110 protein-coding genes, 1 tRNA gene, 4 pseudogenes and 1 riboswitch (1 of these 116 running past the window's edge) are annotated in these 109985 nt (G+C 71.2%); of the genes and pseudogenes, 59 read left to right on the top strand and 56 right to left on the bottom strand.

All coding sequences use genetic code 11. The features are described from left to right. The 7 genes and pseudogenes from OF819_RS08485 to OF819_RS08455 form a co-directional block, all read right to left on the bottom strand. Positions 1 to 1222, bottom strand: partial view of a sensor histidine kinase gene (locus tag OF819_RS08485; RefSeq protein WP_267242772.1) — the 5' portion only. 182 nt of this gene lie to the left of the window's left edge; only the first 1222 of its 1404 coding nucleotides appear in the window; the start codon lies at positions 1220 to 1222; its stop codon lies off the left edge, out of view. Then, entirely contained in the window at positions 1219 to 1944 is a 726-nt protein-coding gene (locus tag OF819_RS08480; RefSeq protein ID WP_267242771.1) for a response regulator transcription factor, read from the bottom strand. The genes OF819_RS08485 and OF819_RS08480 overlap by 4 nt, the downstream gene beginning before the upstream one ends. 30 nt (positions 1945 to 1974) lie before the next feature. After that, positions 1975 to 3093: a S1C family serine protease gene (locus OF819_RS08475; protein WP_267242770.1), complete on the bottom strand. Its 1119-nt coding sequence runs from the start codon at positions 3091 to 3093 to the stop codon at positions 1975 to 1977. A gap of 172 nt (positions 3094 to 3265) precedes the next feature. Beyond that, positions 3266 to 3484, bottom strand: a complete 219-nt coding sequence (locus OF819_RS08470; RefSeq protein WP_267242769.1) for a hypothetical protein — start codon at positions 3482 to 3484, stop codon at positions 3266 to 3268. 120 nt (positions 3485 to 3604) lie between these two features. After that, a complete protein-coding gene (locus OF819_RS08465) occupies positions 3605 to 4828 on the bottom strand; it encodes a helix-turn-helix domain-containing protein (protein WP_267242768.1) in 1224 nt (407 codons plus the stop codon). A gap of 200 nt (positions 4829 to 5028) precedes the next feature. Beyond that, positions 5029 to 5994 carry an XRE family transcriptional regulator gene (locus tag OF819_RS08460; RefSeq protein ID WP_267242831.1) on the bottom strand — a complete coding sequence of 322 codons (966 nt, stop codon included), beginning with the start codon at positions 5992 to 5994 and terminating at the stop codon, positions 5029 to 5031. 161 nt (positions 5995 to 6155) lie between these two features. After that, positions 6156 to 6248, bottom strand: a pseudogene (locus OF819_RS08455) (hypothetical protein); the annotation flags it as partial. Between the two features lie 235 nt (positions 6249 to 6483). Between OF819_RS08455 and OF819_RS08450 the strand changes: the two are divergent. The 3 genes from OF819_RS08450 (at position 6484) to mihF (ending at position 8322) form a co-directional block, all read left to right on the top strand. Further along, positions 6484 to 7128 carry a class I SAM-dependent methyltransferase gene (locus OF819_RS08450; protein WP_267242767.1) on the top strand — a complete coding sequence of 215 codons (645 nt, stop codon included), beginning with the start codon at positions 6484 to 6486 and terminating at the stop codon, positions 7126 to 7128. Between the two features lie 89 nt (positions 7129 to 7217). Then, positions 7218 to 7889 (top strand): hypothetical protein, encoded by a 672-nt coding sequence (locus OF819_RS08445; protein WP_267242766.1) that lies wholly within the window; start codon positions 7218 to 7220, stop codon positions 7887 to 7889. Positions 7890 to 8010: 121 nt separating this feature from the next. After that, positions 8011 to 8322 (top strand): integration host factor, actinobacterial type, encoded by a 312-nt coding sequence (mihF, locus tag OF819_RS08440; protein WP_267242765.1) that lies wholly within the window; start codon positions 8011 to 8013, stop codon positions 8320 to 8322. Between the two features lie 138 nt (positions 8323 to 8460). On the opposite strand, the gene OF819_RS08435 is transcribed toward mihF, so the two are convergent. Both OF819_RS08435 and OF819_RS08430 read right to left on the bottom strand, forming a co-directional pair. After that, positions 8461 to 9486 (bottom strand): LacI family DNA-binding transcriptional regulator, encoded by a 1026-nt coding sequence (locus OF819_RS08435; RefSeq protein ID WP_267242764.1) that lies wholly within the window; start codon positions 9484 to 9486, stop codon positions 8461 to 8463. A gap of 24 nt (positions 9487 to 9510) precedes the next feature. Further along, entirely contained in the window at positions 9511 to 10293 is a 783-nt protein-coding gene (locus OF819_RS08430) for a response regulator transcription factor (RefSeq protein ID WP_267242763.1), read from the bottom strand. 456 nt (positions 10294 to 10749) lie between these two features. Here OF819_RS08430 and OF819_RS08425 point away from each other — a divergent pair, with 456 nt between their 5' ends. The 7 genes from OF819_RS08425 to OF819_RS08400 all read left to right on the top strand — a co-directional run bounded on the left by OF819_RS08425 (position 10750) and on the right by OF819_RS08400 (position 15256). Further along, entirely contained in the window at positions 10750 to 11004 is a 255-nt protein-coding gene (locus tag OF819_RS08425) for a MoaD/ThiS family protein (protein WP_267242762.1), read from the top strand. 11 nt (positions 11005 to 11015) lie between these two features. Continuing rightward, complete coding sequence (locus OF819_RS08420; RefSeq protein WP_267242761.1) at positions 11016 to 12239, top strand: hypothetical protein; 1224 nt, start codon at positions 11016 to 11018, stop codon at positions 12237 to 12239. A gap of 146 nt (positions 12240 to 12385) precedes the next feature. After that, positions 12386 to 13075 (top strand): DUF2993 domain-containing protein, encoded by a 690-nt coding sequence (locus OF819_RS08415; protein ID WP_267242824.1) that lies wholly within the window; start codon positions 12386 to 12388, stop codon positions 13073 to 13075. A 335-nt stretch (positions 13076 to 13410) separates the two neighbouring features. Then, positions 13411 to 13494, top strand: a complete 84-nt coding sequence (locus OF819_RS29225; RefSeq protein ID WP_350807544.1) for a putative leader peptide — start codon at positions 13411 to 13413, stop codon at positions 13492 to 13494. 197 nt (positions 13495 to 13691) lie between these two features. After that, positions 13692 to 14531 carry a sulfurtransferase gene (locus OF819_RS08410; RefSeq protein WP_267242760.1) on the top strand — a complete coding sequence of 280 codons (840 nt, stop codon included), beginning with the start codon at positions 13692 to 13694 and terminating at the stop codon, positions 14529 to 14531. Positions 14532 to 14565: 34 nt separating this feature from the next. Then, complete coding sequence (locus tag OF819_RS08405; protein WP_267242759.1) at positions 14566 to 14853, top strand: DUF1416 domain-containing protein; 288 nt, start codon at positions 14566 to 14568, stop codon at positions 14851 to 14853. A 139-nt stretch (positions 14854 to 14992) separates the two neighbouring features. Continuing rightward, the gene (locus tag OF819_RS08400) at positions 14993 to 15256 is read left to right on the top strand and encodes a DUF3099 domain-containing protein (protein ID WP_267242758.1); all 264 of its coding nucleotides are present in this window, start codon (positions 14993 to 14995) and stop codon (positions 15254 to 15256) included. Between the two features lie 68 nt (positions 15257 to 15324). Here the strand turns inward: OF819_RS08400 and OF819_RS08395 are convergent, their stop codons facing one another. Beyond that, a complete protein-coding gene (locus OF819_RS08395; protein ID WP_267242757.1) occupies positions 15325 to 15687 on the bottom strand; it encodes a DsrE family protein in 363 nt (120 codons plus the stop codon). A 265-nt stretch (positions 15688 to 15952) separates the two neighbouring features. On the opposite strand from OF819_RS08395, the gene OF819_RS08390 reads away from it, so the two are divergent. From OF819_RS08390 to OF819_RS08380, 3 genes are read left to right on the top strand one after another with little or no spacing between them, the layout of a single operon-like run. Beyond that, the gene (locus tag OF819_RS08390; RefSeq protein WP_267242756.1) at positions 15953 to 16525 is read left to right on the top strand and encodes an FABP family protein; all 573 of its coding nucleotides are present in this window, start codon (positions 15953 to 15955) and stop codon (positions 16523 to 16525) included. A gap of 23 nt (positions 16526 to 16548) precedes the next feature. Beyond that, entirely contained in the window at positions 16549 to 17031 is a 483-nt protein-coding gene (locus tag OF819_RS08385; RefSeq protein WP_267242755.1) for a Fur family transcriptional regulator, read from the top strand. A gap of 9 nt (positions 17032 to 17040) precedes the next feature. After that, a complete protein-coding gene (locus tag OF819_RS08380) occupies positions 17041 to 18006 on the top strand; it encodes a YgfZ/GcvT domain-containing protein (RefSeq protein WP_267242754.1) in 966 nt (321 codons plus the stop codon). A 71-nt stretch (positions 18007 to 18077) separates the two neighbouring features. Here OF819_RS08380 and dtd read toward each other — a convergent pair whose 3' ends face one another. Next, positions 18078 to 18515, bottom strand: coding sequence for a D-aminoacyl-tRNA deacylase (gene dtd / locus OF819_RS08375; protein ID WP_267242753.1), 438 nt, complete (start codon positions 18513 to 18515; stop codon positions 18078 to 18080). Positions 18516 to 18681: 166 nt separating this feature from the next. On the opposite strand from dtd, the gene OF819_RS08370 reads away from it, so the two are divergent. From OF819_RS08370 to OF819_RS08360, 3 genes are read left to right on the top strand one after another with little or no spacing between them, the layout of a single operon-like run. Next, positions 18682 to 19257 carry an ABC transporter substrate-binding protein gene (locus OF819_RS08370; protein ID WP_416370490.1) on the top strand — a complete coding sequence of 192 codons (576 nt, stop codon included), beginning with the start codon at positions 18682 to 18684 and terminating at the stop codon, positions 19255 to 19257. A gap of 59 nt (positions 19258 to 19316) precedes the next feature. After that, positions 19317 to 20306, top strand: a complete 990-nt coding sequence (locus OF819_RS08365) for an asparaginase (protein ID WP_267242751.1) — start codon at positions 19317 to 19319, stop codon at positions 20304 to 20306. Between the two features lie 25 nt (positions 20307 to 20331). Then, positions 20332 to 21765: a GNAT family N-acetyltransferase gene (locus OF819_RS08360; protein ID WP_267242750.1), complete on the top strand. Its 1434-nt coding sequence runs from the start codon at positions 20332 to 20334 to the stop codon at positions 21763 to 21765. A 58-nt stretch (positions 21766 to 21823) separates the two neighbouring features. On the opposite strand, the gene OF819_RS08355 is transcribed toward OF819_RS08360, so the two are convergent. Further along, positions 21824 to 21991, bottom strand: a complete 168-nt coding sequence (locus tag OF819_RS08355; protein WP_267242749.1) for a hypothetical protein — start codon at positions 21989 to 21991, stop codon at positions 21824 to 21826. Between the two features lie 197 nt (positions 21992 to 22188). Between OF819_RS08355 and OF819_RS08350 the strand changes: the two genes are divergently transcribed. The 3 genes from OF819_RS08350 to OF819_RS08340 all read left to right on the top strand — a co-directional run bounded on the left by OF819_RS08350 (position 22189) and on the right by OF819_RS08340 (position 25167). Then, positions 22189 to 23136, top strand: coding sequence for a GntR family transcriptional regulator (locus tag OF819_RS08350; protein ID WP_267242748.1), 948 nt, complete (start codon positions 22189 to 22191; stop codon positions 23134 to 23136). A gap of 2 nt (positions 23137 to 23138) precedes the next feature. Further along, positions 23139 to 23888 (top strand): HAD family hydrolase, encoded by a 750-nt coding sequence (locus OF819_RS08345; RefSeq protein ID WP_267242747.1) that lies wholly within the window; start codon positions 23139 to 23141, stop codon positions 23886 to 23888. Positions 23889 to 24063: 175 nt separating this feature from the next. After that, positions 24064 to 25167 carry a phosphotransferase gene (locus OF819_RS08340; protein WP_267242746.1) on the top strand — a complete coding sequence of 368 codons (1104 nt, stop codon included), beginning with the start codon at positions 24064 to 24066 and terminating at the stop codon, positions 25165 to 25167. Positions 25168 to 25368: 201 nt separating this feature from the next. On the opposite strand, the gene OF819_RS08335 is transcribed toward OF819_RS08340, so the two are convergent. From OF819_RS08335 to OF819_RS08320, 4 genes are all read right to left on the bottom strand, one after another. Further along, positions 25369 to 26343: a zinc-binding dehydrogenase gene (locus OF819_RS08335; RefSeq protein WP_267242745.1), complete on the bottom strand. Its 975-nt coding sequence runs from the start codon at positions 26341 to 26343 to the stop codon at positions 25369 to 25371. Positions 26344 to 26433: 90 nt separating this feature from the next. After that, entirely contained in the window at positions 26434 to 27687 is a 1254-nt protein-coding gene (locus OF819_RS08330; RefSeq protein WP_267242744.1) for an alpha/beta hydrolase family protein, read from the bottom strand. Positions 27688 to 27923: 236 nt separating this feature from the next. Beyond that, positions 27924 to 28835: a LysR family transcriptional regulator gene (locus tag OF819_RS08325; RefSeq protein WP_267242743.1), complete on the bottom strand. Its 912-nt coding sequence runs from the start codon at positions 28833 to 28835 to the stop codon at positions 27924 to 27926. A 558-nt stretch (positions 28836 to 29393) separates the two neighbouring features. Then, positions 29394 to 29837 carry a DUF2000 domain-containing protein gene (locus tag OF819_RS08320; protein ID WP_267242742.1) on the bottom strand — a complete coding sequence of 148 codons (444 nt, stop codon included), beginning with the start codon at positions 29835 to 29837 and terminating at the stop codon, positions 29394 to 29396. 49 nt (positions 29838 to 29886) lie between these two features. On the opposite strand from OF819_RS08320, the gene OF819_RS08315 reads away from it, so the two are divergent. Next, positions 29887 to 30804 (top strand): AraC family transcriptional regulator, encoded by a 918-nt coding sequence (locus OF819_RS08315; RefSeq protein ID WP_267242741.1) that lies wholly within the window; start codon positions 29887 to 29889, stop codon positions 30802 to 30804. Positions 30805 to 31447: 643 nt separating this feature from the next. Here the strand turns inward: OF819_RS08315 and OF819_RS08310 are convergent. Beyond that, entirely contained in the window at positions 31448 to 32530 is a 1083-nt protein-coding gene (locus OF819_RS08310; protein WP_267242740.1) for a MerR family transcriptional regulator, read from the bottom strand. A 183-nt stretch (positions 32531 to 32713) separates the two neighbouring features. Between OF819_RS08310 and OF819_RS08305 the strand changes: the two genes are divergently transcribed. From OF819_RS08305 to OF819_RS08295, 3 genes are all read left to right on the top strand, one after another. Beyond that, positions 32714 to 33136, top strand: a complete 423-nt coding sequence (locus tag OF819_RS08305) for a helix-turn-helix domain-containing protein (protein ID WP_267242739.1) — start codon at positions 32714 to 32716, stop codon at positions 33134 to 33136. A gap of 33 nt (positions 33137 to 33169) precedes the next feature. After that, on the top strand, positions 33170 to 33775 hold the full coding sequence (locus OF819_RS08300; RefSeq protein WP_267242738.1) for a hypothetical protein: 606 nt from the start codon (positions 33170 to 33172) through the stop codon (positions 33773 to 33775). Between the two features lie 145 nt (positions 33776 to 33920). After that, on the top strand, positions 33921 to 34259 hold the full coding sequence (locus OF819_RS08295) for a DUF2516 family protein (protein ID WP_267242737.1): 339 nt from the start codon (positions 33921 to 33923) through the stop codon (positions 34257 to 34259). Between the two features lie 82 nt (positions 34260 to 34341). Here OF819_RS08295 and OF819_RS08290 read toward each other — a convergent pair whose 3' ends face one another. The 3 genes from OF819_RS08290 to OF819_RS08280 form a co-directional block, all read right to left on the bottom strand. Beyond that, on the bottom strand, positions 34342 to 35547 hold the full coding sequence (locus OF819_RS08290) for a PP2C family protein-serine/threonine phosphatase (RefSeq protein WP_267242823.1): 1206 nt from the start codon (positions 35545 to 35547) through the stop codon (positions 34342 to 34344). Between the two features lie 472 nt (positions 35548 to 36019). Further along, on the bottom strand, positions 36020 to 37147 hold the full coding sequence (locus tag OF819_RS08285; RefSeq protein ID WP_267242736.1) for a C40 family peptidase: 1128 nt from the start codon (positions 37145 to 37147) through the stop codon (positions 36020 to 36022). Positions 37148 to 37346: 199 nt separating this feature from the next. Beyond that, a complete protein-coding gene (locus OF819_RS08280; protein WP_267242735.1) occupies positions 37347 to 38132 on the bottom strand; it encodes a class I SAM-dependent methyltransferase in 786 nt (261 codons plus the stop codon). A 204-nt stretch (positions 38133 to 38336) separates the two neighbouring features. Between OF819_RS08280 and mshA the strand changes: the two genes are divergently transcribed. Together mshA and OF819_RS08270 are read left to right on the top strand one after the other, a co-directional pair. Then, entirely contained in the window at positions 38337 to 39785 is a 1449-nt protein-coding gene (gene mshA, locus OF819_RS08275) for a D-inositol-3-phosphate glycosyltransferase (RefSeq protein ID WP_267242734.1), read from the top strand. A gap of 37 nt (positions 39786 to 39822) precedes the next feature. Continuing rightward, positions 39823 to 40380 carry a YbjN domain-containing protein gene (locus OF819_RS08270; protein ID WP_267242733.1) on the top strand — a complete coding sequence of 186 codons (558 nt, stop codon included), beginning with the start codon at positions 39823 to 39825 and terminating at the stop codon, positions 40378 to 40380. A gap of 118 nt (positions 40381 to 40498) precedes the next feature. On the opposite strand, the gene OF819_RS08265 is transcribed toward OF819_RS08270, so the two are convergent. The 6 genes from OF819_RS08265 to OF819_RS08240 all read right to left on the bottom strand — a co-directional run bounded on the left by OF819_RS08265 (position 40499) and on the right by OF819_RS08240 (position 45403). Next, on the bottom strand, positions 40499 to 40942 hold the full coding sequence (locus tag OF819_RS08265) for an NUDIX hydrolase (RefSeq protein WP_267242732.1): 444 nt from the start codon (positions 40940 to 40942) through the stop codon (positions 40499 to 40501). Further along, the gene (tmk, locus tag OF819_RS08260) at positions 40939 to 41595 is read right to left on the bottom strand and encodes a dTMP kinase (protein ID WP_267242731.1); all 657 of its coding nucleotides are present in this window, start codon (positions 41593 to 41595) and stop codon (positions 40939 to 40941) included. Before tmk ends, OF819_RS08265 begins: the two co-directional genes overlap by 4 nt. Beyond that, positions 41592 to 43082, bottom strand: a complete 1491-nt coding sequence (locus OF819_RS08255; protein ID WP_267242730.1) for a B12-binding domain-containing radical SAM protein — start codon at positions 43080 to 43082, stop codon at positions 41592 to 41594. Before OF819_RS08255 ends, tmk begins: the two co-directional genes overlap by 4 nt. Continuing rightward, a complete protein-coding gene (locus OF819_RS08250) occupies positions 43045 to 43884 on the bottom strand; it encodes a hypothetical protein (protein WP_267242729.1) in 840 nt (279 codons plus the stop codon). The genes OF819_RS08255 and OF819_RS08250 overlap by 38 nt, the downstream gene beginning before the upstream one ends. A 458-nt stretch (positions 43885 to 44342) precedes the next feature. Continuing rightward, positions 44343 to 44540: a DUF397 domain-containing protein gene (locus OF819_RS08245; protein ID WP_267242728.1), complete on the bottom strand. Its 198-nt coding sequence runs from the start codon at positions 44538 to 44540 to the stop codon at positions 44343 to 44345. A gap of 8 nt (positions 44541 to 44548) precedes the next feature. Further along, positions 44549 to 45403, bottom strand: a complete 855-nt coding sequence (locus OF819_RS08240; RefSeq protein WP_267242727.1) for a helix-turn-helix domain-containing protein — start codon at positions 45401 to 45403, stop codon at positions 44549 to 44551. A gap of 98 nt (positions 45404 to 45501) precedes the next feature. On the opposite strand from OF819_RS08240, the gene OF819_RS08235 reads away from it, so the two are divergent. Further along, the gene (locus OF819_RS08235; protein WP_267242726.1) at positions 45502 to 45729 is read left to right on the top strand and encodes a hypothetical protein; all 228 of its coding nucleotides are present in this window, start codon (positions 45502 to 45504) and stop codon (positions 45727 to 45729) included. Between the two features lie 154 nt (positions 45730 to 45883). On the opposite strand, the gene OF819_RS08230 is transcribed toward OF819_RS08235, so the two are convergent. Next, positions 45884 to 47200, bottom strand: coding sequence for an MDR family MFS transporter (locus OF819_RS08230; protein WP_267242725.1), 1317 nt, complete (start codon positions 47198 to 47200; stop codon positions 45884 to 45886). 156 nt (positions 47201 to 47356) lie between these two features. Between OF819_RS08230 and OF819_RS08225 the strand changes: the two genes are divergently transcribed. Continuing rightward, a complete protein-coding gene (locus OF819_RS08225; protein WP_267242724.1) occupies positions 47357 to 48118 on the top strand; it encodes a phosphoglyceromutase in 762 nt (253 codons plus the stop codon). A gap of 80 nt (positions 48119 to 48198) precedes the next feature. Here the strand turns inward: OF819_RS08225 and OF819_RS08220 are convergent. The 4 genes and pseudogenes from OF819_RS08220 to phoU form a co-directional block, all read right to left on the bottom strand. Further along, positions 48199 to 48396, bottom strand: a pseudogene (locus tag OF819_RS08220) (site-specific integrase); the annotation flags it as partial. Between the two features lie 572 nt (positions 48397 to 48968). Next, entirely contained in the window at positions 48969 to 49235 is a 267-nt protein-coding gene (locus OF819_RS08215; protein ID WP_267242723.1) for a hypothetical protein, read from the bottom strand. Between the two features lie 304 nt (positions 49236 to 49539). Then, complete coding sequence (locus tag OF819_RS08210) at positions 49540 to 49698, bottom strand: hypothetical protein (RefSeq protein WP_267242722.1); 159 nt, start codon at positions 49696 to 49698, stop codon at positions 49540 to 49542. A gap of 115 nt (positions 49699 to 49813) precedes the next feature. Continuing rightward, positions 49814 to 50491, bottom strand: a complete 678-nt coding sequence (phoU, locus tag OF819_RS08205) for a phosphate signaling complex protein PhoU (RefSeq protein ID WP_267242721.1) — start codon at positions 50489 to 50491, stop codon at positions 49814 to 49816. A gap of 294 nt (positions 50492 to 50785) precedes the next feature. Between phoU and OF819_RS08200 the strand changes: the two genes are divergently transcribed. Further along, a complete protein-coding gene (locus OF819_RS08200; RefSeq protein ID WP_267242720.1) occupies positions 50786 to 52108 on the top strand; it encodes a sensor histidine kinase in 1323 nt (440 codons plus the stop codon). Further along, positions 52105 to 52785 (top strand): response regulator transcription factor, encoded by a 681-nt coding sequence (locus OF819_RS08195; RefSeq protein WP_064067557.1) that lies wholly within the window; start codon positions 52105 to 52107, stop codon positions 52783 to 52785. Before OF819_RS08200 ends, OF819_RS08195 begins: the two co-directional genes overlap by 4 nt. A gap of 148 nt (positions 52786 to 52933) precedes the next feature. Here OF819_RS08195 and OF819_RS08190 read toward each other — a convergent pair whose 3' ends face one another. Next, positions 52934 to 53644: a DUF461 domain-containing protein gene (locus tag OF819_RS08190; RefSeq protein ID WP_267242719.1), complete on the bottom strand. Its 711-nt coding sequence runs from the start codon at positions 53642 to 53644 to the stop codon at positions 52934 to 52936. 734 nt (positions 53645 to 54378) lie between these two features. Here OF819_RS08190 and OF819_RS08185 point away from each other — a divergent pair. The 7 genes from OF819_RS08185 to OF819_RS08155 all read left to right on the top strand — a co-directional run bounded on the left by OF819_RS08185 (position 54379) and on the right by OF819_RS08155 (position 61570). Next, positions 54379 to 54861: a CarD family transcriptional regulator gene (locus OF819_RS08185; protein ID WP_003953493.1), complete on the top strand. Its 483-nt coding sequence runs from the start codon at positions 54379 to 54381 to the stop codon at positions 54859 to 54861. Between the two features lie 410 nt (positions 54862 to 55271). Then, positions 55272 to 56027: a 2-C-methyl-D-erythritol 4-phosphate cytidylyltransferase gene (gene ispD / locus OF819_RS08180; protein ID WP_267242717.1), complete on the top strand. Its 756-nt coding sequence runs from the start codon at positions 55272 to 55274 to the stop codon at positions 56025 to 56027. Then, on the top strand, positions 56017 to 56556 hold the full coding sequence (gene ispF, locus OF819_RS08175) for a 2-C-methyl-D-erythritol 2,4-cyclodiphosphate synthase (RefSeq protein ID WP_267242716.1): 540 nt from the start codon (positions 56017 to 56019) through the stop codon (positions 56554 to 56556). Before ispD ends, ispF begins: the two co-directional genes overlap by 11 nt. 191 nt (positions 56557 to 56747) lie before the next feature. Further along, positions 56748 to 57152, top strand: a complete 405-nt coding sequence (locus tag OF819_RS08170; protein WP_267242715.1) for a PPOX class F420-dependent oxidoreductase — start codon at positions 56748 to 56750, stop codon at positions 57150 to 57152. Positions 57153 to 57234: 82 nt separating this feature from the next. After that, positions 57235 to 58644, top strand: coding sequence for a cysteine--tRNA ligase (gene cysS, locus OF819_RS08165; RefSeq protein WP_267242714.1), 1410 nt, complete (start codon positions 57235 to 57237; stop codon positions 58642 to 58644). Between the two features lie 134 nt (positions 58645 to 58778). Further along, the gene (gene rlmB, locus OF819_RS08160) at positions 58779 to 59732 is read left to right on the top strand and encodes a 23S rRNA (guanosine(2251)-2'-O)-methyltransferase RlmB (RefSeq protein WP_267242713.1); all 954 of its coding nucleotides are present in this window, start codon (positions 58779 to 58781) and stop codon (positions 59730 to 59732) included. A 200-nt stretch (positions 59733 to 59932) separates the two neighbouring features. Continuing rightward, positions 59933 to 61570, top strand: coding sequence for a DoxX family protein (locus tag OF819_RS08155; protein ID WP_267242712.1), 1638 nt, complete (start codon positions 59933 to 59935; stop codon positions 61568 to 61570). Between the two features lie 110 nt (positions 61571 to 61680). On the opposite strand, the gene OF819_RS08150 is transcribed toward OF819_RS08155, so the two are convergent. The 3 genes from OF819_RS08150 to OF819_RS08140 all read right to left on the bottom strand — a co-directional run bounded on the left by OF819_RS08150 (position 61681) and on the right by OF819_RS08140 (position 64285). Next, on the bottom strand, positions 61681 to 62400 hold the full coding sequence (locus OF819_RS08150; RefSeq protein ID WP_267242711.1) for a nucleotidyltransferase family protein: 720 nt from the start codon (positions 62398 to 62400) through the stop codon (positions 61681 to 61683). 140 nt (positions 62401 to 62540) lie between these two features. Next, positions 62541 to 62963 carry a hypothetical protein gene (locus tag OF819_RS08145; protein WP_267242710.1) on the bottom strand — a complete coding sequence of 141 codons (423 nt, stop codon included), beginning with the start codon at positions 62961 to 62963 and terminating at the stop codon, positions 62541 to 62543. Positions 62964 to 63148: 185 nt separating this feature from the next. Then, entirely contained in the window at positions 63149 to 64285 is a 1137-nt protein-coding gene (locus OF819_RS08140; protein WP_267242709.1) for an ABC transporter ATP-binding protein, read from the bottom strand. A 180-nt stretch (positions 64286 to 64465) separates the two neighbouring features. On the opposite strand from OF819_RS08140, the gene OF819_RS08135 reads away from it, so the two are divergent. After that, positions 64466 to 64539 (top strand) — tRNA-Thr (locus OF819_RS08135). Positions 64540 to 65020: 481 nt separating this feature from the next. On the opposite strand, the gene OF819_RS08130 is transcribed toward OF819_RS08135, so the two are convergent. Then, positions 65021 to 65488 carry a DUF6415 family natural product biosynthesis protein gene (locus OF819_RS08130; protein WP_267242708.1) on the bottom strand — a complete coding sequence of 156 codons (468 nt, stop codon included), beginning with the start codon at positions 65486 to 65488 and terminating at the stop codon, positions 65021 to 65023. A 248-nt stretch (positions 65489 to 65736) separates the two neighbouring features. On the opposite strand from OF819_RS08130, the gene OF819_RS08125 reads away from it, so the two are divergent. After that, positions 65737 to 67038, top strand: a complete 1302-nt coding sequence (locus tag OF819_RS08125; protein ID WP_267242707.1) for an XRE family transcriptional regulator — start codon at positions 65737 to 65739, stop codon at positions 67036 to 67038. 1 nt (position 67039) lies between these two features. Here OF819_RS08125 and cutA read toward each other — a convergent pair whose 3' ends face one another. Further along, positions 67040 to 67366, bottom strand: a complete 327-nt coding sequence (gene cutA / locus OF819_RS08120; protein ID WP_267242706.1) for a divalent-cation tolerance protein CutA — start codon at positions 67364 to 67366, stop codon at positions 67040 to 67042. Between the two features lie 306 nt (positions 67367 to 67672). Further along, a complete protein-coding gene (pstS, locus tag OF819_RS08115) occupies positions 67673 to 68827 on the bottom strand; it encodes a phosphate ABC transporter substrate-binding protein PstS (protein WP_267242705.1) in 1155 nt (384 codons plus the stop codon). 334 nt (positions 68828 to 69161) lie between these two features. Here pstS and OF819_RS08110 point away from each other — a divergent pair, with 334 nt between their 5' ends. Beyond that, a complete protein-coding gene (locus tag OF819_RS08110; protein ID WP_267242704.1) occupies positions 69162 to 69686 on the top strand; it encodes a MepB family protein in 525 nt (174 codons plus the stop codon). Positions 69687 to 69745: 59 nt separating this feature from the next. On the opposite strand, the gene OF819_RS08105 is transcribed toward OF819_RS08110, so the two are convergent. Beyond that, entirely contained in the window at positions 69746 to 70111 is a 366-nt protein-coding gene (locus OF819_RS08105) for an ArsR/SmtB family transcription factor (protein ID WP_267242703.1), read from the bottom strand. A gap of 127 nt (positions 70112 to 70238) precedes the next feature. Between OF819_RS08105 and OF819_RS08100 the strand changes: the two genes are divergently transcribed. After that, on the top strand, positions 70239 to 71633 hold the full coding sequence (locus OF819_RS08100; RefSeq protein WP_267242702.1) for an NAD(P)-binding domain-containing protein: 1395 nt from the start codon (positions 70239 to 70241) through the stop codon (positions 71631 to 71633). Positions 71634 to 71874: 241 nt separating this feature from the next. Here the strand turns inward: OF819_RS08100 and OF819_RS08095 are convergent, their stop codons facing one another. Next, complete coding sequence (locus OF819_RS08095) at positions 71875 to 73281, bottom strand: NAD(P)/FAD-dependent oxidoreductase (protein ID WP_267242701.1); 1407 nt, start codon at positions 73279 to 73281, stop codon at positions 71875 to 71877. 113 nt (positions 73282 to 73394) lie between these two features. Between OF819_RS08095 and OF819_RS08090 the strand changes: the two are divergent. The 3 genes and pseudogenes from OF819_RS08090 to OF819_RS08080 form a co-directional block, all read left to right on the top strand. After that, positions 73395 to 74085 (top strand): annotated as a pseudogene (locus tag OF819_RS08090) (aminoglycoside phosphotransferase family protein); the annotation flags it as partial. Then, positions 74051 to 74521 (top strand): GNAT family N-acetyltransferase, encoded by a 471-nt coding sequence (locus tag OF819_RS08085; RefSeq protein WP_267242700.1) that lies wholly within the window; start codon positions 74051 to 74053, stop codon positions 74519 to 74521. The pseudogene OF819_RS08090 and the gene OF819_RS08085, both read left to right, overlap by 35 nt. Before the next feature lie 162 nt (positions 74522 to 74683). Beyond that, positions 74684 to 75361: a pentapeptide repeat-containing protein gene (locus OF819_RS08080; RefSeq protein ID WP_267242699.1), complete on the top strand. Its 678-nt coding sequence runs from the start codon at positions 74684 to 74686 to the stop codon at positions 75359 to 75361. Positions 75362 to 75452: 91 nt separating this feature from the next. Here OF819_RS08080 and OF819_RS08075 read toward each other — a convergent pair whose 3' ends face one another. Beyond that, positions 75453 to 75950 carry a hypothetical protein gene (locus tag OF819_RS08075; RefSeq protein ID WP_267242698.1) on the bottom strand — a complete coding sequence of 166 codons (498 nt, stop codon included), beginning with the start codon at positions 75948 to 75950 and terminating at the stop codon, positions 75453 to 75455. Between the two features lie 176 nt (positions 75951 to 76126). Between OF819_RS08075 and OF819_RS08070 the strand changes: the two genes are divergently transcribed. Next, positions 76127 to 77524 carry a M1 family metallopeptidase gene (locus OF819_RS08070; protein ID WP_267242697.1) on the top strand — a complete coding sequence of 466 codons (1398 nt, stop codon included), beginning with the start codon at positions 76127 to 76129 and terminating at the stop codon, positions 77522 to 77524. A 46-nt stretch (positions 77525 to 77570) separates the two neighbouring features. Here the strand turns inward: OF819_RS08070 and OF819_RS08065 are convergent, their stop codons facing one another. Continuing rightward, on the bottom strand, positions 77571 to 78146 hold the full coding sequence (locus tag OF819_RS08065; RefSeq protein ID WP_267242696.1) for a TerD family protein: 576 nt from the start codon (positions 78144 to 78146) through the stop codon (positions 77571 to 77573). Positions 78147 to 78367: 221 nt separating this feature from the next. Here OF819_RS08065 and arfB point away from each other — a divergent pair, with 221 nt between their 5' ends. After that, positions 78368 to 78802 carry an alternative ribosome rescue aminoacyl-tRNA hydrolase ArfB gene (gene arfB / locus OF819_RS08060; RefSeq protein WP_267242695.1) on the top strand — a complete coding sequence of 145 codons (435 nt, stop codon included), beginning with the start codon at positions 78368 to 78370 and terminating at the stop codon, positions 78800 to 78802. Between the two features lie 56 nt (positions 78803 to 78858). Here the strand turns inward: arfB and OF819_RS08055 are convergent, their stop codons facing one another. After that, positions 78859 to 79425, bottom strand: coding sequence for a flavin reductase family protein (locus tag OF819_RS08055; protein WP_323748906.1), 567 nt, complete (start codon positions 79423 to 79425; stop codon positions 78859 to 78861). A gap of 291 nt (positions 79426 to 79716) precedes the next feature. On the opposite strand from OF819_RS08055, the gene cdgB reads away from it, so the two are divergent. Both cdgB and OF819_RS08045 read left to right on the top strand, forming a co-directional pair. Further along, positions 79717 to 81438 carry a diguanylate cyclase CdgB gene (gene cdgB, locus OF819_RS08050; protein ID WP_267242694.1) on the top strand — a complete coding sequence of 574 codons (1722 nt, stop codon included), beginning with the start codon at positions 79717 to 79719 and terminating at the stop codon, positions 81436 to 81438. Between the two features lie 114 nt (positions 81439 to 81552). Then, positions 81553 to 82551 carry a CBM35 domain-containing protein gene (locus OF819_RS08045; RefSeq protein WP_267242693.1) on the top strand — a complete coding sequence of 333 codons (999 nt, stop codon included), beginning with the start codon at positions 81553 to 81555 and terminating at the stop codon, positions 82549 to 82551. A gap of 19 nt (positions 82552 to 82570) precedes the next feature. Here OF819_RS08045 and OF819_RS08040 read toward each other — a convergent pair whose 3' ends face one another. The 5 genes from OF819_RS08040 to OF819_RS08020 all read right to left on the bottom strand — a co-directional run bounded on the left by OF819_RS08040 (position 82571) and on the right by OF819_RS08020 (position 87774). Further along, the gene (locus OF819_RS08040; protein ID WP_267242692.1) at positions 82571 to 83419 is read right to left on the bottom strand and encodes a class II fructose-bisphosphate aldolase; all 849 of its coding nucleotides are present in this window, start codon (positions 83417 to 83419) and stop codon (positions 82571 to 82573) included. Between the two features lie 70 nt (positions 83420 to 83489). Next, positions 83490 to 84422, bottom strand: coding sequence for a 1-phosphofructokinase family hexose kinase (locus OF819_RS08035; protein WP_267242691.1), 933 nt, complete (start codon positions 84420 to 84422; stop codon positions 83490 to 83492). 163 nt (positions 84423 to 84585) lie between these two features. Further along, positions 84586 to 85812: an N-acetylglucosamine-6-phosphate deacetylase gene (nagA, locus tag OF819_RS08030; protein ID WP_267242690.1), complete on the bottom strand. Its 1227-nt coding sequence runs from the start codon at positions 85810 to 85812 to the stop codon at positions 84586 to 84588. Further along, positions 85812 to 86744, bottom strand: a complete 933-nt coding sequence (locus tag OF819_RS08025) for an ROK family protein (RefSeq protein WP_267242689.1) — start codon at positions 86742 to 86744, stop codon at positions 85812 to 85814. The genes nagA and OF819_RS08025 overlap by 1 nt, the downstream gene beginning before the upstream one ends. A gap of 136 nt (positions 86745 to 86880) precedes the next feature. After that, complete coding sequence (locus tag OF819_RS08020; protein ID WP_267242688.1) at positions 86881 to 87774, bottom strand: SIS domain-containing protein; 894 nt, start codon at positions 87772 to 87774, stop codon at positions 86881 to 86883. Between the two features lie 228 nt (positions 87775 to 88002). Between OF819_RS08020 and OF819_RS08015 the strand changes: the two genes are divergently transcribed. From OF819_RS08015 to otsB, 3 genes are all read left to right on the top strand, one after another. Beyond that, positions 88003 to 89289, top strand: coding sequence for an extracellular solute-binding protein (locus OF819_RS08015; protein WP_267242687.1), 1287 nt, complete (start codon positions 88003 to 88005; stop codon positions 89287 to 89289). A 330-nt stretch (positions 89290 to 89619) separates the two neighbouring features. Continuing rightward, complete coding sequence (locus tag OF819_RS08010; protein ID WP_416370493.1) at positions 89620 to 89901, top strand: DUF3263 domain-containing protein; 282 nt, start codon at positions 89620 to 89622, stop codon at positions 89899 to 89901. A gap of 37 nt (positions 89902 to 89938) precedes the next feature. Continuing rightward, positions 89939 to 90793 carry a trehalose-phosphatase gene (otsB, locus tag OF819_RS08005; protein WP_267242686.1) on the top strand — a complete coding sequence of 285 codons (855 nt, stop codon included), beginning with the start codon at positions 89939 to 89941 and terminating at the stop codon, positions 90791 to 90793. Positions 90794 to 91303: 510 nt separating this feature from the next. Here otsB and OF819_RS08000 read toward each other — a convergent pair. The 3 genes from OF819_RS08000 to OF819_RS07990 form a co-directional block, all read right to left on the bottom strand. Further along, on the bottom strand, positions 91304 to 92776 hold the full coding sequence (locus tag OF819_RS08000; protein WP_267242685.1) for an alpha,alpha-trehalose-phosphate synthase (UDP-forming): 1473 nt from the start codon (positions 92774 to 92776) through the stop codon (positions 91304 to 91306). Positions 92777 to 92869: 93 nt separating this feature from the next. Then, entirely contained in the window at positions 92870 to 93121 is a 252-nt protein-coding gene (locus OF819_RS07995) for a hypothetical protein (protein ID WP_267242684.1), read from the bottom strand. A 39-nt stretch (positions 93122 to 93160) separates the two neighbouring features. After that, positions 93161 to 94111: a glucosyl-3-phosphoglycerate synthase gene (locus tag OF819_RS07990; protein WP_267242683.1), complete on the bottom strand. Its 951-nt coding sequence runs from the start codon at positions 94109 to 94111 to the stop codon at positions 93161 to 93163. A 181-nt stretch (positions 94112 to 94292) separates the two neighbouring features. Further along, a riboswitch (SAM riboswitch) is annotated at positions 94293 to 94422 on the top strand. Between the two features lie 16 nt (positions 94423 to 94438). On the opposite strand from OF819_RS07990, the gene thrC reads away from it, so the two are divergent. From thrC to OF819_RS07965, 5 genes are all read left to right on the top strand, one after another. Next, the gene (gene thrC / locus OF819_RS07985) at positions 94439 to 95770 is read left to right on the top strand and encodes a threonine synthase (RefSeq protein ID WP_267242682.1); all 1332 of its coding nucleotides are present in this window, start codon (positions 94439 to 94441) and stop codon (positions 95768 to 95770) included. 38 nt (positions 95771 to 95808) lie between these two features. Continuing rightward, a complete protein-coding gene (locus OF819_RS07980) occupies positions 95809 to 96087 on the top strand; it encodes a MoaD/ThiS family protein (RefSeq protein ID WP_267242681.1) in 279 nt (92 codons plus the stop codon). Positions 96088 to 96485: 398 nt separating this feature from the next. Beyond that, positions 96486 to 96689, top strand: coding sequence for a cold-shock protein (locus OF819_RS07975; protein WP_004954158.1), 204 nt, complete (start codon positions 96486 to 96488; stop codon positions 96687 to 96689). Between the two features lie 324 nt (positions 96690 to 97013). Next, a complete protein-coding gene (gene groL, locus OF819_RS07970) occupies positions 97014 to 98636 on the top strand; it encodes a chaperonin GroEL (protein ID WP_267242680.1) in 1623 nt (540 codons plus the stop codon). Positions 98637 to 98936: 300 nt separating this feature from the next. Next, positions 98937 to 100397, top strand: coding sequence for an alanine/glycine:cation symporter family protein (locus tag OF819_RS07965; RefSeq protein ID WP_267242679.1), 1461 nt, complete (start codon positions 98937 to 98939; stop codon positions 100395 to 100397). A gap of 32 nt (positions 100398 to 100429) precedes the next feature. On the opposite strand, the gene OF819_RS07960 is transcribed toward OF819_RS07965, so the two are convergent. Further along, complete coding sequence (locus OF819_RS07960) at positions 100430 to 101833, bottom strand: hypothetical protein (RefSeq protein WP_267242678.1); 1404 nt, start codon at positions 101831 to 101833, stop codon at positions 100430 to 100432. A 324-nt stretch (positions 101834 to 102157) separates the two neighbouring features. On the opposite strand from OF819_RS07960, the pseudogene OF819_RS29115 reads away from it, so the two are divergent. Together OF819_RS29115 and OF819_RS07955 are read left to right on the top strand one after the other, a co-directional pair. Continuing rightward, positions 102158 to 102277, top strand: a pseudogene (locus OF819_RS29115) (MerR family transcriptional regulator); the annotation flags it as partial. Then, positions 102254 to 102508 carry a hypothetical protein gene (locus tag OF819_RS07955; protein WP_323748908.1) on the top strand — a complete coding sequence of 85 codons (255 nt, stop codon included), beginning with the start codon at positions 102254 to 102256 and terminating at the stop codon, positions 102506 to 102508. The pseudogene OF819_RS29115 and the gene OF819_RS07955, both read left to right, overlap by 24 nt. 253 nt (positions 102509 to 102761) lie before the next feature. Here OF819_RS07955 and OF819_RS07950 read toward each other — a convergent pair whose 3' ends face one another. Together OF819_RS07950 and OF819_RS07945 are read right to left on the bottom strand one after the other, a co-directional pair. Beyond that, complete coding sequence (locus OF819_RS07950) at positions 102762 to 103649, bottom strand: hypothetical protein (protein ID WP_267242677.1); 888 nt, start codon at positions 103647 to 103649, stop codon at positions 102762 to 102764. A gap of 220 nt (positions 103650 to 103869) precedes the next feature. Continuing rightward, a complete protein-coding gene (locus OF819_RS07945; RefSeq protein ID WP_267242676.1) occupies positions 103870 to 104640 on the bottom strand; it encodes a transferase in 771 nt (256 codons plus the stop codon). Between the two features lie 87 nt (positions 104641 to 104727). Between OF819_RS07945 and OF819_RS07940 the strand changes: the two genes are divergently transcribed. After that, positions 104728 to 105603, top strand: coding sequence for a glycosyltransferase family 2 protein (locus tag OF819_RS07940; RefSeq protein WP_267242675.1), 876 nt, complete (start codon positions 104728 to 104730; stop codon positions 105601 to 105603). Here OF819_RS07940 and OF819_RS07935 read toward each other — a convergent pair whose 3' ends face one another. After that, positions 105604 to 106707, bottom strand: a complete 1104-nt coding sequence (locus OF819_RS07935; RefSeq protein ID WP_267242674.1) for an NAD-dependent epimerase/dehydratase family protein — start codon at positions 106705 to 106707, stop codon at positions 105604 to 105606. It lies immediately after the preceding gene. A 210-nt stretch (positions 106708 to 106917) separates the two neighbouring features. On the opposite strand from OF819_RS07935, the gene OF819_RS07930 reads away from it, so the two are divergent. Next, positions 106918 to 108288, top strand: coding sequence for a helix-turn-helix domain-containing protein (locus OF819_RS07930; protein ID WP_267242673.1), 1371 nt, complete (start codon positions 106918 to 106920; stop codon positions 108286 to 108288). A gap of 581 nt (positions 108289 to 108869) precedes the next feature. Here the strand turns inward: OF819_RS07930 and OF819_RS07925 are convergent. Then, positions 108870 to 109724: a MerR family transcriptional regulator gene (locus OF819_RS07925; RefSeq protein WP_267242672.1), complete on the bottom strand. Its 855-nt coding sequence runs from the start codon at positions 109722 to 109724 to the stop codon at positions 108870 to 108872. Between the last annotated feature and the right edge of the window lie 261 nt (positions 109725 to 109985).

Raw genomic sequence — 109985 nt, 5'->3', positions numbered from 1 at the left:
CGAAGACATGCGGCAGTTCGTCCTCCGGGATGCCGGGGCCGTGGTCCCGCACCGTCAGCTCGCCGTCCGTGAGCCGCACCTCGACCGTGCCGCCGGGCGGGGAGAACTTCACCGCGTTGTCCAGTACGTTGACCACCGCCCGTTCCAGCGCGGCCGGCTCAGCCCGTACGTACCAAGGGCGCAGCTCCGCCTCGAAGACCAGCTCGGGGCCGCGCAGCCGGGCCCGCTTCAGCGCGGTCTCGGCGATCTCGTGCAGCCCGACCACCTTCAGCGGACCCGGCACGGCGGCATCCGGCCGGGACAGCTCCTGGAGGTCGCCGATGAGGGCGGCCAGCTCCGTCATCTGCGCCGTGACCGAGGCCAGCAGCGCGGCGCGGTCGGCGGCCGGGATGGCCCGGCCCGTCTCCTCGCTGCGCGCCAGCAGCTCGATGTTCGTGCGCAGGGAGGTCAGCGGGGTCCGCAGCTCATGGCCGGCGTCCGCGATGAGCTGCGACTGGCGGTCCCGGGAGGAGGCCAGCGCGGCGGTCATCGAGTTGAAGGAGCGGGACAGCCGGGCGATCTCGTCCTCGCCCTCGACGGGGATGCTCACGGTCAGATCCTCGGTGCGGGCGATGTGCTCCACCGCGCCCGTGAGCCGGTCGACGGGCCTCAGCCCGGTGCGGGCCACCCACAGGCCCGCCGCGCCCGCGCCCACGACGCCCACGCCCGCGACGACGCTCAGCAGGACCGCCAGCTGCTTGAGCGAGGCGTCGATCTCCGTGAGGGGGCGGGAGACGGACACGGCGACGGTGCCCTGGCCGCCGAGGGGGATGCGCTCGGTGTGGACGCGCACCGGCACACCGCCGTCCGTGGTGCTGTTGTGCAGCGCGCTCTCCAGCGCGCCCGCGGCGACGGCGACGTCCTCCTCCTGCACCTTGACCGGCTGCTGGTACGGGGCGACGCAGCGGCGGCCGTCCGGCCACACCACCTGGATGTACGCGAAGCCGGGCGACGCCTCGTCCGCCCGGCTGGCGCTGCACGCGGCGATGGCGGAGCGCACCGTGCCCACCGGTGCGCTGGTGTTCTCCAGGGAGGTGTCGAGCTCGTTGTGCAGCTGCGCGCGGGTCGCCAGCCAGCAGGCGACGGACACCGCGGCGACGGCGACCGCGACCGCCGTGGCGACCAGCAGTGCCAGCCGGGAGCGCAGCGGCAGTGCGCGGAAGCGCTGGACGGGACCGGTCACTCGGCGGCCGACCCCTCGCGCAGGGCGTAGCCCACCCCGCGCACCGTGTGCACCAGGCGCGGCTCGCCCGCCGCCTCCGTCTTGCGGCGCAGATACATCACATACACATCCAGTGAGTTGGAGCTCGGCTCGAAGTCGAAGCCCCAGACCGCCTTGAGGATCTGCTCCCGGGTCAGGACCTGGCGCGGATGCGCCAGAAACAGCTCCAGCAGGGTGAATTCGGTGCGGGTCAGCTCCACCCGGCGCGTGCCGCGGACGACCTCCCTGGTCGCCAGGTTCATCCGCAGATCGGCGAAGGACAGGATGTCGTCGGCCGGGGCCGCGCCCGCGTCCGCCGCGTAGGAGCTGCGGCGCAGCAGGGCGCGGATGCGGGCGAACAGCTCGTCCAGCTCGAACGGCTTGACCAGGTAGTCGTCCGCGCCCGCGTCCAGCCCCGTGACCCGGTCGCCGACGGTGTCGCGCGCCGTGAGCATCAGGATCGGCACCCGCGAGCCGGACGAGCGGAGCCTGCGGGCCGCGGTCAGCCCGTCCATGCGGGGCATCTGGATGTCGAGGACGACCAGGTCGGGTCTGTACGACTCCGCCCGTGCCAGGGCGTCGACGCCGTCGACGGCGACCTCGGTGTCGTACCCCTCGAAGGCGAGGCTGCGCTGGAGGGCTTCGCGTACGGCGGGCTCGTCGTCGACGATCAGGATGCGTCCGCCTTCACCGGTAGCAGTCATGCCTTCAGCCTCGCACGCGATCTGCCCTGGTCAGCTGGAGGAGCCCGAGCGGAGGGCGTCCAGGTCGGCCTTGACGTCGTTGACCGGGATGGCGAAGCCGAGGCCGACGCTGCCCGCGGTGGAGCCGGTGGCGGCGCTGGGCGAGTACATGGCGGAGTTGATGCCGATGACCTCGCCGTTCATATTGATCAGCGCGCCGCCGGAGTTGCCGGGGTTGAGGGAGGCGTCGGTCTGGATGGCCTGGTACGTCGTCTTCGACGAGCCCGTGTCGCCGTTGAACTGCTGCCCGCCGAACTCGAACGGCCAGCCGCGCTGTCCGCCCTGGCCCTGGCCGTACTCCTGGCCCTGCTCCCGGGAGACGGTGACGTCCCGGTCGAGCGCCGAGACGATGCCGCTGGTGACGGTGCCGGTCAGCCCCTCGGGCGAACCGATGGCCACCACCTCGTCGCCGACCTGGAGCTTGTCGGAGTCGCCCAGCGTCGCCGCCTTGAGGCCACTGGCCCCCTCCAGCTTGATCAGCGCGAGGTCCTTGGAGGAGTCCGTGCCGACGACATGCGCGTCGTAGGTCTTGCCGTCGCTGAGCTTCACCTGGATCGCGGAGGCCCCGGCCACGACGTGGTTGTTGGTGATGATCTCGCCGTCCGCGGTGATGATCACCCCGGAGCCGGTCGACTGTCCGCTCCCGGAGGCGGCGTTGATCTCCACGATGCTCGGCGACACGGCCTGGGCGACACCGGCGACGGTGCCCTTGCTGCTCTGCGACACATTGGTGCCGGTCACCGCGTTTCCGGCGGACCCGCTGCCGCTGCCCCCGGCCAGCCCCTGCACCAGCGCGGACGCCCCGCCCCCGATGCCGGCCGCCACGATCGCCACGGCCGCGAACAGCGCCACCGGCCGCTTGGCCCGCGCCCGCCGCCCGCCCTCCGGCCCCACCGGCGCCGCCGCGGCCGACGCCTGCACGACGACCTCCCCCGGCGGCTGATACCCCGCCCCGCCGTCCCCCGGCCACACGGTCACCGGGGGCGTGGCACTCTGCGGCTCGTACCCGGGCCGGTACGGCGGCGGGGGCGGGTATCCACCCTGGCCGTACGGCTGCCGCTGCTGACCTTCGCTGTGCTCGTCGCCGCCTCGGCGGTAGTAGTCCGTCATGGCAACGAGTCTTCGACCCGGAGATGAGAACTGTCTGAGTCCGCCCTGAGAAGCGGCGCAGAAGCCTGTATGCCCCATATAAAGGTGGGCATATAAGGGTGGGCGGCGGGGATGGGCGGGCTCAGCGGGGGGCGGAAAGCCGGTCACGTCTTGCCCCGCCGGGTCGCCTCGCTCACCGCGCCGCCTCCTGCCCGCGGCGGCCAAAACCTACGAGCGGGTCGGTGGGCCGGTACAGCGGGACGATGCCGCGCGCCGTGGCGCAATCGGTGTGCGCGAAGACGGGCTCGCCCGGGCTCTCGGGGGACGGGTAGGTCAGCCTTACGCAGGCGTCCGGGCCCTGCTCGGGGCAGTAGACGCACGACGGGGGCTGGCTGTACTCGATGTCCGGCATGGGTGATTCCCTCAGGATCGCAGTGATCGCTACGTCACTGACGGTAGGCCGGGCATCAGGGCGCAGGGGGCAGAGTCCCTACCCCCTTGCCCAGGGGCAGAGTTCCTGCCCCCTCAGCGATCACACGGGTACGGCGATCTCGCGTGCCAGCCGCCGGGCATCGTTCTGCACCATCCGCGGCCCGGACTTCGCCAGCTCCGGCAGCACCGAGCGGGTGTGCAGGTTGAAGCGGACCGTCTCGGGGGATTCCTCGTGTGCCTTGCGCAGTAGCGATACCGCCGCGACGCCTTCGCCGAGCAGGTTGTGCGCCCGGGCGGTCTCGATCAGGTGATACGAGCGTCGCGTCGCGGAAGGGATCTGCTCCAGGTCCAGATCGTTCGCCGCCTCGACCGCTCGAGCGGGCTGGACGAAGTCGTTCTGCATTGTGATCGCGTACCCGTGGACGATGCCCCGTCCGAAGATGAGCCAGGGGTGGGCATAGTCGTCACCCAGTTTCCTGGCTTCCGCGTCGGCCTTGTCCCAGTACCGCCACGCGTCCCCCGCCTGCCCCGTCTTGGCGAACGACAGAGCCACGGCCAGGAACAGCAGCCCGCGGCGGGCGATGTCCTCGGGGTCGTCGTCATCCCGGCGCAGGAGACTCGCGGCGTCCTCGGCAAGCTCGACGCGTGCCTCAGCGGCCTCCCCGGCGTCACGGTGGACATGGTTCATGTACCAGGCGGCGGCCGCGATCGCGCGGGGGCTGTCGGCGTCCTGCGCAGCGGCCATGGCCCGGTCGCCTGTCATCGTCACCAGGTCGGGCACCGGCTGGAACGACAGGTACAGCTGCGCCAGATGGTAGGTCTCGGCCAGAGCGACGAGAGCCCGGCGGCGGTCGGCGCCTTCCAGCGCGCGGGCGGAGTGCTGGGCGTCCGCGAGGAGGTCGGGCAGCAGGGCGACGATGCCGGTCCTGTGGTCGCCCTCGGAGTGCCACAGCCGCCACGCCTTGCGCACTCTGGCGACGAGTGCCTGCGGCGTCTCGGGCTCGCGACCGGAGGGCTGGAGCTGATACGTGGTCAGCGCTCGCTTGACGACGGGCAGGTCATCGTGAACGGCCTTGATGTAGGTGACAGCGGCGATCCGTTCGTCCCCGGTGAGCTCTGAAAGGTCCTCGATACCGAGGATGTGGGCGAGTTGGATCAGCTTGGGCAGGCGGGGCATGCCGATGGCGCCGCGCTCGATGGCCTTGACCCACTCGACGGAGTGGCCCATGAGGCCTGCGACGACGGCGCGGGTCTTCCCGGTCCGTTCGCGGGCGGCCTGGACTCGCTGGCCGAAGGTTGAAGCGGTGTCGCTGTGCTGGGGCATCCTGGACTCCGTTCGGTCTGACCTGACACTCAGAACGGTACGCCGCGGCCGGGCCCGGCCGGTTCCGAATGCCCTGCCGCCGTCGGGGAGCTGCCGCAGCGTCCCGGGGCGCGGACGGGCGCGCGTGCTCGCCGCTACGCGTACGGCCATGCAGCAGTGACGCTGTGTGCCATTTCTCAGTACGAGTAGGACGTCACGTCCTACCGGTCCAGGCGCAACCGGTCCGCCAGTTCGGTCACCGGGGAAACCCGGCGGCGCTCGCGGGCGCGGAGGTCGGCGACGAGGCGGCGGGCGGTGCCGTGGTAGCGCATCCACTCGGGGGCGTCCCGCTCCGCCAGCAGCAGTGCGTGGGCAGCGTGCTCATCGCGGTCGAGGTCCGCGTAGGCGAGGGCACGATCCACATGGAAGCGGGCCCGCCAGGTCGGCGGGAGCGACCGGACGTCCGGGATGGTTCGGGCCGCGGTGATCGCCTCCTGGCTGCTCTCCATCTCGACCAGGAAGTTCACCTTCGCCACGCCGGTGTTGGTGGGGCCGAACGGAGTCGCGTAGTCGAGCCGGTCTCGGCCGATGCCGGCGGCTGCCGCCGCTGCCATGCGCAGCAGTTCCTCCACGCGGTCGTATGTGCGCTCACCTTGGCGCACCGTCGCCGTCGCCGCGCGGAGAAGGAGGATTCCCCAGAGGGAAAGCTCGAGAGGCCTGGAGCGGAATCCGGGTTCGTTCCGGTCGGCGTAATGGAGCGCGAGACGTTCGGCGTCCTCCAGGCGGCCCTGTTTGGTGAAGATCCACGCAAGCGTGGAGGCGCCCACGGTCTCCAGAAGGGGGTCGTCCGAGCGCCGTGCGGCATCCGTGGCGCGTTCCATCGCGGCGAAGGCGGCGTCTTCCTTGCCGAGGGCGGTGAGAGTAGTCGCCGCGACCTGATATGCCTCGGCGAGTACGGCGTAGGCCGACTTCTGCGAGGCTCCGTGATGCGACCGGGCCGCCGCCCGCGCGTCGCGGATCAACTGGGGCAGAAGCGCGCCGATCTCGCCCATCCGACCCTCACGGCGAATGCGCTCCGTCGAGCGGAAAGAGGTGCGCAACGCGCCTGTCGACGGCGGATCTTCGGGGTCCGGGTCCTCACCGAGAATGTCGGAGACCGGCGAGACGGCCCGTCGCAGGGCGAGCACTGACGGCTCGTCCCCTTCGCTGCGGGCCTCGAAGGTGGTCGGCTGGCCGACCAGGGCCGACGTCTCGACATCCAGCGCGTGCGCAAGCTGGTTGAGCGTGACAGCCGGGCGGTCAGCCGCTGGTTCTGCTCCAACTTCCGTACTGTGTCTACGGATACGTGCGCGGCCTCGGCGAGCTGTTCCTGGGTGAGTTCGCGGCGCAGACGCAACCGGCCGATCCGGTCACCGATGCTTGTCTCGTCCTCGTACGGCATAAGCGCCCCCGACAGATGAATGTCCCCTCTAAGTTACGGCAGTTGAGGCATAGGGCGCGGTCCGGAAGCGGTCTGGCCTTGGGGCGCGTTGCGCCGCCGTATCGGAGAGGGAGCACATGGCTCACAAGGCCGGTCACCGTGGCCTGGCCCGGCCGGGTACGTCGGCCGTTCCTGTGGCGGAGGTCGGCACGGGGCGGGGAAGGGTTGCGAACGGGCACGATGTTAGCTTCTCGTCGTGGTGGAGTACCAGGACGAGACCAAGGCAGCCTACGACGGGATCGTCGAGCTGTATGCGTCGATGTTCGCCGATCGGCTGGAGACGCAGCCGTTCGCGCGAGCCATGATCGGCACCTTCGCCGAGCTGGTGCGCGGGACGGGGAACCCGCGGGCCGCCGATGTCGGATGCGGGCCCGGGCATCTGACGGCCATGCTGCACGACCTCGGGCTGGACGCCTTCGGGGTGGACCTCTCCCCGGGCATGGTCGACCATGCCCGGCGGGCCCATCCGGCGCTGCGGTTCGACGAGGCGCGGATGGAGGCCCTGCCGGTCGAGGACGGCGCGCTCGGCGGCATACTGGCCCACTACTCGATGATCCACACCCCGCCGGGGGATCTGCCCGCGCTGCTTGCCGAGCAGGTGCGGGTGCTGGCGCCAGGGGGCCTGCTCCTGGTCTCGTTCTTCGCCACCGACGGGCCGGAGCCGGTCCGTTTCGACCACAAGGTGACGCCCGCATACAGCTGGCCGGTGGACCGGTTCGCCGAGTTGCTGGCCGGGGCCGGGCTGGTCCCGTTCGCCCGGCTGTTCCACGACCCAGCCTCCGAACGGGGCTTCCTCGATGCCCACGTGCTGGCCCGCCTTCCCCCGGAGGGGGAACCGTGAGGTGCTCATGGCGCGTCACTGTCCGCGGTCTGTCAACGCATCGCGTCGTTAGCTTTCAGTAGGGGGAACACATGGCTTCGCAAGGCGGTATGCCCAACCCGGCACCGAATCAGAGACGGTCGGGAGGGTGTCTGCCCGTACTGGTGATCCTTGCCGTGATGCTCGGGCTGGGGTACGGGGCCTCGAAGCTCTTCGGGGATGACGGCGGGGGGTCCGGGGGCTCCGGGGCGTCGGCCACCGCGTCCGCGTCGCCGTCGTCCGCGTCGGACGGGAAGGGCGGGTCCTGGGAGGTCGGGGACTGCGGTGGGCCCGATCCCGAGCGGGCGCCCGATGGGTACAGGGCGCTGGACTGCGGCGACCCCGGGGCGACGTTCAAGGCGCTGGAGATCAAGGACGCCAGCATTCTGCCGAATGCGGTGCAGTGTCCGGGCGGCACGGATCTGATCATTCAGGTGAAGGTGTCGTTCGGGTCGGACGACGGGGACGGGGACGGGGGCATCCCCACCAAGACCGTCTGCGGGCGGAATCTGTCCGGGGACCATCCCGGTGATCCGGGGGCCGGCGGCGGGCAGCTGGTGGAGGGGGACTGTGTGACCTCGTCGGCGCAGGAGGTGGCGTGTGCCTCCGGCGGCGGGGATGTGTTCAAGGTGCTCGGCCTTGTCGAGGAGGAGGCGCAGTGCCCGGCCGGGACGACCGAGCCGATGCAGCTCACCGTCGCCATCGGACGGCCGTACGACGTGATCTGCGGCGGGAGGGCGTAGCGGGGAGGTCGTAACGGCGGCTGGTTCAGCCGGGTGAAACCCCGGCGCGTCGGCGTTCTCGGGTCCGGGGCCGGGGCACATGTCGGACATCGGATATGTGCCCCCTACCGGGAGAACCACCATGCCCCTGCCTTCCATGACCCCCGAGCAGCGCAAGGCGGCGCTGGAGAAGGCCGCCGAGGCGCGCAAGGCCAGGTCGCAGCTGCTGGATTCCCTCCGCACCGGCAACAAGAAGCTGAGCCAGGTGCTGAAGAAGGCCCAGGACGACACGATCGTCGGCAAGACGAAGGTGTCCCAGCTGCTGAGGGCCTGTCCCGGTCTGGGCCCGGCCAAGGTGACGGCCCTGATGGATGAGATCGGGATCGACGCCAACCGCCGGGCCGGGGGCCTGGGTGACCGGCAGCGTCAGGAGCTGATCCAGAAGGTGGGCTGACGCCCCGGGCTGAGATCCTCCCCGGGCCGGAGAGGCCCCCTCTGGGCCGGAGAGTCGCACCCAGGCCGGAGCCCCAGGCCGGAGGGCCGCCCCTGGGCCAAAGAACCGCGCGGCCGGAGGCGTCAGCCGTGCGCCGCGTCAGCCGCCGCAGCCGCAGGAGCGGCGGATGACCAGGCCCGAGGGGAACTGCTTGACCCGCACCCGGCGCGAGCCGGAGACGCGCAGACCGTCGTCCAGGACCAGGTCGACCGCCGCGCGGGCCATCGCCGGGCGGTCGGAGGAGACCGTCGTCAGCGGCGGGTCCGTCAGCGCGGCTTCCTTCACATCGTCGAAGCCGGCCACCGCCAGCTGTGTCGGCACGTCGATCCGCAGCTCGCGGGCCGCCCGCAGCACGCCGATCGCCTGGTCGTCGGTGGAGCAGAAGATCGCCGGGGGCCGCTCGGGGCCGGAGAGGAGCTTCAGGGCGATGCGGTAGGCGTCGTACCGGTTGTACGGGGCCTCGAAGAGCCGGCCCTCCGTCTCCCGGCCGGACTCCAGCATCGCCCGCCGCCAGCCCTCGACGTGGTCGGCCACCGGGTCGCCGACCGCCGGGGTCGACTCGACGCCGCCGAGGCAGGCGACGTACGGGTGGCCGTGCTCCAGCAGATGGCGGGTGGCGAGCTGCGCGCCGCCGATGTCGTCGGTGACGACGGCCACGTCGTCGATCGCCTCGGGCCGCTCGTGCAGCAGCACCACGCGCGCGTCCCACGCCTCGATCTCCGCCGCGGCCCGCTCGCTCGGGCCCTGGCTGACCAGGATCAGCCCGGAGACCCGCATGCCGAGGAAGGCCCGCAGATAGTGGACCTCGCGCTCGTCGCGATAGTCGGAGTTCCCGACGAGGACCATCTTTCCGCGCTCCGCCGCGGCCTGCTCCACGGCATGCGCCATCTCCGCGAAGAACGGCTGCCGCGCGTCGGGCACGATCATGCCTATGAGGTCCGTGCGCCGCGACGCCATCGCCTGGGCGACCCGGTCGGGCCGGTAGCCAAGCTCTTTGATCGCGGCGAGGACACGCTCGCGCGTGGCCGGGGCGACCGGCCGGGGTCCGTTGTTGATGACGTAGCTCACGACGGCGGTCGACGTACCCGCCAGTCGCGCCACATCGTCCCGCGTCACCTTGGCCACGCGCGGCAGTCTACGCGGGGTGACCTACCTCTGGGCAGGGCGAACGCTCGCTTTCTGGTTCTCTTCGGCACCCTCGCGGGTGTCCTCCGAACGGGCGAGCGCGGCCGCCTTGGCCTCTTCGGCGGCACGTTCGACCTTCTCCGGCACCACGAAGCGGTAGCCGACATTCCGGACGGTGCCGATCAGGGACTCGTGCTCCGGCCCCAGCTTGGCCCGCAGCCGCCGCACATGGACGTCGACCGTGCGGGTGCCGCCGAAGTAGTCGTACCCCCAGACCTCCTGCAGCAGCTGCGCCCGGGTGAAGACCCGCCCCGGGTGCTGTGCCAGATACTTCAGCAGCTCGAATTCCTTGAAGGTCAGATCGAGCACCCGGCCCTTCAGCTTGGCGCTGTAGGTCGCCTCGTCCACCGACAGATCGCCGTTGCGGATCTCCATCGGGGAGTCGTCGGAGCCGATCTGCTGTCTGCCCATGGCCAGCCGCAGCCGGGCCTCGACCTCGGCGGGGCCCGCCGTGTCCAGCAGGACGTCGTCGACGCCCCAGTCCGCGGTGACGGCGGCGAGCCCGCCCTCGGTGACGACCAGGATCAGCGGACAGCCGGGCCCGGTGGAGCGCAGCAGCTGGCACAGCGACCGCACCTGCGGAAGGTCGCGGCGGCCGTCGATCAGGATGACGTCCGCTCCGGGGGTGTCGACGAGGGCCGGGCCCTCGGCCGGCGCGACGCGGACGCTGTGCAGCAGCAGGCCGAGCGCCGGAAGCACCTCCGTCGACGGCTGGAGGGCATTGGTCAGCAGCAGCAGAGAACTCATCCCCGACCACCTGCCCGGGTCGGTTTCGAGTGGTGCGTGATCAGCTCGCCCATAACGTCGTTTCCTCCTCGGTCCCTGCGAGGACGTGGCTCGGCGGCACTGCTTCCTACGGTCGGTCGGTTGTTCCTTCGGTCGCTCCGCACCGGCTCTCCGCGCCCTGAGAGCCAGTGTGAGCCTTTGTTCACCTGCCTGTAACAACGGCCAGAAAACGCAAAAGGACCCGGGGGCTGCGCTGCCCGGATCCTCTGCCGTGCAGGATAGCCCACCAGAGTGAAAAGGACAGAGGGCCGATTTCACACTGTGGACGTTTCGCAGATCACTTTCCGATTCCTTCCGGATTCCTTCCAGGCCCCTTCCGGGTCGCACCGGGGGCGCATGGGTGCACGGGTGCGCGGCGGGGCCGCGGTGCGCATGGCTCATCATGGAGGGCGACGAGGCGACGAAAGGAGTGCCGCTATGGCAGCGGGCACGATCCGCTACTGGGCCGCGGCCAAGGCCGCCGCCGGGGTGGCCGAGGAGCCGTATGCGGCGGAGAACCTCGCCCAGGCGCTCGACGCCGCCCGGGAGCGGCACCCGGGCGAACTGGTCCGGGTACTCCAAAGGTGTTCGTTTCTCGTCGACGGCGACCCCGTGGGGACGCGCGGGCATGAGACGGTACGGCTGGCCGAGGGCGGCACGGTCGAGGTGCTCCCGCCGTTCGCAGGAGGGTGAAGCGCGCAGCCATGAGCAGCAGCGATCAGCAGTATCCGTACGACGCGTCGTACGACCCCTACGCCGATCCCTATGCCGACCCCTACACCGCGGGCGGGGGTCGGAGTGATCCCCAGGTCACCCAGACGTGGGAGGGCCAGACCTGGGACACGCACCACCAGCCGGCGGTCCAGCGGGAACAGCCGGCACAGGGCTACCAGCCGCAGCAGCCGTACCAGCAGCAGGCGTATGAGCCGTACCAGACGTACGAGGCCGTGCAGGCGGCGCCGCGGCACGCCGCAGCCGACACGGCCTATCTGCCGCCGCAGACGTACCCCCCTCAGGCGTACGAGCCCGGGGCGTACCCCGCCCCCGCCCAGCCGCTGCCTCCCGAGGTCCCGGCCCCGGCCGTCCCCGCCGCCCCGGTCGAGCCCGCCATGCCGTCGCCGTCCTTCGACGCCGCCGGCTACAGCGCCCCCACGACCCTCGGCAACGCCCGGATCACCGACGCGCAGCGCGCCCGCGCCGAGGGGCGGTCGCCGATCATCCCGCCCGGCATCCAGCCCGCCGGGCTGACCGCGCTGCTCGGCCTGCTGCTCGCGGGCGGCGCTGCCCTGGGGACGTACGGACTGCTCCTCCCGCTGGTGCTCCTCCAGGCGGTCACCGCCGCGGGCTGGTTCCGGCTCAACGGCATGTGGCCCGCCCGCCAGGGCATCGCCCTCGCCTTCGCCGGCGGACTCGCCGCGGACGCCGCGCTGCTCGCCGTGGGCCGTGCGCACGCCACCGCCGCGATCACCGGCACGCTCGGCGTCTGGGTGCTGCTCACCCTCGTACTCCAGCTCCGCAGCCGCGCCGGCGCGGACGAAAGGGTGTACGGGCTGATGGCCACCGTGGCCTCCGCGGCGCTGACCATCCTCGCGGCCGGGCATCTCGCTGCGGAGACTCGGGCCGTGGCGATCGGCGCGCTCGCCGTCGCGGCCGCCGCGCTGACGCGGGCGCTGCCCCTGCCCGGCGTCGCATCCGTCGTCGTGTCCCTGCTCGCCGCCGCGGGCGCGGGCATCGCCGTGGGCGGGCTCGCCGGAGCGGGGGGCGACGGGGCGCTGCTCGGCCTCGCCGCGGGCGGCTGCGCGCTCATCGGACTGCGGGCGGCCAGCTATGACTACCCCTCGCGCTTCGTCCACTTCACGGCGGGGGTGGCGCTGCCGCTGACCGCCGCCGCACCCGCGGTGTATGTGCTGGGCCGCGCGCTGGGATAGACGAGGGGGCCGGGCCGTCCGGGCGGGTTCCGTCGCCCGCCGCCGGAACCATTTGCCTCAATCGGACGTCGATCATTGAAGCGGACGCGCAACGGGCGTACGCACGGTACGCACGGTGCGGACGACACGTGGGGGACGACAGGGACATGCGAGCGCTGCGGATACTGCTGATCACCGCGATCATCCTCGGCGGGCTGTTCGTCGCCGCCGACCGCCTCGCGGTCTATGTCGCTCAGTCGCGGGCCGCCGACCGCATCTCCCTCCAGCAGGGAACGGCCGCCTCGAAAGACGTGTCCATCAAGGGCTTCCCCTTTCTGACCCAGGTCGCGGACAAGCGGCTGGACGAGGTGGAGGTCACCCTCTCCGGCATCCGGACCAGCGCCTCCGGCCGCCCGGTGCGGATCAGCGAGCTGACCGCCGACCTGTACGACGTACGCCTGGGCGAGGGCTTCGGCAGCGCGGTCGCGGCGCGCGCCCAGGGCGAGGCGAGGATCTCGTACGAGGACCTCACGGCGGTCGCCGAGGACGGCGTCTCCGTCGCCTACGGGGAGAACGGCAAGGTCAAGGTCACCGGCTCGGTGGAGATCCTCGGCCGCACGGTGACGCGCAGCGTCACCTCCACCGTCAGCCTGGCAGGCGACGACACGGTCCGGGTGCGGGCGGACAGCGTCCCCGGTGAGGGCATCCCGGGCCTGGAGGAACTGATCCGCAAGCGGACCGACTTCGACCGGCGGCTCGCCGGACTGCCCGCGGGCCTGAAGCTTCAGAAGGTGGAGGCGAAGCCGGACGGCGTGGTCTTCACGGTCACCGGCGAGAACATCTCACTGGCAGGCTGAACACGGCGCAGGCTCGGGGCCGCGGCTGGCCGGGCACCGCGGTTTCCCGCCGGGCGTGCCCCTGCCGGGCGCGGTGGCTTCCCGGGCGTGCCCCTGCCGGGCGCGGTGGCTCCCCGGACGCGGCCTCCTGCCCGGGGGCGGTGGCTTCCCGGACGCGCTCCGGCCGTATGGTGAGACGCCCCCGTCCGCTGGGCAGAAGGCCATCCCCGCCGGACCGGCGCGGAGGCCGCTCCCAAGCGCCCCGGCGTGATCGACATCCCGAATGCCGGACGATCGCGTCTCAGAATGCGACACACCGGTGACATGGCCGCCGAGTCGTCCCTACGATCTGACCCATGAAGCAGCGACAGGCGGACCTCACGAAGCGGCGGGCAGTAGACCTGTGCCGCGTCGCCGCCATGCTCTGTCGCGCCGTCTGAGCGGGAGCCCGGCTCCCGTATCCCCGGCCCTTCGACCGACCGCGTCAGGGCCGCCGACCGTGCCTGTACGACTCGCGCTTCCGCGTACCCGCACACCGCAGCACCGTTCTGCCCGCGATCGACGACCCGACTCGATTCGACTCGATTTCGATCCGCACCGCCATCACCGCCGCACACTGCCCCGGAGGAGACACAGCATGAGCCGCAGCGACGTCCTGGTAGACGCCGACTGGGTCGAGGCCCATCTCGACGACCCCAAGGTCGTCATCGTCGAGGTCGACGAGGACACCTCGGCGTACGACAAGAACCACATCAAGAACGCCGTGCGGATCGACTGGAAGAAGGACCTCCAGGACCCGGTGCGCCGTGACTTCGTCGACCAGGAGGGCTTCGAGAAGCTCCTGTCCGCGAAGGGCATCGCCAACGACGACACCGTCATCCTCTACGGCGGCAACAACAACTGGTTCGCCTCCTACGCCTACTGGTACTTCAAGCTCTACGGCCACGAGAGCGTCAAGCTCCTCGACGGCGGCCGCAAGAAGTGGGAGCTGGACTCCCGCGACCTGGTCGCCGAGGTGCCGCAGCGCCCGGCCACGGAGTACAAGGCCAAGGCCCAGAACACCGCGATCCGCGCCTTCCGCGACGACGTCGTGGCCGCGATCGGCACCCAGAACCTCGTCGACGTGCGTTCGCCCGACGAGTTCAGCGGCAAGCTGCTCGCCCCGGCGCACCTCCCGCAGGAGCAGTCGCAGCGCCCCGGCCATGTGCCGAGCGCCCGCAACATCCCGTGGTCGAAGAACGCCAACGACGACGGCACCTTCAAGTCGGACGACGACCTCAAGGCCCTGTACGCCGAGGAGCAGGTCGACCTGGCGAAGGACACCATCGCCTACTGCCGCATCGGCGAGCGCTCCGCGCTGACCTGGTTTGTGCTGCACGAGCTGCTCGGTGTGGAGAACGTCAAGAACTACGACGGCTCGTGGACCGAGTACGGCTCCCTCGTCGGCGTGCCGATCGAGCTCGGCGCGAACAAGTAATCCCGGACCCCGACCTCTAGGACAGGACAGAGATATGTGTGGAGCGCAGGTCGGCGGCCCCGACGCCTCGACGATCAAGCCCGGTGAGACCACCATCCAAGGCCAGGTGACCCGCGACGGCGAGCCTGTCACCGGTTACGTCCGGCTGCTGGACTCGACCGGAGAGTTCACCGCCGAGGTGCCCACCTCGGCGACGGGCCAGTTCCGCTTCTACGCGGCCGAGGGCACCTGGACCGTGCGCGCCCTGGTCCCGGGCGGGACCGCGGACCGCACGGTCGTGGCCCAGAAGGGCGGCCTGGCGGAAGTCGCCATCGCGGTGTGAGCCGTCGCACGGATGGTCAGCGGAGCTGACCGGACAACCGCATACCGGCCGAAGGGCCGCACCCCCGGGGTTGGACGCCACTGGGAACGGGGTGCGGCCCTTCGGTCGTTCCGGGCCCGCTCGGCCGTAGCCTTGAGACATGTACGCGCGACGCCGTCACGCCTACTTTCTGCTGATGGGCGTGTGCCTTGTCCTCTTTGTATCGGCCTGGGCCTTCGTACGGCTCTGGTCGGTGCCCGCGGCCGTCGCGATGTGCCTGGTCGCCATGGTCATCCCGCCGCTGGCCGCCGTGATCGCCAACCGGCGGGGGCCGGAGGACCGCTGGTGGGACGCTCCCTCCGGGGATCCGCAGTCCGACGAGTGGTGGGACGAGCTGGACGGCAAGAAGAAGCCCCGGGAGTAAGCCCAGGGGGCCAGCCCAGACGGCTCAGCCCAGACGGCGCTCCCCCCCCCGGACGGACGGCGCGCCGGTCAGTACACCAGCGCCTGGACGCCGTCCGCCATCGACTCGCTCACAAAGACCTGCGCCCCCGCGATCCGCACCCCGTCGATCACATCCTTCTCCGTGATCTCCCGGCGCGCCGCGCACTGGGTGCACAGCGTGATGCCCCCGCCCGCCAGCACCGAGTCGATCAGTTCCGGCAGCGGGGCGGCGTGCGGCAGCTCGAACTCCGCCGCCCGCCCGGGCAGCGCGAACCACGAGGACTCCCCGGTCAGCCAGAGCGATACCTCCACCCCGCTGGCGACGGCGACGGCCGCCACCGTGAAGGCCTGCGAACACCGCTCCGGTGCGTCGGCCCCAGCGGTCACCTTGATCACGAGCTTCTTCGCCATAGGGCGCACTGTAGGCGCAGCCCGGTCGTACCTCACACCGGGGAACGGCGTGCCACCCATTAGGCTGGGGACCGGCCCTGTCACCGCCCACACCGCTCATCCGAGGAGCACCCCGTGCTTGAGGCATTCTTCGAAGCCCTGCTGGTCCTGGTCTGCGTCGGCGTTCTCGCCTTCACCGGGCTGGCCGTGAAGAAGCTGTACCAGGGTCAGCGCTGACCAGCGCGTTACACCGCCCGCACCCCCCAACAGATCGCCAGAGCTGCTCATGATTGAGATCCCGTCCGACCTCAACCCGAACCTCGTCCCCCTCGCGTTCCTCCTCGGGACCTGGGAAGGCGCGGGCGTATCGGACTTCCCCGGCGCCGAGAAGTGCAACTTCGGCCAGTCCGTGACCTTCAGCCACGACGGCCGGGACTTCATCGAGTACGTCTCGCGCACCTGGGTCCTGGACTCCGAAGGCAAGAAGGTCAGGCCGCTGGAGAGCGAGAGCGGCTACTGGCGTGTCGACGCCGCGCGCAAGGTCGAGGTCGTCATGATCCGCGACCAGGGCGTCGTCGAGGTCTGGTACGGCGAGCTGGCCGAGAAGAAGCCGCAGATCGACCTGGCGACGGACGCGGTCGCCCGCACGGCCGCCTCCGGCCCGTACAGCGGCGGCAAGCGGCTCTACGGCTATGTGAACGGCGATCTGATGTGGGTCGGCGAGAAGGCCACCCCCGAGGTGCCGCTGCGGCCGTATATGTCGGCGCAGCTGAAGAAGGTCGTCACACCCGACGAGGTGGCCGCCATGGCGCGCAGCCTGCCGGAGCTGCCGGACGACGGAATCGCCTTCTTCAAGTAGGCCCCAGTCCCTAGACTGGGGGCGTGGTGAGCACCGACTGGAAGAGCGATCTGCGACAGCGCGGCTACCGGCTGACGCCCCAGCGCCAGCTGGTGCTGGAGGCGGTGGATGCGCTGGAGCACGCCACGCCCGACGACATCCTCTCCGAGGTGCGCAAGACGGCTTCCGGCGTGAACATCTCCACCGTCTACCGGACGCTGGAGCTGCTGGAGGAGCTGGGCCTGGTCAGCCATACGCATCTCGGCCACGGCGCCCCCACGTACCATCTGGCGGACCGCCACCACCATCTGCATCTGGTGTGCCGGGACTGCGCCGAGGTGATCGAGGCGGATGTGGGGGTGGCCGAGGAGTTCACCGCCAAGCTCCGCGACACCTTCGGCTTTGACACCGACCTCAAGCATTTCGCGATCTTCGGCCGGTGTGAGAACTGCACGGCGAAGGTCCTGAAACAGGCCGCCGCTCCGCCGGCGAAGAGCCCCGCGAAGCCGTCAACCGCCGGGTCGTAGGCTGGGGCCATGAAGAGCCCTCTGTTGACCCTGCCCGGCGCCGTCCCCGCCGAGGGGCCCGACGAAGGCGTCGCCGCGCACTACGGCGACCTCTTCCGCGAGCAGCGCGCACTCGCCGGCGGAACCGGTCTCGTCGACCTCTCGCACCGCGGCGTCATCACCGTCTCCGGCGAGGAACGGCTCAGCTGGCTGCATCTGCTGCTCACCCAGCATATGAGCGAGCTCCCGGCCGGCCGGGCTGCCGAGGCGCTGATCCTCTCCGCGCACGGCCATATCGAGCACGCGCTGTATCTCGTCGACGACGGCGAGACGGTCTGGGCGCATGTCGAGCCGGGCACCCAGGAGGCGCTGATCGGCTACCTGGAGTCGATGAAGTTCTTCTACAAGGTCGAGGTCGCCGACCGGACCGCCGACTTCGCGGTGGTCCATCTGCCGGCCGGATCGATCGCCGAGACGTCGGAGGGCGTCGTCGTCCGGGAGACCCCGCACGGCCGCGATCTGTTTCTGCCGCGCACCGACCTGGAGAGCTATGCGGCCGCGCACGGTCCGCTCGCCGGGATCTGGGCGTACGAGGCGCTGCGGGTCGAGCAGCACCGGCCCCGCCTCGGCTTTGAGACCGACCACCGCACCATCCCCCATGAAGTGGGCTGGATCGGCTCCGCAGTCCACCTCCAGAAGGGCTGCTACCGGGGCCAGGAGACCGTGGCCCGCGTCCACAACCTGGGGAAGCCGCCGCGCCGCCTGGTCTTCCTCCACCTCGACGGCAGCGAGGTGCAGCTGCCCGGCCACGGCACGCCCGTACGGCTGGCCTCGGAGGGCGAGGAAGGCCGTCAGCTCGGCTTCATCACCACCTCCGCGCGCCACCACGAGCTGGGCCCGATCGCGCTGGCGCTGGTCAAGCGGAATGTGCCGGTGGATGCGGGGTTGGTCGCGGGCGCGACGGCGGCGGCGCAGGAGGCCGTGGTCCAGCCCTGAGTCTTCCCGGGGACTCCGCCCCCGGTTTCGGGAAGGGGCGGGGAGGGGAAAACGCCCCGCACAGCGGCCTCCTAAACCTCCACCAGGATGGTGAACGGCCCGTGGTTCGTCAGCGACACCCGCATATCCGCGCCGAACCGCCCCGTCTCCACCCTCGCCCCCAGCCCCCTCAACCGCGCCACCACCTCGTCGACCAGCGGCTCCGCGATCTCTCCCGGCGCGGCCGCGTTCCAGGTGGGGCGACGGCCCTTTCGGGCGTCCCCGTAGAGGGTGAACTGCGAAATCACCAGGAGGGGTGCATTCACATCGGAGCAGGACTTCTCCCCCTGGAGGATCCGCACCGACCACAGCTTCCGGGCGAGCTGCGCCGCCTTCTCCTTCGTGTCCCCGTGGGCGACTCCCACCAGCACACACAGTCCCTCGCCGACGATCTCGCCGACGGTCTCCGTCCCGGATTCGCCCGCCACGACGACCTTCGCGCCGTCGACCCTCTGTACCACTGCACGCATGCAGATCAACCTATCCGGGGCTGAGGGGCGCGGAGCGCCTGCATCCGGCGTACGCGGAGTGGCACCATGCACCGAGTCGGTGCTTCCATGCGCCGGTCGAGGGGACGGACACACGCATATGAGCATTTCGGACGCCGGGCGTTCTCCCGGGCCCGTACCACTTCCCATGGCGGACCGCACGGACCGTGTGCCGGACTTCCCGTCCGGCCGCGGCTTGGGAAAGCCGCCCCAGCAGCGGACCGCGGGCGAGCTTCCCGAAGCCCCGCGGTATGAGCTGCCCGCCCTGCAGCTGCACGAGCTGCGCACCCTGAGCCGGGACGCCCAGCGAGACGAGGCGGATCTCAGCTATCTGCGGCGGCTGCTCCAAGGGCGCATCGACATCCTGCGGGCCGAGCTGGCCCGCCGCAGCGACCCTGAGGCGCCGGTGGTCGACCGGCTGTCGGAGATCCTGGCCGACGCCCCGTCCCGGCAGCGCTCGTCGGCCCGGCATGTGACGCTGTCGACGCCGTACGGCGAGGAGTACCGGCGGCTGGCCGCCGAGATGCTGGCGGAGGTTGAGCTGTCCGACCTCGACGCCCGTACGGACGAGGAGCTGCATACGGCGATGGGGCGGCTGGTCCGCCATGAGCAGCAGGTGTCGCGCCGCCGTCAGCTGCTCCAGCGGACCGCCGACGGGTGCAGCGCGGAGATCGCCCGCAGGTACCGTGAGGGAGAAGCACAAGTAGACGACCTGCTCGGCTGACGCAGGGGCCCCGCCGGGCCCGGGGGTCTCCGGCGGGTCCACCCCCTGGAAGGCCGCCGATGACCTCCTCCGCCACTGCCGCGATATCCGCGTCGTCTCCGGCGTCCCCGATGTCCCCGGTCCTCGCCGAAGTCGTGCGCTCCGGCTTTGTCGAGGGCCGTCATCGCGGGTCGCTGGTCGTTCTGGCCGCCGACGGCAGCGTGGAGCTGACGCTCGGCGAGCCCGGGGTTCCGGTCTTCCCCCGCTCCAGCAACAAGCCCATGCAGGCGGCCGCCGTGCTGCGCGCGGGGCTCGACCTGGCGGGGGAGCGGCTGGCGCTGGCGGCGGCCAGCCACTCGGGCGAGGGCTTCCATCTCGACCTCGTACGCAAGATGCTCGCCGAGCACGGGCTGACCTCCGCCGAGCTTCAGACCCCGGCCGATCTGCCGCTGGACCCGGTCGAGGCGGAGAGCTATCTGGCGGCGGGCCAGGTGCGGGACAAGGTGGCGATGAACTGCTCCGGCAAGCATGCCGCGATGCTCGCCGCCTGCCGCCAGGGCGGCTGGGATCTGGAGAGCTATCTCGATCCTGCGCACCCGCTGCAGCAGCTGGTCCGCACGGTCGTCGAGGAGGCGGCGGGCGAGCCGGTGTCCGCGGTCGGCACGGACGGCTGCGGCGCGCCCCTGATGGCGATCACGCTGACCGGTCTGGCCCGCGCCTACCGGTCCTTCGTGCTGGCGGCGCCGGGCACGGCCGAGCGCCGGGTGGCGGACGCGATGCGCGCCCACCCCGAGTATGTGGCCGGCACCCGGCGTCACGACACCTGGCTGATGCGCGAGGTGCCGGGCGCGCTGTCGAAGATGGGCGCGGAGGCGGTGCAGGCGGTGGCCCTTCCGGACGGCCGGGCGCTGGCCTTCAAGATCGACGACGGTGGGAGCCGTGTGCTGGGCCCCGTGCTGGCCCGGGTGCTTGAGCGGATGGGGCTCGACGCGCCCGTGGTCGGCCGGATCGGGCGCATGCCGCTGCTCGGCGGCGGCGTCGAGGTCGGAGAAATCCGCGCGACTTTCTGAGGTCCGCCGCTCTAGCGTGACCCGCATGACGCACGCGCACGCCGACATGCGGACACCGACTGACGCCCCGGCGGCCACGGGCACCCGGACGACGGGCGACACCCTGACGCCGGCCCACACCCCGGCCCACACCCCGACGCCAGCCGGCTCCCCGACGCCGACCGGGAATCGGACGCCCACCGGCATCCGGACGGAGGCCGGGATACGGACGGAGGCCGGGATACGGACGGTGACCGACTCCGAGTTCCCCGACTGGGTCCGGGCCCTGAACACCGGCTTTCTGCGCGCCCCGACCCCGACGGACCGGGATGTCGAGACCCGGCGCTCGGGCGTCGCCATCGACCGTACGCAGGGCGCGTTCGACGGCGGCCGGTGCGTGGCGACGTTCCGCTCCTTCCCGCAGGAGATCACGGCGGTCGGCGGGGCGGCGGTGGCCGCCAGCGCGGTCACCAATGTGACCGTCTCGCCCACGCACCGCCGCCGCGGGCTGCTCAGCCGCATGATGGCGGCGGATCTCGCGGCGGCGAAGGAGCGGGGCGATGTCGTCTCCACACTGATCGCGGCCGAGTATCCGATCTACGGGCGGTTCGGCTTCGGGCCCGCCGTCTCGGTCGCGGAGTGGACGGTCGACGTGCCGCGCTCCGGGCTCGACGCGCGCGGGCCGGGGCCTTCGGCCGGGGACGGCGGCCGGGTCGACCTCGTCACGGCCGCCGAGGTGCGCAAGGAGGGGCCCGCGCTGCACGAGCGGCTGCGGGCGCAGCGGCACGGCGTGGTGAGCCGGACCGAGCACGGCTGGAAGCTCGCCACCGGGGCGGTCACCATGGACTTCGACCCGTGGAAGGAGCCGTACTACGCGCTCTACCGCTCGGCGTCCGGAGTGGTCGAGGGACTCCTCGCCTACCGGGCCGACGACCAGTGGAGCGACAGCGGACAGCCGCAGAACACGGCGTCGGTGGAGGAGCTGATCGCGGTGACCCCGGCGGCGGAGCGCGCGCTGTGGCACTTCGTCTGCTCCGTGGACTGGGTCACGAAGGTGAAGTCCGGCTTCCGGGCCGTGGACGATGTGCTGCCGCTGCTGCTGCCCGATCCGCGGGCCGCGCGGCTGACCCATGTGTCGGACTTCGTATGGGTGCGCATCCTGGACGTCGTACGGGCCCTTGAGGCGCGTACCTATCCGGTGCCGGGCGCTGTGGTGCTGGACGTACGGGACGGGGACGGGCTGGCCGGGGGCCGCTTCCGGCTGGATGCGGGCCCTGAGGGCGCGAGCTGCGCACCGACCGATGCGTCGCCCGATCTGACCCTGGACGTCGGCGCGCTGGGGTCGCTGTGGCTGGGCGACGAGTCGGCGGTGCGGCTGGCGGCGCTGGGCCGGGTGGCGGAGGAGACCGCCGGGGCGGCGGGGACGGCGGATGTGCTGTTCCGTACGGCCAGACGGCCGTGGTGCCCCGACTCCTTCTGATCCTGACTCCTCCTGATCCTGGCTCCGTCTGGTTCCGCGTGCTTCTGATCCCGCGGGGTCAGCTCCCCGGCTGCAGGGCCGGGGCGATCAGCAGGCCCCCGCCGATGCAGGTGCAGGTGGCGTTCTCGGTTTTCAGCCCGATGCTCAGCAGCGTCACACCCAGCGCGGCGGTGAAGCCGTAACGCCACTGCACGAACTGCTCGATGGCGAGCGTGATGAGGGGCATGGGCGGTCACTCCTTCGGGGTCTTCGTTGCCGGGCTCGCACGTCGTTGTGTCAACTCCCGTACAAATTAGTCTGGTTGTCTTGATGGATTGTTTCCCTTCGGGGGAGTGCTCGCAAACTTGTCCGGTAATTTGAGTGAGTTGAAGGATGTCGGGTTGTCATCTCTTGTCGGCGGATGGGCAGTTGTAGGGTTGTAGGGTGACAAGCCATGGGCCCGGTTCGAGAGATGCGACCTACCGCTATCGATGGGTCGCCGACGAGCTGCGCAAGAAGATCAACAGCGGCGCCCACGGCCCCGGAGAGCGCCTCCCGACACAGGGCGAACTGGCCTCGGAGTACGGGGTGTCCCGGGCGACCGTCATCCAGGCGCTCGATCTGCTGCGCGAACGCGGGCTGATCGTCACCCGGCAGGGCAGCGGCACCTTTGTGAAGGGGCGTCCGCCGACGGCCGCCCGCCCGGCCGGAGGCGAGGACGCGGGCGGGGGCGACGGGGCCGCGGACGGCGAAGAGCTGTGGGCCGTCGTCTCCGAACGGGTGCCGCCGGTGGTCCTCTCTCCCTACCTGGAAGAGGCGTTCGCCGCGCGGGACGTCACCCTCGACGTCTACTCGATGACCACCGAGTCCCTCGCCACCCGCGTCACCGACCAGAAGGCGCGCATCGTCGCCGGCCGCAGCCGCCCCCCGCGCAGCATCAGGGCCCGGCTCATCCTGCCGGACGCCAGGTCACCCCATCTGTCGATACCCCGGCGCACCGACGGCACGGACGACCCCCGGGTGCGCGACCGGCTGCGAGGCATCCTCCAGGCGCATGCCACCATGCTCAGGGAGGCTCTGTACGAGCTGCGGAACCGGGGCTTCGTACCGAAGGTCTCCGTCGAGGTCCGGCTGGTGCAAACAGCCCCTCAGCTCAAGCTGTACATTCTGAACCGCCGACTGGCGCTGCAAGGCTTCTACATCCCGGAAGAGGGGACCATCACCCTCCCACCGGACAACGAAGAGGTCACCATCCTCGACGCATACGGCACCGGGGCCACGCTGTTCCCCTTCCGTGCCACGGCCGACCCCACCCAGGCCGGCATCGTGCACGACGCCCAGGAATTCTTCGACCAGACCTGGAAGAACAAGGCCAAGAAGGCGGACTTCTGACCGTGCTGCCCCTGCCCCCCGTCGCCTCTCTCGCCCCCGTCGATCTGCGGCGCGCCCTGTCCCGGGCCAAGTGCCTCATCCTCGATCTGGACGGACCGGTCGCCTCCGTCTTCGCCGGAGCGCCCGCCGACCGCATCGCCGGGGAACTGCTCCGGATCGCCGAGCGGCACGGCTGCCCGCTGGCTGAGCTGAGCGGATGCGCCGACCCCATCGCCGTACTGCTGCGCCATACGGAGGAGCTGCGGCGGGACCGGGCCTCGGACGTGGGGCGGCGCCGGGAGCGGGCCGTCGCCGAGATGCATGACGCGCTCAACGCCTGGGAGCGCACGGCCGCCGAATCCGCGACGCCGACCCCGGGCGCGGCGGACTTCATCCGCCTCTGGCACGCCGCCGGCCGCCATCTGTCCGTCGCCACCAACAACTGCGCGGACGCGGCCCGGCGCTGTCTGGAGCGGCAGGCCCTGCTCGACTGCCTCGACGGGCCGGTCGTCGGCAGGCCGCGCGACGCCACGCTGATGAAGCCCGACCCGTATCCGCTGCGCCTGGCGATGATCCCCGGCATCCCCGCGGAAGACCATCTGATGATCGGCGACACGGTCACCGACCGGCTGGCCGCGGACGCGCTGTCGATGCCGTTCTGCGGCTATCACCGCTCGCCGGAGGGCAGGCGGCGGCTGCGCGCGGCGGGCGGCGGGCCGGTGGCGGCGTCGATGGGCGAATTCACCTCCGCCGCGCGTGCACTGGGGCTGTGAGCGGGTAACTGCCCTCATGGCAGCATCAGTTGTACCGTGCTGGCATGAGGGGCCTGGTGCCCGGGGCACTCGACCAAGGGGCGGCGGTATTCACGCGGGGGACTGGGACACAGCGGCTGGGCCCGCGCCTGTCGGGCCCGCGCCTGTGGGGCCTGCGCCTGTGGGGCCTGCGCCTGTGGGGCCTGAGACGGCAGTCGGCCGGTCCTCGGCCGTGCGGCTGAAGGCGATCCGGCTGAGCGCGGGCGAGGAGCTGATCGAGGGCCCGCTCAAGGGATATCACCACGAGACCTATGCGTTCCCGCTGCCGGACGCCGACGGCCGGGCCGGAGCCGTCCGCTGGAAGTGCCGGGAGCCCCGCGACGGCATCCTCTGGTTCGACCGGCGCAGCTTTCCCTCCGAAGGAGCGCTGATCCGGGAGCTGGCCGGGCGGGTGTCCAGCGTTCCGGAGATCGTCCACTTCGGCGAGATCGGGCTGCAGCGCTTTGTCGAGGGCTGGACCCTCGCCTCGTACGGACCGCCCGGCGCGCCCGTCCAGGAGCGCCACGCCGCCCAGATCGACCGGCTCTTCCGGGAGCTGGCCGCGATCACGCCGGGCTCCCTGCCGCTCAGCCCCGCGACCGCCCATGCGTCGCACGCCGCGGACGGGGACTGCGCGGGCTTCGCCGCCGAGCTGATCCGCTTCACGGAGGAGCGCGTCTACCGGGCCCATCTGCCGGTGTACGGGGAGCTGTTCGCGGCGCTGGGCATCGACGCCGGGCCGCTGCGGCTGGTGGCGGAGACGGCGCGGTCGCTGACCCGGCGGCCTTTCTGTCTGCTCCATGGCGATCTGCACCGGGAGAACTTCATCGTCGACCCCGCGGGGCGGCTGTGGACCATCGACTGGGAGCTGGCCGCGTTCGGAGATCCGCTGTACGACCTGGCCACCCATCTCCATCTGATGCGCTATCCGGCGGATCAGGAGCCGCGGGCGGCGCTGCGCTGGCGCGACGCGGTGGAGGATGTGCTGCCGGGCGGCGCGGCCGGATGGCAGGAGGATCTGCCGGCGCTGCTGGCGTACAAGCGCGTCCAGTCCCTCTACACCGACGTCATACGGGCGGCCCTGGCGGTGGCGCGGGACGGCGACGCCCTCGCGGGGGCCGCGCGCAAGGTGCGGGAGGCCGTCGTACGGGCCGATGCGGTGCTGGGGCTGCCGTCGCCGCCGACCGAGCGGCGTGTCGGCCAGGCGCTGGCGGACTCGCGGCGGGCGGCACGCCGCGGGCGGGCGTGGCGGAAGCGCTGACAACCCGCGGGTATGCCGGTGACCCTGCGATCAGCGAGACCAGCCGTCCGGGACGCCTGGCCGACCCGGTCTGCCGCCCGGCGCCGGCGAAACCGCCGGACTCCGGGCCCGCGATCCGAACCGGGCCGGCTGGACTGCGTGTTCGCCTTCGGCCCCGACCGCATGGCGGACGGCGGCCGGACGGCGGCGATGTCAGAAGGCTCACGCAGTGAGCAGGACCTTGCCCCGCAGACTCCGCTCCTCGATCGCTCGATGGGCGTCACTCGCGCGCTCCAGCGGGAACGTCCCGCCGACCACCGGGCAAAGACGGCCCTCGGCGGCGGCCTTGAGAGCCCTGGTGAGCAGCCGCGTATAGGCGTCGTCGGCCAACTGCACTTCGGCGATGCCCGTCAGCTTGACACCTCTGCTGTCCGCCTCCGCCGGGTCGATCTCGGCGAAGCCGCCGGTCGGCGCGCCGTGGGCGGAGAACCGCCCGCCGTCCGTGAGGAGCCCGAAGGCCGCCAGGCCCATCTCGCCGCCGACGCCGTCCAGCACGACGTCCGCGCCGCCCTCGCCGAGGGCGGCGCGTGCCGCCTCGGTCCAGTCCCGCCCGACTGTGGCGTCCACGATGCCGTCCGCCCCCAGCTCCCTGACGAGACCGGTCTTCTCCGCACCCCGCGCCACGCCGACGACCTTCGCCCCCGCGGCCTTGGCGAGCTGGACCAGCAGCGTCCCCATGCCCCCGGACGCTCCGAGGATCAGCACCGTGTCCCCCGCGTGGAGTCCGGTCGCCTCCAGCAGCGCCTCGGCGGTGGCCCCGTCGTGCGCCAGGGCCGCGGCCTCCCGCAGTCCCAGCCCGTCGGGCACGGCGACCAGCCTCGACTCGGCGGCTACGGCCTTCGCCGCGTATCCGCCCCGGACGCCCACGGAGCCGACCACCCGCCGCCCGAGCCACGCTTCGCTGACTCCGTCGCCGACCGCGACCACGGTCCCCGCGACACCGCCGCCTGGCACATACGGCGTACGCACCCCGAACGGCTCCGCGAACGCGCCCGACCGGATCTGCGTCTCCACGAAGATGGTGTCGACCGCCGCCACCTCGACCACTGCCTGCCCTGCTCCGGCGACCGGCTCCGCCACCTCGGTCACCTCCAGCACCTCGGGCCCTCCGAACCGCTTCGCCTGCACCGCACGCATATCGTCCCCGCTCCTCTGCTCGCGTCTGCTTCTGTGCGGCAAGCCTCGGACATGAAGTGAGGTTGAGGTCAAGGGCGCTGAGAACACAGGTCACGGCTGGTGGAAGGACACCTCCGGATAGCCGGCGGACGGGCGGCGGAGCAGCGGCTGGGGGACGCACCTGAGATGGGCGTCGAAGAAGGCCGCCGTATACGCGCGGGCGATCTCCAGTGCGCGGACGCCGGGCAGCGGCGGCCGCCCGCCGTCCGACCCCGGCTGGGGCAGGCCGAGCTGGTCCAGGAAGGCGGGCAGGTCCGAGAAGCTGTAGTGGGTGGATCCGGCGACGGTCAGCCAGCGCTTCCAGCCGTCGAGCCGGTCCCATGCCTCGTCCCAGCTGGTGTCCGCACCGCCGGGGAGGTGGGTCCCGTCATGGGTGCCGAGCATCAGAAACGGCCTGCCGTCCAGCCCGTCCGCGGGTACGGCGGAGCTGCCGAAAGAGCCGTCCATGTTGATGCCCGCGCGTACCCGGCGGTCGCCCGCCATGGTCGCGGCCGCGCTCGCTCCGCCGATCGAGTGGCCGGCCATGCCGATCCGGCGGGGATCGATCATCGTTGCGTGCCGCCAGGCGGGGCGGGGCCCGGTGAGCCGGTCCAGGACGAAGGACACATCGTCGCCGCGACCCCGAACGAGGACGTCCCGGTCCTCGCCGGTCCGGACCTTCTCGCAGGCCACGCAGGTCAGCATCCGGCCGCCGGGGAAGGCCGTGCCGGCCGACTCGTACGCGTGGTCCACGGCGGCGACCACAAAGCCGCGGGAGGCGAGGTCCTCGGCCAGGCCGGTGAGCGTGTAGCGCGGCGCCCCGAAGCCGGGGGAGAGCACGACCAGCGGATGCCGGCCCGGGACGCTGCGCATGGGCTGGGCGGCGACGCGTCCGTGGACGGCGGTGCCGCCGAGGGTCTCCGGAGGGAACGCGCCCGCCATGCCATACGCCTCCAGCAGCAGCCGGGCCTCCTCCGCCGTCGTGTACCGGGCGGGACGTCCCGTGCCGCGCCGGGCCGGGTAGTACATCTCCACCATCAGCTCACGCGCCCCGGCCTCTGGCACCCAGGGGTCCGGGCGGCCGGTGTCGACGAGATGGAGGCTGTCGCGGCCGACCGCATACGGGCCGGTGGGGCGGGGCAGCCGGGTGCGCACGTCGGTGACGGAGTCCGCCGGGGCGAAGGCGGGCTCCTGAGAGGCGGGCGTGGCGGCCGGCGGGGAGGCGGCCGGCGGGGCCGGGGGAGCAGCATGCGCCTCAAGCGGCAGGGCGGCGAACGCCAGCAGCGCGGTGGCCGTCAGAGTGAGGGAGCGTGAAAGTCTTCGCATGGCCCAGGACGCTAGGCGCGGCGGCGCACATCTCACATCAACCTGTGGTCGCGAGCTGTCCCATGAACCACCGTGCCTGTGACCTGAAGTGATGTGACGTCAGTCAGGACCGGACGCACACGGGGCCGTCGGCTCATACGCCCCCGGTCGCACGGGCTTCCCCCTGCGGGCGCATTTCAGCGCGCCGCACGTTCAGCCGCACGGCTCATGCGCCCGCCTGCTGCTTGTGCACGGGGCTATGCGCGGGACGCCGCCCGCTCCCGGCAGCTGCGGGCGACCATGTCCGCGAAGGTCCGCGCGAGCGGCGGCAGCGCGTCCCAGTGGCGTACGGCCCACCCCACCGGCAGCGGCGGCAGCGCGGGGACGGGGACGAGGCGCAGCGGCGCGCCGTCGTCGCCGGGCACCTGCCAGCCGGGCAGGGCCGGTACGACGGCATGGCCGAGGCCCAGCTCGGAGAGCAGCAGCGCGGTGTCCCAGTCGGCGACGCTGGTGTCCGAGCTGATCCGGACGCCCAGCTCGGCGAGAGCGGCGTCGAGCCGGGCCCCGGACGTGGAGTTCCGCGGCAGCCGTATCAGCCGGATGCCCGGGAGGTCGGACGCCTCGATCCGGGTACGGCGTGCGAGCGGGTCGTCCGAGCGGACCGCCGCCACCCAGGGCAGTTCGACGACGGGCCGCTGCTCGATGCCGCGCACCGGGCCGCCGACGGTGATCCAGGCGAGGTCCAGCTCGCTGGCGGCGAGCGCGTCGAAGCAGCTGCGGCTGGAGTTCTCCGTACGGAACTCCAGGCTCACCCTCGGATAGGCCCGCCGGAACGCGACGATCGCCTCCGACATGAAGTGCCGCACCGTGGTCGCGCCCGTCGTCACCCGTACCGATCCGCTCTCCCCGCGCGCCAGATCGCCCAGTCGGCGCAGCGCGAAGTCCAGCCCGGCGATGCCGTCCGCGGCCGCGTCGCACAGCACCCGCCCCGCCGGGGTGGGCACGACGCCCCGCGCATGGCGCTCCAGCAGACTGACCCCGGTCTCCCGCTCCAGCCGCCGCACATGCTGGCTCACCGCCGACTGGGTGCAGTCCAGCTCCCGGGCGACGGCGCTGAGACTGCCCGCCCGGCACACGGCGACGAAGACACGAAGATCGTCAAGAGTCACAACACCCAAGCTAACACTTGGATTTGAGGAGCAGATCCGAGGATTGACTAGGGTCCCTCCCTTGGCGACGATCAATGCAGGGCCGACCCAGGCGGCAACCCGTCCGACTGCCCCCGCCCCCGTCCGGACACCGGGCGGAGGCGGTCGGACGGGTGCCGACCGCCATGAGAAGCAGGGCCCTGCCCTGCGCCCCCTTTTCCGGGGACTCCGCCCCCGGACCCCCGCGCCTCAAACGCCGGCGAGGCTGAATTTCCGGCTCCCGCGCCTCAATCGCGGCAGGGCTGGATGTGCTGGTCCCCGCGCCTCAAGCGCCAGCGGGGCTGGGTTTCTGGCCCTCGCGACTCAAGCGTCGGCGGGGCTTGATGTGCAAGCCTCATTGCCGGCGGGGCTGGGACTTGGCGCAGCCAAATCAAGCCCGTTGGGGGCACCTCCCGGACGGAGTCTGGGGGAGATTGAGGACCGGGGGTCTGGGGCGGAGCCCCCAGTTACGGGAAGGGGCGGGGGAGGGGAGACAAAAACCAGCAGCACCCAAACACCCCGCCGGACACCGCCCCCACCTCAGGGATGCATCCGCGCCCCCTTGAGCACCCTGTCCACCGCCTTGCGCGGCCCGTACACCGCCAACCCCACCAGATCCAACTGGTCCCTGCCCACGGCCCGCACCGCCGCACGGTTGTCCCGGTCATTGCCCGTACGGAACAGATCCGAGGTGAACACGGCCGCCCGCAGCGAGCGCGACAGCGCCCTGTCGTGTGCGGCGGTCAGCGTCTCCTTCGTCCCTTCGAAGACCAGCACCGGCTGGCGGAACATCGGCAGATACGCGGTGTCGTCGGCGTCCGCGTACGGCTCGCCGATCACCTCAGGCTCCGCCGTGCCGAGCCCGCTGACCAGGAACGCGGTCACATTCAGCCGCTGCCAGGGTTCGAGGTCGGCACGCAGCAGGACGGCGATCTTCGTGTCGAAGCGGACCGGGGCCGGCGGCAGATCGTCATGGGTTCTCATGCGGTGAGACTGCCGGGCGGGCGCCCGGGCGGTCTTGTACGTTCTTTGCGTGGCGTCGCGACAGGAGGTCTCCGCCTGGCGTCCGCGGGTCGCGGGCGTCGTGGAGGTGCTGCACGCCCGCTTCACGGAGCACGCGTACCCCATGCACGTGCATGACGCCTGGACGCTGCTGATCGTCGACGACGGCGCGGTCCGCTACGACCTCCACCGCCGTGAGCACGGCACGCCGGACGACACCGTGTCCCTGCTCCCGCCGCACATTCCGCACAACGGCTCACCGGCCACGTCCCGCGGCTTCCGCAAGCGGGTCGTCTACCTCGATATGACGCACCTCGACGAGCGCTTGATCGGACGCGCCGTGGATACCCCCGACCTTGTCGACCCGCTGCTGCGCCGCCGGGTCGCCCGGCTCCACACGGTCCTCGCGCACCGCGGCGACGAACTGGAGGCGGAGAGCCGACTGGCTCTGATCGGCGAGCGACTGCGCATGCATCTGCGTCCCGGACCCGTCGCAGGCAGCCCGGCTGCCGGCGGCGCTGCGTCCGGTGGCGCGGCTTTCGGCGGTGCGACGTCCAGTGGCGCGGCTTTCGGCGGCCGGGGCGTCGGCCACGCGGCTTCCGACGGCAGGCCGCCCGGCCGCGGCGTCGCCCGCGACCTGCGCGACCTGCTGGACGCCCGGCTCGTCGAGGGCCTCGGCCTGGCGGAGGCCGCCCGCCTCCTCCACGCCCACCCGACGCACCTCGTCCGCGCGTTCACCGCCGCCTTCGGCATCGCCCCGCACCAGTACGTCGTCTCCCGCCGTATCGACCTGGCCCGCCGTTTCCTCCTCGACGGCCTGCCGCCCGGCGAGGTCGCGCCCGCCGCGGGCTTCTACGATCAGCCCCACCTGACTCGCCACTTCAAGCGCATCCTCGGCACCACCCCGGCCCGCTACGCCTCGAACCCGCTGTGTCATGGCCGGAGGTAGTCGTGGATCGGTTCCCCGTAAGGCAGCGTCATATCGACGGTGCCGTAGTAGCCGCGGATGATCCCGAGGGGCGAAGGCGTGCAGCGGGTCGATTTCCGAGCGGGAGTCCATGGCCAGCGAGGCGCGCCTCTGCCATAGGTCGGGGGAGCCGTCGGCGGTGCGGTGGGGGATGAAGGAGGGAGTGGTGCGGGTCAGCTCGCAGACGCTCGGAGGGGCGCCCGGACTGCTGTTGGGGATCTTGCGGAGCAGGAGTACGGGGTAGTCGTCCAGCTCACCGGGGTCTGCCGGATGGCCGATGGACGTGGTGAGCGTCATGATGCGCCGGCCGGTGGACCGCTGCGAACATCAAGCGGGAGCCGCGGTAGTAGTGGGTGGGCTTCTCGTACAGCGGTCCGATGACCGGTACGGAGAACCCTTCACGCGCCACGTCCATCGCTTGGACCTCCTGATCCGACCCGTCCGCCCCCCTCCGCCCCGTCCGATGCCGTGCCACGGCGACCGGCTCGCGGTGGCGCGCCCCGACGGTCCGTCAACGCGGCCGCGAGCCAGTCGACCATGAGCGGGTGGGCCCGACGGCGCACGGCGTCAGCGCGACGTCGCCATGCCACCCTCGCGGAGCACGGTCCTGACGTGCCGCCTGCTCTTACAGCTGGAGCTCCACGACGTCGGCGACCACACAGCTGACGTTGTCGGGGCCGCCGGAGCCGTTGGCGAGGGCGATCAGTTCGCGGACCGCCTGCTCCGGCTCATCGGTCCCGGAGAGCACCCGGCGGATTTCTCCGGCCGCCACGACAGCTGACAGACCGTCGGAGCACAGCAGGTAACGGTCTCCCCGCCGGGCGTCGTGAAGGCGCATGTCGGGTGTGGCGTCGGCTCCTTCGCCCAGGGCGCGTATCAGCAGCGACCGCTGGGGGTGGGAGGCGGCCTCTTCCGGGCTGATGCGTCCCTCGTCGACCATCGACTGCACCATGGTGTGGTCGTGGGTGATCTGGAACAGCTCCCCTTCGCGCAGGAGGCAGACGCGGGAGTCGCCGATGTGGACGAGGGCCAGTCGCGATCCGGTCCAGAGCATCGCGGTGAGCGTCGTACCGGCCCCTCCGGCGGAAGAACCGGCTCCAGAGACGTCGTGCACGGCCTGTTTGGCTTCTTCGAAGGCATCCTCGAGGACGTTGAGGAGGTTGCCCGCCGGGATGCCGTCGGTGTCGAGACGCTTGAGCGCGTCGACGGCGGCGGCGCTCGCGGGAGCTCCTTGCTCGCCGTAACCGTCGGCGACGGCGAGCAGGCGGGAACCGGCGTAGGCGGTGTCCTGGTTGCTCTCGCGGACCAGGCCCGCGTCGGACAGCGCGGCGTAGCGGATTCCCAGGGGCTGGGCGGTCGAGGACATGGCAGGGTCGTCCTTCCAGGACAGATGGTCGATGAGGAAGGCGGCCAGGCCCCGCCGCGCGGCGACGTCGGCTTCGACCTGCGCCCAGAACGCGCGGATCTCCTGGGCCGCCGGGCCCGCCTCCAGTGTGCAGACGTGCTGGATGCGGGCGAGGGGCATCCCCAGGCGCCGAAGCCAGGCGACCAGTCGGGCCTGGTCCAGCTGTTCCGGCGCGTAGAGGCGGTAGCCGGTCACCGGGTCGACGCGAGCGGGGGTCAGCAGGCCCAGCTCGTCATAAAGACGCAGCGCCTTCGGCGACAGCCGGGACGCCTTCGCGAACGCCCCGATGGTCAGCAACCCCATGCTCGCCCCTCCTCATACCGAGCCCGTCGCCCGGCCCCACCGATGCTGTGGGCTCCCCCAAGGTCAAGGTCAACCCCGGGCCGCCCGGCTCCCGGTAGTGGAGAAGGGCCCGGCGGCTGTTGTGTGGAACACTATTGCAAGCATGTGCTTGCAATAGTTAGCAAGTGGCGGCATCATCGAGGCATGGCATCACTCAACGTCGGCAATCTCGGGGAGTATCTGCGCGAGCAGCGGCGCAGTGCGCAGTTGTCGTTGCGGCAGCTTGCCGAGGCGGCCGGCGTGTCCAATCCGTATCTGAGTCAGATCGAGCGCGGGCTGCGCAAGCCAAGCGCGGAGGTGTTGCAGCAGGTCGCCAAGGCCCTGCGGATCTCCGCGGAGACGCTGTACGTGCGGGCCGGGATTCTCGATGAGCGGGAGCGCGAGGAGCGTCAGACGCGGGCCGTCATTCTGGCCGATCCCTCGATCAATGAGCGGCAGAAGCAGGTGCTGCTGCAGATCTACGACTCGTTCCGCAAGGAGAACGGCTTCGGCGCGGAGCAGGACGCGGCGCCGGGTGTCGTGGCGGAGGCGGACAACCCCGAGGTGCCCCCGAAGGCAGAAACGTAAACGCTGACTCCGCGATCCGGGAGGACCACAGACATGGCCATCACCGATGACCTGCGCAAGACCTTCACCGACCCCAAGCCCCTCTACTTCGCCGCGGGCACCGCGGATCTCGCTTACCAGCAGGCGCTGAAGCTGCCCGAGCTGGTCGAGCAGATCCGGGCCGAGGCGCCGGCGCGGATCGAGGCGGTGCGCAAGACCGATCCCAGGGCCGTGCAGGAGAAGATGGCGGCGCAGGCCAAGGAGACCTCGGCGACCGTGCAGGCCAAGGTCGCCGAGGTGTTCGAGAACCTGGACACCGACTTCCGGAAGTTCGGCGAGACCGCTCAGGACCTGGCGCTGCGCGGTGTCGGCTTCGCCGTCGAGTCCGCCGTGAAGGTCCGCGACACATACGAGAAGGTCGCCGAGCACGGTGAGCAGGCCGTCAGGACCTGGCGCGGCGAGGCCGCGGAGGAGATCACCGAGATCGCCGTCGCCGTCGAGCCGCAGGAGGACAGGCAGCAGGACAAGACGGCGGACAAGCAGGCGGAGAAGGCGGCGGACGCCGGTACGGCTGGCGAGGAGAAGAAGGCCGCGCCTGCCCGCAAGGCCCCGGCCGCCCGCAAGACCGCCGCCAAGAAGGCCACGCCTCCGGCCAGGTAACGCACCCTGGGCGCACGCGCGCCGATTGCACACAGGAACCGCCGGGCACCTTTGAGGTGCCCGGCGCGTTCTCCCGGTACGTTGGCGTACCTTTGCCGGGAGGCGCTAGACACAGACCCAAACAGCTCACAAGGCGGTGCTGACCATGTTGCGTGCAGGATTCGAGTTCGGGCTCTGGTTCCTGGTCAATACGCTCTTCATCGTGACGTCGGTGACCGCACTGATCATGGCGGCGCTCGCCCGCGAGGACGCCTACCGCGCCGCCGGCAAGCAGACCAAGACGTTCTGGCTGGTCATCCTCGGCATCGCGGTCGCTGTGAACCTGTTCCTCGGCGTGCTCTTCCTGTCGATCGCCGGTCTGATCGCCAGCATCGTCTTCTTCGTGGACGTGCGTCCCGCCCTCCAGCAGGTCTCCGGCGGGGGCCGCGGCCGCCGCGGCTCCAGCAGCGACGGGCCGTACGGGCCCTACAACGGCGGCCGATAGCTCCGGCACCCGATAGCTCCCGCACCCGACAGTCCCGGCGCCCGTGTAGCCGCAGCGGCCGGTGAACCCGGCCCCAGGGGCCTTACGCGGGACCGGGCCGACGGCTCAGCAGCAGCACCGCCACATCGTCCGTCAGCTCCCCGCCGTTCAGCTCGCCCACCTGCGTCACCGCGGACTCCAGCAGCGCCTCGCCCCTGAGCCCCGCGGCCAGCAGCCGGTTCACCATCGCCGCCATGCCGTCCTGGCCGAGCCGCGGCGTGCCCGGACCCGCCGAGCGGCCCTCTATCAGCCCGTCCGTGTACATCATCAGGCTCCAGGCGTCGCCCAGCTCCACCGCGCGGCGCGGCCAGCGGGCGCGCGGCAGCAGGCCGAGCGCCGGTCCGCCGTCCTCGTACGGGAGCAGCCGGGCCGCCCTCCCCGGCCGGGCGATCAGCGGTGACGGGTGGCCCGCCAGGCACAGGCCGGCCTGCCGTCCGTCGGGCGCGATGTCGACGGTGCAGAGCGTCGCGAAGATCTCCTCGCTCTCCCGCTCGTGTTCCAGCACCTCCTGGAGCGTGGACAGCAGCTCGTCCCCGCACAGGCCCGCCAGCGTCAGCGCCCGCCAGGCGATCCGCAGCTCCACGCCGAGCGCCGCCTCGTCCGGGCCGTGCCCGCAGACGTCGCCGATCATGGCGTGCACCGTGCCGTCCGGGGTGCGGACGGTGTCGTAGAAGTCGCCGCCCAGCAGCGCCCGCGACCGTCCCGGCCGGTACCGGGACGCGAAGTGCAGCTCGGAGCCCTGGAGCAGGGGAGTGGGCAGCAGCCCGCGCTCCAGGCGTGCGTTCTCCTGCGCCCGCAGCCGTGACTCGGTCAGCTTCACCTGGGTCGCGTCGGCCCGTTTGCGCTCCACGGCGTACCGGATGGCGCGGCTCAGCAGCCGGCCGTCGAGCTCCTCGCGGAAGAGATGGTCCTGGGCCCCGGCCCGTACGGCCCGGGCGGCCAGCTCGGCGTCGCCGGTCGCGGCCAGCGCCAGCACCGCGTGCCGGGGCGCGAGCCGCAGGACGTGCCGGAGCGGAGCGAGGTCGTCCGGCTCCGCGTCCGGAGCGCCCGCTCGCCCCGACGGCAGCGCGAGGTCGACCAGCACACAGTGGATGTCGTCGGTGAGCAGCCGCTCCGCCTCGGTGAGATTGCGGGCGGTGCGGATCCGGACCCGGGTGCCCGAGCCCGACTCGTCGAGCAGCTCCGGCACGGTGAAGGCGCCCGCCGGGTCGTCCTCGATCACCAGCAGGGTGAGAGCGCTGCCGCTCATGGTGAGCTCCCCGGCTCCGGCTCCCCCGACGGGGCCGTCACAGGCAGCGCCGCCGTCGGCCGTACCCTCGCCGACCGTGCCGTCACGGACTGTGCCGTCACGGACCGTGACGTCGTCGAGGGAGGGCGTGCCGGCGGCGCCGCCGGGGGCGGCTTCCGCGAGGGGGACCTTCCTCTGTCGCGGTACGGGTACGGGTGCGGGTGCGGGCATCGGCCTTGGAATCCTTCCCTCCCCCCGAGGGCGGCAGGGCGGCGAATCGCGCCCCACCGGACGAGGACCATAGCGGTCCCGGAGCCCGCGCGGAATGGCTTTGCGCTATGCGCCGATGGCATATGCGCAGCATCGGGCAGCACTTGCCGCCCCAGCACCGGCCTCCGTCATGACGAACGTCACGCGGAGTCAGTGGCGCACGTCACCTCTGCGGCTGACTGGGCCAGTTGAGTGCCTCACACCTCAACGGGTCATCAACAGATCATTTGTCGGGGCGTACGACTCCGAGGATCTTCATTGAGCCCGCGCCCGCGAGGGTGACATCGCGGCCCGGACGCGGGGCGTGCACGATCGCGCCGTCGCCCACGTACATTCCCACATGGCTGGCGTCCGCGTGGTAGATGATCAAGTCGCCGGGGCGCATGTCCTTGACATCGATCCTGGGCAGCAGCCGCCACTGCTCCTGCGAGGTGCGCGGGATGGTGCGCCCGGCCGCCGCCCACGCCTGCGACGTCAGCCCCGAGCAGTCGTATGAGTCCGGGCCCTCGGCGCCCCACACGTACGGCTTGCCTATCTGCCCCGTCGCGAACTCCAGCGCCTTCTTGCCCTGGTCGCTCGCGCTGCGGTTGATCTCCTTCAGCGCGCCGGAGTCGAGCCACTTGGCCTGCGCCTCGTACTGCGCCCGGCGTTCGAGCTGGAGGAGCCGCTCCCGCTCCTCCTTCTCCAGCTCGTCCTCCAGCTTCTTCGCCGCCTCGATCTTGGCGTTGATGGCCTTCTTGGCCTTCTCCTGCCTGACGCGGTGGGCTTCGAGCTCCGTCCAGTGGTCGCTGGCGGACTTCGCGTACGCGGTCAGATCGGCCTGGACGCGGTTCAGTTCGGAGAGAAGGTCCTTGGTGGCCTTCTGGCTCTCCTGGAGTCTGCCGACTCCGTCCAGGAACAGCCGGGGGTCGTCGGTGAGCGCCAACTGCGCCTCAGGGGGCAGCCCGCCGCCCCGGTACTGGGCACGGGCGGCCGCGCCCGCGCGGTCCTTGAGCTCCTTGATCCGGGCCTCGCCCCTGACGATCTCGCGGGCCAGCCGGACGATCTCGGCCGACTGCTTCTCCGCCCGCTCCTCGGCGAGGTTGTACGCGTCGGTCGCGGAGGCGGCCTGGCGGTAGAGGGCGTCGATTTCCCGGCGTACTTCGTCCAGCGTCTTCTTGTTCTCCGGCTCGCCGGCCTGAGCCGCGGGGGGCGTTGGAGCCACGGGATCTGCTGGGGTCGCGGGGGCCGTTGGGGGAGGCGCCGGCGCGGCGAACGCCGTGCCCGGCGACGCCAGCACACTCAGCGCGGTCACCGTGGCCAGCGCGCACACCACATGGATCGCGGCAGCGGCACAGCGGCGTCGGTTCACGGCTCCCCCTCCAGGACCCTCTGTCTGATTTTCCGTTGTCTGATTTACCGTCAGTAACGTATCGAGCCCACGCGATAGTGCCATGACGTGCGGGAAAGCGACAGACCCGGCGACGGACGACTTCCGACCGCCCGGCCACCCCGCCCCTTGAGACGGGCGACGCCGCCTCCGCGTTCCCCGAGGTGCGTTCCCCCGCGGCTCACAGCCCCGGCGCGAGCGCCTCCCAGGCGACCGTCACTTCCCCCTGCCGCCACCGCCGCCGGTCGTCGCGCACCGGCCAGTCGGCCGCCAACTCCCGTACGGCGCTGATCCAGCGCTGCCGCGCCCCCAGTGAGGCGTACGGGGCGGCCGCCGCCCACGCCCGGTCGAAGTCCCGCAGGAACGCATGGACCGGCTCCCCCGGCACATTGCGGTGGATCAGGGCCTTCGGCAGCCGTTCCGCGAGGTCCGAGGGGCGCTCCAGCGAGCCGAGCCGCGTGGCGAACGTCACGGTCCGCGGCCCCCCAGGCCCGAGCGCCACCCACACATGCCGCCGGCCGATCTCGTCGCAGGTCCCCTCCACCAGCAGCCCGCCGGGGGCCAGCCGCCCGCACAGCAGCCGCCACACGTCCGCGACCGCGCTCTCGTCGTACTGGCGCAGCACATTCGCCGCCCGGATCAGGGCGACCGGGCCGCCGGCCGGCACCTCGAAGCCGCCGTGCCGGAAGTCCAGCCCCTCACGCTCGTACGGACGCGCCGCCGCGACCCGCTCCGGGTCGATCTCGATGCCGACGACCCGGCAGCGGGGGTCGGCGGTGCGCAGCCGCGTCAGCAGCTCCACGGCGGTCCAGGGGGCCGCCCCATAGCCGAGGTCGACGGCCACGGGCGGGGTCTCGGCGCGGCGCAGCGCCGGGCCGTGCACAGCGGCGATCCAGCGGTCCATGCGGCGGAGCCGGTTGGGGTTGGTCGTCCCGCGGGTCGCGGTGCCTACGGGGCGGCGCGTCATGGCATCGAGGGTACGGGCCCGAAGAGGCGTCCCGAGGCCGTGCCGCCCATTGGGCAATGATTTGGCAAAGTGGAGGTGAGGGGGAAATGGAAGGGGCGGCCGCAGCTGTTGTGCGGCTGTGCGGGGCAGCCAGCCGACGCCCCGTGCCCGGCCGCGCCGCTCCGCGCCCGGCGGCGTGTGCCACAAGCGAGGAGGACCGACGACGTGAGCCAGTACGTGTCCCGCCTCAGCGGCAGCCTCCCGGCCCCGCGCCTCCGCTTCGGCGCCGGTCACCGCCGGCCCCGCCGCGTGGCCATGCTCAGCGTCCACACCTCGCCCCTGCACCAGCCGGGCACGGGCGACGCGGGCGGCATGAACGTCTATATCGTCGAGCTCGCCAAGCGGCTGGCCGCCGCCGGCGTCGAGGTCGAGATATTCACGCGCGCGTCCGCGGGCGGGCTGCCGCCGGCCGTGGAACTCGCGCCGGGCGTGCTCGTACGCCATGTGGACGCGGGCCCGTACGAGGGGCTGGCCAAGGAGGAGCTGCCCGCGCAGCTGTGCGCCTTCACCCACGGCGTGATGCAGGCGTGGGCGGGCCACCGTCCCGGCCACTACGACCTGGTCCACTCGCACTACTGGCTCTCCGGCCATGTCGGCTGGCTGGCCGCCGAACGCTGGGGCGTGCCGCTTGTGCACGCCATGCACACCATGGCCAAGGTCAAGAACGCCTCGCTGGCCGAGGGCGACACCCCCGAGCCGGCGGCCCGGGTGATCGGCGAGACGCAGATCGTGCGCGCGGCCGACCGGCTGATCGCGAACACCGCGGAGGAGGCCGACGAGCTGGTGCGCCACTATGACGCCGATCCCGCCAAGGTCGCCGTCGTCCACCCCGGCGTCAATCTGGAACGCTTCCGTCCGGCCGCCGGGCGCGACGGGCTCAGCGGGAGCGGTGGGCTCACTGGGAGCGATGGGCTCAGTGAGAGCGCTGGGCGCGACGGGCGCGCGGCCGCACGGGTGCGCCTCGGCCTGCCGCAGGACGCGTTCATCCCGCTCTTCGCCGGCCGCATACAGCCGCTGAAGGCCCCGGACATCCTGCTGCACGCGGTCGCGCTGCTGCTGGAGCGCGACCCCTCGCTGCGCTCCCGTCTCTTCGTGCCGGTCGTCGGCGGGCCGAGCGGCAGCGGTCTCGCCAAGCCGGAGGGCCTGCAGAAGCTGGCCGCCCGGCTCGGCATCGCGGACCTCGTCCACTTCCAGCCGCCGGTGGGGCAGGACCGGCTTGCCGACTGGTTCCGGGCCGCGTCCGTCCTGGTGATGCCCTCCTACAGCGAGTCGTTCGGCCTGGTCGCGATCGAGGCGCAAGCCTGCGGCACCCCGGTGGTGGCGGCCGAGGTCGGCGGGCTGCCGGTGGCCGTCCGCGACGGGCTGACCGGCGTGCTGGTGCCCGGCCACGACCCGGCCGACTACGCGGACGCGCTGTCCGGCCTGCTGGCCGATCCGGACCGCTTGGCCCGGATGGGCGAGGCGGCCGCCCGCCACGCCCGCTCCTTCGGCTGGGACACGGCCGCGGCGAGGACGGCGGACGTCTATACGGCCGCGATGTACGACCACGCCCAGCGGCACGGGCAGCGCGGCGGGCACCACCATCACCGCCGCCACCGGCTGCGCCACGTCTGACCCCGCCGGGAGGGCGCCGCTGACGTACGCTCAGCCCATGGCTGAGGCACCAGACGCACGGAACCCGAACGCACGGAACCCGAACGCACAGAACTCACGCGCACGGAACGACGACATCGCGCGGATCGTCGAGCAGACCCTCGACGACGCCGACCTGGAATGGGAGCGTCCGGAACCGGGCTCGTACGTCGTCAAACTCCCCGGCACCCGCAAGCTGTCCACCACCTGCTCCCTCCTCATCGGCAACCACTCGCTCTCCGTCAATGCCTTCGTCATCCGCCATCCCGACGAGAACGACGCGGCGGTGCACCGCTGGCTGCTGGAGCGCAACCTCAAGCTGTACGGGCTGAGTTACGCGATTGACCGGCTCGGCGACATCTATCTCGTCGGCAGACTGCCGCTGTCGGTGGTGTCCCCCGAGGAGCTGGACCGGCTGCTGGGCACGGTGCTGGAGGCGGCCGACGGATCGTTCAACACCCTGCTGGAGCTGGGCTTCGCCAGTGCGATCAAGCGGGAGTACGAGTGGCGGGTCTCGCGCGGGGAATCCACGCGCAACCTTGAGGCCTTCGCCCATCTGACCCAGCCGTCGAAGTAGGCCCGGGCCGGGCGCCGACTGACGGCCCCGGGCAGGTCTGTACGAGGTCGAAGCGCCGACCGCCCCCGCCACGAGGAGCAGCCCGTGGCGGGGGCGGCGGCTGCCTGTTGGCCGTGCCTTACGACCAACCGTGTTCGGTGAGCGGCTCGCCGCCGTCGAGGTAGCCGAGCAGTCCGGCGGCGGGGTACTCGATGATGTCCTCGGGCAGCTCGTGCACGGACCACCACCGCAGGTCGAGACACTTCTCGGGCTCGCGGTTGACCGGCTCGCCCTGCCACGTCGTGGCCAGGAAGAACAGGCCGATTCGCGCAACCTCGGGACTCTGCTTGTGGTGCACGACGTGCACAAGCCGCAGGCGCTCGGGGTCGACCTCGACGCCGGTCTCTTCCCGCAGCTCGCGTGCGGCGCCGATGGTGAGCGGCTCGCCGGCGTCGAGCTTGCCCGAGGGGGCGTGCCACCGGCCGTAGCCGTAGGGGCCCCCGCGCTGTGACAGCAGGATCTTGTCGCCGTCGCGCAGGATCACATGCGTGTCGATCACGGGGGCCGCGGGTGCTGCGTTCATGAGTTCACCGTGGGATCGTCGTGCTTGCTGTGGTTGACGACGCTACCCCCGGGAGGGGACAGGGCGTCGGCGATTCGCTTCGCTACATCCGTAGGGGTGGCGTCGGTCGAGTCGAGCACGAGCACCTCGACGCCGAGAATCATCAAGGTCTGTGCAGCATCGCGGTAGAGCTCGACCTCTCGGGCCGGTCCGGTCGGGGCGTCGTGGAAGCGGTGGCGCTTTCCACGTTCGGCGAGGCGGGCCGCGATGGTCTCCGGTTGTGCGGTGAGGATCACGGCCAGGTCGGGCAGCAGGACGTGCCGGTTCAGGGCGAGCACGAAGGGCTCGGGCACGCCGTCGAGCTGTTGGAGAACGAGACTCGACGCGAGGTAGCGGTCGCAGACGACGGTATAGCCGGCCTTGAGTACCGGGTCGAGCTCGACTTCGATGTGTTCATACCGGTTCGCCGCGACGAGACAGGCGAGTGCGCGTCCGCGGATGTGGTCCGCCTTGGACCGGGTGAACTCGCCGAGTTCGCTGGACGAGGGCTCGGCCGTCGTGTGGACGCCGCTTCCGCGGCTGGCGAGCAGACGTCCGAGCTCGGCGACCGTGGTGGACTTGCCGACCGCGCCCGGGCCGTCGATCGTGACGAACACGCCGGGGTGTGAGTTCACGCGGCGACTCCCGGACGGTTGCGGTCGTGCTGTTCGCGGGTGAGCTCAGCGAGCGTCGCGCGCAGCTTGGGGAGAGGGACAGTGCCGAACTGGACGCCGACCGAGAAATTGAACTCGTCGCGCTGCCGCATGGACTCGTCGGCGCCGTCCGCGGTCAGGTCGACGTCGGAGTACGCGAGCAGGGTGTCGGGCTCGTACCCGGCGTCGGTGAGCGTCTTCCAGATCGGCGTGCCGGGGTAGGGCCGGAACTCGAACACGCTCGCCCGGAACCGGCCGGAGGCATGCCGGTCCGCGATGGCCCACAGGTTGTGGATGTGGCGCACGGTCGCGTCGAGGTCTTCCTGCTTCTCCCCGGGGTAGCCGAGGATGAAATAGCCCTTCACGCCGATGCCGCGCGCGAGCAGGCGAGCAGCGACCTGCGCGGTCATCTCGGCCGTGATCCGCTTGTCCATCCCGGCAAGCACGCGATCGCTACCCGACTCGATACCGAGGGCGACCTCGCGCAGCCCGTTCGCCTTGAGCGTGTCGAGCATGGCGTCGTCGAGGCGGTCGAACACGTTGATCCTCCCGGTGGCGTCCCACACGTACCGGTCGCCGATCTTGTGCCGGGAGAACGCCTCCATCTGCGGGACGATCACCCGTTTTGCGCCGAGAAAGAGGTCGTCGACGAATCGGTACGCGGTCGTCCCGTGGGTCTCGTGCAGGTGGTCGAGCTCGTCGACGATGCCCTCGGGCGAGCGGGGCCGGATCTTGACGTCGGGGTTCGCCGAGACGGCGGCGCCACAGAACCCGCAGTCGTACGGGCACCCGCGCGAGCCGACGATGTTCGCCTCGGTCCGGCCGTCGTCGGCGCCGTACGGGTCTTGCGGCAGGAACTCGCGGTTCACGAGCGGCAGGGCGTCTATGTCCGGGCTGAGCCAGTCGGCCTTGTCGCGCGCGATTCCGGCGGCGTGGGTGCCGAGCAGCCGGTCGCGCCACATCACCCCGGGCAGCTCGGCGCGGCGGCGCTCGTCGGCGAGCAGTGCGGCGACGCGCGTCTCGCCCTCGCCGATCACCAGGGCGCGTAGGTTGCCCATGCGCGGGTCGCCGAGGATGCGGTCGGGCATCGCGCGGGCGTGGTGGCCCCCGACCATGAGTGCGATCTCGGGGTCGAGGTCGGCGGCGATCCGGGCCGACATCTCGTACGTGGGGGCGAGCAGGTTCATCCCCACCCATCGAGGCCGGACGGTGTTGATCAGGTGGGTGGTCTCGTCGATGCCGAGCCCGTGCGCCTCGGCGTCCAGCACGCCCACGTGGAAACCGGCCTGCTGCGCGTACGTCGCGATGTACGCCATCCCGAGGACCGGCAGGGTGTAGTCGTTCGTCCGGGGCCGCAGGGCGTAGTCACGGAGTGGCGCGTTCACGAACAGGGCGTCGAGGACGCGGAGCGGGTCGGCACCGGCGATCAGGTCAGAGGCGGTGCCGTCCTCCGTGGTCGTTAAGGTCATTGCTCCCCCACGTGAGAGTGAAAAGGGTCAGGGCGTGCAGTTGGGTGCGATCGGGCGCCCATCGGCGCCACATGGCCTCGAACTCGAAGTCGGAACTGGGGAGTTCGAGGATGGGGGCCGCCTTCCGGGCCCATGTGCGCACAGCGAGGTCGCCGTGCGGGTAGATCGAAAAGTCGCCTGTGAAGTCAGCCGCGGCTGCGGCGGCGGTCCACGGACCGATGCGGGGCACCTCGACAAGTTCTTTGATCAGGCTTTCGGGGTCGAGGGTGACCCACTGCTCGCCGCGGTCGAGGTACGCCTCGGCAGCAGCAAGCAGCGCGGTGCGGTTGAACTTCGTTCCGACGGCGGCGAATCCGTCGTCAGGGAGGGCGAGCACCGTCTCAGGAGTCGGCACGAGCGCGAACTCGCCGGTCGCCGTAGTGAAGTTGCGCCCGTACGCGGCGTAGAACGACTGGTGGCGTCGTCGAGCCTGCTTCGCACTCACGACCTGGCGGAGGATCGCCGTAACGATCGCGTCCCACAACGAGGGGTTGGTGAGACGTGCCACGGTGCCCAAGCGCACCAACTCGTCGAGCAGCGGCACGGCTTGCTCGGGAGTGGTGGGCAGGTCGATCGGTGACGTGTAGGCGACGGGCGGCTGCTCGGCGGCAGGGTCACCCGTGATGGCTTGTAGTGCGAGATGCTCGCTCCGGTGGTTCCAGATGGCGAGCCACGCGGCGCCCTCGTGCTCGACGAGGCGGGCCTGCTCCCCCTTGGGGGTCGTGCGCCATGCGGGGTGTTCCGTAATGATCTTCGCGCTCATGGGCTCAATTCCGGTCGAAAAGAGACGTGTTGGGTGTAGTGATGGGAGGTGCGCACGCCAAGTTCGAGATGGTGCACGGGCGTAACCGCACACTCGGCCGCGCGCTCCGTCTCGCAGGGTGTCATTCCTGCCGCGTGCGCGGTGCGAACCTGTACCCGGATGGCGCGCACGGCTGACCCTCCTGTCCCAGTGGCATGGTCGCCCCGTGGGGCGCGCTAGAGGCACGCGTGGTCAGGGGCGGCTCTCGGGGAGTCCTTTCCAACGGGACTTGTGCATGGGAGGACTTGCGCGGATGTGGGCGCGATCCCGCCAAGGATCGGCCCTCGCCCGCGACGCACAGCGACGGTAGCGCTACGTCAGGCGAGGTGACAAGTGTGCTACGGGGCATGTATGCGGATCGGCATATGCGAGTGCCCCCCGCCCGGTTGGACGAGGGGCACTGTTGTGCCTTGTCGGCTCTAGCCGATGAGGTGGTCGAATTCGCCGTTCTTCACGCCGAGGATGAAGGCGGCGAGGTTCTCTGGCGTGGTCTTCACGATGACACCGGGGTCGTCACTCTCGCGCAGGAGGATTCCACCGGCGACCTTGGCTGTTTCGAGGCACTGCTCACCGCCGCCGCCGGAGTAGCTCGACTTCTGCCAATTGATTTCACTCATTCTGACTCTCACAGTTCCCTTGCGACGTGATGAATGAAGCTTCGCGACTCTTCGGGATCCAGCGCTGCCTGCTCGGCGAAGTCGAAGAGCGTGCGATAGCGGTCGAGTTCCCCGGCTGCGTCGAGGAAGCGACCGCCGAACGGGGTGTCGATCTGCACGGTGTCTAGTTGCGGTACGACACCGTTCGCGTACATCACGGTCTGCGTCACCTCGATGAAGTCCTCGTTCGTGAACGGGATCACCCGGAGGGTCAGGCCGGGGCGCTCGGATACGGACAGGAGGTGTTCGAGTTGGCTGCGTGCGACCTTTCGCCCGCCTACGCGCATGCGCAGGGCTGCCTCGTGCACGATCGCCTCGAAAGGGGGAGCGGTCTCGCGCTCCAGGATCGCCTGCCGCTTCATGCGGTGCTCGACACGGGCCCGCACTTCGTCGTCGGGGAGCTGCGGGATGACACTGGCGAACAGGGCGTGCGCGTAGTCCTCGGTCTGGAGGACGCCGGGGAACGTGACCGGTTGCAGGCATCGAAGCCGGATGGCGTGGTGCTCAAGTTCGGCGATGTCGAGGAACCCTGGGGCGAGGACACCCCGGTAGCTGTCCCACCAGTGCTGTCCTCTGTGCTCGCGCGCGATGCCGCACAGGGCCTCGACGAGGGCCTCGTCGTCGCAGGCGTAGTAGACGGCGAGCTTGCGGATGCGTTCCTCGCTGACCCCGATCCGGCCGGCCTCGATGTGGCTGATCTTGGCTTGGTCGGTCGAGACCATCCCTGCCGCCTCTCGGGCGGTCTTCCCCGCGCGTTCGCGCAGCTTGCGGAGCTCGGCGCCAAGCCGGGCCTGGCGGGCTGTCGGGTTGTCCCTCGGCGGCATGAGTCCCTTCCCCTGTCTGCGCACAGTGTCGCGCGTAACCGTGCCACGGTCCACCCAATGTGGTTAACGCTGAGCGCCAATCTTGCCACGGGGCATACATGTCACCTCCCGCACCACCGCCCCAGCCGGGCGCGAACTACCGGTTCTCCGGCCCGAACCTGCCGAGCACGGTCGGTCTCGCACGCCACTGGGTGGTCGATCTCCTCCACGTCGGCGGGTGCTCGCAGCTCCTCGACCGGGCCGAGCTCTGCACCTCCGAAGTGGTGACGAACGCCCATGTGCACACCACGTCTTCGGCGATCACGGTCGATCCCGTGCCCGCGTAGGCTGCCCTCACCCGCCCGCCCAAGCACAGGGCCGCAGGCCGCCTGCGCGCTCTGGCAGAGCGGCCGGATGCAGGGGAGTGACCGGGGCGTACGGCCCCCCCCCCGTGTCCGCACGCCCCGGTCCGGTCCGTACGAGGCCGATGCCCCGTCCTTGCTAAGAGGGCTGCTTCTCGCGGGTCTCACCGGCCGACGGCCGCGGGGACTTCGGGGCCACCGGCTCCGCCTCCCGTGGCGCGTCCTCCGACAGCGCGCGGCGCAGCAGCAGGCCGTAGCCCGCCGCCGCTGCCGCGCCGATGGCCGCGCAGGAGAGCCACAGGACCGCCGGGCCGGGGCCCTCGACGATCCAGCCGGCCGAGATGGGGGCGACGAAGCCGCCCACCGACCAGGCCATGCCCATCACGCCCTGGTAGCGGCCCCGGGCGTGGACCGGGGCCAGCCGGGCGGTCGCCGCCGCGTTGACCGGGACGAACACCATCTCGCCCAGCGTCCACACCACCACCGTCGCCGCGAACATCACCGGCGTCCCCGCCAGCGCCGTCGCGCCCAGCCCCACCGCGAACAGCAGCGACGACACCACCAGCAGCGTCACCGGCTTCCGCCGCTCGGTCACCTTGTTGACCAGCAGCTGGAGGGCGACGATCACTACGCCGTTGACGGCGATGACCGGGCCGTACGAATCCGGGGGCAGGCCCGCGCCCGTCATCGTCAGCGGCAGGCCCACCCACGGCGTGATGAACAGCGTGCACACCAGCAGGCTCAGCAGCACGAGCGTGCGGAACGGGCCGTCCCGGAGGATGTCCAGGGTCGACAGCTTCTGCTGGGCCTCGGCCTCCGGGTCCGGCTCGCCGTCCTCGCCCTGACCCGCCTCCGGCCGCGTCTCCGGCAGCTTCAGGAACACGATCAGCGCGCACAGCACCACCGCGCACGCCTCCACCACGAAAAGCGTCCGGTAACCGAGGACCAGCGCCGCGCCGCCGCCCGTCGCCGCGATGGCGAAGCCCAGGTTCAGCGCCCAGTAGTTCAGCGCGTACGCGCGTCGCCGGTCCGGCTCCGGAACCTGGTCCGCGATGGTCGCGCTGATCGCGGGCCGTACCGCCTGCATGGCGACGCCCATCAGCAGCACTACCGCCGCGATTGCCCAGGGGCTGGTCACCACCGCCAGGGCCAGCGCGCCGACCGCCCCGCCGAGCTGACCCGCCACCATCGTGGGCCGCCGCCCCCACCGGTCGCTGAGCACTCCGCCCAGCGGCGCCCCGGCGATGCCGCCGAGTCCGTGCAGGGCGATGACCAGCCCCGCGTACCAGCCGGAGAACCCCAGCTCCTGGGTGAGGAAGAGGGACAGGAAGGTCAGGACGAACGCGCCCGTACGGTTCACCAGGGTCGACAGCCACAGCCACCAGAAGCCGCCGGGAAGCCCGGACACCGTGCTGCGAGCCGAGCGTATGAGCGGGACGACGAACGGGATGGACAAGCGGACTCCCCCGGCGCTTGGCATGCGAAATGGCGGACGCGGGGTGTGCACGTAAGCGGCCCCGCGGACACCTGGAAGTTACGGGCCGTGCGGGGGGCGTCGCCACCGAATTGACGGGGGCCGTCAAGCGTCGGCGCGTCGATTAGTCTCGTACGCATGGCCGACGCACCGTACAAGCTGATCCTCCTCCGCCACGGCGAGAGCGAATGGAACGCGAAGAACCTGTTCACCGGCTGGGTGGACGTCAACCTCACCGAGAAGGGCGAGAAGGAGGCAGTCCGCGGCGGTGAGCTGCTCAAGGACGCCGGCCTGCTCCCCGACGTACTGCACACCTCCCTCCAGAAGCGCGCCATCCGCACCGCGCAGCTCGCCCTGGAGGCCGCCGACCGCCACTGGATCCCCGTCCACCGCACCTGGCGGCTGAACGAGCGCCACTACGGCGCGCTGCAGGGCAAGGACAAGGCGCAGACCCTGGCCGAGTTCGGCGAGGAGCAGTTCATGCTCTGGCGCCGCTCATACGACACCCCGCCGCCGCCGCTCGCCGACGACAGCGAGTTCTCCCAGGCCCACGACCCCCGCTACGCCACCATCCCGAGCGAGCTGCGCCCGCGCACGGAGTGCCTCAAGGACGTCGTGACGCGCATGCTGCCGTACTGGTACGACGGCATCGTCCCCGACCTCCTCACCGGCCGCACGGTCCTGGTCGCCGCCCACGGCAACAGCCTGCGCGCCCTGGTCAAGCACCTGGACGGCATCTCCGACGCCGACATCGCGGGCCTGAACATCCCCACGGGCATCCCGCTGGTCTACGACCTCGACCCCGACTTCAACCCGGTCACCCCCGGCGGCGCCTACCTCGACCCCGAGGCGGCGGCCGCGGCCATCGAGGCCGTCAAGAACCAGGGCAAGAAGAAGTAATACGCACTGATCATGCCCCCTGCCTGCGGGTCCGCCGCGGGCAGGGGGCTCGGTCGCGCTCTGGGGCCGTCGCTGGGCCGTCAGGTGTCTGTCGGGCCCGTACCGAAGACCGCGGCGACCGCCTTGCGGGTGCGCTCCTGGCTGGAGGGCATCAGGTGCGCATACACGCGCAGGGTGAGGCCGGGGTCTGAGTGCCCGAGGTACTCGGCGAGCGCCTTGACGTTCTCCCCGGCGTCCAGGAGCACCGAGGCGTAGAAGTGGCGCAGCGCGGGCTCACCGAGCAGGCTGGACGAGCTGAACATCCACCCGTCCATGCGGATGCGGATCGACCGCGGCTTGTCAGGCGAGATGGAGCCCTACGTCGGCTGACCGCCCATGCGGGCATACGTCCGCTCGACGGCGGCGGCGAGGTACGGCCCAGCGCAGAGGGCATGAACGGCACCGTAACCCAGCAGGCCAGCTCGCCGACAGCCCGGCATCAGCCCATCCACACACGCAGCGCGGACCAATTTTCTCTACCTCATCAAGGCGGCTCGCTCCGCTCGCCGCGGGCTCCCCGGCTCCCCGCCGGAGACGACGCTCCTGTCTCCGCCCCGCTCCGTCCCCGGCTCCGCCGGTCGCGCGGCTGAGCGAGCCATCTTGGCCGAGGCCAGAACGGCCCGGCGGGGGCTGGGGCGGTCGGCTTCGCGGCTTTAGGCAGCCACCATGGGGCGAGCCTCGAAGATCGGGGCCCATCTCGGGCTATTGCGGGCAGGTCCACAGACTGCCCGAGTCGCCGGAAGCTTACGGGCCCCCCGATCCCTCGCCCCATGGCAGCTCCCGCCCAAAGCCGTTCCGCCGCCCGCGTGGTTCAGCTTCCGGCTGTGTCCGCCCACCAGGCGACGAGTCGGCTCGCCACGCTGTCAACCTCCTGGTATGTCGGATCTAGGCCGAAGTGATCTTTCAGCTCGGACCACAGGAACTCGCTGATCTCGGCTCTCCCCGCCCCGTCGTACAGGCGACTGAGGAGTGGGGCAATCATGCAGTCGTACTCGTCCTGCACAGCGTCGGCAACACCGATGGGGTCCCATTCGTTCAACAAGTATCGAAGGCTGTCCTGCGTGTCCACGGGCTCCATGGGGTCATGATTCCAGCGCGTTTGTGCCTGTCGACGCCGGGCCGTCTCTGGGCCGTCCGAGGGCGATCGAAGGCGGCCAACAACGACCAACGATGACCGGTCGGGTGCCCGTGGGCAGCACTTGGAGCTGCATGGATGCAGGTCGCCAAGATCCTTCGCAAGACCCAGGGCAAGAAGAAGTAGGTATTACGCGATCGCCCGGCGCACGGCTGCCGGGGAAATCGTCGCAACGCAGCAGGGCCCCGTCCGTCATCGGACGGGGCCCTGCTGCGTTCAACGGCTGTCGTGGCGTCCGCGGCGGCAGCTAGCCGCAGGCGCCGCCGCACTGGCACGGGCCGCCCGACTGGCAGCCGCAGCCGCAGCCAGAGCCGCAGCCGCAGGCGCCGAGGACGGGCAGGAATGCCACGTCGCGGGGGGTGTCGGGGGTGTCGGGCAGGGGGTCGGTTATGGGGGACTCGGCCATGGATGCCTCCTCGTCGGCGAACCGGACGTGCCGCCTTAAGCCCCCATTGCATGCCCACTCCGGCGGGTGCATCAACAGCGCACCGCCGTATCCGGGACCGCGGAGACCGCGGGGGCTACGCGCCCTCGACCTGTACCGGCTGCTGGATCTCGTCCGCGTGCTCGCCCGTGACCAGGTAGACGACGCGCTTGGCGACGGCCACTGCGTGGTCCGCGAAGCGCTCGTAGTAGCGGCCGAGCAGCGTCACATCGACGGCCGTCTCGATGCCGTGCTTCCAGCGGTCGTCCATCAGATGCTGGAACAGCGTGCGGTGCAGCAGGTCCATCTCGTCGTCGTCCTGCTCCAGCTGAAGGGCGAGATCGACGTCCTTGGTGATGATGACCTCCGCCGCCTTCGCCATCAGGCGCTGCGCCAGCTGTCCCATCTGCAGCAGCGTGGCGTGCAGGTCGTTCGGGACGACCTTCTCCGGGAAGCGCAGCCGGGCCAGCTTGGCCACATGCTGGGCCAGGTCGCCCGAGCGCTCCAGGTCCGCGCTCATCCGCAGCGACGTCACCACGATCCGCAGATCCGTCGCCACCGGCTGCTGCCGCGCCAGCAGGGCTATGGCCCGGGCCTCCAGGTCGTGCTGGAGGTCGTCGACCTTCTGGTCCCCGGCGATCACGTTCTCGGCGAGCTTGAGGTCGGCGTCGAGCATGGCCGTCGTGGCGCGCCCGATCGCCGACCCGACCAGCCGGGCCATCTCGACCAGGCCCTCGCCGATCGAGTCCAGTTCCTCGTGGTACGCGTCGCGCATGGTGTCCTCTCTGAAGATGCGGCCTGCCCCATTACGGCCTGCAGCCCTCTTGTACGACTTATATGACCTCTCGATGCGACCAGATCGACCGAAACGGCAGGGGTCGGACGGGGGTCGGGCCAAGGTCGGAAGGGGGTCGCCCCCTCCACGATTCCACGTTCTGTCCGAAACGCGTCCTGCTTCGGCACCCCAAGTGAACCACCCCCGTCCCCTCGGTGAACTCTGAGCGACGACTGTTCGAGCCGCCACTCGTTTGGCTGGGAGCATGTCCGCGGCCCCGCATAACCTGGATGCATGGACGTGAACGCGGCGGTCGCCGCAGCGGCAGCGATCGCCGGGCTGTGCACCGGCGTCATCGCCATGCTGGCGTTCCGCTGGAGCGAGCGGGACCAGGCGCGGCCCACCCGCTCCTCCCTGCGCAGCGATGCGCACGCCCCGCTGCCGCCCGGCGTCGACACGGTGCTGTCCGTCCTCCGCTCCTCCGCGGTCGTCCTCGACGAGAGCGACTCCGTCGTCAAGGCGAGCTCCGCGGCATACGCGCTCGGGCTGGTCCGCGGCGGGAAGCTCGCGGTGGAGCCCATGCTGCACATGGCCCGCGACACCCGGCGGGACGGCGAGATACGGCAGGTGGAGCTGGATCTGCCCCGGCGCGGCACCGGCCGCGGCGAGGCGCTCGCCGTCTCCGCCCGCGTCGCCCCTCTCGGCTCGCGCCTCGTCCTGCTGCTGGTCGAGGACCTCACCGAGGCCCGCCGCATAGAAGCGGTGCGACGCGACTTCGTGGCGAACGTCAGCCATGAGCTGAAGACCCCTGTCGGCGCGCTCTCGCTGCTCTCCGAGGCCGTCATGGACGCCTCGGACGACCCCGAGGCGGTCACCCGCTTCGCCGGGCGGATGCAGGTCGAGGCGACCCGCCTCACCAACCTCGTACAGGAGCTCATCGACCTCTCCCGGGTGCAGAACGACGACCCGCTGCAGGACGCGGAGCCCGTACGGGTGGACGAGCTGGTCGCCGAGGCGATCGACCGCTCCCGCCACGCCGCCTCCACCAAGCAGATCACCATGGCCGCCGGCGGCGCCGCCGACCTGCATATATGGGGCAACCGCGGGCAGCTCGCCGCCGCTCTGGGCAACCTCGTCGAGAACGCCGTCAACTACTCCCCGGCCCGCACCCGCGTCGGCATCGCCGCACGCCGCGTCGCGGCGCCCGGGGGCGATCTCATCGAGATCGCGGTCACCGACCAGGGCATCGGCATCTCCGAGAAGGACCGGGAGCGGATCTTCGAGCGCTTCTACCGCGTCGATCCGGCCCGCTCCCGCGCCACCGGAGGCACCGGTCTGGGACTGGCCATCGTCAAGCACGTGGTCGCCTCGCACGGCGGGGAGGTCACGGTGTGGAGCTCCGAGGGACAGGGCTCCACCTTCACCCTGCGGCTTCCCGAAGCGGGGGCCGTACGGGACCGTCCCGCCGGCGGGTCGGGCGGGCGCGGGCACTCCCGCGCCGGCGACGATCACCGGCCTGCCGGCGCCGCCATGACCGCCGGCATCACCAGCACCGCCGCCACCACCACTACCACCGATCCGAACACTGAGATTCCTGCCCCGGAGGTCCTTCCGTGACCCGAGTGCTCGTCGTCGAGGATGAGGAATCCTTCAGCGACGCCCTTTCCTACATGCTCCGCAAGGAGGGCTTCGAGGTCGCGGTGGCGACCACGGGCCCCGAGGGGCTCGATGAGTTCGAACGCAACGGCGCCGACCTCGTCCTCCTCGACCTGATGCTGCCCGGGCTGCCTGGCACGGAGGTGTGCCGCCAGCTCCGCGGCCGCTCGAACGTCCCCGTGATCATGGTGACCGCCAAGGACAGCGAGATCGACAAGGTCGTCGGGCTGGAGATAGGAGCCGACGACTATGTCACCAAGCCCTTCTCCTCGCGGGAGCTGGTCGCCCGCATCCGGGCGGTGCTGCGCCGTCGCGGCGAGCCGGAGGAGGTCGCCCCGGCGGCCCTGGAGGCCGGTCCCGTCCGCATGGATGTGGACCGCCATGTCGTCACGGTCGCGGGCGGGAAGGTCGACCTCCCGCTGAAGGAGTTCGATCTGCTGGAGATGCTGCTGCGCAACGCGGGCCGGGTGCTGACCCGGATGCAGCTGATCGACCGCGTCTGGGGCGCGGACTATGTCGGCGACACCAAGACGCTCGACGTGCACGTCAAGCGGCTGCGCGCAAAGATCGAACCGGACCCGGGCGCGCCGCGCTATCTGGTGACGGTGCGCGGCCTGGGCTACAAGTTCGAGCCGTAGACCGCCCGCCGGATACGCGAAAGCCGCACACGCGAGGCTGGTCGCACACGCGGGGCTGGTCGCATACGCGGAGCCGTATACGCGCACGCGAGGGGCCGCCTGCCGGATCACCGGCGGGCGGCCCCTCGCCTTCGTACGACTGCCGGACTCAGTGGCCCGCGTCATGGGACGCCGAGGAGGCGTCCGACGGCGTCGTCCCGGCGCCGTCGGACTCGCCGCCCGCCGCGCCCGCGGGAGTGCCGGTGGGCGTGCCCGTCGGCGTCGCGGTTGGGCCGCCGGCCGGCGACTCCTCGGGCGTCTGCTCTGCGGGCGACTCCTCCGGGGACCGTTCCGGGGCCGTCGGCAGCGAGCTGGGGCCGAAGTCCTTGTAGTAGTTCTCGGCCGGGACGACGAACGCCCGCAGCGTCACATCGCCGGTCTCGCTGAAGCGGAAGACGACATCCAGCACATCGCCGTCCTGGGTGGTCTTCAGCCCCTCTGCGATGACCGCGGAGGCGTTGCCCTCGCCGCCGAGCACAACGGAGCCGCCCGCCGGGACGGCAATCGGACCCGAGCCGTCCGCCGGGCTCAGCTTCGCCTCGACGCCCGGCCCCGGCAGCGTGATCGACTCAAGCGTCTCGCCCTCCCGGCCGTCATTGAAGATCGTCGCCGAGACGACGGCCGGACCCTCCGCGCCCTCGGTCGGCTGGGTGATCACCAGCCCGTTCTGGATCTTCAGATTGTTCACCGCGGTCGCGGCGTTGTCGGGCTTGATGCCGAGGGTCTGCGCGTCGTTGCCCGCACCGCATGCGGCAAGCGAGGCGATCGAGAACACGAGGGCAGTGGCGGCGAGGGCGCCGCGTCGAAGGCTGCTGCTCACGGCGGCGGCATCTCCTTGGCGTACGGAGTGGCTACGGTTCGGGCAAATCGGCTGAAAACAACTAAGGGTGCGTCAGCCCGCGCTTAGGTTACCGAGCCTGCCTCCCCGCTCAGCACCCGACCCGCCCCTACGTCGGCGAGCGACAGTTCCGGTTCACGCCGCCCGGCTCGGCTCCGGGGGCGCGCCGGGTTCGCACCGCACCGCACCGCACCGCGCACGGCACCGCACCGCACCGCGCACGGCACCGCGCCGCACCGCGCACCGCACCGCTCCGGAGCGCGGCCGTCGATCAAGCTGCCCGCACTTCGTTCACATAACCGCGGCGATCCCGAAGTGATCAATTCTCCGGACCGTCACACATTCCTTGCCGAATATCTGTCGGCAAACTCTCCGCCGACGCCGCCGGTCAAGTCGTTGATCAATTCCGGCGCCGGGCGGGAGGGAGTCCGGACGGGTGACCGAGGGCCGAACGGAGTACGGGAAGTTCACCGCGAAGAACCCGGCAAATCGGGACTTTCGGCCTCTCTGGAGGGTGTCGCGGCCGCTGTAACGGGTGCGTTTCCATACGCTCGCGCAGCCGCTCCCACCTGCGAATACCCCCCTCCGGAAGCCCTCCGCAGCACGTTCCTATCGCTGTTGTCAAGCCCCGAGATATGCCCTGACCTGCGAAAACGCCATTCAGAAGAAGCCGTTCTCGTGTTACTCTGGATAGCCACGGAAGGGGTACCTGTCACATGACGTTCAAGGTTGGCGACACCGTGGTCTATCCCCATCACGGGGCCGCGCTGATCGAGGCCATCGAAACTCGTCAGATCAAAGGCGTGGACAAGACCTACTTGGTGCTCAAGGTCGCCCAGGGCGACCTGACGGTTCGCGTGCCAGCGGACAATGCGGAGTTCGTCGGGGTACGCGATGTGGTCGGTCAGGACGGACTGGACCGGGTCTTCGAGGTGCTGCGCGCGCCGTACGCGGAAGAGCCCACGAACTGGTCCCGGCGCTACAAGGCAAATCTCGAGAAGCTCGCCTCGGGCGATGTCATCAAGGTCGCCGAAGTGGTGCGCGATCTGTGGCGTCGTGAGCGCGAGCGCGGGCTTTCCGCAGGTGAGAAGCGGATGCTCGCCAAGGCGCGACAGATTCTCGTCAGCGAGCTCGCCCTCGCGGAGAACACCAACGAAGACAAGGCCGAGGCCCTGCTCGACGAGGTCCTCGCATCCTGAGCATGCCGACGACAGCATCCTGACGATGCCGCTGATGCACCCGATGCGCCCGATGGACTGATGCACCAGATGGATGTTGCACCGGACGTGTGAACGCAACTGCCGCGGTGCCCGCTGACGCTCTGCCTGACCACCATGCCGGCCCGGCTCTCGATACGCCTGCCGTGCCTGACACTGTGTGGCAGCAGTCCCCGTCGCCGGGCGCTGCGGCATGTTCGGCCTCGGATGGAGCGGATGCATCGGCGACATGCTGGTGTGCCGGGCCCGGGCGGCTGGCGGCGCAGACCAGTGGTCACGGAAGGGTCCGGTCACGGCGTCAGCGCCCGGCGCTCCCCCGGCCTCTCCACCGGGGGCGTCCCCAGGGCCATACCCATATCGGCCAAGGAAACAAACCTGCCGGAGTGCAACCGATGCCTGACGAGTCTGACGAATCGCGCCCTCGGCGCACCGCCGCGGTCATCCCGGCGGCGGGCCGCGGCGTACGCCTCGGCCCCGGCGCGCCGAAGGCCCTGCGCGCCCTCAACGGCACCCCGATGCTGATCCACGCGGTACGTGCCATGGCGGCCTCCCGGGCCGTCTCGCTCGTCGTCGTGGTCGCTCCGCCCGAGGGCGCGGGCGAGGTGAAGAACCTCCTCGACGCCCACGCCCTCCCCGAGCGCACGGACTATCTGGTCGTGCCGGGCGGCGACACCCGCCAGGAGTCGGTGCGGGCGGGCCTCGACGCCCTCCCCGAGGACATCGCCGTCGTCCTCGTCCATGACGCCGCCCGCCCGCTGGTGCCCGTCGACACCGTCGACGCGGTCGTCGAGGCGGTACGGGACGGGGCCCCGGCCGTGGTCCCCGCGCTGCCCCTGGCCGACACCGTCAAGGAGGTCGAGCCCGGCCCCAAGGGTGAGCCGGAGCCGGTTCTGGCCACCCCCGAGCGCTCCCGGCTGCGCGCCGTGCAGACCCCGCAGGGGTTCGATCGAGCCACTCTCGTACGCGCGCACGAGACCGTCGCGGTCAGCGGCGAAGGCGCCACCGACGACGCCGGCATGGTCGAACGGCTCGGCGCGCCGGTCGTGGTCGTGCCCGGCCACGAGGAGGCGTTCAAGGTGACCCGGCCCCTGGACCTCGTACTCGCCGAAGCGGTGCTCGCACGCAGGAGGGCCACCGATGGCTTCTGACGCCCCGCTGGCTTCCGGCGCCCCCCTGCCCGCTCCGGCGGCCGTCCCCCGCATCGGCGTCGGCACCGATGTGCACGCCTTCGAGCAGGGGCGCGAGCTGTGGTGCGCGGGCCTGCTGTGGGAGGACTCCGACGGCTACGGCCTCGCCGGGCACTCCGACGGCGACGTCGCCGCCCACGCCGCCTGCGACGCGCTGTTCTCCGCCGCCGGCGTCGGCGACCTCGGCGCGCACTTCGGCACCGGGCGGCCCGAGTGGTCCGGCGCGTCCGGCGTCACCCTCCTGGCGGAGGCGGCCAGGATCGTACGCGCGGAGGGCTTCGAGATCGGCAATGTCGCCATCCAGGTGATCGGCGTACGCCCGAAGATCGGCAAGCGGCGCGACGAGGCGCAGAAGGCCCTCTCGGCGGCGGCGGGCGCGCCCGTGTCCGTCTCCGGGACCACGACGGACGGCCTCGGCCTCACCGGGCGCGGCGAGGGCCTGGCGGCGATCGCGACGGCCCTGCTCGTACGGACCGCCGCGCCCGCGTAACGCAAAGACGGCCGCGCCTGCGTAGCGCACGGGCGGCCGCGCCCGCGCGGCGGCCCGGTCATCGCGGGCGGCGGGCGGCCGGCGGCTGGCGGCTGGCTCAAAAGCGACACTCCACGACACCGGTGAAATAACTCCCTGAAGGGGAGCGTTGGGCGAGGATCGGACCACCAGCCGTCGTACGAAAGGCCGCCATGTCTGCCCAGCTCTCCGACCAGGTCAAGGCGCTGCTCGACACCCCCGTCTTCGTCAACATCGCCACCATCCAGCCCGACGGCAGCCCTCAGGTGTCCCCGGTGTGGGTGAAGCGGGACGGCGACGACGTGTTGTTCTCCACCACCGTCGGCCGCCGCAAGGAGAAGAACCTGCGCCGCGACCCGCGGGTGACGGTGCTGCTCCAGCCCTTCGACTCCCCCTATACGTACGCCGAGATCCGCGGCACGGCCACGCTCACCACCGAGGGCGGGCCGGAGCTGATCGACGAGCTGTCGCTCAAGTACACGGGGAAGAAGTACGGGGAGTTCAACCCGGACTCCGTCAACGACGCCCAGCGCGTCGTCGTCCGCATCACCCCGCGAAAGATCGTCGGCAGTCTCTGAGCCGCCGTTTGCGATCCGGCGTGCGGCCGCCGTTTGGGATCCGGCGCGCAGGGCACTCGTCCGGGCCCACTACCCTTGATGCGTGACTATTCGCCTGTACGACACCAGCGCCCGGCAGATCCGCGACTTCACCCCGCTTGTGCCGGGCTGCGTCTCGATCTACCTGTGCGGCGCCACCGTGCAGGCCGCCCCGCACATCGGCCACATCCGCTCCGGCCTGAACTTCGACATCATGCGCCGCTGGTTCGCCTACCGCGGCTACGACGTGACGTTCATCCGCAATGTCACCGACATCGACGACAAGATCATCGCCAAGTCCGCGGACCAGGGCCGCCCCTGGTGGGCGATCGGATACGAGAACGAGCGGGCGTTCAACGACGGCTACGAGGCGCTCGGCTGCCTGCCGCCCACCTATGAGCCGCGTGCGACCGGCCACATCACCGAGATGGTCGAGATGATGCGCGGGCTCATCGAGCGCGGCCACGCATACGAGGCCGACGGCAACGTCTATTTCGACGTCCGCTCCTTCCCGGACTATCTCCAGCTCTCCAACCAGGAGCTGGAGAACCTCCAGCAGCCGTCCGGCGCCGGCGAGACCGGCAAGCGCGATCCGCGCGACTTCGCCATGTGGAAGGCCGCCAAGCCCGGCGAGCCGAGCTGGGAGACCCCCTGGGGCCGCGGCCGTCCCGGCTGGCACCTGGAGTGCTCGGCGATGGCCCACAAGTACCTGGGCGCCGCCTTCGACATCCACGGCGGCGGCCTCGACCTCGTCTTCCCGCACCACGAGAACGAGATCGCGCAGGCCAAGGCGTACGGCGACGCCTTCGCCTCGTACTGGGTGCACAACGCCTGGGTGACGATGAGCGGCGAGAAGATGTCCAAGTCGCTGGGCAACTCGGTCCTCGTCGCCGAGATGACCAAGCGCTGGCGGCCCATCGTGCTCCGCTACTACCTGGGCACCCCGCACTACCGGTCGATGATCGAGTACAGCGAGGAGGCGCTGCGCGAGGCGGAGTCCGCGTTCGCGCGGATCGAGGGCTTCATCCAGCGAGCCTCCGAGAAGTACGCGCAGGCGGGGCGGCCCGTCGAGCCCGCCGCCGAGGTGCCGGCCGCCTTCGCCGAGGCGATGGACGACGACCTGGGGGTCCCGCAGGCGCTCGCGGTCATCCACAACACCGTCCGCCAGGGCAACAGCGCACTGGCCGCCGACGACAAGGAGTCCGCCGTCGCCCGGCTTGCGGAGCTGCGCGCCATGCTCGGCGTCCTGGGGCTCGACCCGCTCGACGAACACTGGGCGGGCGAGGCGGAGCGCGGTGACGATCTGCACGGCGTCGTCGACAGCCTCGTGCGGATGGTGCTCCAGCAGCGGGAGGCCGCGCGCGGCCGCAAGGACTGGGCGACCGCCGATGCGATCCGCGACCAGCTGAACCAGTCCGGTCTGGTCATCGAGGACAGCCCGGAGGGCCCGCGCTGGACGCTCGGCCCGCGCTGAGGCGGCGCTGACCTGCGAGAGTGTGCCGCCTGGGGCTTTGGGCGGCACACTTTCACTGACGTCTTCACGATTCATACGACTCTCTGACGTCTTCACGAGCTTCAAGGAACAAGAAACAAGGAATCAGGTAGGTCATGGCCGGGAACAGCCAGCGCAGGAACCGCCGCACGTCCAACAAGAAGGGCGCGCAGGTCGGCAGCGGTGGCAAGCGACGCCGCAGCCTTGAGGGCAAGGGGCCGACGCCGCCCGCGTCCATGCGCAAGGGGCACGTCAAGAACCGCATCGCCAACGCCAAGGCGAAGCAGTCCGCCCGCAGGCCCGTCGCCCGGCGCGGCGGCAAGGGCACAGCCGAGATGGTCGTCGGCCGCAACCCCGTCTTCGAGGCGCTGCGCGACGGCGTGCCCGCCTCCATGCTGTACGTCCAGCAGTTCATCGACAACGACGAGCGGGTGCGCGAGGCGCTGCAGCTCGCCACCGGGCGCGGCGACGTCCACATCATGGAGGCCCCGCGGCCCGAGCTGGACCGGATGACGAACGGGCTCAACCACCAGGGCCTGGTCCTCCAGGTCCCGCCGTATGAGTACGCGCACCCCGAGGACCTGGCCGCGGCCGCCTACGACGACGGCGACGACCCGCTGATCGTGGCGCTCGACGGGGTCACCGACCCGCGGAACCTGGGCGCGGTCGTCCGCTCCGTCTCCGCCTTCGGCGGCCATGGCGTGGTCGTGCCCGAGCGCCGGGCGGCGGGCATGACCGCCGGCGCCTGGAAGACCTCGGCGGGCACCGCCGCCCGTACGCCGGTCGCCCGCGCCACCAACCTCACCCGGGCCCTGGAGTCGTACAAGAAGGCGGGGCTGACGGTCGTCGGCCTGGCGGCGGACGGCGAGAGCGAGATCGGGGAGCTGGATGCGCTGGGCGGCCCGGTCGTGATCGTCGTCGGCAGCGAGGGCAAGGGCCTGTCCCGGCTGGTCGGCGAGACCTGCGACTTCCGCGTCCGCATCCCGATGCCGGGTGGCGCGGAGTCCCTGAACGCGGGGGTCGCGGCCGGGGTGGTGCTGTACGAGGCGGCTCGCCGCCGGATGGCCTGACGGCTCGGGCATCGGCGTATCGGCGGCGACGCAACGGGCATCGGCGTGTTGGCGTAGGGGCGTACGGCGTACGGCGTACCGGCGTGTCAGCGGTGCGATCCGGCCAATCCGCAGCAGTTCGGCCAATATGGGGCGCTTGACGGACCTCCGACAGATCCGCCCCGTCACGGCAGTGTCCTAAACACAAGTCACTCGGTTAGATGAGTGTGGACACCAGAACGCCCCGGCCCGGGTTCGATGATCAGCCTGCGCTGAGCATGCTCAAGGTCGACGCCGACCCCGCGCAGGTCATCGTGAACCACGCCAGCTTCCGGGTGCAGCTCGCGCAGAGCCCGCGCCCCGCACGTGCGCTGGCGGACACCGCACGCATCCCCGCCGTCGGCGGCACGGGCACGGCGGTGCGGCGGCGGGCTCCCGTCGTATGGAGCGGCAGGTCGGCGCCGGGAGACACCGGCGCGACCGGGCTGCTGCAGGCCGTACGCGCCGGAGGCGGCGGTGGGGCCGCCGGGGCCGATCCGTACGACACGGGGGCCACACAGGTCATCCCGCGCATCGACCTGCTTCAGGACACCGCGCCGACCCCGGCCGTGCCGGGCGACCAGCCGCTGCTGCCGCCGATGCGGCAGGCGGTCGGCGCCTACGACGGGTACGACACGCGCGAGCAGGAGCGATACTCCGCGGACGCCGCCGGCGCTGCCGCCGGCGGCCTCGCCGACTCTGACGCCTCCGCCGCCTCCGCGGACGCCGACGGCGCCGAGAACGACGCCCGCGCCCAGCGGCACGCCTACTACCCCGGTCGGCGGATGAACCTGGGCGTGGTGCTGCTGCCGCTGCGCGTGTTCCTCGGCTTCATCTCCATCTACGCGGGCATGGGCAAGCTCTGCGACCCCGTCTACTTCGACGGCGGCGAACGCGGCTCCATGGTCAAGTGGCTCAATTCGCTGCACCCCTGGCAGGCCGCGGAGCCGCTGCGCGACTTCGCGCTGGCGCACCCGGTGGGCGCGGGCCTGACCATCGCCTTCCTCCAGGTGATCGTCGGCGTGCTCACGGTGCTGGGGCTCTGGCAGCGGGTGGCGGCGGTCTTCGGCGCACTGCTGTCCGCCGCGCTGATCCTCACCGTGAGCTGGAAGAACGTTCCGGTCTACGACGCTCCGGACATCATCTACCTCGCCGCCTGGTCGCCGCTGATCATCGCCGGTGCGCCGGTCTACTCGCTCGACGGCAGGCTCGCGGGCGAGGCCTGGCGCACGCTCGGCCCGCGGGCCGAGCTGTGGCAGCTGCGCCGTCGCGTGCTGCGCCGCGGGGCCGTGATCACCGCGGTCGTGATCGGCCTGACACTGCTGATCGGCTCGATTCTCGGCGCGGCGGTGCGCTCCTCGGACATGGTGACGGTGCCGGGGCCGCACCAGGACCCGACCAACCATCTGCCTGGCTCCCCGCTGCCGCAGGAGCCCAGCGGGTCGGCCAGCTCCGAGGGCAGGAGCGGCGGCCGGCAGGAGTCGCCGTCGCCGTCCGCGAGCAGCTCCGGCAGCCCGACGCCGGAGGCGTCCACCCCGGCGGCCACCAGCGGCGCGGGCACGGTCCGGGAGACAGGCAGGGTGAGCACCGGGGCCGGGACGCCCAGCGAGACGCAGGGCAGCACGGGCCAGCAGCCGCCGGGACAGTCGGAGCCCGCCCAGCAGCCGCCGACCACCAGCGCGGGACCGACGTCGAGCGGCAGCACCGGCACCGGCAGCGGGGGCACCGGCAGCGGCGGGAGCGACGGCGGAAGCGACGGAGGCTCGGACGGCGGTTCGGGCGGGGGCGGCCTGCTCGGCGGCCTCCTCGGCGGCGGCTGAGCCTCGTACGCGTACGAGTGGGGTGGGCACCCGGTTTCCGGGGCGCCCACCCCGCTCTTATGTCCGCTCACACATCCCGTCGTCGTGGAGGACTGACGCGTTGATGCGCCTCAGCGCCCTTCGGCGAGCTCCTTGGCGGCCTCGGTGAGGTCCTTGGCGGTGTCGATGGCCCGCCAGTAGGCCCCCTGGGGCAGCGGAAAGCCCGCGAGGCTGCGCTCACGGGCGAGCCGGGGGAAGGTGGTGCGCTCATGGTCGCCGCGGTCCGGCAGCAGCTTGGTGAAGGCCGCGGAGAAGACGTACACGCCCGCGTTGATGAGATACGGCGACGGCGGCGCCTCGATGAAGTCCGTGATGTGCCCGAAGGCGTCGGTCTCGACGGCGCCCCAGGGGATGCGGGGCCGGGCGAGGGCGAGCGTGGCGGTGGCATCGCGTTCGGCGTGGAAGGCGGCCATGTCGCGGAGCGAGAAGCGGGTCCAGATGTCGCCGTTGGTGGCGTACCAGGGCTGGTCCGGCTCCGGGAGGCGGGCGGCGGCGTACTTGAGCCCGCCGCCGCGGCCGAGGGGCTCAGGCTCGACGACGGTGGTGACGCGCAGCGGGAGATCGGCGCTCGCCAGCCAGTCCTGGAGAACCTCGGCGAGATGCCCGCATGAGACGACGGCGTCGGTCACGCCCTCGGCGGCCAGCCAGGCAAGCTGATGGCCGATGATCGGGGTCCCGGTTCCCGGGATCTCGACCATCGGCTTGGGGCGGTCGTCGGTGTACGGCCGCAGCCGAGAGCCCTGGCCGCCCGCCAGAACCACGGCCTGCGTCGGATGCGTAGGCGTCTGCATGCCGTGAACGATATGCGGCGGTGACCGGCGGGCGTTCCGCCGGTCCGGGCGTCAGGGCTGATTGACGGCGTGCTGTTTTGGCAGCGGGCTGTATGACGGCAGGTTGTACGACGGCTTGGCGCGGCTTGGCGCGGGGTGGCTCAGCTCTGGGCCTGCTCGGCGACCCCAGAGGCGTATGAGGTGTCACAGACGGGGCGGGCGTGGGACTGGGCCCCGACGGGCCCGTACAGCTTGACGGCTGCGCGCCCGATGGCGCGGGCGATGTCCATGCAGTGCTTCGCAAGCGACGGACGCTGCTCGACGGCCTGCTGCAGGCTGGTGAGGACCGCGCCTGGGTCCTTCTTCCGGCCCTGCAGCTCGGTGAGCAGCTTCTCGCGCAGGACGTCTTGCGCCGCGCGCGGCTTGGCGCGCACGGAGACGTCCGCCGACGAGGCGAGCATCTGGGTCTGCGAACTGGTCCCGGCCCACGGCACGCTGGTGACCGCGAGGGTTCCGGAGAGCACCAGGACGACGGGCAGTACAAGGGCGAGGGTACGGCCGATACGGCGGGCTGTGTGGGTCACGGAGCGAGCGTAGCGGCCGGTAGTGATTTGGCGACATTTAGTCACACGGTTGAGGGAAGGTTTGGCGGCGAAATTCGTCCGGCGTGTTGACGTCCGGGGGTGAAATGCCCGACCTGTAGAGGTATTTATCGACATGCACAAAACAGCCCCGCACCGAAGTGCGGGGCCGTTTCGCCCAGCGGACGTCAGTCGGCGAGACGCTCGCCGGTCGACGTCGAGAACACGTGGAGCTCGCCCGGGCGCGGCACGACGTGCAGCTCGCTGCCCTTCTCCGGGACGGAGCGCCCGCCGACGCGGACGACGAGGTCCTTGTGCCCGCCCGCGACCTCGGCGGAGCCGTACACAAAGCCGTCGGCGCCGAGCTCCTCGACGACGTTCACGGAGACGGGGAGGCCGGCCGGGGCGTCGGCGGCGTCCTTGGAGAGGGAGGCGGCGGCGTCGCCGTTCAGCTCGACGACGTCGAAGTGCTCGGGCCGGACGCCGACCGTGACGGTGGTGTCGCCCTTGTCGGCGGCCTGGCTGAGGGCCTCACGGGAGACGGGCAGCACGCTGTTGCCGAACTTCACTCCGCCGTCGGTGATGGGCACCTCGACCAGGTTCATGGCGGGGGAGCCGATGAACCCGGCGACGAAGAGGTTCGCCGGGCGGTCGTACATATGGCGCGGCGAGTCGACCTGCTGCAGCAGCCCGTCCTTCAGGACGGCGACGCGGTCGCCCATCGTCATGGCCTCGACCTGGTCGTGGGTCACGTACACCGTGGTGATGCCGAGCCGCCGCTGCAGACTCGCGATCTGCGTACGCGTGGACACCCGGAGCTTGGCGTCCAGATTCGACAGCGGCTCGTCCATCAGGAACACCTGCGGCTCCCGCACGATGGCCCGCCCCATCGCCACCCGCTGCCGCTGACCGCCGGAGAGCGCCTTCGGCTTGCGGTCGAGGTACTCCGTGAGATCGAGGATCTTCGCGGCCTCCTCGACCTTCTTGCGGATCTCGCTCTTGTTGACCCCCGCGATCTTGAGCGCGAAGCCCATGTTGTCGGCGACGGTCATATGCGGGTAGAGCGCGTAGTTCTGGAACACCATGGCGATGTCCCGGTCCTTGGGAGGCAGATGCGTGACATCCCGCTCCCCGATGCGAATCGCTCCGCCGTTGACGTCCTCAAGCCCCGCGAGCATCCGCAGCGAGGTGGACTTCCCGCAGCCGGACGGGCCGACGAGGACGAGGAACTCGCCATCCTCGATCTCGATGTCCAGCTGGTCTACGGCGGGCTTCTCGGCGCCCGGGTAGACCCGGGTCGCCTTGTCGAATGTGACAGTGGCCATGGTGATGGTCCCTTCACCGGCAGGAACGTGCCGGACGATCCGAGTAAAGGAAACGGATGGGTCTAGTCCACCGGAGTGAACTCCGGGTGACGCTACCTGGCCGGGTCCGTTCTGTCAGCACCTCCCAGCATCGGAATTCCCGACCGGGCAGGTCCGGGCGTTGGTTACACTCATACGGCTGCCTCCTTAGCTCAGCTGGCCAGAGCACCGCTCTTGTAAAGCGGGGGTCGTCGGTTCGAACCCGACAGGGGGCTCTGCGCCTGACCAGGCAACTGGTCGACGAAGACCCAGGTCAGCCGGGTGGCTGCCTGGGTCTTCTGCCGTTCCGGGCGTCCTGCCTTCCTGCCTGCATCGCACAGACGCTCTGACTGCACCCTGAGCACGGGGTCCCGCCTCTGCGCTGCTCGCACCCTGATCCTCATCGCGGATGCCCTCGACGTGTCGCTGTCCGACCTTGTGGGCTGAAGCCCCAGCTGGCCCGGACCGGGGGTGCGGGCCAGCCGGGGCTGTGGTGCCTGCCCGCGGCCGCTCGCCGTGGCCGCGGCTGCGGGGCAGGAGCTCAGGGGGTGAGTCGGCGTGCGGTGCTGGCTGCACTGGGCCATGGCTTGCATGCTGGGTCGCCGGGCTTGTGCTGGCAGGAGTCCGGGCGGGCGCCGGAGGCGGAGAACTGCGGCACGCGCTCGTACTCGCCGGTGATGGGTTTGCTGCACCGGTCGCAGAAGCGGACCCTGTCGTTCATCGTGCTGCCTTCAGTGCGGTCAGGGCGTCTGTGAGGGCGATTACGGCGCGGGCGAGGCGCTGTGCGTAGGCGATGGCCTGGGTGAGGCTGCCGTTCGGTGGCTCCTCGAGAAGCCGGAACCCCGCCCGCGTAACGCTGCCCAGTGCGTTCGCCCATACGTCGTCGTTGTGCGGGTGGGCGGCCATCGCGTCCTCCACGGCGGGGGTGAGCCGCATGATGTGGCCGCGCATCCGCAGCGTCAGTTCGCTCAGTCCGTCTTCCGGCGTCGCGTCCGCATCGGGGGTGAGCAGCAGCTGGGCGTCTGCCCGCATCGCCTGGATGTCGAGCTGTGCGGCTGCCGGGCTCATGCGTCGGTCTCCGGGGTGTGGGGGGTGGTTGCGGATCTCGGCGTTGCAGCGGGTGGCCTTCGCGTGGTCCCCGCGGGCGACGGCTTCCGCGCTCTGCTCGGCGAGCGCGGCGCACACGCCGCAGCCGGGCAGGTTCCCAAGAGCAGGTTTAGCTGGGGCGGTTGTGCCGCACGGACGGGTGGTACAAGTGGTCATGTCGGCGCTCCTCAGCAGCGTTGGCCGCGCCCCGGGAGGCGACCACCTCGCCGGGGTCTGAAGGCTCAGCCTGGCGAGCGCCTATGGCTTCTGACTTCCCGCCGAGGGGTACCCATCATGGGTACTCTCATCGCCAGACCACTCCAACACCAAGCCCCATGAGGCACCTCATGACCGGTCGCGAACCGTTAACCGCGCTCCCCCGTGAGCTTCTTGAGCGTCCCGAGGTGAGAGCCGCGCTCGCCGCACACGATTTCGGCACGGTGTTCCACCTCGCCCGCGCCGAGGCGGGCATCAGCTATTCGCTGATCGCAGCGGAGTGCGGCATCAAGCCTGAGCGCGTGGGCACGCTGGCCAAGGGCCACGGCAAGGTGACGACGTTCGAGAAGATCGTCCGTATCGCCGACGCGTTCCGCATCCCCGGCCACATGGTGGGGCTCGCCCCGCGCCCGTGGGAGACACCTGAGGGCGCGGCGGACGGTGAAGGGCCACAGCGCCGGGAGTTCCTCAAGACCTCCGCCGCCGCGAGCCTCGCCGTGGGCCTCCCCGAACTCTCCAGACCATCGGCCGGCGGCCGCATCGGCAGCGACCTCCCCGACAAGCTACGGCAGCGCACAGCCCGACTACGACGCCTCGACAACGTCCTCGGCGGCGGCGACACCTACCGCACCTACCTCGGCGAGTACCAGAACACCAGGGTGATGCTGCGCCACCGCTCGTACACGGAGGAGACGGGCCGCGCACTGCTGTCCGTGCTCGCTGAGCAAGCGCAGCAGGCCGGTTGGGCGGCGTTCGACAGCGGTCGGCATGCCGAGGCGCGAGGTTTGTACGAAGCGAGCCGCAAGTCCGCAACCGACGCGGGGGACGCTGCGCTCGCTGGGAATGCGCTGGCGTTCCTGGCGTATCAGGGGCTGCAGGGCGACCGGCAGGCGCGGCAAGACGCCGTGCAGACTGCCGCCCGCTCGTGCGTCACTGCCGGCCCGGATGCACCGCCGGGAGTGCGTGCGCTGCTGTGTGAGCGGCTCGCGTGGGCGCACGCGGTAGCGGGCCATGCAGACGAGACGGAACGCGCCCTGGAAGCTGCCCACGATGCCGCCGCCGAGGTCGACGGTGCCCCGCAACCGGATTGGACGGCGTGGGTCGACGAGACCGAGTTGCAGATCATGGCTGGTCGATGCTGGACAGAGCTACGTCGTCCGCTGCGAGCCGTGCCCGTCCTGGAGGCGGCGCTGGCCCGGTACGACGATTCACACGCGCGGGACAAGGCGTTGTATCTGTCGTGGCTCGCCGACTCCTACCTGGCCGCCGGGGAAGTTGAGCAGGCGGCCACGGTTGCGCGTCGCGCGCTCGACCTGTCGTCTGGGGTGGCGTCGGTGCGGCCACGCGAGCGGCTCGCACCAGTTCTCCGGCGACTCGGCGAGTACCAGGCGCTGCGCGTGGTTGCGGAGGTCTTGGACGTGGCCCGCGGCTGAGCTACTCCGCAGGGGCGGTGCTCGCGGCAATCCAGTCGAGACACCCCTTCGAACCGGCCTCGATCGCTACAGCGGCCACCTCCGGGTTCTGCCACGGGTGGTTCTTCAGCAGGTGGGCCTCCAGCTCCGGGTAGCGAGCCCGGGTGGTCTTCAGCAGCAGCTGCCATTCCTCGCCGGTGCCGAACTCACCGTCGTGCCAGAACGCGGAGGTGACGGGGCCGATGATCTGCGTGCCGGCAGCGAGGCGCTCGCCAACCGCAGAGCGGGCGAGTTCGATGGCCTGATCGCGGGTGGGGGTTGCTGTGGATACCTGCAGGAAGTCAGCCATGCGTGGAAGCGTAGGCGGCGGCGCGGGCATGACGAAAGGCCCCCTGCCCGCGGCCGTAGCCGGAAGCGGGGGGCGCGCGCGTCAGCAGTCGGACGGCGCGGATAGATGAAGCCGAGGTAGAGACCAGCAATTCACAGTCGGCAGCTCAGGGAGCGTCCGGTGAGTCGCTGCCGGGATCGCGAATCCCCGGACCGGCTCCGGCATGGGCGAATCGTGCACTTCCGCGCGTGATCCAAAGTGGTGCGCGTGATGAGTGAACGTACCCGTTCGGCACAGGACCCGAGGCCAGAGGTCCGAGGTCCGAGGTCAGGAGAGCGTCCCGATCACCTGGCGGACCTGGGCGGCGACGTTTTCCGGGAGCGGTGCGTAGTGGATGCCGGGGAGGAGCTTCTGGCCCTCCTCGCTCGCGGTGTAGGCCAGGAAGGACTTGAGGGCGGGGAGCAGTTCTCTGTCGTTGCCCTTGTCGCACACGATCTCGTAGGTGACGAGGACGATCGGGTAGGCGCCCGGCGCAGAGGTGCCGTAGTCGAATTTCAGGGTCAGATCGTGGTCCCTGCCGACGACTTCGGCCGATGCGATGCCCGCCGACGCGGTCTGAGGGGACGCCGCGACGGGTTCCGGGGCCCCCGTGTCGATCCGCACGGTGTCGATATGGCGCTTGGAGGCGAAGGACAGCTCGAAGTAGCCGATGGCGCCGCCGGTGGACATCACCTCCGAGGCGACGCCGACCGACCCGTCGGCGGAGTCCCCGCCCCTGCCGTGCCAGCTCTTGTCCGCCGGGTAGGGCCACTGGTCCGGCGCCGCGTCGGCGAGGTAGGCGTTGAGATTCTGTGTGGTGCCGGAGCTGTCGGAGCGGTGCACCGGCCGGATGACCAGGTCGGGCAGGGCCGCGTCGGGGTTGAGCCGACGGATGGCGGGGTCGTTCCACCGCGTGATGCGGGAGTCGAAGATCCGGGCGAGGGTCGGCGCGTCCAGCACGAGATCGTGCACGTCCGGGAGGTGGTAGCCGATGGCGATCGGCCCGCCCACCATGGGCAGGTCGATGGCGTGGCCTCCGGGGCAGGCGCCCTGCGAGAACTCGACGTCATCGGGGTCGAGCGCCCCGTCGGTGCCGCCGAACGCCGTGGTGCCCTGCAGGAACTGGGCGACTCCGGCGCCCGAGCCGATCGGGTTGTACGCGACGCGCACGCCGGGGCAGGCCCGTTCGTACTCCTCGATCCACCGCTTCATCGCGTTCTGCTGCGCGGTGGATCCGGAACCGGGCACTTTGCCCTGCCGTGCGCAGTCGATCCGGGCGGTCGGCGATTGCGTGGGCTTGTCGCCCCGGGCCGCCCCGCGCTCGGAGTCGCCCTCCCCCAGCGTGGAGATCAGCACTCCGCCCGTCACGGCCACGACGGCGGCGGCCGCCGCCGCGCCGACGGGAAGGAAGGAACGCTGGTCCTTGCGCTGCCGGTGCTGCACCTCTGGGTCCCCTTTGAACGCTCGTCGGCCGTCAGGGCATAGATGCTTGCCTATGCGGGGCGTAGGTTGGCGACCGGCGTGCGAACGTTTCCTGACGGATAGCCGTCGTGCAGCTGTGAAGAGAGGGCGCGGGGGCCAAGGCCTGTCCGGGCGAACACTGCCGGAGGGCTGGGCGCCGACGTCGGCGTCTTTCCCGGCTTCCTGACGGGCTGCCGCATGGCCGGCTCGGCATGACCGGCTCCGTGCCGCCAAGTGGCAGCCGGCCGCACACATGACGGGTCCCTGCTCGCAGGCCGAAGCAGTGCGCATGGGCGCGCGATGGCAGGATGACGGGATGGTGACGAATCCGCCGTGGACGGGGCTTCACGGTGACCTGCTGGCGGCGAAGGCCTTGGTGTATGACCCGAGCGGTTTCGCTTGCTCGCTGCCGGTGCCGGAACCGGAAAGCGCCGAGTACGCGGCCTGCGCGTTCACGCTCGACGGCCGCTCGGTCCGGTTCCGCGTGGCCAAGACCACCCCGACGAAGGCGGGCCAGTTCGTCACCGTGTGGCAGCGGTCTGAGGAGGGGCCGATCCGGCCCTTCGACGCCGTCGACGGGGTGGACCTCTTCGTCATCAGCAGCCGCGACGACGGCGGCTTCGGGCAGTTCGTGTTCCCGCGCGAGGTGTTGTGCCAGCGCAACATCGTCTCCCGCGACGGCACCGGCGGGAAGCGTGGATTCCGCGTCTATCCGCCGTGGGTGGCCACGGCCAGCAGGCAGGCCCGCAGCACCCAGGCATGGCAGGTGGACTACTTCTTCAGCCTCGGTCAGGACGGGGCTGCGGACCTGACGCGCGCCCACGACCTTTACCGCCTGTAGGCGTCCGTTGCGTCACGGCGTCCGTTGCGTCACGGCGTTCGTTGCGCCACGGCGTCCGCTCAGCGCGTCCCGAGCAACTGCCCCATGGCGGCCAGCACCGCCGGCTCCACCCGGTAGTAGACCCAGGTGCCGCGCCGCTCGGAGGTCAGCAGGCCGGCCTCCCTGAGCTTCTTCAGATGGTGGGAGACGGTCGGCTGGGAGACGCCGACGTCGGAGATGTCGCATACGCATGCCTCGCCGCCCTCGTGCGATGCCACGGCGGAGAACAGCCGCAGCCGCACCGGGTCGCCCAGCGCCTTGAACATCCGCGCGGCCGTCTCGGCCTCCTCGGCGCTCATGGGGCGTTCTGTCAGCGGCGGACAGCAGGGTGCTGCGGTCTCGGGGGCCTCCGGGGTGATCAGGGGCAGCGCCTTGGCATTCGACATGCATCTATGTTGACACACATCGATTCGATAAATGTCTATCTTGACGTCTGTCGAATCAGATGTCATGGTGGGTGCACGGCATAGATAGATGTCGAATCAGTGGTCCGTGAATCGAGGAGCAGCCCGCATGGAGCAGCAGAATCCGCCCGTCGTGGTCATCGGCGCAGGCCCCGTCGGCCTGGCCGCCGCCGCCCATCTCATCGACCGCGGCATCGAACCCCTGGTCCTGGAGGCGGGACCGGCCGCCGGAGCGGCGGTGCGCGAGTGGTCACACGTACGCCTGTTCTCCGCCTGGGGTGAGGTCACCGACCCCGTGGCCGAGAAGCTCCTTGCCCCCACCGGCTGGGTCAGGCCCGACGCCGCGGCGTACCCGTCCGGCGGCGACTGGGCCGAGCGGTACCTCCAGCCGCTGGCCGACCTCCTCGGGGACAAGGTCCGCTATGGCTCGGTCGTCACCGGCGTCTCCCGCGCCGGGCGCGACCGCGTCGTGGACGCCGACCGTGAGACCCAGCCCTTCGTCGTCCATGTCGCCCACGCCGACGGCCGCGAGGAGCGCCTCTTCGCCCGCGCCGTGATCGACGCCTCCGGCACCTGGACCACACCCGGTCCCGCCGGGGGCAGCGGGCTGCCCGCGCTCGGCGAGAAGGCGGCCGCCGACCGTATCGCCTACCGCGTCCCCGATCTGAAGGATCCGGCCGTACGCGCCCGGTACGCGGGCAAGCGCACCGCCGTGATCGGCTCCGGGGCCTCCGCGTTCACCGCCCTGGCCTCCCTCGCCGCCCTGGCCAAGGCGGATGGGGACGCCGGAGACACCCGAGCGGTGTGGATTCTGCGGCGCGGCATCTCCGGCTCCACCTTCGGGGGCGGCGAAGCCGATCAGCTTCCGGCGCGCGGCGCCCTTGGGCTGGCCGCCAAGGCCGCCGTCGACGAGGGGTACGCGGACGCGGTCACCGGCTTCCGCACCGATGCGGTCGAGCGGGACGGCGACGGCCGCCGTCTGGTCCTCGTCGGCGAGGACGGCCGGCGCCTCGACCCGGTGGACGAGGTGATCGTGCTGACCGGCTTCCGCCCCGACCTGTCGTTCCTGTCCGAGCTGCGCCTCGGGCTCGACGAGCGCCTCCAGGCACCCGTCGCCCTCGCCCCGCTCATCGACCCCAACCAGCACTCCTGCGGCACGGTCTACCCGCACGGCCACCGCGAGCTCGCCCATCCCGAACCGGGTGTCTACCTCGTCGGCATGAAGTCCTACGGCCGTGCCCCGACCTTCCTGGCCATGACCGGCTACGAGCAGGTCCGCTCCGTGGCCGCCGCCATCGCAGGCGACGTGGAGGCGGCCGACCGCGTCGAACTCACCCTGCCCGAGACCGGGGTGTGCGGTGGGGCCGGGCTGTTCGACGCACCCGAGGCCGATGAGACCGCGGGCGGCGGAGGCTGCTGCTCCGCCCCGGGGGCGGCCGCGGGCAGCGCCCCCGCCACCGTCCAGATCGGCGTCGGCGCCCCGGCCCCCTCGGGCGGCTGCTGACCCCCCCCGCGGCCCCCGCGGTCCGCGAGCTGCGTCCCGCGCGGCCCACGGCCCTGGCCCCCTTCGCCGGCGCCGCCCTGGCCGGCCCGCTCGGCGGCTGCCCGGGCCTGTTCGCCGCCCTCGCCCTCACCTCCGCCGCGGCGGCCCTCCTCGCCCTGGGCGGCACGCCGGGACGCCGGAGCTGACATGGCTGCGGACTGCGCGGAGTGGGTCCTCGCCTGGTGACGCCGCCGGTCACCGCTCAGTGGCGGCCCGACAGCCGGTTGGCCGCCCGGGCCAGGGGGTGGGTCGTCGGGGTGTGGGTCGTGGACTCGCGGTGGTCCGCGTTGCGGTAGGCCGCGTAGAGGGTGTGGACGCCCAGCCAGCGCAGTGGCTCCGGTTCCCATTTGCGGACCTTGTGGTTGACCCAGGGGAGGGCCGTGAGGTCCGTGGGGCCGGACTGGCCGGAGTCCTGTTGGATCAGGTCGCGCAGGGTGCGGGCCGCGAGGTTGGCGGTGGCGACGCCGGAGCCGACGTAGCCGCCGGCCCAGCCGAGGCCGGTGGAGCGGTCCAGGGTGGCGGTGGCGCACCAGTCGCGGGGGACGCCGAGGACGCCCGACCAGGCGTGATCGATGCGGACGCCCGCCGTGGTGGGGAAGAAGCGGACCAGGATGTCGCGCAGGGCGTCGATCGTGGCCGGCTGGGTGCGGCCGTCGTTGTCGGTGCGTGAGCCGAAGCGGTACGGGACGCCCCGGCCGCCGAGGGCGATGCGGTCGTCGGCGGTGCGCTGGGCGTACATATAGGCGTGGGCCATGTCGCCGAGGGTCTCGCGGCCGTCCCAGCCGATGGAGTCCCAGACGGACCGGGGGAGCGGTTCGGTGACGATCATCGAGGAGTTCATGGGGAGCCAGGTCCGCTTCTGGCCCTTGAGGTTCGCGGTGAAGCCCTCGGTGCAGCGCAGCACATAGGGGGCGCGGACGGTGCCGTACGGGGTGACGGCGTGTTTGGGGCGGATCTCGGTGACGGGGGTCGACTCGTGGATGGTGACGCCGAGGGCTTCGACGGCCGCCGCGAGGCCCTTGACGAGTTTCACCGGGTGCAGCCGGGCCCCGTGCGGGGTCCAGCTGGAGGCGACCGCGCCGGTGACGCGGATGCGTTCTGCCGTCTCGCGTGCGCCGAGCAGCTGGCGGTCCTTCTCGCCGAAGGCGATCTCGACGGAGTGGAAGTCCTTGAGGCGTGCCAGCTGGGCGGGGGTGTACGCGACCTCCAGCACACCGCCCCGGCAGATGTCGGCGTCGATGCCCTCGGCCGCGCAGACGTCGGTCACCTCGGTCACGGTGTCGTTCATGGCCTGCTGGAGGCGGACGGCGGCGTCGTGGCCGTGCAGCCGGGCGTAGCGGTCGCGGCCCGCGATGCCGTTGTAGAGCCAGCCGCCGTTGCGGCCGGAGGCCCCGTATCCGCAGAACCCCGCTTCGAGGACGGTGATGTTGAGGAAGGGCACGGCCTTCTTGAGGTAGTACGCCGTCCACAGGCCGGTGTATCCGCCGCCGACGATGCAGACGTCCGCGGCGGCGTCGCCGGGCAGCGGCTCCCGCGGGGCGGGGATGCCCTCCTGCGCGTACCAGAACGATATGCCGCCGTTGACGGTGCCACCGTTTGTGCTGCTCATGTCGCCTCTGCCCCGGGGATATGGACGGGAGTAAATCCGTGTGGCGGGAGAGTACTCCGTTCGTAGGAATCCGGAGTGATCGAGACCGCGGGCCTTGCGGAGCCCTGTGCCGGAAGTGGCGGCTGCGCATCACGGGCCGGGAGATGCGCGGGGCGTGCGCAGTCGTCCTGCCGGTCGTACGGGCGGCGGACGGCATGAGCGCCGTGCTCAAACTCCAGCCGGTGGACGAGGAGACGGCGGGGGAACCCCTCGCACTGCGGGCCTGGGACGGCGACGGCGCCGTACGGCTGCTGGAGCACGACCCCGCGAGCGGCTCGATGCTGCTGGAGCGGCTGGACCCCGGCCGGTCGCCGGCGGCGCTGGCCGATGACCGCGAAGCCGTACGGATCACCGCCGGGCTGCTGGCGCGGCTCACCGCCCACCCCGCGCCGCCGGACGGGCTGCGACGCCTCGGGGACCTCGCCCAGCGGATGCTGGAGCAGGCGCCGGACGCCGTGCGGCGGCTCGCGTACGAGGATGAGCGGCGGGTGCTGGTTGATGCCCGCGCTGCGCAACCGCTTCGACCCGGAGGCGACCTGCTGGCGGTTCGATCTGCTGACGGACGTCACGGGGCTGGACCGGGAGCGCGTCCGGGCGTGGACGCTGGCGCGGGTGCTGGAGAACTGCCTGTGGGATGTGGAAGACGGCGAGGACGAGCTGGACGAGGTCCAGCTGTCCATCGCGCGGAATCTGCTGGCGCGGCAGGCCTCCGGCCGTGCAGGCTGCCTCCATGATTCGTACCGCCGTGCCTGCCGATGTCCCTGAGATCCACCGTATGGTCTGCGAGCTTGCCGAGTATGAGCGTGCCCTGCACGAGGTCCGCGCCACTCAGGAGCAGCTGCGCGAGGCCCTCTTCGGCGAGCGGCCCGCCGCCTTCGCGCATATCGCCGAGGACGACTCCGGGCGGACCGTGGGCTTCGCGCTGTGGTTTTTGAACTTCTCCACCTGGCGCGGTGTCCACGGGATCTATCTGGAAGACCTCTACGTACGTCCGGAGGCGCGCGGCGGCGGACACGGCAAGGCCCTGCTGACCGAGCTGGCGCGCATCTGCGTCGAGCGCGGGTATGAGCGTCTGGAGTGGTCCGTGCTGAACTGGAACGCCCCGTCGATCGCCTTCTACGAGGCGATGGGGGCGCGTCCGCAGGACGGGTGGACGGTGTACCGGCTGACCGATGAGGCGCTCAAGGGGCTGGGGGCGTAGGGCTGGGGCGTGGGGGACCCCCGCTTCCCGAACCTGGGGCTCCGCCTCAGACCCCGTTCGCGGGGGCTCCGCCCCTGGACCCCCGCGCCTGGGGGAGATTGAGGACACGGCCTTCAGGCCGTACGAGTGCCTGGTGTCAGTGCCGGGCGTCACCATGGGGACATGGCTGGCAGCGCAGAACGCAGGGTGGCGGCGGCACGGATGCCGGAGGTGCGGCTTCCGCCGCTGGAGCCGTTTGACGACGGGGCGCGACTTGAGGCGGACGGCGACTATGACGGGCTGGAGTTCCGGGGCCTCGACCTGAGCGGGCAGGCGGCTCCCGGCGCCCGCTTCCTCGACTGTGCGCTGCGGGACTGCGCGCTGGACGAGGCGGAGCTGACGAACGCCCGCTTTATCGACTCGGTGCTCGACGGCGTCCGGGGCGTGGGCGCGGACCTCGGCGGTGCGTCGCTGCGCGATGTGGAGATACGCCAGGCGCGGCTGGGCGGTGCGCAGCTGCATGGCGTGGTGCTGGAGCGGGTGCTGTTCAGCGGCGGGAAGATCGACTACCCGAATCTGCGGAAGGCGCGTCTGAGAGACGTCGTCTTCGAGGGATGTGTGCTGGTGGAGCCGGACTTTGCCGGCGCGGTGCTGGAGCGGGTCGAGTTCCGCGACTGCGCGCTGCGGCAGGCCGACTTCAGCGGCGCGCGGATGACGGACGTGGATCTGCGGGCGGCCGTGGAGCTGCACATCGCCAGGGGCGTCGACCGGCTGGCGGGCGCGGTGATCAGCCCCGCCCAGCTGGTGGAGCTGGCGGGTGCGTTCGCGGCGCAGATCGGGGTGCGGGTGGAGGGTCCGTAGCCAGGCCCTGCGCGGGCCAGGCGCGCGGCCGTACGTCGGGCCTGCGCGGGCCAGGCGCGCGGCCGTACGCGCCCACGCCGGCCAGGCGTGGCTACACGCGCGGGAAGCGGGCCTGCAGATCCCAGATCGCCGGGTTGTCGGCGAGGCCCTCGTGCATGTCGCACAGGTCCGCGATCAGATCGTGGAGGAAGTCGCGGGCCTCGCGGCGCAGTTCGGCATGGCCGAAGGTCAGGGGCGGCTCGCCGCCCGGCAGCCACTCCGCTTCCACGTCCACCCAGCCGAAGCGGCGCTCGAAGAGCATCCGGTCGGCCGTCTCGGTGAAGTCCAGCTCGGCGTACTGGGGCCGGGAGGCGCGGCTGCCGAGCGGGTCGCGGTCGAGCTGCTCGACGATGTCGCACAGCGCCCAGGCGAAGTCGAGCACCGGCACCCATCCCCAGGCTGTGGACACCTCGCGGTCCGCCTTGGTGTCCGCGAGGTAGACGTCGCCGCAGAAGAGGTCATGACGCAGGGCGTGGACGTCCGCGCGGCGGTAGTCGGTCTGCGGGGGGTCGGGGAAGCGGCGGGAGAGGGAGTAGCCGATGTCGAGCACGGGTCGATGGTGTCATGCCGGAGTGAGGGAAGGGCCGGGCCCGGATGCCCGGCCGCGCCTCTGCCTGTCGCCGCTGTCCCGGCGCCACGGGAGGGGCAGGCCGGCGGTGGCGGGTTCTGATCCCCGTACCGGGCCGGACCTGCGCCGTTGCGCCGGAGCATGCATAGGATCAGCTGGTGAGACTGCGCCGCGCCGCCCGGTACGCCCCCGCCCTGGCCCTGCTGCTCCTGACCGTGAGCTGTACGGGGAGTCTGGGGGTTCGGGGGACGCCCGGGGCCGCCGGAGTGCGCGACCCGTACTTCCCCAGGCTCGGCAACGGCGGATATGACGTCCAGCACTACAAGCTGGCCCTCGACTACGATCCCGGCTCCGGCCGGCTGAGCGGTGCCGCGGAGATCACCGCACGCGCCACCCAGGATCTGAGCGCCTTCAATCTGGACTTCCACGGGATGACGGTCGAGAGCGCGCGCGTCGACGGCGACCGCGCCCGCGTCAACCGTGCGGGCGATGAGCTGACGCTGCGGCCCCGCGACGACATCGACAAGGGCGCTCAGTTCCATGCCGTCGTGCGCTACTCGGGCGTGCCGCGCACGATCACCGATCCGGACGGCTCCGAAGAGGGCTGGCTGCGGACGTCCGCGGGCGGGGCGCTGGCCGTGGGGGAGCCGAGCGGTTCGATGGCGTGGTTCCCCGGAAACCACCATCCGTCGGACAAGGCGACGTACGACATCGAGGTCACCGTGCCGGAGGGGCTGACGGCCGTCTCCAACGGCGATCACTTCAACCGGTCGGCGCGCGGCGGCCGCACCACCTTCTTCTGGCAGGCGACCGAGCCGATGGCGAGCTATCTCGCCACTCTGGCCATCGGCCGGTACGAGACCCGCGACGCGCGCACGGCGGGCGCGCTGCCGGTGCACACGGCCGTGGACGAGGCCCTGGCGGACGACCCGGAGACCAAGGAGCTGCTGGCGCGCATTCCGGAGCTGACCCAGTGGGGGACGGACACCTTCGGGCCGTACCCCTTCCTCTCCTCCGGGGCGATCGTCGTGGCCTCCGACGACGTCGGCTACGCGCTGGAGACCCAGACCCGGCCGGTCTTCCCGCAGGATCAGTTCGACGTCCACACGGTGGTGCACGAGCTGGCCCACCAGTGGTTCGGGAACTCCGTCTCGCCGAAGTCCTGGCAGGACATGTGGCTCAACGAGGGCTTCGCCACCTACGCCGAGTGGCTGTGGCAGGACGAGCAGGAGGGCGTGCCCCTGGAGGAGAGCTTCCAGGCCGCCTTCGACAATGACGCCAACTGGGCCTTTCCGCCCGCCGAGCCGCCGTCCGCCGAGGACGTCTCCGGGTATCCGGTGTACGGGCGCGGGGCGATGGTCCTGTATCAGGCCCGCGAAGCCGTCGGCGCGGAGGTCTTCGACGGGATCGTGCGGGGCTGGGCGGAGACGTACCGCCACGGCAACGCGTCCACCCAGGACTTCACCCACTACGTGGAGGAGGAGTCGGGCGAGGATCTGAGCCAGGTGTGGGACGTCTGGCTGTACGGGGACGAGAAGCCGTCCGAGCTGCCGTGAGGCGCCCGGGCCCCCTCGCGGGGACCCGGGCGGCCGGTGCGTCAGATCAGATGTTGACGCCGAAGTCGCGGGCGATGCCCTCCAGGCCGGAGGCGTAACCCTGGCCGACCGCGCGGAACTTCCACTCGGCGCCGTTGCGGTACAGCTCGCCGAAGACCATGGCGGTCTCGGTGGCGGCGTCCTCGCTCAGGTCGTAGCGGGCGATCTCGGCGCCGCCGGCCTGGTTGACGATGCGGATGTAGGCGTTGCGCACCTGGCCGAAGTTCTGCGAGCGGTTGACCGCGTCGTAGATGGAGACCGGGAAGACGATCTTGTCGACGTCGGCCGGCAGCGCGGCGAGGTTGACGTTGATCTGCTCGTCGTCGCCGCCGCCCTCGCCGGTGCGGTTGTCGCCGGTGTGGACGATGCTCTGGTCCGGCGTGGACTTGTTGTTGAAGAAGACGAAGTGGGCGTCGGAGGCCACCGTGCCGCCCGCGTTGACGCCGATCGCGGAAGCGTCGAGGTCGAAGTCGGTGCCGGTGGTGGTGCGGACGTCCCAGCCAAGGCCGACGGTCACGGCGGTGAGGCCGGGCGCCTCCTTGGTGAGCGAGACGTTTCCGCCCTTGGACAGGCTTACTGCCATTGGGAAGTCCCCTTCGTGAGTGGTGTGCGGGCTGCTTCGGCGCTGTTTCGAAGCACCGTCGAGGCGCCGTCGAACCTACCGTCACCCGTCATAACGAGGGCAGGGGCCGCCGGGTTCCATGCGGAGTGTACGCGTGCGCGGCGTGTGCGCAGCGCGTGCGTAAAGAACGCGTGTGCGTAAAGAAGATGACGCGTGCGGCGGGTGGGCGCGACCATGGACCCATGTCTGGTCCCTACCTCATCCGAGGCTCGGTCGCCCTTCCGGAGGCCGAGCTGATCTGGCGTTTCTCGCGGTCGTCGGGGCCGGGCGGCCAGCATGTCAACACCAGTGACTCCCAGGTGGAGCTGCGCTTCGACCTCGCGAAGACCGAGGCGCTGCCGGAGGTGTGGAAACAGCGGGCCCTGACCCGGCTGGCCGGGCGGCGACGGCTCGTCGGCGACGGGGTGGTCGTGGTGCGCGCCTCGGAGCACCGCTCACAGTGGCGCAACCGCGAGGCGGCGGCGGTGCGGATGGCCGCGCTGCTGGCGGAGGTGACGGGGCCGCCGCCGAAGGCGCGGCGGGCGACGAAGATTCCGCGGGGGATCAACGAGCGGCGGCTGCGGGAGAAGAAGCGGCGGGCGGAGACGAAGCGGGGCCGCAGCGGCCGGGACTGGTAGCTCTGCGGGGGTACGGCGTACCCCCACGCCCCCCGGCGGGCGGGTGGGGAGACCGTTCAGGACAGGTGACGGTAGCGGCCGCGGAAGTACGTCAGGGGGGCGTCGCCCGCTGATGGGAGGGTGGTGGACAGGACACGGGCGATCACCAGGGTGTGGTCGCCGGCGACCACGCGCCGTTCCGTGCGGCATTCGAGCGCGGCGAGCGCGCCGCCGATGAGGGGCGCGTCCGTGAGCGCGCCCCGCGTGAACGCGAGGTCCTGGAAGAGGAGCCGGTCGCTGACGCGGCCCTTCATCGCGAAGCGGCCCGCGATATGGCGCTGGCCCTCGGCGAGGAGGGAGGCCGCCCACAGCGGCTGTTCGGCCAGCAGGTCGTCCATGCGGGAGCCGTTGCGCAGGCTGACCAGGACCAGCGGCGGGTCCAGGGAGACCGACATAAAGGCGGTCGCGGTCATGCCCACGTCCTCCCCGCGCGGGCCGTCCTCGCTCAGCGGAGGCTCCTGGGCCGTCACCAGCACCACGCCCGCGGCGAGCCGTGACATGGCCGCGCGGAACTCCTCATCGCTCACCCCCTCAGCATGGAGGACGGCGGCGGATTCGGCGGTGGTTGAGGTCGTCTGCGGCACACCGGAACGCTAACCCGGCCCCCGCACCCCCGCATCGGCCCAGGGGACCAGGAGGGTCCTAGGACCATCGCCCCGGATTGGCGGTTCATTTGCGTTCCGGAAGGTTGCGGCGGCGCAAGGGCCCAATGGGCACACCTCAGTCATCTTGTGTGACTTGACTCACAGAGGGCACTATTTGTTGACCCTGTGTACCGAGTGAGCAGCGCGCTGTGATTCAGTGGCCGGGTTACCGCAACAAGAACGCCGATGAGAACCCTGGAGTTGCTGTCGAGGTCTCGGGGAGAGCGAACGATGGAGACCGAGTCGGAGCCCTATGTCCGTCTTGCGACCCTGCGGCAGCTGCACCAGGTCGTCACGGATCTCAACACGGCCCGGAGCCTGGCCGACACACTGCAGGCCGTCGCCGACGGAATCGTCGCCGGACTCGGTTACGAACTCGCCTGCGTCAACCTCGTACGCCCGGACGGCGATCTCGTCGTCGCCGCCTTCGCCGGCAGCGCCGCCGCGGAGGCCCTGATCACCGGCCGCGTGGGCTCCCGCCCCTCCTGGGAGCGGCGGCTGTCCATGGGGGAGGCGTGGGGCGATCTGCGGTTCATACCGCACACGGAGGGCTGGGTCCTGATGGACGACGACGTCCCCCAGTGGCACACCGACGGCCCCGAGCCCCGCTTCGACGACGAGTGGCACCCGCAGGACCGGCTCTACGCCCCGATGTACACCTCCGGCGGCACCCGTGAGCTCCTCGGCGTGATCTCCGTGGACCGGCCCCGCAACGGCCGCCGCCCCGGCCCCTGGGGCCAGGAGGCGCTCCAGATGTACGCCTCCCAGTCCGCGATTGCGATCAGCAACGCCCGCCTGCGAGCAAATATGCAGCGCGCCCTGGTCCGGCTGGAGCGCGAGCAGCAGGCGCTGCGCGCCAGCGAGGAGTCCTTCCGACAGGCGTTCGAGTACGCGCCCAGCGGTATGGCGATCGCCGAGATGGGCGGCGACCAGCACGGCCGGCTGCTTCGCACCAATGACGCGCTGTGCCGGCTCCTCGGCCGCCCCGCCTCCGCGATGCGCCGCTACTCCTTCGCCGATCTGGTCCACCCCGAGGACGTCGGCACCCTGCTGCGCACGTCCGCCGAGGGCGGCCGCGCGGAGATACGTCTCTGCCGCCGCGACGGCAGCTATGTCTGGGTCTCGCTGCGCAACTCCGTCGTCGCCGACACCGCCGACGGCCCCCGCTTTCTGCTCACCCACGTCGAGGACATCGAGGAGCGCAAGCGCCACGAGCTGCAGCTCGCCCACCGCGCCTCGCATGACTCCCTCACCGGGCTGCCCAACAGCGCCGAGCTGCGCGCCCGCCTCAGCGCCCGGCTGTGCGAGCGGCCGCCCACCGGGCGCGCCAAGCCGGGGGAGTCCGGCTACTCGGACGCCTGCCAGGACGCCTACGGCCAGGCGTACGAGGCGCGCGACGGCTCCGACATGCCGTACTACGAGGGGTACGAGGGTTATGAAGGCGACCACGGCGGCCCCCGGCACTTCCGCAGCGACGGCTTCGCGGTCGCCCCCTCCGGCCCGTATGACCATCATGTCCACGCCATCGCCCCCGATGTGGAGGCGGACGACGGTGCCAAGGGGCTCGCGGTCCTCTTCTGCGATCTCGACGGCTTCAAGTCGATCAACGACCGCTTCGGGCACCAGACCGGCGACGCCGTTCTGGTCGAGGTCGCCCGGCGGCTCACCACCGGCGTACGGGAAGGCGACACGGTCGCCCGGCTCGGCGGCGACGAGTTTGTCGTCCTCGCCGACGGCCTGGGCGCGGCCGACGCCGCCGACCTGGCCGTACGCCTCCGGAACGCGATCATCCTGCCCATCCGGGTGGGCGGCCGCGGTGTCCGCGTCGGCGCGAGCTTCGGCATCGGCTGGGCGGAGTGCGGCATGACCGTGGACGAGATTCTGACCTCGGCGGACCAGCGGATGTATGTGGAGAAGCGGTCGCGTGCCAAGGTCCACCGCAGGGCGGGCTGAGCCCGCGGGGACAGAGCCCGTGCTGCGTCAAACGTGGCCCCTTGCGTTACTCCGAACCGGGTAGGCTCGCCCGCGTCGGCGTTGTGCCGACGACAGGGTAAGGAGTGACTAGGGATGACGGCCGCGAAGAACGGCGCGAGCACGCCCGAGGACGACGACCCGTTCGGCTACCTGTACGCGGACGGGCAGGCATCGGGCGCCACCCCGCCCCGTCAGGGCGGATACGGCTACCCCGGTCCCGCCGCGCAGCAGCCGGGGGTCCCCAGAACCTCGTACAACCAGGTGCGCACGGTCGGTGAGCGCCGTGCGTACGGTCCGCCGCAGCCGCCCCAGCAGCAGGCGCAGGCATACGGCCAGCAGGCCCCGTACGGCCAGCAGCCGGCCGCCCACTACGCCGCCCCGGAGACCTACGGCGGCGGGGCGGGTATGCAGCACCCGCCTCCGGCCAGCGCGCCGGGACAGGGCGGCGGTCGCGGCGGCGGCCGCGGCCCGAACACCAAGGGGCTGCTGATCGGCGCGATAGCCGTCGTCGCCGTGGTCGTCATCGGCATTGCCGCGGCGCTGATGACCAGGGGCGGCGAGGAAGGCGACAAGGCCGACGGCGGCTCCCAGAACCCCGCGGGCAAGAAGCCGTCCGCCGGGTCCGTCGGGCCCAGCACGGACGGCGAGGCATCCCCGTCCGCGTCCCCGACCGAGCTGCCCAAGCAGGACGCGGCGACCCTGACCCTGGGGCCGCCCGCGGCCCTCGCCACGGATGTCGCGGGCGCGAAGGGCGCGGACGGCGCGTATGTGGTGTTCAACGGCGCCGGCGGCTCCGCGAGCTGGTCGGTGGAGGTGCCGGAGGCCGGTCAGTACACGCTCTTCATCACCTATGCCGTCCCCGGCAAGGACGCCAAGACCTCGCTGACGATCAACGGCGGCGACCCCCGTTCGATCAATATGTCGAACTTCGCCAAGGCCGAGGAGGGCGACTGGGAGAAGGGCTGGACCCGCACGTACGCCTACGTCAACCTCGACAAGGGCAAGAACGACCTCAAGATCTCCTGCGAGCAGGGCGATCAGTGCGAGGCGTATCTCGATCAGGTGTGGCTGAAGTCCGGCCAGGTCAGCTGACCAGCTGCGCTGCGGCTGCTCAGCTGAGCAGCCCCAGGAAGCCCGCCACCGTCCCGGCCATCGCCTCGCGGGCCGGGACGAGGTATTTCCGGGGGTCGACCACGCCGGGGTGCGCCTCCTGGAAGGCGCGCACCGCACCCGTGAAGGCCGTGTTCAGCGCCGTACCGACATTGATCTTGACCATGCCCGCGGAGAGCGCGGCCCGCAGCTCGCCGTCCGGCACGCCGCTCGACCCGTGCAGCACCAGCGGCACCGGCACGGCCTCACGCAGTCTGCGGATCAGCTCATGGTCCAGTGCGGCCGTACGCTCCGTCATGGCGTGGGTGGAGCCGACGGCGACGGCGAGCGCGTCCACGCCGGTGTCCGCGACGTAGGCGGCGGCCTCCGCCGGGTCCGTACGCGCCCCGGGGGCGTGTGCGCCGAGCGGCGCCTCGCCGTCCTTGCCGCCGACCTCCCCCAGCTCCGCCTCGACCCAGATGCCGCGCTGGTGTCCCCAGCGGACGGCTTCCGCGGTGGCCTTGACGTTCTCGTCGTAACTCAGCTTCGAGGCGTCGAACATGACCGAGCTGAAGCCCTCGTCATGGGCGGCGCGCAGCAGTCCGGGCGAGACGACATGGTCGAGATGGAGGGCGAGCGGCGCGGAGGAGGCACGGGCCACGGCCGCCGCGGCGGCGGCGATCGGGCCGAGCCGTCCGCCGTGGAACCGCACCGCGTTCTCCGACACCTGCAGGATGGCGGGGGCGGCCGCCTGCTCGGCCCCGGCGGCGATCGCCTCGGCGTGCTCCAGGGTGATGACGTTGAACGCGGCGATGCCCCGGCCCTCGGCCGAGGCCGCCGAGACCAGCTCACCGGTGGTGACGAGTGTCATGCCGCTCCCTGCCTTCTGTCGCCTCTTACGGCCTATGGCTCTTACGAGGGGGTGGGGGACTTAAGGGGACCTAAGGGGACTCCGTGACGGTGATGCGGGACAGCAGGGACTCATAGACCTCGCGGTCGAAGTCGCCTGCCGTGGGGGAGAGGACGGTGGCCGCCGACAGGGCGGCGGCGCGGATGAGCCGGCCGGGCCAGTCGAGGCCGTCGACGAGCCCGGAGAGCAGGCCCGCGACCGCGGAGTCGCCCGCGCCTGCCGGGTTGCCCCGCATCGGCTCCGGGGGCGTCGCCTGCCACACCCCGTCCGGCGTGAGCGCGAGCAGGCCCTTCGGGCCGAGCGAGGTGACCACGGCGTGTGCGCCGCGGCGGCGGGCGTCGCGGGTGGCGCGCAGCGGTTCGCGGGCGCCGGTGAGCTGGGCCAGCTCCTCGGCGTTGGGCTTGATCAGATCGGGGCGGGCGGCGATGCCGCGGCGCAGCGGTTCGCCGCTGGTGTCCAGCAGTGCGGGGACGCCCGCGGAGCGGGCGCGGCGCACCAGTTCCGCATAGGCCCCGACATGGATGCCGGGCGGCAGGCTGCCGCACAGCGCCACGGCCTCGGCGTCGCGCAGCAGCGCCCCGTAGGCGTCGAGGAAGGCCGTCCACTCCTGCGGGGTGACGGCCGGGCCCGGCTCGTTGAGCTGAGTGGTGTCCCCGGTCGTGCCGTCGACGACGGCGACCGTGCGGCGGGAGCTCCCGGCGATGGGGACCAGCGCGTCATGGGGCGCGGCCGTCGTCTGGTGCGCGGAGGCGAGCAGCTCGCGCACCAGCGCGCCGGTGGGGCCGCCCGCGAAGCCGGTGACGACGGTCTCCCGGCCCAGCGCGGCGAGTACGCGTGCGACGTTGAGCCCCTTGCCGCCGGGGCGTTCGCGCACCTCGGTCACCCGGTGGCCGGCGTGCGGGGTCAGCGCCGGGACGTGGTAGGTGAGGTCGAGGGCGGTGTTGAGCGTGACCGTCAGGATCACTTCTCTTCACCCCCGCGGACGTCCGTGCTGTCGTGCTGTAGCGCTGTAGCGCTGTGTCGCTGCCGTGCTGTCGTGCTGTTTCGTGCGGGACCTGATCATGCCAAACGGAAGGCGGTTGGCCCAGACCCCTGGACCAACCGCCTTGCCATAAGTTGCTCAGAAATCACCCTACTTGGGGCTCAACCACCCATTCGCCCTTGCGCATCACACCCTTGAGGGTGAATGAGTCATCCAGAACCACCAGGTCGGCGTCCTTGCCGGGCTCCAGGGACCCTACGGTGTCGTACATCCCGAGCAGCCGCGCCGGGTTGGCGGAAATGGCCTGAACGACATCCTCCACCGGCAGCCGGTCGACGGTGACGGCCCGTCGGAACGCGGTGTCCAGAGTGAGCGTGGAGCCCGCGATGGAGCCGCCCTCCACCAGCCGTGCCACACCCTCCTTGACCTCCACCTCCAGCGGGCCGAGCTGATAGCGGCCGTCGCCGAAGCCCGCCGCGTCCATGGCGTCCGTGACGAACGCGACGCGCTGCGCGCCCGCGCGGTGGAACGCCAGCTCCAGCGCGGCCGGATGCAGATGAGTGCCGTCGTTGATCAGCTCGACGGTGACCCGCTCGTCCTCCAGCAGTGCGGCGATCGGGCCGGGGGCGCGGTGGCCGAGCGGCGGCATGGCGTTGAACAGATGCGTGGCGACGGTCGCGCCCGCCTCGATCGCCTCGACGGTCTGCTCGTATGTCGCGTCGGTGTGGCCGACGGCGGCGATCACGCCGTGTTCGGCGAGCAGGCGTACGGAGTCGATGCCGCCGGGCAGCTCGGTGGCGAGGGTGACCATCCTGGCGGCCCCGCGGGAGGCGTCGAGCAGTTTGCGCACCTCGGCCGGGTCCGGGTCGCGCAGCAGCGCCTCGCTGTGCGCGCCCTTGCGGCAGGGCGAGATGAACGGGCCCTCGAAGTGGATGCCCGCGAGGTCGCCCTGCTCGACGAGTTCCGAGAGGAACCCGGCGCGGTGGGCGAGGAACCCCAGATCGCCGGTGACGGTGGAGGCCATCAGCGTGGTGGTGCCGTGCTCGCGGTGGGTCGCCACGCCCCGCAGCACGTCCTCGGCGGAGCCGGAGGTGAAGGAGGCCCCGCCGCCGCCGTGGTTGTGGATGTCGACGAAGCCGGGGACGATCCAGTGCCCGGACAGATCCAGCGCCGGGGCGTCGGGGTGCGCGGCGCCGGCGATGCGCCCGCGCTCGACGATGACCCGCCCCTGGTCGACGACGCCGGTGGGCAGCACGACACGGGCGCCGGTGAGGATCGTCGTACCGCCGTCGCGGGTGCGGCCGCTGTGCCGTACGCGGTCCGCGAGGGGCGGTCCGTCTTTGGTGTGGGCGCGGGTGGCGCTTGCGGCCATCAGGCTGTTACCTCCGTGGCGAGTAGATCCCAGGCGAGCAGCCCCGCGCCCAGGCATCCGGCGGTGTCCCCGAGGGCTGCCGGGACGATGGAGGGCAGCTTCTGGAAGGTGACGCGGCGCTCGACCGCGGCCCGCAGGGGTGTGAACAAGGTTTCTCCCGCCTCGGCGAGACCGCCACCGATGATCAGTGTGCGGGGGTCCAGCAGGGTGAGCGCCGTGACCAGCCCGTCGGCGAGCGCGTCGACGGCGTTCTGCCAGACGCGTATGGCGTCCGGGTCCCCGGACGCGACGGCCTTGGCGCAGTCGGCGGCGTCGGCGTCCGGGTCGCCCGTGGCGTCGGCCCAGGCGCGGGTGACGGCGGAGGCGGAGGCGAGGGTCTCCAGACAGCCGCGCTGGCCGCAGCCGCAGGCGGGGCCGCCGGGGCGGACGACGATATGCCCGATCTCGCCCGCGCAGCCATGGGCGCCTGCCTCGATGGCCCCGGCGATGCCGATGGCTCCGGCGATCCCGGTGCCCAGCGGCACGAACAGAAAGCGGTCCGCGCCCCTGCCCGCGCCGATGCGGCCCTCGGCGAGGCCGCCGGTGCGTACGTCATGCCCGAGGGCGACGGGCGCCCGGCCGAGGCGTTCGGAGAGCAGGGCGCGCAGCGGGACGTCGCGCCAGCCGAGGTTCGCGGCGTAGACCGCGATGCCCTGCGCGGCGTCGACGATGCCGGGGACGGCGACCCCGGCGGCGTCGGCGGGGCGGCCCAGGTGCTCGGCCCCGTACGCGCGGAGGCCGGCGGCGAAGTCGAGGATCGAGGTGACGACGGCGTCCGGGCCGCGCTCCCGGCCGGTGGCGCGCCGCGCTTCGTGCAGCAGCGTTCCGTCGGCCGCGACGAGGGCGGCCTTCATCCCGGTGCCGCCCACATCGAGGGCGATGACGTGTCTCACGGGGGACAGTCTGACGTCCCGCGGAGGAAAGGTCTAGTCCACTGGGGAGGGATTGTTGTGCCCGCTTACAAACCGGAGGCCGCCCTGCGGGTGTCCAGGACGGCCTCCTCGCGGCCCTGTGGGGGCTCGTGGGGCTTCAGGAGAGAATCACGCTCCGGGTGAGATTGCGGGGCCGGTCGGGGTCGAGGCCGCGGGACTCCGCGAGGGTCACCGCAAGGCGCTGCGCCCGGATGAGATCGGCGAGCGGGTCCGCCGCCCCATGGGCGACCAGCGTGCCGCCGACACGGGTGACATCGGCCGCCAGCCCCTCGGGGACGGGACCGAACACCCAGGCCACCCGCCCCGGCCCGGTGATCGAGACCGGCCCGTGGCGGTACTCCATCGCCGGATACGCCTCCGTCCACGCGCCCGCCGCCTCACGCATCTTCAGACCCGCCTCCAGCGCCAGGCCATACGTCCAGCCGCGCCCCAGGAACGTCCACTGCTCGGCGGTGACGGCCGCCTCGGGAAGCGGTTCGGTGAGCGCCAGCTCCGCGTCCACCGCCGCCTCGGCCACCGGCTTCACCCCCGGCACGGGGCCGAGACCGGCCCGCAGGAACGCCAGCGCCGTGGTGGCGAACCGGGTCTGGACGACCGACTCCTCATCCGCCCAGTCCAGTACGGCGACGGCGTCCGCCGCGTCCATGACCGGCGTCTTCGGGTCCGCGGTCAGGGCCAGGGCGGGCGCCGCGCCCTTGAGGGCGGCGAGCAGATCGAGGACCTCCGTCGTCGTACCCGACCGGGTGATCGCAACCACCCGGTCGTACGAACGGCCCCGCGGGAACTCCGAGGAGGCGAAGGCGTCCGTCTCGCCGTGCCCCGCCGCCTCCCGCAGCGCGGCGTAGGCGAGCGCCATGAACCACGACGTCCCGCACCCGGTGACGGCGACCCGCTCACCCGGCCGCGGAAGCCCTTCGAAGACGGCGGCGGCCTCGGCCGCCCTGCGCCAGCAGGCGGGCTGAGTGGCTATCTCTGCTGCGGTGCGGGACATGCGCGACAGACTCCTCGCGGTGTGCGTACGGGTGGGGGCGTACGGCATGTGCATAGCAGTCCGCTCGGCCGGCGGGCAACGGCGGCCGCGGCTTCCTGCTCCCTGCTGCCTGCTCCCTGCTTCCTTTTTCCCGGCTTCTCCCCGGCCCCTTCCGCTGAACCGGGGGGTGGTGTAGACCTCCTACCCGCGCATGGGAGAAAATCGCAGCTGATTTCGAGCGAACAGAGGGTGGGGAGAGCTGTGCAGCGGCGCTTCTTGGGATTGACCGCGGCGGCCGCCGCACTGGCCATGACGGCAGCCCTCGCGGGCTGCGGCAGCTCCGGCGGTTCTGGCGACGTCACGCTGAAGCTGGTCGCCGCCGACTACGACGTCGCGGGCGGCGAGAACAGCAAGAAGTACTGGGCCGATCTGACCGCCGCGTTCGAGAAGGAGCACCCCGGCATCAAGGTCGACGTCCAGATCGAGTCCTGGAGCGACGTCGACCGCAAGGTCGCCGAGATGGTCGAGGCGGGCAAGGCCCCGGACGTCGCACAGATCGGCGCGTACGCGGACTACGCCGCCGCGGGCAAGCTCTACAGCGCCGACCAGCTGCTGTCCATCCCCGTCCAGTCCAACTTCCTCGGCCCGCTCGCCGACGCGGGCGAGATGAAGCTCGTGCAGTACGGGCTGCCGTTCGTCGCCTCCACCCGGCTGCTCTTCTACAACAAGAAGCTGCTCGCCGAGGCCGGAGTCGACGGCGCGGGCCTGAAGACCTGGGCCGACCTCAAGAGCGCGGCCGAGAAGCTGAAGGACAAGACGGACGCCAAGTACCCCTTCGCGCTGCCGCTCGGCCCCGAGGAGGCGCAGGCCGAGACGATGATGTGGCTGCTGAGCGGCGGCGACGGCTATGTCGACCCGGTCGGCAAGTACTCCGTCGACAGCCAGGAGAACATCAACACCTTCCAGTGGCTGAAGGACAACCTCGTCGACGAGAAGCTGACCGGTCCGGTCGCCCCCGGCGAACTCAACCGCAAGGACGCCTTCGCCGCCTTCACCCGCGGCGAGGTCGGCATGCTCAACGGCCACCCCTCCCTGATGCAGGCGGCCGAGAAGGCGGGCGTGGAGTTCGGCATGGTGGCGCTGCCCGGCAAGGAGGGCAAGCCGAAGTCGTCGATGGGCGTCGCCGACTGGATCATGGGCTTCAAGCAGAACGGGCACCGCAAGGAGATCGGCGCGTTCCTCGACTTCGTCTTCAGCGACGAGAACGTGCTGAAGTTCGCCGGGGACAACGATCTGCTGCCGGTCACCGTCTCCGCGTCCGAGGCGATGGAGCAGAACGCCGCGCACAAGGAGCTGCAGCCGTTCCTGAAGGAGCTGCCGTCCTCCGTGCTGCCGCCCGTCGGCAAGACGTCATGGGCGAAGGTCAGCGAGAACATCAAGACGACCATCGGCAAGGCCGTGCAGCCGGGCGGCAGCCCCGCGGCGGTGCTGGGGCAGATAGGCCGGGCGGCGGCGGTCGCGGAGCAGGCGGAGTAGCGGGCCGGCGGGCGGCTGGGCGGTCAGCGGGCGGCGGATAGGCTGGCCCGTATGACCGCCGATGCCGCAGACGCCGCCGCGGGTGCTGCCGCGGGCGGTCCCGTGGACGCCGCCGCGGACGGCCCCGAGGGTGCTGCCGTGGACGCCGCCGTGGACGCCGCCGTGGACGTCGCCGTGGACGTCGCCGTGGGCGTTGCTGCGGACGGTCCCGGGGACGGCCGCCCGGAAGCCGTCGCGGGTGGCCCCGAGGGTGCAGCCGGGGACGGCCCCCCGAAAGCCGCCGCGGGTGGCCCCGAGGGTGCTGCCGCGGACGGTCCCGTGGACGCCGCCGTGGACGGCCCCCCGGAAGCCGCCGCGGGCCTGTCGGGGGCCGCCCCCGCAGGCGCCGGCGGCCTCTCGGAACGGGACCGCGCCGTGCTCGCCATGGAGCGGCGCTCCTGGCCCGGGCCCGGTGCGAAGGAGCGGGCCATCCGGGAGCAGCTCGGCCTCTCGCCCGTCCGCTACTACCAGCTCCTCAACGCACTCCTGGACGACGAGCGGGCGCTGGCCCGCGACCCGGTCACGGTCAACCGGCTGCGCAGGCTCAGGGATTCCCGGCGCAGCCAGCGCTGAGGCGGCGCGCCGCCGAGAGGCCCTAGGGTCGGTAAGTATGGAGAGCTTCCCGCACGCCTACACGGGTCCGCTGCCGACGCCGTCCACACAGGCCGGGCGTGAGGGCCTGACCGCGATCCTCGCCCGGCCCGCGCGGACCGCCGTCGCCCTCGACTTCGACGGCACCCTCGCCGAGATCGTGCCGGACCCCGAACAGGCCCGCGCCCACCCCGGGGCCGTACCCGCCCTCGCCGTGCTCGCCCCCAAAGTCGCCTCCGTCGCCGTGATCACCGGCCGTCCGGCGGACATAGCCGTCCGCTACGGCGGCTTCGCCGGTGTGCGGGGCCTGGACCACCTCGTCGTCCTCGGCCATTACGGCGCGGAGCGCTGGGACGCCGTCAGCGGCGAGGTCCGCGCCCCGGCCCCGCATCCCGGCGTCACCGCCGCGCGGTCGGAACTCCCCGGCTACCTCGACCAGATCGACGCCCCGCGGGGCATCTGGATCGAGGAGAAGGGACACGCCGTCGCGGTCCACACCCGCCGCGCCGATGACCCGCAGGGCGCCTTCGACGCCCTGCGCGACCCCCTCGCCCTGCTCGCCGCCCGCCACGGCCTGGCCCTCGAACCGGGCCGCATGGTCCTGGAACTGCGCCCGCCCGGCATGGACAAGGGCAAGGCGCTTTCCGACCACGTCCGCGAGAGCGGTGCGGAGGCGGTGCTGTACGCGGGCGACGACCTTGGCGACCTGCCCGCCTTTGACGCGGTCGACGTCCTTCGCCAGGACGGCGTCCCCGGCCTGCTGGTCTGCAGCGCAAGCGCCGAGGTTCCCGCGCTTGCGGCCCGTGCGGATCTGGTTCTGCCGGGGCCGGGGGCGGTGGTCGAGTTCCTCGCGTCGCTGGCGGAACAGCTGTGACGTTCCCCGTATCCGGAGGCAAGCCCCCAGCCCCCTCCGGGGGAGGGCCCGCGGGGCTGGCGCCCCGCGCCCCAGAGTGCGGCGCGGCAGCTTCGCGCCGCCCGTCCCCCCCCCCGTACGGCCTGAAGGCCGTGCCCGCATGCTCCCCCAGACTCCGTCGGGGCCACCCCCAGAGCTGGCGGAGGCCGGAACCCCAGCGGAGCTGGGGGAGTTCGAAGCGCGGGGACTGGAAACCTAGCCTCGCCGGCGTTTGAGGCGGGAGGGGCGGCACATTCCAGCCCCGTCGGCGTTTGAGGCGCGGGTGCCTGAAACTCAGCCTCGCCGGCGTTTGAGGCGGGAGGGGCCGCGCATTCCAGCCCCGCCGGCGTTTGAGGCGCGGGTGCCAGAAACTCAGCCCCGTCGGCGTTTGAGGCGCGGGGGCCTGAAACCCAGCCCCGCCTGGGGGTGCCCCCGGACGGAGTCTGGGGGAGTTTGAGGCGCGGGGGTCCGGGGGCGGAGCCCCAGGTGGGGTCAGCCCGGCCGCAGGGCCTCCAGTTGCGTCAGGAACCACCTCCGCGGCCCCATCGCCGTCGCCCCCGCCGCCAACCGCTTCGTGCGTTCCGCGCGCTCCCCCGCCGGCATCGTCAGGGCGCGGTGCAGGGCGTCCGCCGTGGCGGTCACGTCGTACGGGTTCACGGGGAGGGCGTCCTCGTGGAGCTCCTCGTACGCCCCGGCCTCCCGGGACAGCACCAGCGCGCAGCCGTCGTCCGAGACGACGGGGATCTCCTTGGCGACGAGGTTCATGCCGTCCCTGACGGGGTTCACCAGGGCGACGTCGGCCATGCGGTAGGCCGCCAGGGAGCGGGCGAAGTCGTCCTTCACATGGAGGACGACCGGCGTCCAGCCCGGCGTCCCGTACACCGCGTTGATCTCGTCGGCCAGCCGCTGGACCTCCGCCGTGTAGTCGCGGTAGACGGCGAGGTCCTGCCGGGAGGGGTAGGCGAAGGCGATGTGCACGACGTTTTCGCGCCACTCGGGGCGCTCTTCCAGGAGGGTGCGGTACGCCAGCAGGCCCCGCACGATGTTCTTGGACAGCTCGGTCCGGTCGACGCGGACGATCGTCTTGCGGCCGGGGCCGACCTGTTCCCGCAGGGCGGCCATACGGTCGGCCACATCGGGCTCATGGGCGCGGCGGCGCAGAAAGTCGGCGTCCGCGCCCAGCCCGTACACCGAGACGTCCGTCTCGCGCCGCGGACTGCCGCCCGCGTCCGTGCCGTGTTCGAGCAGGCTCCGCCCCTCCCCGCCGGGCGGGAAGACCGCCTGCACATCGTCCGCCACGCCGGCCGCGCACTGCATGAACGCCGACGCCCACCGCCAGGTGAGGAACCCCAGCCGGTCGGCCCCCAGCATTCCGCGGATCAGCTGTTCCGCGATGTCGTCAGGCAGCATCCGGAAGTATTCGGGCGGCGCCCACGGCGTGTGCGAGAAGTGCCCGATCCGCAGATCGGGCCGCAGCTCCCGCAGCATCCCGGGCGTCAGCGCCAGGTGGTAGTCCTGCACCAGCACCGCCGCGCCCTCGGCCGCCTGCGCGGCCAGCGCCTCGGCGAAGGCGCGGTTGTAGGACTCGTACGCGCCCCACTGCCGCCGGAACTCCGCGTCGAAGACCGGCTCCAGCGGTGTCTGGTACAGCATGTGGTGCAGAAACCAGAGCACCGAGTTGGCGATGCCGTTGTAGGCGTCGTAATGGACATGGGCGTCGATGTCCAGCATCCGGACTCCCGGCTCCGCCGCCCCGCGTCGCACGGCCTCCCGGTCGGCGTCGCTGAGCGCCGCGCACACCCACAGGGGCCGTATCTCCGGCCCGATTGCCGAGAGGCCCGACACCAGGCCGCCGCCGCCCCGGCGTGCGTCCAGCGAGCCGTCCTCGCGCACCGCGTAGGACACTGGGCCGCGGTTGGACGCGACAAGGACTTCAAACGTGCGTTCGGTAGCAATGGCTGCCATGTGCCGGTATCTAGCCCCTCGCACTTTCCCTCAAACGTGCGTACGGCCCTCTGGCGCGTCCCCGCCCCCCGCTGTCGGCGCTCCCGGCCGCCTCTATCGGTGTCCCCGGCCGCGCGCTGCCGCGACCGCCACCACCCCGGCCGCGGTCAGGCTCAGTGCGACGCCGCCCAGCAGCCACAGCCGCTCGGCGGCGCCCCCGGCATCCGCCAGCTGGCCGCGTTCCGCCGCGGCCGCCGTCCCGGCGCCCATGCAGGCAAGGGCGGTCAGGGCGGCCAGGGCGGCGAGGGCCAGCGCAATCGTCGCCGCGAGTCGCTTCCGGCACATCCACCACGTATGCACTCCCATAAGTGGGAAATGTAGACAAAAGGAACTGCTGATCCCCGCTTATGCCGCGTGGCGCGCCGCGTACTCACCGATCTCGCGCATCGGCGGCCGCTCCTCCGTGTCCACGGCGTACGTCCGCGGCGTGAACCCCGACTCGCCCCGCTCGAACTGCGTCAGCGAAGGCCGCACCAAGTGGCCGCGTGACAGCCGCAGCTGGGCCGTACGGTAGATCGCCGCGGCCATCCGGCCCAGCGCCTGCCCGTCCTGGTGCCGGTGCTTGCGCTCGCCCACGTCCACCTGCGCCAGCGCGTCCAGGCCCACCGTGTGCAGTGCGTCGACGAGCAGCCCCAGCTCCACCCCGTACCCCACCGGGAACGGCAGCCGCTCCAGCAGCGAGCGGCGCGCCGCGTACTCCCCGCCGAGCGGCTGGACGAACCCCGCGAGCTGCGGCCAGTGCAGATTCAGCAGCGGACGGGCCACCAGCTCGGTCACCCGGCCGCCCTGGCCCCGCGTCTCACCCAGCGGACGGTCGTACATCGCCTTGACGAACTGCACGTCCGGGTCCGTCAGCAGCGGCCCGACGATCCCGGAGACGAAGTCGGCGGAGAAGTCCCTGAGGTCCGCGTCGACGAAGCAGACGATGTCGCCGGAGGTCGCCAGCAGCGAGCGCCACAGCACCTCCCCCTTGCCCGGCAGCGAAGGTATGTGCGGCAGGATGGCGTCCCGGTGCACCACGCGCGCGCCCGCCGCCGCGGCCGCCTCGGCGGTGCGGTCGGTCGAGCCCGAGTCGACGACCACCAGTTCGTCGACGAGCGGCACGGCCTCCATCAGCTCGCGGCGGATCACGGCGACGATCCCGCCGACCGTCTCCTCCTCGTTCAGCGCGGGGAGGACGACGCTCACCGCCGGCGCGGGCCTGGCCGCCCGCTTCGCGGCGAGCAGCAGGTCAAGCGGGCGGTCGGCGGCAGACCAGGACCGCTGGGCCAGCCAGCGCTCCACCTCTTCGAGCACGTGACGCGTCTCCTTCGGCTTTCGATGCCTTGGCTCTCGATACTTCGATTCTCGAATCCCGCTTGTGTGATCCATCTCGCGGTTCGGACGGCTATCTCAACTGTCCGGGCCTTCGGTTACAGTCTTGAACAACGCGCATGACCGCCGCATGTCGGGGGTCACCGCGCCGACAATCACATACCGCTCATCCAGAGGGGCAGAGGGATACGGCCCGTTGAAGCCCCGGCAACCCTCCCGCCGACCGCGAGGTCACGGTGGGGACGGTGCCAATTCCGTCTTACGGCGAACGAGCGCCGTGAGGAAGATGAGGAGAAAGGGCCTCGCCTTATGGCTGTGCAGACGGTTGACACCACCACGACCGCCCCCGACGCCACCACTCCTGCCGATGCTTCTGCCGACGGCTCAGTGGATCTCGGCCCCGCCGCGGCGCTCTCCTGCCGGGAGTGCGGAGAGAAGTCCCCCCTCGGCCCGGTCTTCGCCTGCGCCAGCTGTTTCGGCCCGCTCGAAGTCGCGTACGACCTGCCGGAAGGCGGCCCCGAGGAGCTGCGCCGGCGCATCGAGTCCGGCCCGGACAGCATCTGGCGCTATGCCCCGCTGCTGCCCGTCCCCGCCGACGTGGCCGGCAAGCCCAATCTGAACCCCGGCTTCACCAAGCTGGTCAAGGCCGACAACCTCGCCCGCGAGCTGGGCGTCACCGGCGGCCTGTATGTCAAGGACGACTCCGGCAACCCGACCCACTCCTTCAAGGACCGCGTGGTCGCCATCGCCGTAGAGGCCGCGCGCGCCTTCGGCTTCACCACCCTGTCCTGCTCCTCCACCGGCAATCTCGCGGGCGCCGTCGGCGCCGCCGCCGCGCGCGCCGGCTTCCGCTCCTGCGTGTTCATCCCGCACGACCTGGAGCAGGGCAAGGTCGTCATGGCCGCGGTCTACGGCGGCGACCTCGTCGGCATCGAGGGCACCTATGACGACGTCAACCGCTTCTGCTCGGAGCTGATCGGCGACCCGCTCGGCGAGGGCTGGGGCTTCGTCAACGTCAACCTCCGCCCGTACTACGCCGAGGGCTCCAAGACCCTCGCCTACGAGATCTGCGAACAGCTCGGCTGGCGGCTGCCCGACCAGATCGTGATCCCGATCGCCTCCGGCTCCCAGCTCACAAAGATCGACAAGGGGCTGCAGGAGCTGATCAAGCTCGGTCTCGTCGAGGACAAGCCGTACAAGATCTTCGGCGCGCAGGCGGAGGGCTGCTCCCCGGTGGCCGCGGCCTTCAAGGCCGGGCATGACGTCGTACGCCCCCAGAAGCCGGACACCATCGCCAAGTCGCTGGCCATCGGCAACCCGGCCGACGGCCCGTACGTCCTGGACATCGCCCGCCGCACAGGCGGCGCGGTGGAGGACGTCACCGATGAGCAGATCGTGGACGCGATCAAGCTGCTGGCCCGTACGGAGGGGATCTTCACCGAGACCGCGGGCGGGACGACCCTCGGCGTGGCCAAGAAGCTGATCGAGGCGGGTGTCATCGACCCGGCCCTGACGACGGTCGTCGTCAACACGGGCGACGGCCTCAAGACCCTGGACGCGGTGGCCCCGACGACCGGCCCGACCGCGACGATCCGCCCGAGCCTGGACGCGTTCCGCGCCGCCGGCCTGGCCACCGACTGAAGACCGCTCCCCTTTACCCCGAGGAAGGCACGCACACCATGAGCGTCAACGTCCGCATCCCCACCATCCTCCGTACGTACACCGGCGGCCAGGCCGAGGTCTCGGCCGAAGGCGCGACCCTGGCCGATGTCATCGCGGACCTGGAGAAGAACCACACGGGGATCGCCGCCCGCGTCCTGGACGACCAGGGGCAGCTGCGCCGCTTCGTCAATGTCTATGTCAACGACGACGATGTGCGCTTTGAGCAGGGTCTTCAGACGGCGACGCCGGACGGCGCGGGTGTGTCGATCATCCCGGCGGTCGCCGGCGGCTGCTGAACCTTTTAGGAATCGCCCCCTCCGCAAAAAGCGGAGGGGGCGATTCTGCATGGTTGAGCGCGATAGAGTTGGGGTAGCCCGCTCCTCCGCTTGTGCCGCTCGCATATGAGATTGCGCCCGGGCGCGACAAGAAACAGCCAAAGTGTTCGATCGAATTGTCCCGCTAGGAGCGTTTTGTCGGGCCCGACTTGCCCCGGAATTCACATAATTCGCATGGGTTTTCCGTTCGGGTGTGCTCAGATTTCTCGTCCGTTTGACCTGTTGCAGACGGCAGTTGGACAGATACATTCAGCCGCGGTCGACGCGTTCCGGCGCACGTCCCTCCTGTCGGGGACGAGGTCTGACCCGGGGTCGCGAAGTGCGGTCCCGTGCAAGGGCCAGTAATAGGGGAGTTAGGCATGGCTCAGGGCACCGTCAAGTGGTTCAACGCGGAGAAGGGGTACGGCTTCATCGCGGTCGACGGTGGTGCGGATGTTTTCGTCCACTACAGCGCGATCCAGATGGATGGGTACCGCACCCTTGAGGAGGGTCAGCGGGTCGAATTCGAGATCTCGCAGGGCCAGAAGGGGCCGCAGGCGGACATGGTCAAGGTGACCGCCTGAATCCAGGCGCGATCGACCGCTTACGCACGCACTGACTGACGTACGACGTACGAGGGGCCCGCATCCGAGGAGGGAGGCGGGCCCCTCGCGCGCGTCCGGATCCACCCCGCCCGTGCCCCGATCCGTGGAAGCCGCTTGCACTCTCATACCCCGAGTGCTAATCATTGGGCGTTAGCACTCTGCGAGTGAGAGTGCTACAAGGACCGGGTCGGTGAGGCCGTGGTCCGGGTGGGGCAAGGAACCGCCCGGAGCGCAGGCCGTCCGTCGCGGGCGCCAGCGCGGTCCTGGAGCTTGCCACCCCGATGTCCGGGAGGACCACTTCACATGGCCAAGATCATCGCGTTCGACGAGGAGGCACGGCGCGGTCTCGAGCGCGGGATGAACCAGCTCGCCGACGCCGTCAAGGTCACCCTTGGCCCCAAGGGCCGCAACGTCGTCCTCGAGAAGAAGTGGGGCGCCCCCACGATCACGAACGACGGCGTCTCCATCGCCAAGGAGATCGAGCTCGAGGACCCTTACGAGAAGATCGGCGCTGAGCTGGTCAAGGAAGTCGCCAAGAAGACGGACGACGTCGCCGGTGACGGTACGACCACCGCGACCGTCCTCGCCCAGGCGCTCGTCCGCGAGGGCCTGCGCAACGTCGCCGCCGGCGCCAACCCGATGGCCCTGAAGCGCGGCATCGAGAAGGCCGTCGAGGCCGTCTCCGGTGCGCTGCTCGACCAGGCCAAGGAGGTCGAGACCAAGGAGCAGATCGCCTCCACCGCCTCCATCTCCGCCGCCGACGTCCAGATCGGCGAGCTGATCGCCGAGGCCATGGACAAGGTCGGCAAGGAAGGCGTCATCACCGTCGAGGAGTCCCAGACCTTCGGTCTGGAGCTGGAGCTCACCGAGGGTATGCGCTTTGACAAGGGCTACATCTCGGCGTACTTCGCCACCGACATGGAGCGTATGGAGGCCTCCCTTGAGGACCCGTACATCCTGATCGTCAACTCCAAGGTCAGCAATGTGAAGGACCTCCTTCCGCTGCTGGAGAAGGTCATGCAGTCCGGCAAGCCGCTGCTGATCATCGCCGAGGACGTCGAGGGCGAGGCCCTGTCCACGCTGGTCGTCAACAAGATCCGCGGCACCTTCAAGTCCGTCGCCGTCAAGGCCCCGGGCTTCGGCGACCGCCGCAAGGCCATGCTGAACGACATCGCCATCCTCACGGGCGGCACGGTCATCTCCGAGGAGGTCGGCCTCAAGCTTGAGAACGCCGGCCTGGACCTGCTGGGCCGCGCCCGCAAGGTCGTCATCACCAAGGACGAGACCACCATCGTCGACGGCGCCGGTGACAGCGAGCAGGTCGCGGGCCGCGTCAACCAGATCCGCGCCGAGATCGAGCAGTCGGACTCCGACTACGACCGCGAGAAGCTCCAGGAGCGCCTGGCGAAGCTGGCCGGCGGCGTGGCCGTCATCAAGGCCGGCGCGGCCACCGAGGTGGAGCTCAAGGAGCGCAAGCACCGCATCGAGGACGCCGTGCGCAACGCCAAGGCGGCCGTCGAGGAGGGCATCGTCGCCGGCGGTGGCGTGGCCCTGCTGCAGGCCTCCGCGGTCTTCGAGAAGCTGGAGCTGGAGGGCGACGAGGCGACCGGCGCCAACGCCGTGAAGCTGGCCCTGGAGGCCCCGCTCAAGCAGATCGCCGTCAACGGCGGCCTTGAGGGCGGCGTCGTCGTGGAGAAGGTGCGCAACCTGGCCGTCGGCCACGGTCTGAACGCCGCGACCGGCGAGTACGTCGACATGATCGCCGAGGGCATCATCGACCCGGCGAAGGTGACCCGCTCTGCCCTGCAGAACGCCGCCTCCATCGCCGCGCTGTTCCTCACCACCGAGGCCGTCATCGCCGACAAGCCGGAGAAGGCCGCCGCGGCCGCTCCGGGCGGCATGCCGGGCGGTGACATGGACTTCTGAGCCGACCACGCCTGACGGCGTACGGCTCGGACGCAAGTCCGGACGCTGCAGCTGACCGAGGGCGGCACTCCTCCTGCGGGAGGGGTGCCGCCCTCGGCGCGTGTCCGCACGGCACTCGGCGCAAACCGATGCATGCTGCGCGCCCACCGGACGCGGGTCTTTCGGCCTTCGTTGCTGTGATATTGCGCACCGCTTTCCTCTGTTTTGAAGGTCAATGGGCGCGGGTAGCCTGCTGTGAGCCTCTTGTAGGCCTGCCGTTAACTCCCCCGAATCCGGGCCTGTACGAGGACGCAGCACGCAATGGACACGCTTGACTCCGTGATTGTCGACGTCAATGACGTCTTCTGGACCTACCTTCTGATCCCGCTCGTCGTGGGCGCGGGGCTGTACTTCACGCTCCGCTCCAAGGGCGTGCAGATCCGGCTGCTGCCGGAGATGTTCCGGGTGCTGAAGGACCGGCCCGCCCTGGGAGCCGACGGCAAGAAGCCCGTCTCCTCCTTCGGCGCGTTCACCATCTCCGCCGCCGCCCGCGTCGGCACCGGAAACATCGCGGGCGTCGCCACCGCCATCACGCTCGGCGGCGCGGGCGCGGTGTTCTGGATGTGGGTCATGGCCCTCATCGGCGCGGCCTCCGCGTTCGTCGAGTCGGCGCTCGCGCAGCTCTACAAGGTCCGCGGCGAGGGCGGCACCTTCCGCGGCGGCCCCGCGTACTACATGCAGCGCGCCCTCGGGAAGCGCTGGCTCGGCCTCCTCTTCGCCGTCGTCATCACGCTGACCTTCGGCTTCGTCTTCAACGCCGTGCAGTCCAACACCATCGTCTCCGTCGCCGGGACCTCCTTCGGGAGCGGCGAGGAGAACTGGTTCGCCCCGGTGACCGGTGTGGCCGTCGCCGTGCTGCTCGGCCTGGTGATCTTCGGCGGCGTTCGCCGCATCGCCTCGGTCACCCAGCTGCTGGTGCCCTTTATGGCCGTCATCTACCTGGTGCTCGGCCTGGTCGTGGTCGTCCTCAACATCGCGGATGTGCCGCGGGTCCTCGCCGACATCGTCGGCGGCGCCTTCGGCGTCCGGGAGGTCGCGGGCGGAGCAATCGGCGCGGCGATCCAGAACGGCATCCGGCGCGGCATGTTCTCCAACGAGGCCGGCCTCGGCTCCGCGCCCAACGCCAGCGCCACCGCCAATGTCTCCCACCCGGTCAAGCAGGGTCTGGTGCAGTCGCTCGGCGTCTTCTTCGACACGCTGCTGATCTGCTCGATGACCGCGTTCATCATCCTGACCAGCAACCCGTCGCTCTCCGGCCGCCAGGGCGCGGACCTCACCCAGTCCGCCCTGCAGACCACCCTGGGCGACTGGGCCGGACACGTCCTGACCGCCGTCGTCTTCATGCTCTGCTTCTCGACCCTGATCGGGAACTACTACTACGGCGAGTCCAATATCGAGTTCATGACCCGCAAGCGTTGGGTGCTGCCCTCCTACCGGGTGCTGGTGCTGGTGACGGTCGTCCTCGGCGCGCTGGGCTCCGTGAGCGTCGTATGGAACCTCGCCGACGTCTTCATGGGCGTCATGGCGCTGATCAACCTGCTGGCCATCCTGCCGCTGTCCGCCATCGCCTTCCGGCTGCTCAGCGACTACCAGGCGCAGCGGCGCACGGGCGTCGACCCGGTCTTCACCGCGGACCGGCTGCCCGGCCTGACGGGCGTGGAGTGCTGGCAGAGCGCTCCGGGGAAGGCCGGACAGCCGGTGGAGACGTCCACCGGGCGGTAGCGGTACCGCCGGTCAGGGGCAGCGGCAGCCGGTCAGGGCATCCGCTCGATGATCCAGGAGCCCAGCTCCTCGGTCATCAGCGTGTGCTCCTCGTTCTGCGAGGCGAGCTTGAACTCGTCGAGCTCGCTCTCGCTCGGGTCCAGCGCTCCGATGTCCACATACAGATCCTCCGTACGGTCCAGATCCCGTACGGCGACGGCGCTGACCGCGGGAACGAAGCAGTGCGCGCGGATCCGGGCGTCGGAGCGGAACCCGAAGAACGCGGGCAGCTTGTTCAGCTCGTCGGCCAGAATCCCGAAGCCGTCGAGCGTCCCGCCGGGCGCGCCGTCGATCTCGGGCAGCCCGCAGGTCCGCACCTCCGGCTTGTCCATGCTCACCACGCGCAGCTGGGCGGCCGGCGGGCAGTGACCGCCCCGCTGTGCGTACAGCCGGGTGCCGACCACCGAAAGGCCCCGCCCCTGGAACGCCACGGCGCCCGGCTCCACCGGCTCGCCCCGGCCGGACGACACGCCGTTGGCCACGCCGATCAGCCGGGGGATGCTCGGCCACTCGCCGATCTCCCGCATCTCCGCGAGGAACGCCTTGCGGTCCTCGGACTGGCCCGGCGGGGCGTCCCACTCGTCGATATGCCGCCACAGCAGCTCACGGGAGGCCGGGCTGTTGATCTGGTCGGAGAACCGGCGGTCCAGCCGCCTGGTGTAGTGCGCGAAGGCCTGGAGGGAGAGGGGAATCCACGCCCCGCGGTGGGGACTGTCGTACGACCAGTAGAGCGCCGTCTGATGATCGATGCGCAGGCTCTCCAGCTTGGCCAGCGCATGCCGGGTGATCAGCCCGCCCATGCTGATCCCGCCGACCGCGAGCTGAGCGCAGCCGTCACGCTCCTCGACGGCCTGCAGGATCGCCGCCTGCGCGGCGCGGGAGTTGTCCAGAACCGACGCGCTGCGCTCATGGAACCCGACGATCACCACATCCCGCCCGCGGCGGCGCAGCTCGCCGAGGAACGGATACGCTCCGAACTCCAGCACCTCCCAGGCGAATTCCAGGTCGCTCGGCCCGACGTGAAACCCATCGGCCACGATCACGGGCCTGGTCAGCCGGTCGTGCCCTTCTCCGTAGTACACCCATGCGGTCCCCCCTGGCAGATCCCACATGTCGTCGGGCGGCAGCGGGATCTGACTCGACGCCTCCTTGGGCCCGGGCGCGAGCACGATGGGCGGCGCGTCCTGCAGGGCCTTGGCGATCTGCCGCTCGGTCGGCTCGGCCGGCTCGGCTCGTTCGACCGGGGTGATCGGTTCGATCGGCTCGGCTCGTTCGGCAGGAACGATTGGTTCGATCGGTTCGGCCGGGGCGATCGGTTCGGCTGGTCGGGTCGGTTGCGTGGATTGGCTCGGCTCGGTTCGTGTGGCTGTCCCTGTTCGTCCTGGCTGTCCTGTCATGACGTCCCCTCCAGAGTCGATGACAACAACTGCCATCATCGTCACTCAAGGTAGTCATTCAAACAGAGTGGCGAGAACTCGCAAACAGGTCGAAACGTATTGTCGTGGGCTACTCAGCGGCGTAGTCGTTGAGTTTTCCGGTGTCGAGAGGACGGCGACGGGGTCGGGGAGGTCTGTGCCGCGGTCACGGGAAGTAACGCGATGCCGCGCCTCAAGGCGCCGGTCTGCGGCACGATGGCGGATATGGGCGATCCGACTCCGATACGGGAGGTGGCCGACCGGTTCGGGCTGCCTCTTTCGACGTTGCACTAGTGGGAGCGCCGCGGGCTGCTGGAGCCGCATCGGCGGTCCGGGCGGCGGTTCTTCGACCCGGAGCAGGTCTACCGGGTGGCGCTGATCAAGCTATGGCGGGAGACCGGGATGATGTCCATCGAGGAGATCGACTCCCTGCTGCACCGCGACGGAGCGGGCCCCGGTTGGCAGGAGACCGTGCACGGCCGCATCGCGGAGCTGGAGGCGCACATCGCCCGGCTGGCCGCGGCGCGCGGTCGATCCCGCGCGCCAGTTCCTCGTCCGCCCGCTCCGCCGCCGCCAGCGCCTGCTCGTCAAAACGTGCCAGATACACCCCGAGTGACCGGTCGGACCGGTCGGCCGCGGCAATGGCCGCCCGGGTGAGCCCGAGGCTGGTCACCCTCCCTTCCCGCAAGGCATGCGCGGCCTCGGTCGCGGTCCACACTTCGCTCATGTGCCACCTCCGTCCACACCCGTCCGCTCGGCAGCGGCGGGCAGAACGCAAGCCTCCACACTCAACCCGAGTTGAACACAACCCCGCATAACCCCGCATAACGTCCGCACCCGGACACGGAGTCGGGCAGCGCGGAGCGCCGGGGTCACGGGGTGGGGTGCGGCCTGGCCGACGAGACGGTCGTCAGCCTGTCTGCCCGCCGCCTTCGGCGAAGTCCGCTCGGGGAGCCCGGGCGGCTGCGGCGCGGGCTTCCGCCGCGTGGGCGCGGACCTGCGCGGCCGGGAGAGGCGACGCGGGCCGTACGGGGGCGGTGGCGGGCTCGCCGCGGCAGCCGGCGCAGTCGCCGCCCGCGAGGGCCTCCGGGCGCGCCGGGGCCCCGCAGGTGCCGCATTCGAGGATGCGCAGGGGCGGGCGGATCTCCGCGGGCTCCGGCGGCAGCTTGCCGATGAGGCGGGTGCGGGCGAGCGCCGCCGGGCAGTGCACCACCGGCGGCAGCCCGGCGGTCAGCGCCCGCCGCACATCCGCCTCGCTCGCGCCCCGCGCCAGCCACTCGCCCGCCAGCGGTGCGAGCGCCTCGCAGTCGGCCTTCGACAGCGACATCATCGGGTTCTCCCGCCCGAGGGCCGCCAGCAGGATGAAGGCCCGTGAGCGGGTGGGCCGGGGCCGCGCGTCCGGGATGTCGCCGCGCTGGAAGGCGGCCCACCAGTCATCGTCGCGTGCGGTGCGGGAGAACCACGTTCGGGTGACCCACAACCGCCCTCCGCCACCGGTGAGATGTTCGATGCCGCGCCTCAAGTGCCCGGCCTGCTGGAGTCTGTTGAGCGAGGTCCGCAGCGCGCACTGCCCGTACGGCAGCACTTTGGCCAGCGTCTTCACCGAGATGTCGGCCCCGTCCGGGGCCCGGTCGATGTGATCCGCGATCGCCGCGTCACGCGGTCGCAGATGCGCGAAGTCGTTCCCGCTGCGGGGCCGTTGGTCAGGCGCGGACCGCTTTCCGTAACCCGGACTGGCCATCGGGTGCGGGGCGGGATGCGAGGGCAGGAACGTGGCACTAAGCTGGCTGTCAGCCATGGGATCGGGTCCTGACGATCTCGTAGGTCAGACCCCCGCAGGTGTTACCGCACCGGGCGGGGGTTGTTTCGTATATCGGGCACGCTAGAGCTTCTTCACTCTCCGTCGCAACTCGAACGCGGAAAGCCAACTCGGCAGGGTGGGAGGGCGGGTTGGGGCCCTCCGCCCATTCCTTGAAGAAGCCGCTCGAAGCCCGAAACTTGAGCCCCGGACGGCTCCCTCACACGCGATCGGGGGCTGCCAATGGCCGCGGCTGGTGGGGTGGAGAGCCCGTGGCGGCATGCCCCGCGTTGGTCCTCCCGCGCTGTGCGGGCCGCTGTCGGACGTGGACATCAGAAGTGTGAGGGGCGGTGATGACACTGTGGTCAGGGATGGTGCGTGCGGCGAGGGTGACGCCGCTGGCTATCCGGCAGTCGCGGCCGAGGGCGAGGCCGGGGCCGAGGCTGATGCTGTTGCCGGTTTGGACCCGGTCGCCGATCAGGGCGCCGAACTGCGGTGTGACACAGCGGTAGAGGCCGTCGGAGGTACGCAGCATGATCTCCCGTTCAGGGTTGCTCATGTGGAGGCTCCACATGCTGATGGCCGCGACGGTCAGGTTGGCGGACAGGTGGGCGTCGGCGCCGACGAGGGTGCGGTTAATACCGACGCGGTGGCCGAGTACGGCGCACTCGCCGAGGAAGGAGCGGGTGACCTCGCAGTTGAAGCCGACCGAGACGCCGGCGCAGAGCACGGAGCCGGCGCGGACGGTGGAGAACTCCCACACGCGTACGCGGGGGCCGGTGATCACGTCGTCGCCGATGATGGCAGTCGGGTGGATCTGTGCGGTGGGGTGGATGCGGTGCGTAAGCCGGGCGAGGGCTTGGCGGTGCCAGTCGTCCCAGCCTGCGAGGAAGTCGGCCAGCTCGGCCTTCTCCAGGTGCTCGTAGGGGGTGCCGTCCAGCAATCCGCTGGTGGGGGCGGTGAGGTAGTCGCCGAGGCGGATGGTGGGCATCGGTGGCCTTCCGTTGGGTGGTCGGGTGGCCGTTCCCCGGGCGGCTAGCATCACCGGCACCGGAGCCGAGGAACGGAGTGTTCATCCGTGCGTCACCCGCGCGTAGGCGTCGCCATCTTGACCATGGGAACGCGGCCCGCCGAGCTGGCCGACCTTCTTGCGTCGGTCGCCGGGCAGAACACGCCTGCGACGCGGGTCGTGGTCGTGGGCAACGGCTCGCCGCTGCCGTCCCTGCCGGAGTGGGTGGCCCGTGTCGAACTGCCGGAGAACCTGGGGGTGGCCGGAGGCAGAAACGCTGCGCTGGCCCGGCTGCGGGAGTTCGGGGATGTCGATGTCGTGGTGGACCTGGACGATGACGGCCTGCTGATCAGCCCGGAGGTGTTCACCCGGCTCGCTGAGCTGTACGCGGCGGACCAGCAGCTTGGCGTGGTCGGTTTCCGCATCGCCGACGAGCAAGGCCGCACCCAGCGGCGTCACGTACCGCGCCTGCGGGCGGCGGATCCGATGCGGGGCGGGCTGGTGACGACGTTCCTCGGCGGCGGGCACGGGCTGTCCATGCGGATGCTGGACCAGATCGGTGGGTGGCCCGAGCCGTTCTTCTACGCGCACGAGGAGACCGACCTGGCCTGGCGGGCACTGGACGCGGGCTGGAAGGTGCTCTACGAGCCGGAGCTGGTGCTCCAGCATCCGTGGACGTCGCCGACCCGGCACGCGGTCTTCCACCGCATGGTCGCCCGTAACCGGGTCTGGCTGGCCAAGCGGCACCTTCCCGCCCTCCTCGTCCCTGTCTACCTAGCTGTCTGGACGGTGATGGCCATGGCCCGCACCCGATCTGGGGCGGGACTGAGGGCCTGGTTCGGTGGGTTCGCCGAGGGCCTGCGCACGCCGTGCCCGCCCCGTCGGCCGATGCGCTGGTCAACGGTGTGGCGGATGACCTGCCTGGGCCGCCCACCGGTCGTCTGATCAGGCAGTCGCGGCCCCGGACTCGGCCCGCAGCCACGAGGGAATCGCCCCGGGCGTCTTGTCCAGCCAGTCCGCGTAGCGAGCCACCCCCTCCTTGACGGTGATCGTCGGCCGCCAGCCGAGCACCGCTTCCATGCGGTGGGTGGCCGCGTAGCCGCCGAGCGGGTCACCGGGCGGCATCGGCGTCTCCACGAAACGCGTGCCCGGGTACTGCTTGGCGACCAGCTCGGCCACGGTGCGGATGCTGGTGGGGGTGCCGGTGCCGATGTTGACCGTCTCGTTGTGGGCCTGCGGGGCGACAAGGGCCCGGACAGTGGCAGCGGCGATATCCTCGACGTGGACCAGGTCCCGGATCTGGTGGCCGCCGCCGTTGAGGTGCAGGGGCAGCCCCAGGGCGGCGCGGGTGGCGAACCAGGCGACCACCCACGAGTGGCTGTCCTCCTTGATGACCTGCGGCTCTCCGTAGACGGAGAAGTACCGCACGACCGTGTACGAGGCGCCCACGGCGCTCAGGGTAAGAGCGGTCTGCGTCTCGCCCCACGCCTTGGTGTTGGCGTACACCGACATCGGCCGCAGTTGCGCGTGCTCATGGAACCGCGGCGGGACCCGCCCATAGACGGCTTTCAGCAGCTCGCGCACTGTCCGGTACTCCTCGCACGGGCGTGCCCAGTCCTCCGGGTTGCCGTTGCCGTAGACGCTGGCGGAGGAGACGAAGACGAGCCGACGGGTCCGCTCGCAGGCGGCCACCGCGTCGAGCAGTACCTGGGTGCCGGTGATGTTGGTGTGGATCGCCGCCATGGGCTTGCGGGTGCAGGCGGCGACATCGGCGAGCGCGGCGGCGTGGATCACGTAATCGGATTCGGCCACCGCCTTCCTGACCACGTCCGGGTTCTGGACGTTGCCGACGATGACAGCCGGGTCGGTGGCGTCAATCCCGAAGAGGTCGCGGTAGGTGTTGCGGGAGTACGCCTCCAGCGTGCACAGCAGGATCGGCCGGGCTCCCGCCTGGCGCAGGCAGGCGGCGATACGGCTGCCGATCAGCCCGGCTCCGCCGGTGACCAGCACAGTCCGGTCGGCGAGTTCGTTCAACTGGATGTCGTGCACGCTGCCTCCATGCCGTGGTGAGTGTGCAGTGTCACCGGCGCGGCCCGCTTTGGTGCGCGCCGTCGCGGTCACGAGGACACCGCAGCCCGCCAGGCGAAGGGAGGGGCAGCCTCTCGGCGCGCACACGGTTTGCACGGGGCGTAAACGGCTTGCAACTTCTCGTGCTGCAAGGCGGTTTGGCCGGACAATGAGCCCCGCAGGAGGTGAGTCGTGGACAACACCCATCCGCTCTGGCGTTCCACGGCTATGCGTGACGCGCTCGCCCGCCGCGATGCCGGCGCGATCGTCCGGTTAGCCCGCCGCGCGGCCGACGTCACGCTCGCCGAACTGGGCAAGCAGGTTGGCTATACCGCTGCCTCGCTGTCCCGGATGGAACGCGGCAAGCAGCCCATGCGCGACGTGCTGCTGCTCCAGAACCTCGCCGCCTGCCTCGACATCCCTCGGCACTTGCTCGGCCTCGCGCCACCACAGCAGCGAGCCGCCTCGGACCGAACCGACGCCACTAGGGTGGGTACACAGACTCAGTTCGGCGAAGAGGGAGACGACCCGGTGCGACGCCGAAAGCTCCTGGCAGGACTGGCCGGAGCCACCACCAGCGCGGTCCTCGGACCGCCGGCCGCCGCCCACGCACCGGCACAGCCGAGCCTGTCCGGTCTGGAAGACCTCCTGCTGCACCGGCAGCACGTCCATCTCCTCACCCCGGACCCCACCTCGTCAGCTGTCACCGCAGCGGTGAACGCCTCCCGAGCCGACTTCAGCGCCTGCCGTTACGACACCCTCGCCCGCGCACTCCCGGCCCGGATCGCCCTCGCCCAGGCCCTCGGCACCCACGGGCACTCGGCGCAGGCGGCGACCGCAGTCGCCGAGCTGTACACCACCGCAACCCGCCTGTTCATCAAGCTCGGCGAAGATGGCCTGGCCGCTGTCACCGCCGACCGGGCCCTCACCGCGGCACTTGGCGGCGCGGACGCCCTCACTGTCGCCGAAGCCCACCGCATGGTCTCCTCCGCGTGGCGCCGCCAAGGCCACTACGCCCGCGCCACCGACGTCGCCGTCACCGCCGCCCAGCAGCTGACCGCCGACCGAACCACCGACGCAACCGAACGGCTCTCCGTCCAGGGCAACCTGTACGCCACCGCCGCCTACACCGCGGCGAAGCAAGGCGACCGGCACACCGCACACACCCTCATCGCCGAAGCCGAAGCCACCGCCGGGCAACTCGGCCACGACGCATTGCGACGCGGCACCGTCTTCGGCCCCAGCCAGGTGCTCCTCCACCAGGTCTCGATCAGCCACCTGCTTGGCGACGCGGGCCAAGCCATCGAGCACGCACGCCGCGTCGATCCCGCCGCCCTGCCCACCACCGAACGCCAAGCCCGATACTGGATCGACGTCGCCCGAGCCTTCGACCGATGGGGCAAACCCGACCGCTGCTACCGGGCACTTCTGGCCGCCGAGCAAGCAGCGCCACAGGAGGTCCGCCGCGGCTCGGTCCAGACCATGGCCGCGAACCTGATGCGGCATGACCGCACCCTCCCTGGCGTACGGGCGCTCGCTCACCGAGTCGGCGCCCTCGCGTAGCCAGTCTCCGCGTCGATCAGAGCACGCCGTCCATTACGAGGAGACCCATGCGCGGCGGGCGGGCTCGCGGCGGCGTCGGGCTGGGGGGGGGGTGCCCGCCAGCGCCGCTCGAAGCCCGAAACTTGAGCCCCGGACGGCTCCCTCACACGCGATCGGGGGTGCGGGCGCGCACCAGCAGAGTGCCCACGTCCTCCGGGTCCGGCCATCGGACTGGACACCGTACTCATGCGTCGCACAGGCCACGGCGGGATTGGGCCGTTTCACCCGTGTGGCCTGCGGGCCGATGGGACAGCTCGTGCCATCGGCCCGCAGGAGGGGTTGCTCAGTGGCAGTTCTCGCCCGGGCGGCACGGGCCGCACTGGGCATAGTCGCGCTCCCACAGCTTCCAGTCCACCGCGAAGCCGTTGTCTGCGATGATCCGTGCCGTCCGCTCGACCGAGCCGTCGTACTTGAACTCGACCTCCGGGATGTGCTCCAGGGAGCCTCCGCCAACTTGAAGACGCAGGTCAAGGGGCTGGTATGACGGTCTTCCGAGGTGCTCACGCAGGTCAGTGGTGGCAGTCTGCGGAGTAGATCGTCTGTCAGCGGCTGACTTCTTCGAGGTCGGAAATCGAGCCCGGGCGGAAGGGTATTGCGACGTCGGCCACGTGCTCGCCCGGCTCGGCGGTCGCCCAGTTCGGGTAGTACACCTCTCGATTGGAGGCGCTGACGGCGTATCCGTGCTCGGCGAGCCATGCGCCGACGGCGTCATGGGCGGCAGCCATCGCCGAGTAGCCCTCGTGCCGCTTCGTCAAGGCGGTGTACGCCTCGCGGTGCGCGGGCTCGATGCGTAGCCCGATCCGGCCGGCCGGTTCGACATCTGCGCTCTGGGTTGGAACGCAGATCTCGACCGGGCCGTCGGAGTCCTCGCTCACCAGGCCGTGGTAGACGGCGAAGAGCGGTCCGGACAAGCCCGCTCCCGCCTGCCGCAGGTGGGAGAAGAGCAGCTCGCTCGAGTCCGCGAGGAAGCCGGGCAGGTCTGCGGCGGTCACGTGGCGCTGGATGAACAGGACTTTCTGCTCTGGCACGTCGCGCTCGGCAACCTCGTACATGGTCGGGCTTCTTCCGGTCAGGACCTCTCGGGCATAGCCCACCGCGGCCCGGCGAGCCACGTGCACAGACTCCTGTTCTCGCCAGTACGAGGTGAGCAGCCGCACCGGCTTCTCACCGCTCGAATCGAGCACCTCCGCGATCCGCGTCAGGGACATGCCGGTGGCACGCAGCAGCGCGATACGGCGGGCCCGTTCAACCTGGGCGAGACCGTAGCGGCGGAAGCCGGTCCGCGGATCGACCCGGGCCGGAGGCAGCAGCCCTCGGTCCCCGTAGAGCCGCAGGGCCTTGAGGCTGAGCCTGGTCCTGGTGGCGAGCTCGCCAATGGTGATCAAGTCCTCTTGCACGGGACCACTGTGCCCTCTGCCCTTGGGGGAGGGACAAGTCGCTGGTTCCTGTTCGCGCTCGCCGGACAGCTTCTGCGATCGGGCCCATGCTGGATCCCGAGTTGCTGGAACGGATCACCGCGCGGCGCGCGTAACTGGACGAACTCGAAGAGCATCTGGCCCAGCAGCTGGCGGAGGTGCGGGCCGAGCGCAACGAACTCGTCATCGCCGAACGGTCTAGCCCGCGCGTGGTGGCAGCGCGGCAATCCTGAGCAAACCGCG

Origin of the sequence: Streptomyces sp. PR69, assembly GCF_026420845.1 — a bacterium.
Taxonomy (GTDB): Bacteria; Actinomycetota; Actinomycetes; order Streptomycetales; family Streptomycetaceae; genus Streptomyces.
This window is presented reverse-complemented; position numbering and strand designations above follow the sequence as displayed.

Excerpts from the sequence above, each read along its gene's own strand:
- ispF (WP_267242716.1), top strand. The coding sequence starts at position 56,017 with ATGGCTTCTGACGCCCCGCTGGCTTCCGGCGCCCCCCTGCCCGCTCCG.
- OF819_RS07955 (WP_323748908.1), top strand. The coding sequence starts at position 102,254 with ATGATGTCCATCGAGGAGATCGACTCCCTGCTGCACCGCGACGGAGCG.
- OF819_RS07945 (WP_267242676.1), bottom strand. The coding sequence starts at position 104,640 with ATGCCCACCATCCGCCTCGGCGACTACCTCACCGCCCCCACCAGCGGA.
- OF819_RS08185 (WP_003953493.1), top strand. The coding sequence starts at position 54,379 with ATGACGTTCAAGGTTGGCGACACCGTGGTCTATCCCCATCACGGGGCC.
- mihF (WP_267242765.1), top strand. The coding sequence starts at position 8,011 with ATGCCCCTGCCTTCCATGACCCCCGAGCAGCGCAAGGCGGCGCTGGAG.
- OF819_RS08245 (WP_267242728.1), bottom strand. The coding sequence starts at position 44,540 with ATGAGTGAAATCAATTGGCAGAAGTCGAGCTACTCCGGCGGCGGCGGT.
- OF819_RS08265 (WP_267242732.1), bottom strand. The coding sequence starts at position 40,942 with ATGAACGCAGCACCCGCGGCCCCCGTGATCGACACGCATGTGATCCTG.
- cdgB (WP_267242694.1), top strand. The coding sequence starts at position 79,717 with ATGGAGACCGAGTCGGAGCCCTATGTCCGTCTTGCGACCCTGCGGCAG.
- OF819_RS08380 (WP_267242754.1), top strand. The coding sequence starts at position 17,041 with ATGAAGAGCCCTCTGTTGACCCTGCCCGGCGCCGTCCCCGCCGAGGGG.
- OF819_RS08405 (WP_267242759.1), top strand. The coding sequence starts at position 14,566 with ATGTGTGGAGCGCAGGTCGGCGGCCCCGACGCCTCGACGATCAAGCCC.
- OF819_RS08250 (WP_267242729.1), bottom strand. The coding sequence starts at position 43,884 with ATGAGCGCGAAGATCATTACGGAACACCCCGCATGGCGCACGACCCCC.
- OF819_RS08360 (WP_267242750.1), top strand. The coding sequence starts at position 20,332 with ATGACGCACGCGCACGCCGACATGCGGACACCGACTGACGCCCCGGCG.
- thrC (WP_267242682.1), top strand. The coding sequence starts at position 94,439 with ATGGCTGTGCAGACGGTTGACACCACCACGACCGCCCCCGACGCCACC.
- OF819_RS08125 (WP_267242707.1), top strand. The coding sequence starts at position 65,737 with ATGACCGGTCGCGAACCGTTAACCGCGCTCCCCCGTGAGCTTCTTGAG.
- OF819_RS07975 (WP_004954158.1), top strand. The coding sequence starts at position 96,486 with ATGGCTCAGGGCACCGTCAAGTGGTTCAACGCGGAGAAGGGGTACGGC.
- OF819_RS08365 (WP_267242751.1), top strand. The coding sequence starts at position 19,317 with ATGACCTCCTCCGCCACTGCCGCGATATCCGCGTCGTCTCCGGCGTCC.
- OF819_RS08085 (WP_267242700.1), top strand. The coding sequence starts at position 74,051 with ATGATTCGTACCGCCGTGCCTGCCGATGTCCCTGAGATCCACCGTATG.
- OF819_RS08295 (WP_267242737.1), top strand. The coding sequence starts at position 33,921 with ATGTTGCGTGCAGGATTCGAGTTCGGGCTCTGGTTCCTGGTCAATACG.
- OF819_RS07965 (WP_267242679.1), top strand. The coding sequence starts at position 98,937 with ATGGACACGCTTGACTCCGTGATTGTCGACGTCAATGACGTCTTCTGG.
- ispD (WP_267242717.1), top strand. The coding sequence starts at position 55,272 with ATGCCTGACGAGTCTGACGAATCGCGCCCTCGGCGCACCGCCGCGGTC.
- OF819_RS08430 (WP_267242763.1), bottom strand. The coding sequence starts at position 10,293 with ATGAGTTCTCTGCTGCTGCTGACCAATGCCCTCCAGCCGTCGACGGAG.
- OF819_RS08480 (WP_267242771.1), bottom strand. The coding sequence starts at position 1,944 with ATGACTGCTACCGGTGAAGGCGGACGCATCCTGATCGTCGACGACGAG.
- OF819_RS08370 (WP_416370490.1), top strand. The coding sequence starts at position 18,682 with ATGGCGGACCGCACGGACCGTGTGCCGGACTTCCCGTCCGGCCGCGGC.
- groL (WP_267242680.1), top strand. The coding sequence starts at position 97,014 with ATGGCCAAGATCATCGCGTTCGACGAGGAGGCACGGCGCGGTCTCGAG.
- OF819_RS08280 (WP_267242735.1), bottom strand. The coding sequence starts at position 38,132 with ATGACGCGCCGCCCCGTAGGCACCGCGACCCGCGGGACGACCAACCCC.
- otsB (WP_267242686.1), top strand. The coding sequence starts at position 89,939 with ATGGAGAGCTTCCCGCACGCCTACACGGGTCCGCTGCCGACGCCGTCC.
- OF819_RS08300 (WP_267242738.1), top strand. The coding sequence starts at position 33,170 with ATGGCCATCACCGATGACCTGCGCAAGACCTTCACCGACCCCAAGCCC.
- OF819_RS08270 (WP_267242733.1), top strand. The coding sequence starts at position 39,823 with ATGGCTGAGGCACCAGACGCACGGAACCCGAACGCACGGAACCCGAAC.
- OF819_RS08000 (WP_267242685.1), bottom strand. The coding sequence starts at position 92,776 with ATGGCAGCCATTGCTACCGAACGCACGTTTGAAGTCCTTGTCGCGTCC.
- OF819_RS07980 (WP_267242681.1), top strand. The coding sequence starts at position 95,809 with ATGAGCGTCAACGTCCGCATCCCCACCATCCTCCGTACGTACACCGGC.
- OF819_RS08470 (WP_267242769.1), bottom strand. The coding sequence starts at position 3,484 with ATGCCGGACATCGAGTACAGCCAGCCCCCGTCGTGCGTCTACTGCCCC.
- OF819_RS08150 (WP_267242711.1), bottom strand. The coding sequence starts at position 62,400 with ATGCAGACGCCTACGCATCCGACGCAGGCCGTGGTTCTGGCGGGCGGC.
- cutA (WP_267242706.1), bottom strand. The coding sequence starts at position 67,366 with ATGGCTGACTTCCTGCAGGTATCCACAGCAACCCCCACCCGCGATCAG.
- OF819_RS08390 (WP_267242756.1), top strand. The coding sequence starts at position 15,953 with ATGATTGAGATCCCGTCCGACCTCAACCCGAACCTCGTCCCCCTCGCG.
- OF819_RS08310 (WP_267242740.1), bottom strand. The coding sequence starts at position 32,530 with ATGGGGTTGCTGACCATCGGGGCGTTCGCGAAGGCGTCCCGGCTGTCG.
- OF819_RS08200 (WP_267242720.1), top strand. The coding sequence starts at position 50,786 with ATGGACGTGAACGCGGCGGTCGCCGCAGCGGCAGCGATCGCCGGGCTG.
- OF819_RS08415 (WP_267242824.1), top strand. The coding sequence starts at position 12,386 with ATGCGAGCGCTGCGGATACTGCTGATCACCGCGATCATCCTCGGCGGG.
- OF819_RS08100 (WP_267242702.1), top strand. The coding sequence starts at position 70,239 with ATGGAGCAGCAGAATCCGCCCGTCGTGGTCATCGGCGCAGGCCCCGTC.
- OF819_RS08020 (WP_267242688.1), bottom strand. The coding sequence starts at position 87,774 with ATGTCCCGCACCGCAGCAGAGATAGCCACTCAGCCCGCCTGCTGGCGC.
- OF819_RS08040 (WP_267242692.1), bottom strand. The coding sequence starts at position 83,419 with ATGACACTCGTCACCACCGGTGAGCTGGTCTCGGCGGCCTCGGCCGAG.
- OF819_RS08330 (WP_267242744.1), bottom strand. The coding sequence starts at position 27,687 with ATGCGAAGACTTTCACGCTCCCTCACTCTGACGGCCACCGCGCTGCTG.
- rlmB (WP_267242713.1), top strand. The coding sequence starts at position 58,779 with ATGGCCGGGAACAGCCAGCGCAGGAACCGCCGCACGTCCAACAAGAAG.
- OF819_RS08445 (WP_267242766.1), top strand. The coding sequence starts at position 7,218 with ATGCCCAACCCGGCACCGAATCAGAGACGGTCGGGAGGGTGTCTGCCC.
- OF819_RS08045 (WP_267242693.1), top strand. The coding sequence starts at position 81,553 with ATGACGGCCGCGAAGAACGGCGCGAGCACGCCCGAGGACGACGACCCG.
- OF819_RS08425 (WP_267242762.1), top strand. The coding sequence starts at position 10,750 with ATGGCAGCGGGCACGATCCGCTACTGGGCCGCGGCCAAGGCCGCCGCC.
- OF819_RS08255 (WP_267242730.1), bottom strand. The coding sequence starts at position 43,082 with ATGACCTTAACGACCACGGAGGACGGCACCGCCTCTGACCTGATCGCC.
- OF819_RS08170 (WP_267242715.1), top strand. The coding sequence starts at position 56,748 with ATGTCTGCCCAGCTCTCCGACCAGGTCAAGGCGCTGCTCGACACCCCC.
- nagA (WP_267242690.1), bottom strand. The coding sequence starts at position 85,812 with ATGGCCGCAAGCGCCACCCGCGCCCACACCAAAGACGGACCGCCCCTC.
- OF819_RS29225 (WP_350807544.1), top strand. The coding sequence starts at position 13,411 with ATGAAGCAGCGACAGGCGGACCTCACGAAGCGGCGGGCAGTAGACCTG.
- OF819_RS07950 (WP_267242677.1), bottom strand. The coding sequence starts at position 103,649 with ATGGCTGACAGCCAGCTTAGTGCCACGTTCCTGCCCTCGCATCCCGCC.
- OF819_RS08335 (WP_267242745.1), bottom strand. The coding sequence starts at position 26,343 with ATGCGTGCGGTGCAGGCGAAGCGGTTCGGAGGGCCCGAGGTGCTGGAG.
- OF819_RS08475 (WP_267242770.1), bottom strand. The coding sequence starts at position 3,093 with ATGACGGACTACTACCGCCGAGGCGGCGACGAGCACAGCGAAGGTCAG.
- OF819_RS08080 (WP_267242699.1), top strand. The coding sequence starts at position 74,684 with ATGGCTGGCAGCGCAGAACGCAGGGTGGCGGCGGCACGGATGCCGGAG.
- OF819_RS08465 (WP_267242768.1), bottom strand. The coding sequence starts at position 4,828 with ATGCCCCAGCACAGCGACACCGCTTCAACCTTCGGCCAGCGAGTCCAG.
- OF819_RS08235 (WP_267242726.1), top strand. The coding sequence starts at position 45,502 with ATGTCACCTCCCGCACCACCGCCCCAGCCGGGCGCGAACTACCGGTTC.
- OF819_RS08240 (WP_267242727.1), bottom strand. The coding sequence starts at position 45,403 with ATGCCGCCGAGGGACAACCCGACAGCCCGCCAGGCCCGGCTTGGCGCC.
- OF819_RS08110 (WP_267242704.1), top strand. The coding sequence starts at position 69,162 with ATGGTGACGAATCCGCCGTGGACGGGGCTTCACGGTGACCTGCTGGCG.
- OF819_RS08400 (WP_267242758.1), top strand. The coding sequence starts at position 14,993 with ATGTACGCGCGACGCCGTCACGCCTACTTTCTGCTGATGGGCGTGTGC.
- OF819_RS08225 (WP_267242724.1), top strand. The coding sequence starts at position 47,357 with ATGGCCGACGCACCGTACAAGCTGATCCTCCTCCGCCACGGCGAGAGC.
- OF819_RS08410 (WP_267242760.1), top strand. The coding sequence starts at position 13,692 with ATGAGCCGCAGCGACGTCCTGGTAGACGCCGACTGGGTCGAGGCCCAT.
- phoU (WP_267242721.1), bottom strand. The coding sequence starts at position 50,491 with ATGCGCGACGCGTACCACGAGGAACTGGACTCGATCGGCGAGGGCCTG.
- OF819_RS08420 (WP_267242761.1), top strand. The coding sequence starts at position 11,016 with ATGAGCAGCAGCGATCAGCAGTATCCGTACGACGCGTCGTACGACCCC.
- OF819_RS08395 (WP_267242757.1), bottom strand. The coding sequence starts at position 15,687 with ATGGCGAAGAAGCTCGTGATCAAGGTGACCGCTGGGGCCGACGCACCG.
- OF819_RS08095 (WP_267242701.1), bottom strand. The coding sequence starts at position 73,281 with ATGAGCAGCACAAACGGTGGCACCGTCAACGGCGGCATATCGTTCTGG.
- OF819_RS08215 (WP_267242723.1), bottom strand. The coding sequence starts at position 49,235 with ATGGAGCCCGTGGACACGCAGGACAGCCTTCGATACTTGTTGAACGAA.
- OF819_RS08305 (WP_267242739.1), top strand. The coding sequence starts at position 32,714 with ATGGCATCACTCAACGTCGGCAATCTCGGGGAGTATCTGCGCGAGCAG.
- OF819_RS08320 (WP_267242742.1), bottom strand. The coding sequence starts at position 29,837 with ATGAGAACCCATGACGATCTGCCGCCGGCCCCGGTCCGCTTCGACACG.
- OF819_RS08155 (WP_267242712.1), top strand. The coding sequence starts at position 59,933 with ATGAGTGTGGACACCAGAACGCCCCGGCCCGGGTTCGATGATCAGCCT.
- OF819_RS08140 (WP_267242709.1), bottom strand. The coding sequence starts at position 64,285 with ATGGCCACTGTCACATTCGACAAGGCGACCCGGGTCTACCCGGGCGCC.
- OF819_RS08290 (WP_267242823.1), bottom strand. The coding sequence starts at position 35,547 with ATGAGCGGCAGCGCTCTCACCCTGCTGGTGATCGAGGACGACCCGGCG.
- OF819_RS07960 (WP_267242678.1), bottom strand. The coding sequence starts at position 101,833 with ATGACAGGACAGCCAGGACGAACAGGGACAGCCACACGAACCGAGCCG.
- OF819_RS07995 (WP_267242684.1), bottom strand. The coding sequence starts at position 93,121 with ATGGGAGTGCATACGTGGTGGATGTGCCGGAAGCGACTCGCGGCGACG.
- OF819_RS08065 (WP_267242696.1), bottom strand. The coding sequence starts at position 78,146 with ATGGCAGTAAGCCTGTCCAAGGGCGGAAACGTCTCGCTCACCAAGGAG.
- OF819_RS08105 (WP_267242703.1), bottom strand. The coding sequence starts at position 70,111 with ATGTCGAATGCCAAGGCGCTGCCCCTGATCACCCCGGAGGCCCCCGAG.
- arfB (WP_267242695.1), top strand. The coding sequence starts at position 78,368 with ATGTCTGGTCCCTACCTCATCCGAGGCTCGGTCGCCCTTCCGGAGGCC.
- OF819_RS08355 (WP_267242749.1), bottom strand. The coding sequence starts at position 21,991 with ATGCCCCTCATCACGCTCGCCATCGAGCAGTTCGTGCAGTGGCGTTAC.
- OF819_RS08210 (WP_267242722.1), bottom strand. The coding sequence starts at position 49,698 with ATGGCCGAGTCCCCCATAACCGACCCCCTGCCCGACACCCCCGACACC.
- dtd (WP_267242753.1), bottom strand. The coding sequence starts at position 18,515 with ATGCGTGCAGTGGTACAGAGGGTCGACGGCGCGAAGGTCGTCGTGGCG.